109 protein-coding genes, 1 tRNA gene and 1 pseudogene (2 of these 111 running past the window's edge) are annotated in these 115,343 nt (G+C 39.4%); 55 read left to right on the top strand and 56 right to left on the bottom strand.

Going from position 1 to position 115,343, the window contains the following annotated elements; genetic code table 11:
• From RF53_RS06375 to RF53_RS06280, 19 genes are all read left to right on the top strand, one after another.
• Positions 1–349: the 3' portion of a hypothetical protein gene (locus tag RF53_RS06375; RefSeq protein WP_039036993.1), read on the top strand. 104 nt of this gene lie to the left of the window's left edge; the window shows 349 of its 453 coding nt (coding positions 105–453); its start codon lies off the left edge, out of view; its stop codon occupies positions 347–349.
• Positions 350–396: 47 nt separating this feature from the next.
• Complete coding sequence (locus RF53_RS06370) at positions 397–1,317, top strand: hypothetical protein (RefSeq protein WP_039036992.1); 921 nt, start codon at positions 397–399, stop codon at positions 1,315–1,317.
• 9 nt (positions 1,318–1,326) lie between these two features.
• Positions 1,327–2,991, top strand: coding sequence for a Mu transposase C-terminal domain-containing protein (locus RF53_RS06365; RefSeq protein ID WP_039036991.1), 1,665 nt, complete (start codon positions 1,327–1,329; stop codon positions 2,989–2,991).
• Complete coding sequence (locus RF53_RS06360) at positions 2,981–4,216, top strand: AAA family ATPase (protein ID WP_039036990.1); 1,236 nt, start codon at positions 2,981–2,983, stop codon at positions 4,214–4,216. Before RF53_RS06365 ends, RF53_RS06360 begins: the two co-directional genes overlap by 11 nt.
• A 36-nt stretch (positions 4,217–4,252) precedes the next feature.
• On the top strand, positions 4,253–4,612 hold the full coding sequence (locus RF53_RS06355; protein ID WP_039036989.1) for a hypothetical protein: 360 nt from the start codon (positions 4,253–4,255) through the stop codon (positions 4,610–4,612).
• Positions 4,609–5,007 carry a phage protein GemA/Gp16 family protein gene (locus RF53_RS06350; protein ID WP_039036988.1) on the top strand — a complete coding sequence of 133 codons (399 nt, stop codon included), beginning with the start codon at positions 4,609–4,611 and terminating at the stop codon, positions 5,005–5,007. Before RF53_RS06355 ends, RF53_RS06350 begins: the two co-directional genes overlap by 4 nt.
• Positions 5,008–5,205: a hypothetical protein gene (locus RF53_RS06345; protein ID WP_039036987.1), complete on the top strand. Its 198-nt coding sequence runs from the start codon at positions 5,008–5,010 to the stop codon at positions 5,203–5,205.
• Positions 5,202–5,606: a Mor transcription activator family protein gene (locus RF53_RS06340; RefSeq protein WP_039036986.1), complete on the top strand. Its 405-nt coding sequence runs from the start codon at positions 5,202–5,204 to the stop codon at positions 5,604–5,606. The genes RF53_RS06345 and RF53_RS06340 overlap by 4 nt, the downstream gene beginning before the upstream one ends.
• A gap of 227 nt (positions 5,607–5,833) precedes the next feature.
• Positions 5,834–7,489 carry a hypothetical protein gene (locus RF53_RS06330; protein ID WP_039036984.1) on the top strand — a complete coding sequence of 552 codons (1,656 nt, stop codon included), beginning with the start codon at positions 5,834–5,836 and terminating at the stop codon, positions 7,487–7,489.
• A 124-nt stretch (positions 7,490–7,613) separates the two neighbouring features.
• On the top strand, positions 7,614–7,868 hold the full coding sequence (locus tag RF53_RS06325; protein ID WP_039036983.1) for a hypothetical protein: 255 nt from the start codon (positions 7,614–7,616) through the stop codon (positions 7,866–7,868).
• Positions 7,858–8,301, top strand: a complete 444-nt coding sequence (locus RF53_RS06320; RefSeq protein WP_039036982.1) for a bacteriophage protein — start codon at positions 7,858–7,860, stop codon at positions 8,299–8,301. The genes RF53_RS06325 and RF53_RS06320 overlap by 11 nt, the downstream gene beginning before the upstream one ends.
• Before the next feature lie 9 nt (positions 8,302–8,310).
• A complete protein-coding gene (locus RF53_RS06315; RefSeq protein ID WP_039036981.1) occupies positions 8,311–8,649 on the top strand; it encodes a hypothetical protein in 339 nt (112 codons plus the stop codon).
• Complete coding sequence (locus tag RF53_RS06310; RefSeq protein WP_039036980.1) at positions 8,649–9,155, top strand: DUF1804 family protein; 507 nt, start codon at positions 8,649–8,651, stop codon at positions 9,153–9,155. The genes RF53_RS06315 and RF53_RS06310 overlap by 1 nt, the downstream gene beginning before the upstream one ends.
• Positions 9,155–10,894 carry a hypothetical protein gene (locus RF53_RS06305; RefSeq protein ID WP_039036979.1) on the top strand — a complete coding sequence of 580 codons (1,740 nt, stop codon included), beginning with the start codon at positions 9,155–9,157 and terminating at the stop codon, positions 10,892–10,894. The genes RF53_RS06310 and RF53_RS06305 overlap by 1 nt, the downstream gene beginning before the upstream one ends.
• Positions 10,887–12,389: a phage portal protein family protein gene (locus RF53_RS06300; protein WP_039036978.1), complete on the top strand. Its 1,503-nt coding sequence runs from the start codon at positions 10,887–10,889 to the stop codon at positions 12,387–12,389. The genes RF53_RS06305 and RF53_RS06300 overlap by 8 nt, the downstream gene beginning before the upstream one ends.
• Positions 12,382–12,996: a DUF3164 family protein gene (locus RF53_RS06295; RefSeq protein ID WP_039036977.1), complete on the top strand. Its 615-nt coding sequence runs from the start codon at positions 12,382–12,384 to the stop codon at positions 12,994–12,996. The genes RF53_RS06300 and RF53_RS06295 overlap by 8 nt, the downstream gene beginning before the upstream one ends.
• Positions 12,997–13,006: 10 nt before the next feature.
• Positions 13,007–13,450, top strand: a complete 444-nt coding sequence (locus tag RF53_RS06290; protein WP_039036976.1) for a hypothetical protein — start codon at positions 13,007–13,009, stop codon at positions 13,448–13,450.
• 2 nt (positions 13,451–13,452) lie between these two features.
• A complete protein-coding gene (locus RF53_RS06285) occupies positions 13,453–13,995 on the top strand; it encodes a hypothetical protein (RefSeq protein ID WP_039036975.1) in 543 nt (180 codons plus the stop codon).
• 1 nt (position 13,996) lies between these two features.
• Positions 13,997–15,139 carry a phage head morphogenesis protein gene (locus RF53_RS06280; protein ID WP_039036974.1) on the top strand — a complete coding sequence of 381 codons (1,143 nt, stop codon included), beginning with the start codon at positions 13,997–13,999 and terminating at the stop codon, positions 15,137–15,139.
• Between the two features lie 498 nt (positions 15,140–15,637).
• On the opposite strand, the gene RF53_RS06275 is transcribed toward RF53_RS06280, so the two are convergent.
• From RF53_RS06275 to RF53_RS06250, 6 genes are all read right to left on the bottom strand, one after another.
• Positions 15,638–16,597, bottom strand: coding sequence for a sugar-binding transcriptional regulator (locus RF53_RS06275; RefSeq protein ID WP_039036973.1), 960 nt, complete (start codon positions 16,595–16,597; stop codon positions 15,638–15,640).
• Between the two features lie 176 nt (positions 16,598–16,773).
• Positions 16,774–17,784, bottom strand: a complete 1,011-nt coding sequence (locus RF53_RS06270) for an ABC transporter ATP-binding protein (protein WP_039036972.1) — start codon at positions 17,782–17,784, stop codon at positions 16,774–16,776.
• A gap of 10 nt (positions 17,785–17,794) precedes the next feature.
• Positions 17,795–18,625, bottom strand: a complete 831-nt coding sequence (locus tag RF53_RS06265; RefSeq protein ID WP_039036971.1) for a carbohydrate ABC transporter permease — start codon at positions 18,623–18,625, stop codon at positions 17,795–17,797.
• A 1-nt stretch (position 18,626) separates the two neighbouring features.
• Positions 18,627–19,499, bottom strand: a complete 873-nt coding sequence (locus RF53_RS06260) for a carbohydrate ABC transporter permease (RefSeq protein WP_039036970.1) — start codon at positions 19,497–19,499, stop codon at positions 18,627–18,629.
• 138 nt (positions 19,500–19,637) lie between these two features.
• Positions 19,638–20,945 (bottom strand): ABC transporter substrate-binding protein, encoded by a 1,308-nt coding sequence (locus RF53_RS06255; RefSeq protein WP_039036969.1) that lies wholly within the window; start codon positions 20,943–20,945, stop codon positions 19,638–19,640.
• Positions 20,946–21,051: 106 nt separating this feature from the next.
• Positions 21,052–22,380: a hypothetical protein gene (locus RF53_RS06250; protein ID WP_039037203.1), complete on the bottom strand. Its 1,329-nt coding sequence runs from the start codon at positions 22,378–22,380 to the stop codon at positions 21,052–21,054.
• 446 nt (positions 22,381–22,826) lie between these two features.
• Here RF53_RS06250 and RF53_RS06245 point away from each other — a divergent pair, with 446 nt between their 5' ends.
• Genes RF53_RS06245 through RF53_RS06225 form a run of 5 tightly spaced genes read left to right on the top strand, consistent with a single transcriptional unit; the run spans position 22,827 to position 28,427 of the window.
• Positions 22,827–23,210 carry a response regulator gene (locus tag RF53_RS06245; protein WP_006792946.1) on the top strand — a complete coding sequence of 128 codons (384 nt, stop codon included), beginning with the start codon at positions 22,827–22,829 and terminating at the stop codon, positions 23,208–23,210.
• A 12-nt stretch (positions 23,211–23,222) separates the two neighbouring features.
• Positions 23,223–24,128 carry an AAA family ATPase gene (locus tag RF53_RS06240; RefSeq protein WP_039036968.1) on the top strand — a complete coding sequence of 302 codons (906 nt, stop codon included), beginning with the start codon at positions 23,223–23,225 and terminating at the stop codon, positions 24,126–24,128.
• 5 nt (positions 24,129–24,133) lie between these two features.
• Entirely contained in the window at positions 24,134–25,123 is a 990-nt protein-coding gene (locus tag RF53_RS06235; RefSeq protein WP_039036967.1) for a DUF58 domain-containing protein, read from the top strand.
• The gene (locus RF53_RS06230) at positions 25,120–27,096 is read left to right on the top strand and encodes a transglutaminase family protein (protein ID WP_039036966.1); all 1,977 of its coding nucleotides are present in this window, start codon (positions 25,120–25,122) and stop codon (positions 27,094–27,096) included. Before RF53_RS06235 ends, RF53_RS06230 begins: the two co-directional genes overlap by 4 nt.
• A gap of 8 nt (positions 27,097–27,104) precedes the next feature.
• A complete protein-coding gene (locus RF53_RS06225; RefSeq protein ID WP_039036965.1) occupies positions 27,105–28,427 on the top strand; it encodes a Na+/H+ antiporter family protein in 1,323 nt (440 codons plus the stop codon).
• A gap of 180 nt (positions 28,428–28,607) precedes the next feature.
• On the opposite strand, the gene RF53_RS06220 is transcribed toward RF53_RS06225, so the two are convergent.
• From RF53_RS06220 to RF53_RS06210, 3 genes are read right to left on the bottom strand one after another with little or no spacing between them, the layout of a single operon-like run.
• Positions 28,608–29,039 carry an acyl-CoA thioesterase gene (locus RF53_RS06220; protein ID WP_039036964.1) on the bottom strand — a complete coding sequence of 144 codons (432 nt, stop codon included), beginning with the start codon at positions 29,037–29,039 and terminating at the stop codon, positions 28,608–28,610.
• Between the two features lie 5 nt (positions 29,040–29,044).
• A complete protein-coding gene (locus RF53_RS06215) occupies positions 29,045–29,863 on the bottom strand; it encodes a M23 family metallopeptidase (protein ID WP_039036963.1) in 819 nt (272 codons plus the stop codon).
• Positions 29,856–30,713 carry a 6-carboxytetrahydropterin synthase gene (locus RF53_RS06210; protein ID WP_039036962.1) on the bottom strand — a complete coding sequence of 286 codons (858 nt, stop codon included), beginning with the start codon at positions 30,711–30,713 and terminating at the stop codon, positions 29,856–29,858. Before RF53_RS06210 ends, RF53_RS06215 begins: the two co-directional genes overlap by 8 nt.
• 203 nt (positions 30,714–30,916) lie before the next feature.
• On the opposite strand from RF53_RS06210, the gene fabA reads away from it, so the two are divergent.
• The gene (gene fabA, locus RF53_RS06205) at positions 30,917–31,432 is read left to right on the top strand and encodes a bifunctional 3-hydroxydecanoyl-ACP dehydratase/trans-2-decenoyl-ACP isomerase (RefSeq protein WP_006792937.1); all 516 of its coding nucleotides are present in this window, start codon (positions 30,917–30,919) and stop codon (positions 31,430–31,432) included.
• 68 nt (positions 31,433–31,500) lie between these two features.
• On the opposite strand, the gene rmf is transcribed toward fabA, so the two are convergent.
• On the bottom strand, positions 31,501–31,671 hold the full coding sequence (rmf, locus tag RF53_RS06200) for a ribosome modulation factor (RefSeq protein ID WP_004586522.1): 171 nt from the start codon (positions 31,669–31,671) through the stop codon (positions 31,501–31,503).
• 365 nt (positions 31,672–32,036) lie between these two features.
• On the opposite strand from rmf, the gene acuR reads away from it, so the two are divergent.
• From acuR to RF53_RS06185, 3 genes are all read left to right on the top strand, one after another.
• Positions 32,037–32,672, top strand: coding sequence for an acrylate utilization transcriptional regulator AcuR (gene acuR, locus RF53_RS06195; RefSeq protein ID WP_039036961.1), 636 nt, complete (start codon positions 32,037–32,039; stop codon positions 32,670–32,672).
• A gap of 49 nt (positions 32,673–32,721) precedes the next feature.
• Positions 32,722–33,714, top strand: a complete 993-nt coding sequence (gene acuI, locus RF53_RS06190) for an acrylyl-CoA reductase (NADPH) (RefSeq protein WP_039036960.1) — start codon at positions 32,722–32,724, stop codon at positions 33,712–33,714.
• A gap of 72 nt (positions 33,715–33,786) precedes the next feature.
• Complete coding sequence (locus RF53_RS06185) at positions 33,787–34,203, top strand: VF530 family DNA-binding protein (protein WP_008126969.1); 417 nt, start codon at positions 33,787–33,789, stop codon at positions 34,201–34,203.
• 136 nt (positions 34,204–34,339) lie between these two features.
• On the opposite strand, the gene RF53_RS06180 is transcribed toward RF53_RS06185, so the two are convergent.
• Positions 34,340–34,771 carry a DUF3859 domain-containing protein gene (locus tag RF53_RS06180; protein ID WP_039036959.1) on the bottom strand — a complete coding sequence of 144 codons (432 nt, stop codon included), beginning with the start codon at positions 34,769–34,771 and terminating at the stop codon, positions 34,340–34,342.
• Between the two features lie 158 nt (positions 34,772–34,929).
• Between RF53_RS06180 and RF53_RS06175 the strand changes: the two genes are divergently transcribed.
• Positions 34,930–35,934 carry a YHYH protein gene (locus RF53_RS06175; protein ID WP_039036958.1) on the top strand — a complete coding sequence of 335 codons (1,005 nt, stop codon included), beginning with the start codon at positions 34,930–34,932 and terminating at the stop codon, positions 35,932–35,934.
• A gap of 3 nt (positions 35,935–35,937) precedes the next feature.
• On the top strand, positions 35,938–36,459 hold the full coding sequence (locus tag RF53_RS06170) for a hypothetical protein (protein ID WP_039036957.1): 522 nt from the start codon (positions 35,938–35,940) through the stop codon (positions 36,457–36,459).
• A 52-nt stretch (positions 36,460–36,511) separates the two neighbouring features.
• On the opposite strand, the gene RF53_RS06165 is transcribed toward RF53_RS06170, so the two are convergent.
• On the bottom strand, positions 36,512–38,323 hold the full coding sequence (locus RF53_RS06165; protein WP_039036956.1) for a protein kinase domain-containing protein: 1,812 nt from the start codon (positions 38,321–38,323) through the stop codon (positions 36,512–36,514).
• A gap of 208 nt (positions 38,324–38,531) precedes the next feature.
• On the opposite strand from RF53_RS06165, the gene RF53_RS06160 reads away from it, so the two are divergent.
• Positions 38,532–40,547, top strand: coding sequence for a TonB-dependent receptor (locus RF53_RS06160; protein WP_039036955.1), 2,016 nt, complete (start codon positions 38,532–38,534; stop codon positions 40,545–40,547).
• Positions 40,548–40,690: 143 nt separating this feature from the next.
• Here RF53_RS06160 and RF53_RS06155 read toward each other — a convergent pair whose 3' ends face one another.
• Positions 40,691–41,365 carry an NADPH-dependent FMN reductase gene (locus tag RF53_RS06155; RefSeq protein WP_039036954.1) on the bottom strand — a complete coding sequence of 225 codons (675 nt, stop codon included), beginning with the start codon at positions 41,363–41,365 and terminating at the stop codon, positions 40,691–40,693.
• 182 nt (positions 41,366–41,547) lie between these two features.
• Between RF53_RS06155 and RF53_RS06150 the strand changes: the two genes are divergently transcribed.
• Positions 41,548–43,065 carry a leucyl aminopeptidase gene (locus RF53_RS06150; RefSeq protein WP_039036953.1) on the top strand — a complete coding sequence of 506 codons (1,518 nt, stop codon included), beginning with the start codon at positions 41,548–41,550 and terminating at the stop codon, positions 43,063–43,065.
• Between the two features lie 43 nt (positions 43,066–43,108).
• Here the strand turns inward: RF53_RS06150 and RF53_RS06145 are convergent, their stop codons facing one another.
• The 11 genes from RF53_RS06145 to RF53_RS06090 all read right to left on the bottom strand — a co-directional run bounded on the left by RF53_RS06145 (position 43,109) and on the right by RF53_RS06090 (position 51,144).
• The gene (locus RF53_RS06145) at positions 43,109–43,693 is read right to left on the bottom strand and encodes a lipoyl domain-containing protein (protein ID WP_039036952.1); all 585 of its coding nucleotides are present in this window, start codon (positions 43,691–43,693) and stop codon (positions 43,109–43,111) included.
• A 137-nt stretch (positions 43,694–43,830) separates the two neighbouring features.
• Positions 43,831–44,844, bottom strand: coding sequence for a DUF5924 family protein (locus RF53_RS06140; RefSeq protein ID WP_039036951.1), 1,014 nt, complete (start codon positions 44,842–44,844; stop codon positions 43,831–43,833).
• 696 nt (positions 44,845–45,540) lie between these two features.
• Complete coding sequence (locus RF53_RS06130; protein WP_039036949.1) at positions 45,541–46,092, bottom strand: cytochrome b; 552 nt, start codon at positions 46,090–46,092, stop codon at positions 45,541–45,543.
• A 566-nt stretch (positions 46,093–46,658) separates the two neighbouring features.
• Positions 46,659–47,237 (bottom strand): hypothetical protein, encoded by a 579-nt coding sequence (locus tag RF53_RS06125; protein ID WP_152607092.1) that lies wholly within the window; start codon positions 47,235–47,237, stop codon positions 46,659–46,661.
• Positions 47,238–47,254: 17 nt separating this feature from the next.
• On the bottom strand, positions 47,255–47,680 hold the full coding sequence (locus RF53_RS06120) for a hypothetical protein (protein ID WP_039036947.1): 426 nt from the start codon (positions 47,678–47,680) through the stop codon (positions 47,255–47,257).
• Between the two features lie 100 nt (positions 47,681–47,780).
• Complete coding sequence (locus RF53_RS06115) at positions 47,781–48,092, bottom strand: hypothetical protein (protein ID WP_039036946.1); 312 nt, start codon at positions 48,090–48,092, stop codon at positions 47,781–47,783.
• A 101-nt stretch (positions 48,093–48,193) separates the two neighbouring features.
• The gene (locus RF53_RS06110; protein WP_039036945.1) at positions 48,194–48,901 is read right to left on the bottom strand and encodes a hypothetical protein; all 708 of its coding nucleotides are present in this window, start codon (positions 48,899–48,901) and stop codon (positions 48,194–48,196) included.
• Between the two features lie 120 nt (positions 48,902–49,021).
• Complete coding sequence (locus RF53_RS06105) at positions 49,022–49,267, bottom strand: hypothetical protein (RefSeq protein ID WP_039036944.1); 246 nt, start codon at positions 49,265–49,267, stop codon at positions 49,022–49,024.
• A gap of 113 nt (positions 49,268–49,380) precedes the next feature.
• Complete coding sequence (locus RF53_RS06100; protein WP_039036943.1) at positions 49,381–49,950, bottom strand: hypothetical protein; 570 nt, start codon at positions 49,948–49,950, stop codon at positions 49,381–49,383.
• Positions 49,951–50,064: 114 nt separating this feature from the next.
• Positions 50,065–50,445, bottom strand: coding sequence for a hypothetical protein (locus RF53_RS06095; protein ID WP_039036942.1), 381 nt, complete (start codon positions 50,443–50,445; stop codon positions 50,065–50,067).
• Positions 50,446–50,565: 120 nt separating this feature from the next.
• Positions 50,566–51,144, bottom strand: a complete 579-nt coding sequence (locus RF53_RS06090; RefSeq protein WP_039036941.1) for a hypothetical protein — start codon at positions 51,142–51,144, stop codon at positions 50,566–50,568.
• Between the two features lie 242 nt (positions 51,145–51,386).
• Here RF53_RS06090 and RF53_RS06085 point away from each other — a divergent pair.
• Positions 51,387–52,315 (top strand): annotated as a pseudogene (locus tag RF53_RS06085) (integron integrase).
• A gap of 276 nt (positions 52,316–52,591) precedes the next feature.
• On the opposite strand, the gene RF53_RS06080 reads toward RF53_RS06085, so the two are convergent.
• From RF53_RS06080 to RF53_RS06050, 7 genes are all read right to left on the bottom strand, one after another.
• Positions 52,592–53,362, bottom strand: a complete 771-nt coding sequence (locus RF53_RS06080; RefSeq protein ID WP_039036940.1) for an SDR family oxidoreductase — start codon at positions 53,360–53,362, stop codon at positions 52,592–52,594.
• A 9-nt stretch (positions 53,363–53,371) separates the two neighbouring features.
• On the bottom strand, positions 53,372–54,271 hold the full coding sequence (gene mmsB, locus RF53_RS06075; RefSeq protein WP_039036939.1) for a 3-hydroxyisobutyrate dehydrogenase: 900 nt from the start codon (positions 54,269–54,271) through the stop codon (positions 53,372–53,374).
• 10 nt (positions 54,272–54,281) lie between these two features.
• Positions 54,282–55,433 carry an enoyl-CoA hydratase/isomerase family protein gene (locus RF53_RS06070; RefSeq protein WP_039037202.1) on the bottom strand — a complete coding sequence of 384 codons (1,152 nt, stop codon included), beginning with the start codon at positions 55,431–55,433 and terminating at the stop codon, positions 54,282–54,284.
• Positions 55,433–56,218, bottom strand: a complete 786-nt coding sequence (locus tag RF53_RS06065) for an enoyl-CoA hydratase (protein ID WP_039036938.1) — start codon at positions 56,216–56,218, stop codon at positions 55,433–55,435. The genes RF53_RS06070 and RF53_RS06065 overlap by 1 nt, the downstream gene beginning before the upstream one ends.
• Positions 56,219–56,228: 10 nt before the next feature.
• Positions 56,229–57,386, bottom strand: coding sequence for an acyl-CoA dehydrogenase family protein (locus RF53_RS06060; protein WP_039036937.1), 1,158 nt, complete (start codon positions 57,384–57,386; stop codon positions 56,229–56,231).
• A gap of 134 nt (positions 57,387–57,520) precedes the next feature.
• Entirely contained in the window at positions 57,521–59,011 is a 1,491-nt protein-coding gene (locus tag RF53_RS06055) for a CoA-acylating methylmalonate-semialdehyde dehydrogenase (RefSeq protein WP_039036936.1), read from the bottom strand.
• A 91-nt stretch (positions 59,012–59,102) separates the two neighbouring features.
• Positions 59,103–60,284 carry a thiolase family protein gene (locus RF53_RS06050; protein ID WP_006794191.1) on the bottom strand — a complete coding sequence of 394 codons (1,182 nt, stop codon included), beginning with the start codon at positions 60,282–60,284 and terminating at the stop codon, positions 59,103–59,105.
• Positions 60,285–60,614: 330 nt separating this feature from the next.
• On the opposite strand from RF53_RS06050, the gene RF53_RS06045 reads away from it, so the two are divergent.
• The 9 genes from RF53_RS06045 (at position 60,615) to RF53_RS06005 (ending at position 70,268) form a co-directional block, all read left to right on the top strand.
• The gene (locus RF53_RS06045; protein ID WP_006794190.1) at positions 60,615–61,049 is read left to right on the top strand and encodes a MerR family transcriptional regulator; all 435 of its coding nucleotides are present in this window, start codon (positions 60,615–60,617) and stop codon (positions 61,047–61,049) included.
• 54 nt (positions 61,050–61,103) lie between these two features.
• On the top strand, positions 61,104–62,279 hold the full coding sequence (locus RF53_RS06040) for an isovaleryl-CoA dehydrogenase (protein ID WP_008131008.1): 1,176 nt from the start codon (positions 61,104–61,106) through the stop codon (positions 62,277–62,279).
• A 10-nt stretch (positions 62,280–62,289) separates the two neighbouring features.
• Positions 62,290–63,897 (top strand): carboxyl transferase domain-containing protein, encoded by a 1,608-nt coding sequence (locus RF53_RS06035; protein WP_039036935.1) that lies wholly within the window; start codon positions 62,290–62,292, stop codon positions 63,895–63,897.
• Between the two features lie 14 nt (positions 63,898–63,911).
• A complete protein-coding gene (locus tag RF53_RS06030) occupies positions 63,912–64,682 on the top strand; it encodes an enoyl-CoA hydratase/isomerase family protein (RefSeq protein WP_039036934.1) in 771 nt (256 codons plus the stop codon).
• Between the two features lie 8 nt (positions 64,683–64,690).
• Positions 64,691–66,682 carry an acetyl/propionyl/methylcrotonyl-CoA carboxylase subunit alpha gene (locus tag RF53_RS06025; protein ID WP_039036933.1) on the top strand — a complete coding sequence of 664 codons (1,992 nt, stop codon included), beginning with the start codon at positions 64,691–64,693 and terminating at the stop codon, positions 66,680–66,682.
• Positions 66,682–67,584 carry a hydroxymethylglutaryl-CoA lyase gene (locus RF53_RS06020; RefSeq protein ID WP_039036932.1) on the top strand — a complete coding sequence of 301 codons (903 nt, stop codon included), beginning with the start codon at positions 66,682–66,684 and terminating at the stop codon, positions 67,582–67,584. The genes RF53_RS06025 and RF53_RS06020 overlap by 1 nt, the downstream gene beginning before the upstream one ends.
• Positions 67,585–67,686: 102 nt before the next feature.
• Positions 67,687–68,385, top strand: coding sequence for a CoA transferase subunit A (locus tag RF53_RS06015; RefSeq protein WP_039036931.1), 699 nt, complete (start codon positions 67,687–67,689; stop codon positions 68,383–68,385).
• Positions 68,386–68,399: 14 nt separating this feature from the next.
• Entirely contained in the window at positions 68,400–69,056 is a 657-nt protein-coding gene (locus tag RF53_RS06010; protein WP_006794183.1) for a 3-oxoacid CoA-transferase subunit B, read from the top strand.
• Positions 69,057–69,386: 330 nt separating this feature from the next.
• On the top strand, positions 69,387–70,268 hold the full coding sequence (locus RF53_RS06005) for a LysR family transcriptional regulator (protein ID WP_010557395.1): 882 nt from the start codon (positions 69,387–69,389) through the stop codon (positions 70,266–70,268).
• 1,129 nt (positions 70,269–71,397) lie between these two features.
• Here the strand turns inward: RF53_RS06005 and msrA are convergent.
• Positions 71,398–72,687, bottom strand: coding sequence for a peptide-methionine (S)-S-oxide reductase MsrA (gene msrA, locus RF53_RS06000; protein WP_039036930.1), 1,290 nt, complete (start codon positions 72,685–72,687; stop codon positions 71,398–71,400).
• Between the two features lie 245 nt (positions 72,688–72,932).
• Between msrA and pxpB the strand changes: the two genes are divergently transcribed.
• The 4 genes from pxpB to RF53_RS05980 all read left to right on the top strand — a co-directional run bounded on the left by pxpB (position 72,933) and on the right by RF53_RS05980 (position 78,467).
• Positions 72,933–73,583 carry a 5-oxoprolinase subunit PxpB gene (gene pxpB, locus RF53_RS05995; protein ID WP_039036929.1) on the top strand — a complete coding sequence of 217 codons (651 nt, stop codon included), beginning with the start codon at positions 72,933–72,935 and terminating at the stop codon, positions 73,581–73,583.
• Positions 73,584–73,586: 3 nt separating this feature from the next.
• On the top strand, positions 73,587–74,516 hold the full coding sequence (locus RF53_RS05990) for a biotin-dependent carboxyltransferase family protein (RefSeq protein WP_039036928.1): 930 nt from the start codon (positions 73,587–73,589) through the stop codon (positions 74,514–74,516).
• A 320-nt stretch (positions 74,517–74,836) separates the two neighbouring features.
• Positions 74,837–76,510 (top strand): asparagine synthase B, encoded by a 1,674-nt coding sequence (gene asnB / locus RF53_RS05985; protein WP_039036927.1) that lies wholly within the window; start codon positions 74,837–74,839, stop codon positions 76,508–76,510.
• A gap of 376 nt (positions 76,511–76,886) precedes the next feature.
• Positions 76,887–78,467, top strand: coding sequence for a BCCT family transporter (locus tag RF53_RS05980; protein WP_006794177.1), 1,581 nt, complete (start codon positions 76,887–76,889; stop codon positions 78,465–78,467).
• A 57-nt stretch (positions 78,468–78,524) separates the two neighbouring features.
• Here RF53_RS05980 and RF53_RS05975 read toward each other — a convergent pair whose 3' ends face one another.
• The 5 genes from RF53_RS05975 to trhO all read right to left on the bottom strand — a co-directional run bounded on the left by RF53_RS05975 (position 78,525) and on the right by trhO (position 86,492).
• The gene (locus RF53_RS05975) at positions 78,525–79,229 is read right to left on the bottom strand and encodes a 3'-5' exonuclease (RefSeq protein WP_039036926.1); all 705 of its coding nucleotides are present in this window, start codon (positions 79,227–79,229) and stop codon (positions 78,525–78,527) included.
• A gap of 3 nt (positions 79,230–79,232) precedes the next feature.
• Positions 79,233–81,128 carry a DUF294 nucleotidyltransferase-like domain-containing protein gene (locus RF53_RS05970; RefSeq protein WP_039036925.1) on the bottom strand — a complete coding sequence of 632 codons (1,896 nt, stop codon included), beginning with the start codon at positions 81,126–81,128 and terminating at the stop codon, positions 79,233–79,235.
• An 88-nt stretch (positions 81,129–81,216) separates the two neighbouring features.
• On the bottom strand, positions 81,217–84,297 hold the full coding sequence (locus tag RF53_RS05965) for an efflux RND transporter permease subunit (RefSeq protein WP_039036924.1): 3,081 nt from the start codon (positions 84,295–84,297) through the stop codon (positions 81,217–81,219).
• Between the two features lie 2 nt (positions 84,298–84,299).
• Positions 84,300–85,313, bottom strand: coding sequence for an efflux RND transporter periplasmic adaptor subunit (locus RF53_RS05960; RefSeq protein ID WP_082014423.1), 1,014 nt, complete (start codon positions 85,311–85,313; stop codon positions 84,300–84,302).
• 171 nt (positions 85,314–85,484) lie between these two features.
• A complete protein-coding gene (gene trhO / locus RF53_RS05955; protein WP_006794172.1) occupies positions 85,485–86,492 on the bottom strand; it encodes an oxygen-dependent tRNA uridine(34) hydroxylase TrhO in 1,008 nt (335 codons plus the stop codon).
• Between the two features lie 198 nt (positions 86,493–86,690).
• Between trhO and RF53_RS05950 the strand changes: the two genes are divergently transcribed.
• Both RF53_RS05950 and RF53_RS05945 read left to right on the top strand, forming a co-directional pair.
• Positions 86,691–88,013 carry a DEAD/DEAH box helicase gene (locus RF53_RS05950; RefSeq protein WP_039036923.1) on the top strand — a complete coding sequence of 441 codons (1,323 nt, stop codon included), beginning with the start codon at positions 86,691–86,693 and terminating at the stop codon, positions 88,011–88,013.
• A 2-nt stretch (positions 88,014–88,015) separates the two neighbouring features.
• Positions 88,016–88,852 carry a CvfB family protein gene (locus tag RF53_RS05945; RefSeq protein ID WP_006794170.1) on the top strand — a complete coding sequence of 279 codons (837 nt, stop codon included), beginning with the start codon at positions 88,016–88,018 and terminating at the stop codon, positions 88,850–88,852.
• 37 nt (positions 88,853–88,889) lie between these two features.
• Here the strand turns inward: RF53_RS05945 and RF53_RS05940 are convergent, their stop codons facing one another.
• The 10 genes from RF53_RS05940 to gyrA form a co-directional block, all read right to left on the bottom strand.
• A complete protein-coding gene (locus RF53_RS05940) occupies positions 88,890–89,264 on the bottom strand; it encodes a hypothetical protein (RefSeq protein ID WP_006794169.1) in 375 nt (124 codons plus the stop codon).
• A 92-nt stretch (positions 89,265–89,356) separates the two neighbouring features.
• Complete coding sequence (gene pyrF, locus RF53_RS05935; RefSeq protein WP_039036922.1) at positions 89,357–90,061, bottom strand: orotidine-5'-phosphate decarboxylase; 705 nt, start codon at positions 90,059–90,061, stop codon at positions 89,357–89,359.
• A gap of 163 nt (positions 90,062–90,224) precedes the next feature.
• Positions 90,225–91,361: a lipopolysaccharide assembly protein LapB gene (lapB, locus tag RF53_RS05930; RefSeq protein WP_039036921.1), complete on the bottom strand. Its 1,137-nt coding sequence runs from the start codon at positions 91,359–91,361 to the stop codon at positions 90,225–90,227.
• Positions 91,362–91,363: 2 nt separating this feature from the next.
• A complete protein-coding gene (locus RF53_RS05925) occupies positions 91,364–91,645 on the bottom strand; it encodes a lipopolysaccharide assembly protein LapA domain-containing protein (RefSeq protein ID WP_039036920.1) in 282 nt (93 codons plus the stop codon).
• A 21-nt stretch (positions 91,646–91,666) separates the two neighbouring features.
• A complete protein-coding gene (gene ihfB / locus RF53_RS05920) occupies positions 91,667–91,954 on the bottom strand; it encodes an integration host factor subunit beta (RefSeq protein WP_006794165.1) in 288 nt (95 codons plus the stop codon).
• 67 nt (positions 91,955–92,021) lie between these two features.
• On the bottom strand, positions 92,022–93,689 hold the full coding sequence (gene rpsA / locus RF53_RS05915; protein WP_006794164.1) for a 30S ribosomal protein S1: 1,668 nt from the start codon (positions 93,687–93,689) through the stop codon (positions 92,022–92,024).
• Positions 93,690–93,784: 95 nt separating this feature from the next.
• Complete coding sequence (cmk, locus tag RF53_RS05910) at positions 93,785–94,495, bottom strand: (d)CMP kinase (protein ID WP_039036919.1); 711 nt, start codon at positions 94,493–94,495, stop codon at positions 93,785–93,787.
• A 106-nt stretch (positions 94,496–94,601) separates the two neighbouring features.
• The gene (gene aroA, locus RF53_RS05905; RefSeq protein ID WP_039036918.1) at positions 94,602–95,879 is read right to left on the bottom strand and encodes a 3-phosphoshikimate 1-carboxyvinyltransferase; all 1,278 of its coding nucleotides are present in this window, start codon (positions 95,877–95,879) and stop codon (positions 94,602–94,604) included.
• Complete coding sequence (serC, locus tag RF53_RS05900; protein ID WP_039036917.1) at positions 95,879–96,961, bottom strand: 3-phosphoserine/phosphohydroxythreonine transaminase; 1,083 nt, start codon at positions 96,959–96,961, stop codon at positions 95,879–95,881. The genes aroA and serC overlap by 1 nt, the downstream gene beginning before the upstream one ends.
• 117 nt (positions 96,962–97,078) lie before the next feature.
• Positions 97,079–99,778 (bottom strand): DNA topoisomerase (ATP-hydrolyzing) subunit A, encoded by a 2,700-nt coding sequence (gene gyrA / locus RF53_RS05895; protein WP_008132953.1) that lies wholly within the window; start codon positions 99,776–99,778, stop codon positions 97,079–97,081.
• 177 nt (positions 99,779–99,955) lie between these two features.
• On the opposite strand from gyrA, the gene ubiG reads away from it, so the two are divergent.
• The 5 genes from ubiG (at position 99,956) to yfaE (ending at position 105,509) form a co-directional block, all read left to right on the top strand.
• The gene (gene ubiG, locus RF53_RS05890) at positions 99,956–100,666 is read left to right on the top strand and encodes a bifunctional 2-polyprenyl-6-hydroxyphenol methylase/3-demethylubiquinol 3-O-methyltransferase UbiG (protein WP_010557415.1); all 711 of its coding nucleotides are present in this window, start codon (positions 99,956–99,958) and stop codon (positions 100,664–100,666) included.
• Positions 100,666–101,346, top strand: a complete 681-nt coding sequence (locus RF53_RS05885) for an HAD-IA family hydrolase (protein ID WP_006794446.1) — start codon at positions 100,666–100,668, stop codon at positions 101,344–101,346. The genes ubiG and RF53_RS05885 overlap by 1 nt, the downstream gene beginning before the upstream one ends.
• Before the next feature lie 412 nt (positions 101,347–101,758).
• On the top strand, positions 101,759–104,041 hold the full coding sequence (gene nrdA / locus RF53_RS05880; protein WP_008132948.1) for a class 1a ribonucleoside-diphosphate reductase subunit alpha: 2,283 nt from the start codon (positions 101,759–101,761) through the stop codon (positions 104,039–104,041).
• Positions 104,042–104,106: 65 nt separating this feature from the next.
• On the top strand, positions 104,107–105,237 hold the full coding sequence (nrdB, locus tag RF53_RS05875) for a class Ia ribonucleoside-diphosphate reductase subunit beta (protein WP_006794448.1): 1,131 nt from the start codon (positions 104,107–104,109) through the stop codon (positions 105,235–105,237).
• Positions 105,237–105,509, top strand: a complete 273-nt coding sequence (gene yfaE, locus RF53_RS05870; RefSeq protein WP_039036916.1) for a class I ribonucleotide reductase maintenance protein YfaE — start codon at positions 105,237–105,239, stop codon at positions 105,507–105,509. Before nrdB ends, yfaE begins: the two co-directional genes overlap by 1 nt.
• 27 nt (positions 105,510–105,536) lie before the next feature.
• Here the strand turns inward: yfaE and RF53_RS05865 are convergent, their stop codons facing one another.
• Positions 105,537–106,136 carry a DUF1287 domain-containing protein gene (locus RF53_RS05865; protein WP_039036915.1) on the bottom strand — a complete coding sequence of 200 codons (600 nt, stop codon included), beginning with the start codon at positions 106,134–106,136 and terminating at the stop codon, positions 105,537–105,539.
• A gap of 38 nt (positions 106,137–106,174) precedes the next feature.
• Positions 106,175–106,603: a hypothetical protein gene (locus tag RF53_RS05860; protein WP_039036914.1), complete on the bottom strand. Its 429-nt coding sequence runs from the start codon at positions 106,601–106,603 to the stop codon at positions 106,175–106,177.
• A 357-nt stretch (positions 106,604–106,960) separates the two neighbouring features.
• Between RF53_RS05860 and RF53_RS05855 the strand changes: the two genes are divergently transcribed.
• Together RF53_RS05855 and RF53_RS05850 are read left to right on the top strand one after the other, a co-directional pair.
• Positions 106,961–107,347 (top strand): YkgJ family cysteine cluster protein, encoded by a 387-nt coding sequence (locus tag RF53_RS05855; RefSeq protein WP_006794452.1) that lies wholly within the window; start codon positions 106,961–106,963, stop codon positions 107,345–107,347.
• 136 nt (positions 107,348–107,483) lie between these two features.
• On the top strand, positions 107,484–109,880 hold the full coding sequence (locus RF53_RS05850) for a TonB-dependent receptor (RefSeq protein WP_039036913.1): 2,397 nt from the start codon (positions 107,484–107,486) through the stop codon (positions 109,878–109,880).
• 224 nt (positions 109,881–110,104) lie between these two features.
• Here RF53_RS05850 and RF53_RS05845 read toward each other — a convergent pair whose 3' ends face one another.
• From RF53_RS05845 to RF53_RS05815, 7 genes are all read right to left on the bottom strand, one after another.
• Positions 110,105–110,725: an FKBP-type peptidyl-prolyl cis-trans isomerase gene (locus RF53_RS05845; protein WP_006794455.1), complete on the bottom strand. Its 621-nt coding sequence runs from the start codon at positions 110,723–110,725 to the stop codon at positions 110,105–110,107.
• Between the two features lie 69 nt (positions 110,726–110,794).
• Complete coding sequence (locus tag RF53_RS05840; protein WP_039036912.1) at positions 110,795–111,181, bottom strand: hypothetical protein; 387 nt, start codon at positions 111,179–111,181, stop codon at positions 110,795–110,797.
• A gap of 51 nt (positions 111,182–111,232) precedes the next feature.
• Positions 111,233–111,323: transfer RNA gene (locus RF53_RS05835), tRNA-Ser, on the bottom strand.
• Between the two features lie 126 nt (positions 111,324–111,449).
• On the bottom strand, positions 111,450–111,827 hold the full coding sequence (locus tag RF53_RS05830; RefSeq protein ID WP_006794457.1) for a hypothetical protein: 378 nt from the start codon (positions 111,825–111,827) through the stop codon (positions 111,450–111,452).
• A gap of 206 nt (positions 111,828–112,033) precedes the next feature.
• A complete protein-coding gene (locus RF53_RS05825) occupies positions 112,034–112,582 on the bottom strand; it encodes an NAD(P)H nitroreductase (RefSeq protein WP_039036911.1) in 549 nt (182 codons plus the stop codon).
• Positions 112,583–112,699: 117 nt separating this feature from the next.
• Positions 112,700–113,383, bottom strand: coding sequence for an HvfX family Cu-binding RiPP maturation protein (locus RF53_RS05820; RefSeq protein ID WP_039036910.1), 684 nt, complete (start codon positions 113,381–113,383; stop codon positions 112,700–112,702).
• An 89-nt stretch (positions 113,384–113,472) separates the two neighbouring features.
• On the bottom strand, positions 113,473–115,343 hold the 3' portion of the coding sequence (locus tag RF53_RS05815) for an oxidoreductase (RefSeq protein WP_039036909.1). The gene runs 91 nt beyond the window's last position; only the last 1,871 of its 1,962 coding nucleotides appear in the window; its start codon lies beyond the right edge, outside the window — the gene reads right to left on this strand; the stop codon is at positions 113,473–113,475.

Below are 115,343 nucleotides of genomic sequence, written 5' to 3'. Positions count from 1 at the left end.
ATGTTCAGCCATGAAGCGCTCAGGCTTTAGTCGCCCAGTAATAGCAGACCGTATGAACGATGCATTGCGATCGCAAAATAACGAGGTTGATCAATCAAAACTTAATAAATGGCTAGCCCCCAGCCAGGCTCATTATATGCCAATGCATTTCTTACCAGCACTGTGTTATGCAGTGCGCTCAACCGAGCCTGCCAACATATTACTAAAACCTATTTTATTTAAAGCGGTTGATCAGCGTTCGCAACTGTTGCAACAACACGCCGAGCTACAAATGGAAATAGAAGAGCGCACCGCAATGCAGCGCTATATAGCTGAGTCGTTACTGACAAACGACGATAATCAAGAATGACGTCACCATTACACCACTCAATATAAAACCCATTTAAGGCTAAAACAATGACCATCAAAGACCAAGAACCGTCTGAAATTCAGCTTTTTAGTGCCGAAGAGCAACAGCAGCTTAGCGCCAAAATTGAAAAGATGGCAGGGCACATACAGCTTGTTATGCCAAATTCGGTTGATGAAGCATGGCAACTGGTTGTCCGCATGGAAGAGCAAGCGCTAGTTGATACAGCAAAACGCGGGCTGCTTTACCTGAGTATTAAGTCACATATTCAATACGGTGAATTTGATCAAAAGCTAAAAGAATTTGGTATTCCTCGCCGCAACGCATTTAACGCAATGGCTGTATCTAAAATGTTTTTAGCACTGCCTGATTCAAAAGTGCAGACGTCTGCACTTTTAAACATGAACAAAAGCAAGCTGATTGAAATGGCACGCCTGCCCGTTGAAACCGTTGAGTCGCTTGATGATGACGACCTTGAAACACTCAATGACTTATCAGTGCGTGAGTTCCGTAAAGAGATACGCAAGCTAAAAGACAAGCACATCGACCTTGAAGAACAAACAGCCACGCTTATAAACGCCCTAGAAACTGAGCGCTTAACCAAAGCCCCAAAGCAAATGTACGAGCTGCCTATGCTGGTAGCACAGGTGCGCCAAAAATCGTTTGCACACAATGCCGTTGTGAATGAATCGCTCGAAGAGTTTATAGCCATGGTCGAGCAGCTATGTAACACCCGCGACCTTGACCTAAACCACCGCATAGGCGCAGCGCAAACAACCTGGCATTTATGGCTTGGTGTACAGCAACGTATTACTCACATGTTAAACCGCTTAAGCGGTGAGTTTGGCCCGGAGCATTTAGCCGGCGCTGAGTGCATACCGCAATTTGCCGAAGACGAATGGCAAGACGCCCAAGCAAATCGTGAATACATGCTCGCCATGTTTAACGACCGTATTAAAACCCGCGAGTAGGAGAGAGCAATGCATCCTGCAGTTCAAAAATACAATAAGTTACCAAGCACAGGTAACGAACTAAGTTGGCAAAATGCCAGCGAAACAGCCCGTAAAAAAGCCCAAAGTAGGGCGGTAATAGTACGCCATTTATTAACCCAAGAATGCGCGTTACCAAAAGCGTTTGAAGTACTGGTTAATGCCTACCGCACCAATACAGCAATGGCTACACTTTCAACCGCTATTGATGCACTGGGTAGATTACCCGGGCGCGCAACCATTTATAATTGGTGCAACGCCTATAAAGACAACGGCATTAATGGGTTACTACCTAACCATAAAGGCAAAGCACAAACCCAGTACAGCTGGCTTGCTCGCTGCCTTGAGCTTTACCACAGCCCAAACAGCCCTAGCTTTGCACAAGTGGCAGATCAGTTAAACAAAGAGGGCTACAAGGCAGAGCATCACCAAGTACGCCGTTTTATTAATGCACTCCCGCATGAGCTAGGCCCACAAAGCCCTTACCGCATGGGCGCAAAACTGTATCGTGAAAAACATAAAGACCACCTTTTACGTTCTACCGAAAATATGAAGCCTGGCGTTATGTATAACGGCGATGGCCACACGCTCGACGTATACCTAGCTCACCCTAAAACGGGCAAGCCTTACCGCGCAGAGTTAACTGCGTTTCAAGATGTAGCAAGCCGCTGCATTGTTGGTTGGGAACTCGGCTACGCAGAAAGTACGCTCGATACACTCGCAGCTATTAGCCGCGCCATTAAAGTACATAACAACGTGCCTGCCATGTTTTACCTAGATAACGGCTCAGGCTACAAAAACAAACTCATGAACGACGACACCACCGGCTTTTACGCCCAGTTTGAAATAGACGTTATTTTTGCCATACCAGGCAACGCCCGTGTTAAGTGGATTGAGCGGTTCTTTTTACACATGGAAGACCGCGTAGGTAAACGCTTTAGCACCTATTGCGGGCGCGACCACGACGATCGCCATAAGCAACTAGTACTTAAAGAGGCCAAGCAAGGCAAACGTAAACTACCCACAGTAGACGAGTGGATAGCTGAGTTTAAAGCGTTTTTAAACGACTACCACAACAGCGAACACCCCGAGATTAAAGGCAAAACACGCCAACAAGTATGGGACGAAAATATAGAGCGCGTACCACCGGTAGAAGGCGATTTTGTAATGCTACCGCGCGAAACCGTCAATATTCGCCGTGGTCGTTTCCGCTTGCACCAACGTGATTACAGTGCCGACTTTTTACACCAGTTTAATGGCCAAGAGCTTGTTGCCGCCTACGACCTACACGACGACAGCTACACCAAGCTTTATAAGCTAAACGGTGAGTTTTTAATGTTCGCTAACTTAAAAACTAAATCGCATGCAGTGCCTACGTCACGTATTGAGCAAGCCGAAAGCAAACGCCGTACAGGCCGCTTAAAACGCATCGACACCAAGCGCCGTGAAATCGAGGCCCAAGAAACCCAAGACCGCATTATTGATGTTGAGTCTGTAACTAAGTTTGCTGCACCTATTAAGGGTATTGAAGCACAACAAGCACCCGTAAACATTTTTGATTTTGATGTAACGCCAACACAGCCACAACACGAAATCGACCTAAACGAATTACTAGACCAACCTAATTTACGAAAGGAAACAACCTATGAGCTATAGTCAACCACACCCATATACAGAAGAACAATCGCACCGTGTTGAGCTTATAAACCAAGAGCTAAGCACCACAGGCATGACAGCCGAAGAACTTAACTGTGGTTTTGCACTGCAATCAGTTAAAGAAGTGCTAGCAAATAAATGCACCATTAACCCTGAAAAAGTCATTGTGGCTATGTGGCATAAGCTATTTGGTGCAGCCGCTATCACCGACATTGAAAAACGCAACGGCTTTAATAAGTCTTATAACAAAGCCGATCGCGAACTGGCAGCGCGTATTTGCCTGCGCTTACAATCACCTGAAATACGCGATCAAAACATTACTAGCGCAAGCATTGCAGTGAGTATGGGTAAAAGTCCTGCATCTATTAGCCAACTCATTAACGGTAAATACAACGCAAAGCCTACTAAGCACTTGCATGACATTTGGGCACTTATTTGCCCTGCAGAACTTGAACAAGACAAACAAAGCACAGAGCGTAAGCATATAAGTATTGTATACGGTGATGTGCGCTTTATTCCTACCAGTACATCTAAGCTTATTGCTATGGCCTGCGACCAAGCTCGCCAACGTAAACGCTTTAGTGTGTTTGCAGGCCAAGCAGGGTTGGGTAAAACCAAAGGTATTACGGAGTATTGCCGCCAAAACAAAGAAGCTATTTTAATTGCAGGCAGTGAGCAAACCAGCAGTACCCAAGTGCTTGAGCAACTAACTTTAGCCCTGGGCTTATCGCGCTGCCCAAGCGCGTATAAAAACATGCAAAAAATTATTCAAGCGCTGCGCGATACCGACCGTTTAATAATTTTAGACGAAGCCGACAAGTGCAAACCAAACTCGCTCGACCCACTGCGCACCATAAGCGACCAAGCCATTGTAGGCGTAACCCTGGTTGGCAACATTCAGCTGGTAGACAAACTGCAAACCCAAGAGCGCTACGAACTCATTGCAAGCCGCGTGTGCTTTTGGCCTAAACCTATCGGCCAAATAACCGTTGAAGATATTCGGACCCTGTTTTTAGAACTCACCGAAGGCACCGTAAAACTCGCCCAAGACGATGCTAAATGGTGGCAATGGCTACACAAACGCGTTGAGGGTAACGCTCGTGAGCTGGTTGAAAACTTGCTACCGCACTTGCTTAACCACACCAACAAAAACCCAGACACCGCCGTAGACAAATTGTTAGTTAATGGCATTTTTTCATCAGTACTTAATAAACCAGCGGTTTAAACGCCGTTTAAACATAATTTAAATAAGGATTTAATCATGGCATTTTCAATAAAATTAAACACATCACGTTACACCGCGCATTTAGCGTTTAGCTCGTTGGTTACAAACGCAACAATGTTAAGCCTACTTGCTAAAAAAGACCCACAAGGCGAGCTCATAGATAAATGCGATGGCAACATTAAAGCGGCCTTTGCAACCCTTGCCGCCGACAAGTTATTTAGTATTCACCATGTGCATGAAATTAACTCTCATGCCCACACAGCAAGACGTTTTAATAATATCTATCGTGATTTCCCGCTGGTTTATACCAGCGGCATGAAAGACTGGGGCATTAAAATTATTGGCATTGGCCAAGCGCCACACTTCGAAATTGAAGCTCTGGAGGACATAGCGTGAGCAACTTGATCCAACAAATAAAAATTGCACAAAAGGCGGCGGGTATCGACCAATATACCCACCAACTTAATGTGTCGTACATTTGCGATGGCCGTGTTAATACCTGCACAGGACTAACCAAGCTTGAGCAACAGCAACTGCTTGCTCGTTACCGTGCTATGAACCCAAATGCGGGTAAAACACAGTTACCTGCACAACTAAAAATGATTTACAGCCTATGGGGCCAATTAAGCCGCGCAGGGGCGGTAAATATTGATTCAAAGCAAGCGTGTGACTCGTTTTGTGAAAAGTACCTGCAAGGCAAAAAGCTTAGCCAAAGCGCCCAGCAATGGCCACATATTATCGAAGTACTTAAGCAATGGCTTGCACGCCATAAAGCAAAGCAGGGGGCGTAAATGGCTAATTACGAAGAGACCCAAAACTTTACTATTAACCCGAGTAAGGCCGCTTATACAGAGGAAAAACGCTACCGTAATGTAAAAGAAAAAGATAAGCAAAAATGCCGTGTTCGCCGTGATGTAGAAGCCTATCAAGAGCAACGCCGAATTGATCGCGAGCACGGCTTAGATTATTTATTTGAGGAGCAATCATGAGCGAATCAAGCATAGATTTACGGGCATTACCCCACGGCCTGCGTCGCATTGTTAAACACTTAGGGGTTGAACAAACCATTGCCGTGCTTACCGAGCAACAGGGGCAAATGTTTTATATTCCTGAAAAGCCAACCGACGATCACGAAGTAGTCAAGGTGTTTGGAAAAGCCCTGGTACAAGAGCTAATAAATGCCAATGTAGGCTCAAGCTACCAAATACCAATGCTACACAAGGTGCTTATGCAAATTCGCAATCAACAAATTTGTGAGGCGCTAGACACCAAAGCCTGCAACATTCAGCAGCTGGTTAAACAATTTAAGATCACCCGTCAGCAAGTAAGCAGTATTTACAGTGCATACCAAGACGAACAGGCGCACGAAACACAGCTCAACTTGTTATGAAAGATGATAACTTTGTGTTGCTCACAGCTTTACAACTTAGCGGAGGCGCTAAGCCAAAGAAGTGGCAACTTGAGTTTGGATTGAAACTATTAAACCGTTACATCAACCAACGTAAAACTATGGGGTTAAATGTAACGGGTTTAATGGATGAGTATAGGGAGGCATATAAAGTCTTGAAAAGTTATAGGAGTTGACATAGTTTGTATTAAATTAAAAAGGAACTTCATATGCAAGACTACGCTACTCAGATAAATGATCTATTCAACGATGACTCATACCCACCCATGATTATATTTACTGGTAGATGGGGCATTGGTAAAACTTACTATGTTGAAAAAATTTTAACAACTGAACTCAAAACTAAATTCCAATATAAAATCACATATCTATCGGTACTAGGTATTACATCACTAGATGACTTTAAAGATTTATTAATAGCAAAAAGATATTTAGAAGAAAAACATGATACAAAAGGGGTAACCCATCTGACACAATTACTTGCTTCAGCAGAGAAAATGACTGGTGGTTCTAATATCATTAGTAACGTTATTAAAGGCTCTGCAGGTGCAGCAAAACACTACATGCTAAAAAATATTACTGATGAATTATTTATTATTGATGATATTGAGCGTATCGAGTGTTCTTCATTAAAAAAGCATATTATTGGAGAATGTTTGACACTTACACAAAGCAAAAATAAATTTATATTCGTTACTGATGAACAAGAACTCAACCTTAAAAAATCTTTTACTGAAAAAACATTCTCTGAAACCATAATTTATGATCCTAGTAGTACTGATTTATACCTTATTTTAAAGTCAAAATTAAACAAATTAATCAATTCAAAAGCTGATATAGAAAGATTTATAAATATGTACAATCTTTATAACTTACGCATTCTAAATCGAACATTAAACAAACTTGATAAGCTTTTAGAATACTTGAGTAACAAGGATAATGAGGTGAACTTAGATTTGGTAAAAACAATGCTTCTGAGGGATGGTTTGTTGATTTCTAAAAAGTATTACATCGACAATATAAAAATACATGAAATGCTTGATATTACCGATGAAAAGGAAAAATTAAATTTACGTTTAAGGCAATCCCTTCAATTGAATGAGAGCTTTGTTAAATTTGTTGTAGGTAAAAATATAGAGCTAACTGAGGTTTTGAATTTACATGAACTTCCAAGGCATAACTCGCCACTTGATATCTTACTATATAATAACATATCAAGATTAAGTGCTGACGAGTTCACCAAAGGTTTAAAGGAAACTGAAAAGTACATTTTAATTACATATAGAGTTGAAGTTAGTAAGTTTTTTCAATGCTTATATTACTATGATTATCTTGTAAAAAATATGTACATACCTGAGAACGATGAAATTACATTCGAGAAAGCAAAATCGTTAGCTGATAAAAAACAATTTTATTCATCTCGCGGTTACATGAACTTAAATATTGCAGATAGCCCATATGCAGAAATAGAAAAACGATATTTAAAAGATATACAAAAAGAACAAGTTAAGAGTGAGTATGACGAGTTATTCAAATCATTAAAGTCCTCTTTTCAAGAATCACAACTTTATGATAATGCCAATTATAAAATGACACCAATCCTGCAAGAGTTGAATATTGAGCAATGGGAGGAATGCATCAAAAATTGGAACCATAACGATATAGAGTTTTTTTGTGAATACCTTTATCAAAGGTATAAGTTTGTCAGCGCTTATTCTTACCTTTCTAACGAAAGTGATATTTTGACTGAGCTGTATGCATTTGTTTCAGAGTATGGTGAAGGGATGACTCCATCACTAATTACAGGTGCTTTAGGCTCATTAGAAAAAGCAATCAAGAACTCATTGGAAGCACTGAAGCGTTAATCTCTTTCTTTATGGCTTGCAAATGCAAGCCTTTTTAATTTAACCTAACAAGCTAGCTCTAAAGCCCCCAGCAGCAAACAACTTTACAGTGTTACCCAATCCCCTAAATTGATTTACTACCTGCATGACAAATACAGTGCATGCGCCATTTATTGAGTTATTAGCTCAACAAATTATTAAGGCCAGTTCTAAAGCCGAGCAAATTGCGATTTCTCGCCGTTGCCCGTTAAAAGACCTGCCAGCATTGCGTACCCGCGTTAAAGAGCTGCTAAACCCAGCGAATAAAAAGCCGGTACGTAATACCCGCTTACCTGCCTGTTACGTCCTAGTAAAACAACGTTTAACCAACAAAATAAGGACTCAACAGCATGGCTCTTAAACAAAGAGTGGCCGTTCCTACTGCCCCAAGTTTTATATTTCAAGAGTTGGTACCTAAAGCCACGTTTGAACTATTTAACGATACCCCATTATTTTTAATTCATTTATTTGATGACCGCGCATTGCGCATGCTGCAAAAACTACGCGACACGTTTGGCCCATGCTCCGTAAACAACTGGTATTTTGGTGGCGCTAATCAATACCGTGGCTACCGCCCACTTGATTGCACCATAGGTGCTAAACGCAGCCAACATAAGCTAGGCAAAGCATTCGACTGCAGTTTTAAAAACTACACTGCTCAACAAGTACGTGACTACGTATTAGCCCACCCGCAAGAATTCACTTATATCACCGCCATTGAAGGGCAAGTGAGTTGGTTTCATTTTGATGTACGCACGCCTACCTGGACGGGCATTAAAGTATTTAACCCGTAAGGACTACTCATGACCCCAGAGCAAGAAAACCTACTGTTTGAGTCTATTGGTTCAATTAAAGCCAGCCAAGAAGCCATTTTAAACAGTGTTGCAGAGATAAAAGCAGATATTCACCAAAGTATCGAAAAAAGCGAAGCGCGCCAAAAGGTTGTAACCGATGCTTTAAAAGTAGAGCTAAAGGACAGCGAAAAACGCCAAATTGCAGCGATTAATAAGCACGATGATCGTTTAACTAAGGTTGAAGAAAAACTAACAAACCAACGCGTTAAAGTGGCGGCTATGGGGGGTACTGCAGGTTTAGCGGTGTCGCTTATTGCCTATGCCGTAAAAAATGGATTGATGAGCTAATGGCACACCCAGCTGAAAAGAAAAACGCCGTACGCCACAGCTATGTAACCGAGCTGCTTGCGTTAAGTGTTGCCGCTATTAAGCACAGTGTGGCCGATGGCACCGCAAGGCGATGGAAAATGGAAGCCAAAGAAAACGGCGACGATTGGGATTTAGCCCGTGCAGCAAGCCGCCGCAGTGAGGGTAAAGCAGGGGAGTTTACCACCGACTTTATTGAAGAATTTACCGTACAGGTAAACGAAACCTTTGAGCTTTTAAAATCAGCTGAAGGCGCAGCACTGCCACTTGACCAACGCACCAAAATATTGAGCTCACTTACCGATATGATGAGCAAAGTGATGAAAGTATCAGGCGGTAATAAAAAGCTTGAAAAGCGCACCATTGCCACCGAAGTACTTAAAATTTTGGCTAAGTTCGTTTCAACCAAATACCCTGACTTTGCGCCCGAATTTGTTGAAATACTTACCGCGTTTGGTCCTAAGCTCGATACGGAGTTAGACGACTAATGGCCGATATGAATTCACGCGAGTTTTTAGCTGAAATAGAACAAATAACCGGTTCACTACGCCGTGATATTGAAGCCAAAGAGCGCAATATTGATCCAAGCCCTGCTGCAATTAAAGCACGGCGTAAACGTGTACTTGGCGGCGATTTTGAGTTTTTTGTGTATACGTATTTTCCGCATCATATGTGGCTTGACGACGATCAAACAGCCTCTGAATTCCAAAGCTATTTTATGAACTGGTTCCCCGAAGCCCTCAAGCTTAAAAACGGCTGGAAAAACTGGTTTGTAGCCCCGCGTGGTGAGGGCAAAAGTACCCTTGGGGTAAAAATAGCGCCCGTGTATGTCGCCGTGCAAGCACTACTGCAAGACCCTGATATATGCCAAGACCTGGGCCTTGCCAAAATAACCCAATTCATCGACTTTGTTATTCTGTTTGGCGCAGAAACCAAAATGCCAACAAAAACACTCGAGGTGGTTAAAACCGAGTTGCTTAACAATAATAACTTGGCGTTAGACTTTCCTGAAGTATGCCAAAAATCCCCTGTTTGGAAATTAGGCGAGTTTGTAACGGCGCAAGGTGTGCGGTTTGAAAGCCGTGGTGCTGAGCAATCTGTACGTGGTACGTTCCATGGTGCCAGCCGCCCTAAGCTACTACTATCCGATGACATTATTACCGATGCCGAGGCGAAATCGCCCACTGAGCGTGATAACCGCTGGCGCTTCCTAGAAGCCGCCGTGCAATACCTTGGCCCACCTGATGGCACCGTTAAATTTTTAGGTGTAAACACCGTTTTAAATAACGATGACCCAATCAGCCGAGCCGAAGAAGCACCAGGGCACATAGTTCACCGCTTTAAAGCCATTGAGCAAATGCCTGAACGCATGGACCTATGGGAAGAATGCCGCGATTTAATGGTACATGACGACAAACGCTTTGAAAAACGCGCTGCCGCAAAGGGTGAGGCTGTTTCAACCGAGCAAAAACCGTCGTTTAAGTTTTGGTTAAAGCGTAAAAAGCAAATGCTTAAAGGTGCCCAAACCAGTTGGCCAAGTGTGCGTACACTCTACGATTTAATGTGTATGTGGGCGGCTAATAAACGTGAGTTTAACCGCGAAATGCAAGGCATTGCCAAAAGTGACGAAGAAGCCATATTTTACCAGTTTGATTTTTGGGTAGACCGCTTAAACGAATGGATACCTTATGGCGCATGTGACCCAAGTATGGGCAAAACAGAAAAAGCCGATCCCAGCGCTATATTAGTGGGTTTTTATTCCCAAGATTTACAAAAGCTTCACGTTGAATACGAAAGCCGCAAAGTACGTGGTACTAGCCGTTTACTTAGCGACTTAATTCGCGCACAAAAAGAATATAACTGCCGCGTATGGGGCTTTGAAAATAACAATGCTTTTGATTTTATGCGTAGCCAATTTATTACTACAGGATTAGAGCAAGGTATAGCACTGCCTTTACGTGGTGTTACTGCAACCATATCTGCAGAGGAACGTATAGGCTCACTTGAAACTTATGTAACCAATACGCCGGCACAAATTGCCTTTCATTCACGGTGTCGCTTACTGCTCGACGAGCTTGAAAACTGGCCCGAAAAGCAAACAACCCATCACTACGATTTAAGTTGTGCCCTGGCTATTTTATGGATGATAGCCAGCACAGGGGCAGGCGGCGTTCCTCGTGTAAATAGCCGTAAAGTGACAAAACAAATAAGGGGCTATCATGTTTAAAAGCAAACCTCGTATTACATCAAAAGCATACGCTGCGCTTAACCGTATGTTTGACCAAAACCGCTTAGACCCAAGCCTAACAGCGCTTATTACTGAGCTACCAAACCCTGATCCAATCCTGCGCCGCGCAGGTAAAAACACCGCTATTTATGAAGAAATAGCCCGCGATGCACACGTTATTGGAGAATTGCGCTCACTGCGCAGTGGCTTATTTAGCTTTAATACTGAGCTTGTGCCAGGGGGTGACGACGCAGCCAGTTTAAAAAGTTATGAGTTAGCTAAAGCTTTTTTTGCCCGTAAACCATGCCCACATACCGAATGGGCCGATATGGACTGGCACAATTACAGCGCCATTTTAAACGGTTTTAGTGTTACCCACCTTGGCAAGTACATTAAAAACAAAGACCATTGGCAACCCGAATACGTAGAAACATGGCGTAACAGCCGCTTTGCGTTTAATAGTGATCACGAGCTATTAGTAAAAACCAGCGAAAACCCGCAGGGCGAAATAGTCGATTCTCGTCGTTGGTCGTGTGTTCGCCATATGCCAAGCGCCGAAAACCCCTATGGTATTGCATTATTAAGTAGTTGTTTTTGGCCATGGACGTTTAAGCATGGCGGCTTTAAGTTTTTTGTACAGCTGTGCGAGCGCTTTGGTATTCCATTTCCTGTGGGTAAATACCCAATAGGCAGTAAAGATTCAGACATAAATAACTTACTTGATGGGCTAGCTAAGCTTGTTCAAGACGGCATAGCCGCAATACCCGATGACACCAGCATTGAAATAATCGAAAGCAAGCTATCTGGCGAGCCAGTGCCGGAGCGCTTGGTTAACTTTTGTAATGCTGAAATAAGCAAAGCTTTAACCAGTCAAACCTTAGCAACAGAGCAAAAAAATGGCGGCGCACGTGCGGCCAGCGAAACTCATGCAAAACGTGCAGGCGACAACCAACGCTCAGACAGGGCGCTTGTAGCGTCATACCGCAATCAGCTTTTAAATTCGCTTCATACAGTAAATTTTGATGGTGGCGAACCGCCAAAATTCATCTTTAAAGACAAACGCGAAATTAACACCGACACCGTAACTCGCGTGCGCGAAACAGCGCGTATTGTGCCAGTTGGTGAAGACTGGGCTTATCAAGAACTTGGTGTACCAAAGCCAAAAGACGGCGAAGCAATACTTGATGTGCCCGACGAAGGCCATGGCATTGCAACACCTGCTAAAACCGAGTTTGCCAAAAAGCCCACTGAAAGCGTAGAGCTTACCAACGAGTTAGATGTGTTTGATCACGCAACAGACGACACCATTAAACAGCTTTTTCATTTTGCTCAGGCATCAAAAGACCTGAACGAACTTAAACAAAAAATCACCTCACAATTCCCTGATATTTCAGACTCAGCAATGGCAGAAGTTGCCCAAACAGCAATGGAGTATGAGTTTATGGCAGGCATGAACGAGGCTAATTCTAAAACTGTGGAGATAGACAATGAATGATGTTCCTGAAGGTTACTTAAAAGACGGCAAAGGCAATTTAGTCGCCATTGCTAACATCAAACAAACCGATTTAATCAAAGACGAGTTTGTTAAAAAAGCCATTGATAAAGCGATTGAAATGCAAGAAGCACTGGCAGAGTTTAAACAAAGTTTAATGGCTGAGGCCGACGACTTTATAGAGCTATTAGCGCAAGAACATGGCGTTAACTTAGGCGGTAAAAAAGGCAATGTGATGCTACGCACCTTTGACAGCCAATTAAAAGTAACGCTACAAACGCAAGAACGCATTGAACTTGGCCCAGAGCTTACCCTAGCTAAGCAATTAATAGATCAATGCCTAGATGAATGGACCGAAGGCGGCAATCAAAACATTAAGGCTATTGTTAGCAAAACATTCAATACCGATAAGCAAGGCTCGCTTAACCCGCAACGCATTTTAGCTCTACGTAAACTCGAAATTACTGACGATTCAGGCAAATGGGCTAAAGCCATGAACATTATTGCGGAATCCGTTGGCGTGGTCGACTCAACCCGCTTCATCCGCTTTTACAAGCAAGATGATAACGGCATTGAGCAAGCAATTTCACTCGATATAGCAAAACTGTAGCGGGGCGCTTATGGCCATTACAAAAGAGCAGTGGGTAGAGATAGAAAAGCACTTGGCTGGGCTATTTGGAACGGTTATTTTTAAATACGGTGATTTTGAAATAACTGTTACACGTGGTCGTGTATCTGAGTCTAAAACCAGTTTAGTTGTGTACGTCGACGATGTAATAAAAGGTGGTTGGTACTCTAAAGATAACGAACGCCCTTCGTGTATTCCTGATGTGTGGCGTAAACGAACACGCGCTAAATATACGGCTAAATCAATCAAGGATGCAGAAAAAGTGTGGGGTAAACGCCGTGCAAAAAAAGAAATGCCAGAGCTTTACGAAAAAACTGAATACCACACATGCGATTTTACAACCGCTAAAAGCCTCGTTCGTCAATATAAAAAGCTTGAAGGTTTAGAGCTTATTAAAATTGGCGGCAAATCTTACGATGACTATATAAAGGTATAACTATGGACCCAATTACAATAGCACTTGGCCTTGCAAAGCTCACAGGCTTGGATAAAAAAATAGGCGGTTGGATAGGGGGCGACAATGGATCAAAGGTCGCATCTAAAGTTGTTGATATGGCGCAAACCATTACTAATGGAGGCTCTGCACAAGAAGCGATGGACCGTATTCAGCAATCCAGCGCACTACAACAAGAACTTAGGCAAAGCATTTTAAACCGTGAAAAAGAGCTTGATGATTTAGCGTTTAAAAACACCCAAAGCGCCCGAAATATGCAGATACAGGCACTTAATCAAGATGATAAGTTTTCTAAACGCTTCATTTATTACTATGCGTGGTTTTGGTCGGTTGCAACGGTTATATACATAGGCTGTATAACGTTTTTAACCATTCCTGATACCGCCACACGCTTTGCAGACACCATTTTAGGCTTTATTTTAGGCACCGTTGTGGCGTCAATATTGAATTTCTTCTTTGGTAATAGCCGTGATAACTCACGCAGAAATGAAATTCAGGACATTCAACAGTCACTAAAAGAGCAATGATATGGCCTTACCAGCTCCACAATATGGCGACCTTGTAAAATTCAAGGAAGCCATTTCTCACTTTAAAGACAAAATAAAACTAACCAGTGAATCATATAAAGATTTACAAGGCTTAATTCATGCCAAGGCATTTACTGTTGCCGGTGCAACTCAAATCGAGATCATTAACGAGCTATATAAAGCAGTAGATAAAGCGATTAGTGATGGCGAGACCATATCGGACTTTAGAAAACGCTTTGACAAAATAGTGGGTGATCAAGGTTGGTCATACAATGGCAAGCGGGGCTGGCGTTCAAAAGTAATTTATCAAAACAATAAAAACACCGCACGTGCAGCTGGCCGTTGGCAACAACAAGAACGTATAAAACAGCGCAGACCTTATTTATTATATTTAACTGCTGGTGATAGCCGCGTAAGACCTGAACACGGTAAGTGGAATTATATTTTATTGCCTGTGGATCATCCTTTTTGGGATACACATTATCCACCGAATGGTTATAACTGCAGGTGTAAAGTGGTGTCACTTAATGCGCGCGATTTAGCACGTATGAGCTTAACAGTTACAAAGCCTGAAAAAGTAGATAAGTTTATGGAGTCATTTAATGTTGTTGATCCATCTACAGGTGAAGAACTAAGTAAATTACCAGGCATTGATTTAGGTTGGGATTATAATCCAGGGAAAGCATGGTTAGGTGCAGACATTGCAGCGGGTAAGTCAGTCATAAATCTATCAAAAGATTTACAACAACTGGCGGTACCACAATTTAACGAAGCAGTTTTAAAATCTCAGCGGTACTATATAAAGCAGGTAAACTTACAAGCAGCAAAGTTAGCGCTTAAAAAGTCAGTACCAGATAACCAGCAATTTACGTTAGGGCATTTGCCTGTAAATTTACTAAACGAGTTGTCACGTAAAAACGCACCTATATATAGTAGCGCTGTTACAGTTAGCAGTGCTCAAATTGAAAAGTTCTTAACTGGCCAATTAGCAATTGAACAAATACACGAACTAATGAACGCTGTTCAAAATCCAAATACGTTTGCTTATATAAGTAGCCAAGTGAAAATATCGTATCAAGGTTTTATGATCACAATAGAGCTAGGCCCAACGTTCAATAGCATCATAGCTGCCGAAAAAGTTTAAATATCGGCAGCTCAAAATATTTAAACAGCGTTTAAAAGGCGTTTAAAGTCTGTTTAAAGGAAAGTTAAACGATCAAGAATGATCTAATTCTAAACGTACAATGAGCAGGAATGATCGGGTAATGAGTCAGTTTGAACAGGTTTCGTCTAAAAACAAGCGTAATCCGAATTTAGCTAATTTTGCGCTCAGGGTTAGCCAAACCCAGTAATAATGGGCTTTTCCAAAAGACGAGGGCGAAAATCTTCATATCATCATTATTCTAGAAATGAACAACCCCTTACAAATAGAGCGTTTTATACGTTAAATAGATAAGCGCTTTACCTTACTAAGTAATTAAAACATGCTATTTAACATAATATAAATTATAGGTAGTTATATGTTGTTTAATAAGAGCGCATGAATACACTCTTATTATGTCCAATACTAGACGGTATCGGACATTAGGTCGTTTTGTTCGCTATAAAAATTTTGTAATACACAATGCAATGTTCAAATAACTCAATCAATGCTGAGTAAACGTTCTGCGGTATATTCGTTAGTGATTAAACCACTAATCATATTTGATCTTACAGCGCCTAGTATAGCCAACACTTTTTCTTCACCTGCAGCTATTGCATAAATTTGTTTGTTTTCATTTGTTACTAATGGCGTACTCGCAACGCGTTGGTTTACAGTGCAATCAAGCAATTGGCCATTTTTATCGTAAACCCAGCTGATCATTTCACCAACGGCGCCTAAGTCTTGAAGCTCTTTTAATTCATCAGCGTCAACAAAACCATCTATGTGTAATGGTGACTTTTCACCTAAACTACCAATGCCAACAAAAGTTACGTCTGCATTTTTAGCAAGCTTCAGGTTCGCAGTTATATTATGTTGTGCATGAAGTTGGTTTTTTTCTTCAATACTGCGCGGTAAAACTGGTAATGGCATCGGATAATGTTTTGCATTAGTGTGTTCAGCCATTCTAACTACAACATCGTAAGGCGAAGCCGAACCATCTAACGCCATGTTACCTAACATAGCCACTATTTTATGTTGTGGGCAATCAAGTATTGGTAGTTCATCAACAATAGCACGCAAAACTCTCCCTGTTCCCATTGCTAATACTTTTGGCGTTTCTGATTTCAAATGGCGCTGTATCTCAGCGGCACCAGCTTGTGCAAGTCCAACTGTAGATGATGGTTCAGATGGATCGCTTGGTACCACTTCACATGATGCTAAACCAAATCGGCTTTTTAATTTTTCTGCTAAATCCATACATTTGGCAATGGGGTGATCGAGTCTTACTTTTATTAGGCCTTGGCTAACTGATAAAGCAACCATTCGCTGCGCTGACTGACGAGATACATTAAGCTTTTTCGCTATTTCGTCTTGAGTTTGGCCGGCGACATAATATAACCACCCCGCTCTTGCTGCATCATCAAGTTTTCTTATTTCTGTGTTCGATAATTTTGCCACTTAAACCTCTGTAATTAAGGAGTAACTTGTGTTTGATATTATTAATGGCTTCAAACTTATGCTTTAAGGCAAATATATCATTTATTTATATAATGCCGAAGCCAATAATGAGCTAATAACCAATACCTTAAAGTTAATTATGACTAAATAAGGTATTGGCTCTATTGCTTTCAAACTTAGTTGCTAGCTTTAATTGTTACCCCATTTTTATCAAACTTGTGTACTTTATTTTCTTGCGCAGTTAAAAATACAGAGTCACCGTATTGGAGCGAGCAATCACCATCAGCTTTTACTGTCACTGTGCTGCCATTTGTAAGTGTTACATGTAAAAAACTCTCAGACCCTAAGTGCTCAATTACCCCTACTTTACCTGACCACGTGCCTGTATCTTGCGATATTATAAAGTGCTCTGGACGAACACCTAAGCTTGACGCTCCATTAGTGTCACCATTTGGAATATCGATAAAGTTCATTTTTGGTGAACCAATAAAACCTGCCACAAATTTATTTACTGGGTGTTGATAAAGTTCCAATGGAGTACCTACTTGCTCGATAATACCGCCATTAAATACAGCAATTCTGTCGGCCATTGTCATTGCTTCAACTTGGTCGTGAGTTACATAGATCATTGTAGTGGCTAAACTTTTATGCAGCTCTGAAATTTCAAGACGCATATTTACACGCAATGAAGCATCTAAATTTGATAGTGGCTCATCGAATAAAAATGCAGAGGGTTGTCTAACAATTGCGCGCCCTATTGCTACTCGTTGACGTTGACCACCTGATAGCTGTCCTGGTTTTCGATCTAGATAATCAGTTAAATTAAGAATTTTAGCGGCGTTAGCGATTTTAGTTTCTATTTCTGCAGCGCTTACTTTAGCGCGCTTAAGTGGAAAAGCAATGTTATTGCGAACGCTCATATGTGGGTACAACGCATAAGATTGGAACACCATTGCTAAGCCTCTTTTAGCAGGTGGTGTATGTGTTGCATCTTGCCCATCTATTTCAATATTTCCGCTTGTTGTGTCTTCAAGCCCCGCAATCATGCGTAGTAATGTTGATTTACCACAGCCTGATGGCCCAACAAAAACAATAAATTCACCGTCTTTAATTTCTAAATCTAACGGTTTAATAACGTTTACGTCGTCAAAGTTTTTAGTGACTTGTTTTAGTGTGATGCTGCCCATGTGTGTTCTCCTACTTTACTGCGCCAAAGCTTAAGCCGCGCACTAATTGTTTTTGACTAAACCAACCAAGAATTAAAATTGGCACAATGGCCATGGCAGATGCTGCCGATAATTTGGCGTAAAATAACCCTTCTGGGCTTGAATAACTGGCTATAAATGCAGTTAATGGTGCAGCATTTGCTGCGGTTAATATTAGAGTCCAAAATGCCTCGTTCCAGGCTAAAATTACATTTAACAATAATGTTGAAGCAATGCCAGGTAAGGCTATAGGCAGTAATACATGAAATATTTCTTCGCCAATCGTTGCACCATCCATGCGTGAAGCTTCTAATATTTCACCCGGTATTTCTCTGAAGTAGGTATAAAGCATCCAGATCATAATTGGTAAATTTATAAGGGTCATCACGATAACTAAACCTAGTTTTGTATCGAGTAAACCGAAGTCGCGAAATAATAAGTAAATAGGTATTAGCACCCCTACCGGCGGTAGCATTTTGGTCGAAAGCATCCACATTAGTAAATTTTTTGTTTTTTTACTTTGAACAAAAGCCATTGACCATGCTGCCGGTACAGCGATTAATAAACCTAATAAACTTGACCCTAATGAAATAACAACCGAATTCCAAAAATGCGTAAAGTATGGTGAGCGTGATAATACATCTGAGTAATTTATTAGCGTCCACTCGAATGCAAACAAAGTGGGTGTAGCTGATATAGCCTCAGATTCTGTTTTAAAGCTTGTGATCAACGTCCATAAAATAGGGAAGAAAATCATTGAACTGACTGTCCATGCCGCTATGGTATAAATAAGTGTTGAACGTGTGTTATTTTTAAAACTCATTTTACCCCTCCAAGTTTTTGCCAATTAAGCGCATTAAAAATATTGCTACTATATTTGCAATGATCACGGCAACAATGCCACCTGCCGAACCACCACCTACATCAAATTGCAGTAATGATTGGGTATAAATTAAATAAGTAATATTTGTTGATGAATAACCTGGCCCACCGCTTGTTGTAACCAATATTTCAGCAAATATAGAGAGTAAAAAGATGGTTTCAATTAATATCACCGCAGTCACAGCGCGAGATAAATGAGGTAAAACAATATAGAAAAACTTACTAAATGGGCCTGCGCCATCTAAATCAGCGGCTTCTAATTGTTCTCGGTCTAGTGACTGAATTGCTGTAAGCAAAATCAGTGCTGCAAATGGTAACCACTGCCAAGACACAATTATAATGATTGAAAATAAGGGCATTTGAGCAAAAAAGTCTATTGGCTCAAAACCTAACCAAATTGCAAAGTGAGCAAACAAACCATTTACAGGGTTCATAAGCATGTTTTTCCACACTAAGGCTGAAACCGTTGGCATAACAAAAAATGGCGCAAGTACCATTATACGAACGTAATTACGTCCCCATATTGCTTGGTCTAATAAAATAGCCAAACCTATACCACCACAAATGGTAATGAATAACACGCCAGTAACTAAATAAAGCGTGTTAAAAAAAGATTCAAAAAACGCCGGATCAGTTAAAAAAAACTCATAGTTTAAAAAACCTACAAATTCTTTATCTCCAGGAACCAATAAATTGTAATCAATGAATGAAAAATACAATGTCATACACAGCGGAACAATCATCCAAGCGAGTAACAATGTTACGCTAGGAAGAAGCATGAACCGAGCAAGCGTACGCGAGTTAGTTGTTGCCATAACGGTGACCTTAAAAAAGCCAATTCTATTTACTCACTATTAAGTGAAAATCAGAAACCCTTAATAATATGTAAAATCATAAATAGAACTGACATAAAATACAGGGCAAGTTGAGAGCTTGCCCACCTATAATTGATACTACTTAGGGTAACGCGCTTTGCGCATGGCTCTTTCAACTAAACGTTGAGATGAGCTTAACGCTTGTTTAACGGTCATTTGCCCAGTTAAAGCGGCTGAAAATTGTTGCCCTACTGCTGTTCCTATCCCTTGAAACTCCGGAATAGCAACAAACTGAATACCAACATAAGGAACAGGTTTTACGGTTGGGTTTTTAGGATCTGCGGTTTCGATTGAATCTAATGTTATTTGAGCAAAAGGCGCTGCTTCCATATACTGAGAGTTACTGTATAAAGATTTACGAGTACCCGGTGGCACTTTTGCCCAGCCTTTTTTATCGGCTACAAGTTGAGTATATTCTTTAGATGTTGCCCAGCTGATAAATTTCATTGCAGCATCTTGTTTTTTACTGCTTGAAGGAATGGCTAGTGTCCACGACCACAACCAATTACCACGTTTACCTAGCCCGTTGTCAGGTGCGAGTGCAAAACCAACTTTATCGGCTACTTCAGAATCTGTTTTGTTTGTAACAAATGCGCCAGCTACTGTTGCATCAATCCATATACCACACTTACCGGTTTGAAATAATGCTAGATTTTCGTTAAAGCCATTAGCTGACGAACCCGCAGGACCTGATTCATTCATAACATCAACATAGTACTGAAGAGTTTTTTCCCATTCAGGTGTATTAAACTGAGGCTTCCAGTTTTCGTCAAACCAACGTGCACCGAATGAGTTAGCCATTGATGTAATAAGTGCAATATTTTCTCCCCAACCGGCTTTACCACGCAAACACATACCATAAACGCCATCCTCTTTACTGGTCATCGCTTTTGCTGCTTTTCTAATAAAGTCCCAAGACGGTGCTTTAGGCATGGTTAACCCAGCTTTTGCCATTAAATCAGTACGGTACATAACCATTGAGCTTTCGCCATAGAAAGGAGCGGCGTATAGCTTATCGTTAACGGTAAGGCCGCTTCGAATCGCGGGTAGTAAATCATCTAAATCGTAATTTTTGCCAAGGTTATCTAACTCTGTTAACCAGTTCTGTTTACCCCAAATTGGTACTTCATAAGTACCGATTGTCATAACATCATACTGACCACCTTTTGTGGCCACGTCTGTTGTTACACGTTGGCGTAAAATATTTTCTTCAAGTGTTACCCACTTTAAATCTATATCTGGGTTTTGCCTGGTGAATTCATTGCTTAGTTCTTTCATGGTGATCATGTCACCATTATTAACAGTAGCAATTGTAATTGTTTCTTTTGCGTAAGCGTTGCTCATTGCCATGATGCCACAGGCAAGCATTAATAATTTATTTTTCATTTTAAATACCTTATCTCAAACAATAAAAGGTGTACTTGTACTTAAAAAAGTTAATTAAAATAGCTTTAATTACGTGAATATTAAGTACTAAGTTACTGAATATAAGTTAAAATTTAACTGAAATCTCAGATGTGAAACCATCAAAACCAGCGCCTATTTGGCCTGCAGAGTTAACGCCTTCTTCTTGATTTACATATTCCACTTTTAATAACGTTTTATCGTTAAACCAGTAGCCCGCAGCAACTTGAATACGCTCTACTGTATTGTCTGTTTGCTCAATTAAATCAGATGTATTTTCTGCTTCTGAATAACGAGCTGCTACATATAACTGTTTAGGGATAAGGTATTGTTGTGCTTCAAAAACAAAATATTCTACTGATGTATCACCTTTGATCACACTGTTTGAATCGTACGTTGTGCCATTAGCATCGGCTACTCCATCGGTACCAAAGTATGTAATTCCTGCAACTGCATTGCCCGCAGCATCTGCAAATGTGTAATCATCTGATGATTTACCAACCATGAACACTAAACTTGTTTCGTCAGATGGTTGGTATGCTAGATTTAGTTGTATGATTGACTGCTCTAGTCCGGGCATTGCACCTACGTGCGTGTCACGTTCATTTGATGGTGAGGCAGAAAAGTTATAGTTTTCACCATCGCCAAAACGATAGTTTGTTGTAGTTACTCCGTCTAAACTAGCTACACCATTTTCAAAGTTTAACTGGTCGCCTTGATTGGCCTTGAAAAGATTTAAACCCGCTTTGAAACCACCTTCAAATTCTAATGTGCCTTGTAAACGGTAATTGTAACCACGGTCTTTTTGGAATGCTTCGCCAAAGCTTGAGGTTGTTATATGGCCAGCCACATTGTATGAGCGAAGAAAACCGCTGTCGTAAGTTTTTGTGTAACTAAGTTGCGCGCCATTTTCAGCTGTAGCGTAATCAGTTATTCCGTTACCAATTAATGCATTACCTTGGTTATCTGCTCCATCTTGGAATCCTTTGAATTGAAACGGTGATGCACCAATGTTACCAAGCCTAAGGGTCAGATTCTCATCTTCTTTTGGTGTTCCATAAAGGCCAAATAAATCAAACTCAACACCGGCAAAGTCATTATGAAATGAAAAATCTCGGTCGCCGCCACCAAAATCATTTGGTTCTTCAGCTATATCAATATCAGCTGTAATAAATTCGTTAATATGAAATTTAAGCTGTAAATTTGCTCTTATACGGCCAAATCCAGATTCTTGTACTTCATCTTCAGGACGAAACGCCCCCTCTTTTGCTTGAATAGACTGGAAATTTTGCATTAATAAAAAGTCGACATCAACGCGGTCTAAGTAGTCAGAAACATCAGCTTGAGCTGACATAGAGGTAGCCATTGCAGCTGTTAATAGTGAGATTGCGAATTTTGTATTTTTATTTTTTAACATAATAAGCTCTTCGTGTTGTGTAGTGTTTAGTGTGAGTGTGTAGAAAAGCATTATGAGCATTGTATGTGACTTTATATTAAAATCCACCAATGAGCATTAGCTCAACTGCTGAGCATAATCACAGAATGATTTTAATAGGTCAACGATTTTTTATTACAAAACATTTACAAAATTAGAATTGTTAATTTAAAAGTTTTAATATCAATGACTTGTAAATTTATTAGATGTGGTTGAAAAAACGAGTGTGCGGGTGTTTATAAAATGGATAACTTTTAAATTAATTAGAAAGTAGTAGAATTGAGTGTTGTTTTGATATTTTTTAAGCAGAATACAAAATAAACAAAAGTATGGATGTATTGTGATTTTTTAAGCAACGTTCTTGAGGTTATTAAGGTCATAGCTTAATATTAATGTACTTAAGAAGTATTAAAAGAAGTAACTTACATATGGAATTTGTTCGCCCTTTAGAGCCTATCCTCATCATTGACGATGTTAAAGAAATCCGTGATTACCTAAACCAAATATTAACCGAACTGGGTTATGAAGATATTTTAGAAAGCACGGATTTTAGCTCTGCCAAGCCAGTTATTGATAAAAAATGCCCTAGTGTGATTTTTTTAGATGTAGACTTACCCGACTCTGATGGGACTGATATTTTAGAATTTATTAATATAACCTACCCAAACGCACATGTAGTTATGTGCTCAGGTCATAACAGCTTAGAAAATGTTCAGAATACTTGGGAGCTTGGAGCTAAAGGGTTTATAGCAAAACCTTTTAATGCAAAAAAAGTTGATACCGTAATGAAACGTCTCGAACACATAGAATAATAAAAGGTTAGCATGCAAAGCTCCGTTAAAGCGATTATTGAAGACTTATCAGATGTTATTTTTGGAAAACAAAAACAGATAAAATTAGCACTAACTTGCTTGTTTAGCGAAGGACACTTACTAATTGAAGACTTGCCTGGCATGGGAAAAACCACACTTTCTCATGGTTTAGCGGCAGTACTTGGCTTATCTTACCAACGAATTCAATTTACAAGTGACTTACTACCTGCCGATATACTCGGTACAAATGTATTTAATAGTAACGATCACAGCTTTACGTTTCATAAAGGCCCTATTTTTAGTCAAGTTGTATTAGCTGACGAAATAAACCGTACAGGGCCAAAAACGCAAAGTGCATTACTTGAAGCCATGGAAGAACAACAAGTCACTGTTGATGGCAAAAAGTATAGCCTTCCAGATCCATTTTTTGTTATTGCTACGCAAAATCCTTTATACCAATCGGGTACTTATCCGTTACCGGAATCTCAGTTAGATCGATTTTTAATGCGTATAAGCCTTGGTTTTCCTCAAAAAGAAGCTGAAAAACGTTTAATTTTAAATATGCAAAAACGCGACTACAGCCAACTTCCTAAACGGATAGATAAGCAACAATTAAAACAAATTCAGGCACATATTAGTGAAGTTACACTTAGTACTCCCGTTGTTGATTACATTATAGAGCTTGTTAATTATACAAGAAGCAGCAATGCGTTTGCGTCTTCATTATCACCTCGAGCAAGCATTGCGTTAGCTAAGGCTTCTAAATCATGGGCTTATATTGATGGACGCGATTATGTAGTTCCTGAAGATATACAAGCAGTTTTTACAAGTGTGTGCCAGCACCGCTTAGGTTTGCATAATGAATCGGGTGAAGCTCAAATGAATGACATTTTAAATGCTGTGCCGGTTCCGGTGTAGCTTTTATGCCATCTAAAAAATCAAAACGCTTAAGCATATTTGCATCTTTAAAACGTTCTGTTTTTGATAAATTTTTAAAACATAAACACCAAAAAAATTCAATTACGTTAGAGCACAACACAATCTATGTTTTGCCATCATCCCTTGGGTGGTATTTTATTATTGTGGCTATTTTAAACTTTGTAATGGGTATAAATTATCAAAATAATTTAATTTTGATCATGTCGTATCTGATGTTCGTGGTCATTGTATTAGCAGTTTTTATGGGATACAGCAATGCGAAAGGCTTAACAGTAACTTTTGATAAAGTATTACCGAGTTTTTCTCCACAACAACCCATTTTAAAATTGAACTTACATAGTAATTCAATCTGCCAATCGATTTCTATTACCTATAACAATGATTTAAAAGCAAGTACACATCATGATGAAATTTCAAATAAATCGATTAGTAGCAGTTTACCGCTTCCGTATGAAACACGAGGTTGCTACAAATTAGAACGAATAAAAATAGCCAGTAACTATCCTTTTGGTTTGGTATCTGTATGGAGCTATTTACAAGTACAAACTAAAACTTTTGTTTACCCTGCTCACGAATACGTATTAAGCGATGCACACATTTCTTCACAAGATGAAAATACACAAAATGGAATGACAAAAAAATCGGGAACTGAAGAATTCGACAATCTATTAATTCATCAACCCGAAATGGGCTTAAGCAGAATATCGTGGAAACACTTTGCTAAAACAAAGCAATTATTAGTCAAAGACTTTGTAGATTTTAAAGCGACTGATGCTTTGTTTGATTTTAATTTAATGAGTGGTGCTACAGAGCAACGTCTTAGCCAGTTGTGTTATTTAGTGTGTGAAGCCACTGAGCACAACACCCCTTTCATGTTAAAACTGCCAAGCACTTTAATCAGTATTAATACTGGCCAAACCCATAAGCAACACTGTTTAGAATGCTTAAGTTCATTTGCAGGTGAAAAGCAATGATTGAACTTAAAAATGAAAAAGTAATTAACTTCTCTTTGTGTTTTATTTACGCCTGTTTAGTTCTATTTTTTATAGCACACCTGCCACTCCCATTTATTAGTGTATTAGCTGGCTTATGCCTATGGAATGCAGTTATTACAGCCAAAAATACCGCAAAGCCTAATGCATGGCTTGCAAACATACTTGCCGCTGGTGCTTTGGGTTTAATGATATTTACAATAGGAATGTCCGATACTGTAGTATTGTTTGTGGCCATGCTGTTGTTATCAAGCTTATTTAAACTTTTACAAGCTAAAAATAAAAAGCATTATCAGGTAATTACAACCCTTACTTTTTTTTCATTGTCGTCGGTTTACTTATTTAGCCAAACTATATTTACCACTGCTGTTGTTAGCTTTTTATATGTATTAAATTTTTCAGTAATGGGTTTATTAGAATCTAAACACAACTTAAAAATAAGCGCTAAACAAAGTTCAAAGTTATTATTAATGGCGTTACCACTGGCTGTTTTTTTACTGTTGTTTTTACCAAAAATGCCTGCGTTTTGGCAGTTACCCGGGCCAAAACTTGCTAAAACTGGGCTTTCTGAGCAAGTAGATCCGTTTGATATTGCTAAATTGTCTAACTCAGATGAACTAGTATTTAGAGCTACTTTTAATAATCCCCCGCCTGCTACACCTTACTATTGGCGTGCAATTATTCATGATGAATTTAATGGCAATGCATGGCTTGCGTCTGATTTTTTAAAATACAGTAACCAACAAACAAACCAAAACTTAATATCCGAAAAAAGCATACTTATTGCAAACTATTCAGTCATTGCAGAACCTGCAACGCAAAAATGGCTTTATGGCTTAACTTATTCAACCAGCAATAGTAAAAATGTAAGCGCTAATGCGCTTGGATTATTAAGGAAAAACAGTTACCAAGCAAAAAGCCTGCAATATGATGTGGCAAGTTATCAATTTTCAGTAGATTCACTTAACGAATTTGAAAGAAATAGATATACATTTTTAAGTTTAAAGCAAAATATTAAAACTAATAAGTTTGCTTTACAGTTAAAAGAACAAGTCACCAATGAGCAGGCTTTTTATGACGCATTACTAGCGTACTTTGTAGAGCAAAACTTTACCTATACATTAACGCCGACCCCAATGAGTGGCGATAACACACTTGACCAATTTTTATTTGATAATAAACGAGGCTTTTGCGGGCATTATGCCAGTGCCGCTGCTTATATTTTTAGGGTTGCAGGCATACCTGCACGTGTCGTCAGTGGTTATTTAGGTGGTGAATATAATAGCGACAATAACACGCTCACTGTTCGCCAATACGACGCCCATGCTTGGGTTGAAGTATATTTACAAAATACTGGCTGGACTATTTTTGATGCCACTGCTGTTGTTGCTCCCGAGCGGTTAAATGGATCGCTTTCCCAAAACCAAGAGCTAAACGAAGAATTTAAAAATAATTTAGATTTCGGCTTAGTTAGCTTAAGCAACTTTGCAGCAATAAACTGGTTAAGGCTTGAACTCGAGCAACTAGATTATCAATGGTCTAGTTGGGTGCTTGGCTTTGATCAAGAAAAACAAAATGATTTTTTAAAATCCATCTTTGGTAATAAAAAAAGTTGGCTGGTGCCTTTAGTTGTATTAATAACAGCTGGGTTAAGTTTTGCAATTTACTTTGTCTATTTAAACTGGCCAAAAGCAAAACCAGTTAAACTCCCACCTATAGTTAAAGCCTATAATGAAGTTTTTGATTGGGGAAATAAAAACAAAATTACATTGGCCGACTCTCTTAGTCCGTCACAACAACTTGATCATATGGCACAGCAAAGGCCTAACGCGTCTAAGGAGCTTATAGAATTTAAACATTTATTCGAAAACAGCCGTTATGCTAACAAACCGTTTACCAAAGAGCGCAAAACCAAAGCTAAAGATCTGATAAAATTAATTAAAAGTTCAAAATAGAGAAAACTATGAATGCTGTTGTTGTTGGCGTGATTTTAATGCTTGCGCTCACTTTGGTTCGTGTCAACGTTATTGTAGCTATGACACTGTCTGCTTTAGTTGCTGGGTTAACTGCTGGTTTAGGAATAAAAGAAAGTTTAGATGCATTTAATTCAGGTTTGTCAGCAGGCGCTGAAATTGCCTTAAGTTATGCAATGCTTGGCGCATTCGCAGTTGCAATATCAAAGTCTGGTTTAACCCGCATATTAGCAGATAAATTATTAGCTAAAGTAGATGCTAGAGGGCAAGGCAGCCAAACATTACTTAGTTATTTTATTTTAATGATTATATTAGCGTGCGCTATCTCATCACAAAACTTGGTGCCCGTGCACATAGCGTTCATCCCAATTTTGATCCCGCCTTTGTTGGTTGTATTTAATAAATTAAAACTCGATCGACGTGCCATCGCGTGTATTTTAACATTTGGTTTAGCTTCGTCCTACATGGTACTCCCCTATGGTTTTGGTGGGATATACTTATATTCAATTTTACATAAAAATCTTGTAGATAACGGCCTTCAAATTGTAAATACCGGTGTACCCGTAGCAATGATTATCCCTGCGTTAGGAATGTTTATTGGCCTACTCATTGCTGTATTTTTTACTTATAAAAAACAACGTACCTATAAATCGATCACAGTTACTAACCAGAGCAACCATGAACCTATAAAAAATCCAAAAAAAGTCATGTTAGTTGGCTCTTTTGCAGTTATTACCTCGTTAATTGCGCAAAATATAAGTGGCTCAATGATACTTGGCGGCTTAGTAGGCGTTATGATTTTTAGCCTATTTGGTATAGTTAAATGGGAAGAAAATGGAGACGTATTTAGTAAAGGCGTTGCCATGATGGCCATGATTGGTTTTATCATGATATCAGCACAAGGTTTTGCATCAGTTATGCAAGCGACGGGTGATATACAAAGCTTGGTCAACAGCGGTGCAAGTTTGTTTGATGGAAATAAGCCTATAGCAGCGGCGGTAATTTTATTAGTTGGTTTACTTATCACCATGGGAATTGGAAGCTCTTTTTCAACGGTACCAATTATTGCGACCTTATTTGTTCCTTTATGCCTAGAGCTTGGTTTTTCAGTAATGGCAACAGCTGCTTTAGTCGGTACTGCGGGCGCTCTAGGCGATGCGGGCTCCCCTGCTTCAGACTCAACACTTGGGCCAACATCTGGTTTAAACGCAGATGGTCAGCACGACCATATTTGGGATTCGGTAGTCCCAACCTTTATACACTTTAATATTCCACTATTACTATTTGGCTGGATTGCAGCAATGGTACTTTGAGTATCCTAAAACCTTCAATTTAAGAGGCTTATTATGTAATAAGCCTCTTATTCCCTGTTTAATTTTATTCTACATATAATTTCGATGTTAAGATTAACTTTAACACAATTGAAGTATGATGTGTTCTTATGCAGCTAAAATATAAGCACCTATTCGGGTGCTTATATTTTTATATTAATTTTACTTAAACCCGTTAATCATTTTGGCGCAAACAACAGGTGTTGGCCTATGATTATCATCTACAGCAACAAATGTAAAACTACCGCTTATAGCCGAGTGTTTATCATCTTTGTGCATTGTTTCAAGCAGTATATCAACATCTACTTTTAAGCTAGTGTTACCAACATGCACAACTTTAGCTATTAGTTCAGCAAATGTACCTGCAGGTATTGCTTCTTTAAAGTCTACTCTATCAGAAGAAATAGTTACCAAGGGCTTACGGCAAAAACGCGTTGCAGCAATAAATGCAACCTCGTCCATCCATGCTAATGCATCGCCACCAAATAGTGTATTGTGATGATTGGTACGCCCTGGGAATACCGTTTTTGTAACTGATGTTGTTGAATCTTTTATACGCTGAGCAATAATTGCATCGCTATTTACGTCTGTCATAGTCTCTACTTTTTGTTGGCTAACGTATCTTGCATTAATAAGCCTGGATCAAGGCGTTCGCCTTTCCAGTTAAAGCGCCAATCTAAATGCGGGCCTGTAACTCGGCCGGTTGCACCAATTTCAGCAACTTTATTACCTTGTTTAACTTTATCACCCACGTTTACATCTAACTTACTTAAATGTATGTAAGTAGAGGTAATACCATGGCCATGATCTAAAATAAGTGTTCCGCCAGAATAATATAAATCGGGTTCTGCAAAAACAACAGTGCCACCAATTGGCGCATACACTGGCGAACCAGTTTTGTTAGCTATATCTAAACCAAAATGCGCGCGACGTGGTTCACCATTAAAGTAACGCTGGCTGCCATACACACCCGAAATTCGCCCTTGTGCAGGTTTTAATACTGGGTCTAAAAAGTAAGTAAGGTCTGAATTAACAGCACGGGCATTTCTTACCGCAACCGCTTCTCTGCTTATACGTTCACTTACAGATTTAGGCGGAGAAACGTATTTTTTTGCAACACCCGTTATTTTGTCAATGTTGTAATCACGCTTGGTAATAATAAGATTCTGGGTATGCTTTTTGCCATTCGTATCAACCCAGCTAAGTGTATGATTTGTTTTTGCGTCACGGCCAAAACCAAATACAAAATCACCATTTTTTGAAAGCTTTAACGGTGTGTCGTTTAAACTAACAGACTGCGCATCGCTAAGCTTTCCTGTAACTAAGCCGCCTTGAGTCAGGTGTCCTTTTAGCTCAACAGCTAACGAATTTACACTAAATGTTGCTAAAACCAACGCAGATAAAAGTGACTTAAGCATAACTAATTGCTCCTTTGCCAACCCCTTCATACGCGGTTATTTTAACATTTTGTTCAGGGTGCTTGGCTTTAACTTGCCCTGCAATATACCCCGCAATACATTCAACGGTTGTGTCTATCGGTAAAATATCACAGCGCGTTTCACTAATGGCCATCTCGAAATAACCTTGAGCTGATGTATAAGCAAAACAAACATCATTATCTCTTGCGCTAATATGCTTTAAGTTTTGCGGTTCTATTTGGTCTTCACTTGTTGCTAGGTATATATCTTCCCACTGCATTGCCCATTCTTTTTGTAAGCGTGGCATGGAGATACCGTCTAGGCTTATACCTATTTGAGAACGATGACCATGAATAATGCGCTGGCAATTACCATCATGTTTTTTAAGACCATGACTATAATGATAATAAAAGCTTTGGCTATGTTCTGGTTTTAACGATAACTCTATTTTTTCTATGTTTGAGGGCAACTTAGGTAAAATAGTATCAACTAAAAATGCAGTTACCGACTCCACATTAATTTCATCGGCATCAATCATACAATAGGCTTGATGCGGTGCACTCATTGCCAAGTGGTGGTTGTCGCCAAAAGTGCAATCTAGTGTTTTGTGCTCATCAAATTCAGTCACTGAACCATTTATGCTATTAGGAATAGCTAAACGGTGATCAATACATTCATCAATAATACCTTTAATTTGTTTTTTAACTAATCCAAAGTCTAACACCATAGACTCGTCGTTAAGTTTACCGTGCAAAGTTAAATCAACAATCCAGCTCTCGCCAACGGCGCCGCGTTTGTTACATAAGTAAGAAAAATCTATCACAGTAAGTGAGTTAACAAAAAGGATCATAAACTTCCTTTAGACTAGTTATAAGACAGCGTTAATTATAATGATTTTTGATTGTAATTGCGCGGTTTTATAAAGCAAAAACCTAACGCATTGTTTGATTGATGATTTAATACTCAATATAGTAGGTATTTAACTGCTCCGAGTTGTTTAGCGTACAAGTGTACGCTAAAGTACGGGCAATTTCTAAGCGAAGATAAAGAGTTATGGAACCTAAAAACAGCTATACAAAAGAAGAATTGATCCTATGTGGTCAAGGTGAAATGTTTGGTGAAGGCAACTGTCGTTTACCTAGCGATAACATGTTAATGATGGACCGCATTACCTCTATAAATGCTGATGGTGGAAGCCACGGTAAAGGTGAAATAATTGCTGAGCTTGATATTGACCCGACCCTTTGGTTTTTTGATTGTCACTTTAAAGGTGACCCTGTTATGCCAGGGTGTTTAGGCCTTGATGCAATGTGGCAACTAGTGGGTTTTTATCTTGGTTGGTCAGGTGGCCCTGGTCTTGGCCGCGCTTTAGGTGTAGGTGAAGTTAAATTTACAGGCCAAATACTTCCAACGTCTAAAAAAGTAACCTACCGCCTTGAAATGAAACGCGTAATTAAACGTAAGCTCTTCATGGGTGTTGCAGATGGCACTGTTGAAGTAGACGGCCGCGTAATATATGAAGCCAAAGATTTAAAAGTTGGTTTATTTCAAGACACCACGTCTTTTTAATAGATTTACAATATAAATACAAAAAGGCCTCCAATTTGGAGGACTTTTTGCTTAAATTTGGGTAATAGTTAGGTTTTATACATATTTCGATTTTCAATTGCCTCTCGCCATCCACCTAACCACTCTGACTTTGGATCTATCTGTTGATAAGGGCATAGCTCTTTAGAACGACCTGCTAAACCTGCTTTGAAACCTTGAGAATGAGCTCTTTCTAAACGATCTCTTTTCTGTCTCTTCATCGGTATTATCCTCACCTTTTTTAATTATATATTTTGTAGCATAAGTGAAATCTACAATTAATGAATAGTTAATAAAAATGTAAAGTTCAAATAACAAAAAAAATTAAATTGTTTGACATTAACTAAGCTGCTGATGCAAAAATGAATTAACATTTAAAGAATCAAGCTGGTCATACCACTACAATATACAACTTAAGTATCTATCTAAAACCATTAATTACTAAGTCGCACAATTTGTGTATCAACCATAATTATTGACTAATAAAAATAACTGAAGTTCAAACAAAAATGTAATCCATAAAATATTTTTAAACAGATGAATTTAGTACTTGCACATTAAAAGCCGATCGGTCTAATATGTAGGTATGAACAAAAATAATACAGTATCTCCACGACGTGGCCGTCCTCCTAAAATAGCCAGAGATAACGCCGATACTAAAGCGTTACTTATACGTACGGGTTTAGAAACGTTAACAGAGTTTGGCTTTAGTGCCACAGGACTCGATACAATATTAAAAAAAGCCTCAGTACCCAAAGGCTCTTTTTACCATTACTTTAAAAGCAAAGAAGCCTATGGCATTGCGTTGGTTGACGCCTACGACAGTTACTTTATTGCAAAGCTAAACCATTACCTTGATCAACAAAATATTCCCCCACTGGAACGCATAGTAAACTTTACACAAAGTGCTATTAAAGGCATGGGTAAGTACGATTACAAACGCGGTTGCTTAGTCGGTAATTTAAACCAAGAATTAAATCACTTAAGCGATGAATTTAAAAATCGCTTAATGCAAAGCTACACAGCTTGGCAAGAACAAATTGAAAACTGTTTAAATCAAGCTAAACAGCAAGGCACTATTTCTAAAACTGTAAATACACAATTAATGAGCGAGTACTTTTGGATTGGTTGGGAAGGCGCAGTAATGCGAGCAAAACTTACCAAGTCAAGTACACCCCTTACGCTATACACTGAAATGTTTTTGCGTGCATTACTTACATAATGCATTTTTATTTACCAATTAAAAGACGATCGGTCTAAAAGGATATGATATGAATAACCCAATTAAAGCCATTGTTATTAATAAAGAAGACAATAACTACAGCGCTTCTTTAGCGCAGCTTAACGAAAATGATTTACCTGACGAAAATACCACAATAAATGTGTTGTACAGCACATTAAACTATAAAGACGGTCTAGCCATTACAGGTAAAGGGCCGGTAGTGAGAACCTTTCCGATGGTGCCCGGTATAGATTTAGTAGGCACTGTAACAACGTCCACCAGCGATGAATTTAAAAATGGCGATCATGTTATTTTAAACGGTTTTGGTGTTGGCGAAAAACATTGGGGCGGCCTTGCACAAAAAGCAGCGCTAAATAGTGACTGGTTAATTCCCCTACCCGCTGCTATTAGTCCAAAACAAGCAATGCAAATTGGGACTGCCGGTTATACCGCTATGTTGAGCGTTATAGCACTCGAAAAACAAGGAGTTAAACCTGACGATGGTGAAATTTTAGTTACAGGTGCAAACGGTGGTGTTGGCAGTTTTGCTATTTATTTATTAAGTCAGCTCGGCTATAACGTAACCGCCGCCACAGGACGAGTAGATCAAAGCGAATACTTAAAAGAACTTGGTGCATCTCAAATAATTAACAGAGATGAGTTATCAAACCCGGGGAAGCCACTTCAAAAAGAACGTTTTGCTGCAGCTATAGATTCTGTTGGCAGCCATACGCTTGCAAATATTTGTGCGTCGCTTAAATACGGTGGTGTAGTCACTGCGTGTGGATTAGCTCAAGGCATGGATTTACCCGCATCAGTCGCGCCCTTTATTTTACGAGGTGTTTCACTTATTGGAATCGATAGTGTTATGCGACCAAAAGCAGACAGAATTGAAGCATGGGAAAGGTTAGCTACATTAGTAAAAGCTGACTATTTAGATAAAATTTCAACAGAAATTACACTCGAACAAGTAATTGAAAACGCCGAGCAACTCATGGAAGGTAAAATTCGTGGCCGCGTTGTAGTTAATTGCCAAGGTTAGGCTATTTACACTATTAAAGCCTCGTTATTAAATTTATAATACACTTTGTATTTTAATAACGAGGCAACACCTATGAGCAACCAAGAACTTTTCAGTAATAATCCACTGCAAGGCGTAAAACTAGAACAAGTGGTGGAAGAGCTGGTTGAGCAATATGGGTGGGAACTCCTGCACGCTTACTTACAGCTTAATTGTTTTAAAAATAATCCAGATATTAAATCTGCTGTAAAATTTTTACGTAAAACCCAATGGGCACAAGAAAAAGTAGAAAATTTTTACCTATACCGCCTTAAAAACTTGCCTAAACCAGATGATGTTCAGTACGAGTTACCGCCGCGTGATCGTGTTATACCGGCCGAACATAAACCAGGTGAACCTTGTGAACTAAGCTTTAGTGACGCAAAACGCATTCAAGCTAAAAAAGCCACTAAACAACGTGCGCGAGAACGCAAACAACGGTCTAATCCAAGTAACCCTTGGGGTAATTAAGAGTGAGTTTAAAAAGCCAATTTTTATTGGCTTTTTTTATGCCTTGTTGTAACTAGTTCTTAGCGTTGCAGCACTATAACTATGTAAACCGAATAAGTTAGCTTATTTAAACCTATGTTGCCGTTGTGCCTAGGAACTAGTACCCGCGCTTTTTCCAAAAATCTACTTCTGTTTGTTGCGCTTCTAATGCAACATTAAATGTTTTATCTGCAATTATTTTATTATTAAGCGTTAAAGTCATTCGCCATGGACCTAGCTTATTGCCAATAGGCTCCCACAATGTATCACCAAGATAAAAGTGCCAATCGTTATCTTTAATGTATTCAACGCCTTCAAAAGGCGGCATAACATCCCCCTCTTCGTTAGGTATGTCTGGATGGTAAATACAAAAATGCAGTTTTTCACCTTTGGCTTTTTTTATATTTACTATCAGCCCAAATTCTACGTCTATTTCAGCAACCACATCGGTAGTAAATTGCTCAATTTGTGGAAGAGCCTTGCTACTACTATCCCAAGTTGAATAAATACCATAACTCTGGAGCGTAACGCTGGGTTTTAACTTTGCCATTTATCCAACCTGTACTTACTTATATACCAAAATTTTATAATAAACCGTTGGTTTAGTCTTATATAAAAGTTTACTTACATAATTTTCATTTATATTTGCACATTGCTTGCACAATTACAGAATAATATTTTGATCTCTTTATCAGTGAGTTCAAAGTTATGAGTACATCCCTAGTAAATAGTATTTCTAAAAATTCAGTTGCACAATTTAAACTAATTGTGGGCTTTACTGCAATCTCATCACTTGTTGCATGCGGTGGTTCTGAGCAAAGCACTTCAATAAGCGACGTAATAACTGATAGCACAATAGCTGACGGTTCAAATATTGATGCAAATGGTTCTACATACAATGTTTTATGTGAGTACGCTTACAACGAATACAACAACGCTGACTCTGTGCAAACAACAAGCTCAGCTGACTGGACATGCACAGGCACAACGCGTGACATTATTGCTAATGGAATTCCTGACCACGACGTAGGCACTTTTCCTAATCCGGCTAACCCCAATACCATCTCAGAACAATCAGTAAATGAAAGCTTTACATTAACACCGATTCAATCATCATCCGCTACAATGATGGGCGGCCCTCGCGGTATAACAGGGCTTGTTTTAAATGGCGTTAAAATTGATGCCGGCACAGGTGGTAGCTGTGATGACTCAGGTGAAAATTGCGACCTAGGTGATAATAGCGGCAACTGGAATATAGAAGCTTTAAGCCAAACTACATTTAGTTTTGGCACAGATGCTAACAATGCCCATGTGCAACCAGATGGGACGTATCATTACCATGGAATGCCCGAAGGGTTTATAACAATGCAAGGCGGTAATGAAACAACCATGACATTAATAGGCTGGGCTGCAGATGGCTTTCCTATTTATGCACGTTATGGTTACTCAGATTCAACCGACGCCACTTCTGAACTCGTTGCAATGACAGGAAGTTACCAACACGTTACCACAGTCAGTACAAACAGACCTTCTACCGACATATACCCATTAGGAACATTTGCACAAGACTGGGAATACGTTGCAGGTTCAGGCGATTTAGATGAATGCAATGGCCGTATTGGCGTAACACCGGAATTTCCAGATGGTATTTATCACTACTATGCAACTGACACTTACCCGTTTTTTCAGCGTTGTGTAAAAGGAGAGCTTTAAGTTATGCGCCTTTCAAAATTAATACATAACATTGGGGTAATTATTATCGCTTTTTGTATATCTCAAAAAACACATGCGCACTTAATAGTTGCACAACATGGCACTCTTAATGTTGTTGAAGAGCATGTGTTTGTTGTGCTGTCGCTTCCTGCGTCGTCATTGTTAGGCGTTGACGAAAACAATGATGGGACACTTTCAATCACTGAATTTAATAAATACCGTAATCACATTAGTAAACAGGTTAAAAAGCACGTGTATTTGTCTGATCAGCAATATCGCTTTTCGATTGAAGGGCTGTTATTACACCCAGAAACGGTGCACAGCGGTAACAATACATTTGTTGATCAAATTACCATTACCGGCAGATTCACACCTCTAATGACAAACAATGTAAAATTCAATATTAATTTATTTGCCAATAACCGTAGTAAACAAACTTATAAAATTACCGCTACCAATAAACAGCAACAGCTTATTCATCAATTTGAGCTAGAGCCATTGTCTCCGCATAGTGAGTTATTTTAAAGTATTAGGCTGATTTACCAAGCCAAATAAACCCATTACAAAGGCTGACACGTTATACGCGTTTTGGGTTTTTAGGAAAGAATTGCTCAGCTTGTTGTGCACACAAATCAAACTCTCGTGTATTTTTATAGGGTAGCTTCATAAAGCCCGCAACGCCCACATCGGTAATGTTTACAGCATATTGCATTAGTTTATTTAACAAACGTTTAAATTCGGCCTCTTTTGTCGAGTCGAGTAGCCTGTAGTAGTGGTGAATTTTCATTCTGTCGGGCAAGGCTTCAAAAATAATACAACCGGTATGGTGTATTTGGTTTAGCTCAAATACACATTTAATAACTTTTTTAGGCAGCTGTAATTGCTCATCGGGATCTTTACCATCTTCAAAGTATGAATGTGGTCGGGTTATTTCGTTAGCTTTAACGCTCACAACTTCATAATCTAGCTCAGGAAGACTATCAAACTTAAATGCACCGGTTCCATCTCGCTCTAATTGAATGGTTTTACGTGCATCAAATAAACAACATTTAAATAGCCCTTTTTGGTTAATTGCTTGGGCTAACATCACTGTATTGTTTATTGAATCTGTAAATGCTTTGCCTAGTGACTCATCGTGCATTATTAATGACGACTCAATAAACAACGATTCATCTTTCCAATGAAAACTAAGCCCACCCACGGCTGGGTATTTGGCAAGCCGGCTTATGGAGGCCAAAAATGCTTTTTCGGTGTCGCCAGTATCAAATAAAAATTCTTTGTAGTATCGGTCTAACTGGGCATCATTTACATCTAGTAACTGTTGGTTGTGGTCAGCTTGGCGTAAAAACTGTTTACGCGAGCTATAAACTACAGTATCTGGCGCTTCATCGGTACCGTACCAAAACGGGATGGCGGCTTTTTGCTGTGTTAATTTAAGATCGGGTAAATACGCTTTTGCCATTGTTGGTATATTACGTATAAAGTAATCACCTGCAGCATCACGTACTGTTTTACTTTTACTGAGCATGCCGTCTATAACGTTAGCAAGCTCTTTAGGTAGCCCTAAAGAAATTGCAGGAATAGCCTGCGCACCAAATCGGCAAGACTGTGCAGACGCTAATGCATATAAAGTTGCTGCAACACCTTGTTCATCAAACCGCGGGGATGATTGCTCACCCGACATTTGCGCTTCGCCGATAAAGTACACATCACCCATACGCGCATTAGTCGTACTTAAATCTCCCGACATTAAATCCATAAAGTTACTGGCTACGGGCTCACCGTTACTGTGTAATTGGGCATATACCGAACTCCCCCAATCAACTAAAGATAAAGCGTCTGTTTGCGCATCCCACACCAAATTTGAAGGTTTTATATCTCCATGCACAATTGGTTGAGCACTTAAGCCATTTTTGTGGTTACTTAAATCAAGTAACACATTACGTAATTTAACGGCTAATGCCATTATTTTAGCCGCGCTAAATCGCCCCTCTTTAAGCGACACTTTTTCAAGGTCTTCTCCCATGGCGCGCGCCATCATTAAAATGCCCTGCTTTTTAATGCGCTCAAACGCATAAAATTTAGGCACCAGCGGATTATTAATTTGTGAAAGCATATACGCTTCGTCTTCAAGACGGTCACGTACACTTTGAGCAAGCGTAATCCGTGAAAACTTAAACACCCAAGGCAAGCCTTTGTCGTCTTCACCTGCAAATACAAACCCAAATGCACCTGAGCCAATCATTTCTACATTTTTATAACCAAGCAAAGTAAGTTGTTTAATACAAATATTAAGCCACTGGCGATGTTTTTTAGCATCACGATGCGACAGCAAATATACGGATTGCTCTTCGTTAATGTAAAAATTTCGAATTTCTTTGGCTTTCAATACAGGCTCTCTAATTATGTGATTACTGGTAAGTTTTAACACTCTGATTATTAGTTTTATATAACGACATTACAATAGCACCAATATAGTTTTCAAACTTAAGCCCTATTTGAAAAATAAAACACTCAATGTTGCATCCAAAAGGTTTACTTAGTCGTTTTAATTTAAACAGCACTGAATAGTAAACATAATAGATAGGACTTTAAGGATGAAAACATTAGCAATTTTAACTATCGGCACATTATATAGCGGTTATGTACATGCCAATATAGAAAAGCTCACTGTATATGGGCACCGTGATGGTTTAATTGGCGAATCAATCAGTGCCTCTAGCGGCATTATTGGCCAAGGTGAAATTGAGCAGCGCCCAATGCTAAGAAGCGCTGAAATGTTAGAGCTCATTCCGGGGATGGCGGTTACTCAACACAGTGGCTCAGGTAAAGCAAACCAATACTTTATTAGAGGATTTAACTTAGACCATGGAACCGACTTTGCCACCAGTATCGATGGTATGCCTATCAACATGCGTAGCCACGGACACGGCCAAGGTTACACCGATCTAAACTTTATAATTCCCGAATCTATTTCTACCATTAACTATCAAAAGGGTTCATATAGCGCAAGCCAAGGTGATTTTTCAAGTGCCGGTAGTGCACAGTTTAAACTGCTTGATAATGTTAAGCACCAGCAAATAGAACTAAGTATTGGTGAAGATAACTATAAACACGCGGTAGTACTTGGCTCAACTAACCTTAAAAAAGGTAAACTTATTGCGGCTGCTGAGTGGCAAGGCTACGACGGCCCTTGGGATGACATAAACGAAGACGTGAATAAAAAAAATGCCCTACTACGCTATGTTGGTAAAGCATTTAATGGTGACCTATCAATAAGCGCAATGGCATACGACAACACATGGAACTCAGCCGATCAAATTCCACAGCGTGCTGTTTCGCAAAAATTAATAACACAATTAGGCTCGCTCGACACCACTCTTGGCGGCAGCTCTAGTCGTTATAGTTTATCGGGTAATTGGCAAGGGGAGCATTTGAAAGCCAGCGCTTATGTAATAAATTACGATTTAAACCTATATTCTAATTTCAGTTATTTTTTAAATGACCCAATTAATGGCGATCAGTTTAATCAGCAAGATAACCGCAATATTTATGGCACCACTTTAAGCTATCAGTTTGAAACTAAAACATCAGGCATAAACATGCAACACACTGCAGGGCTTGAGCTTAAACACGACGATATAGATAACGTTGGGCTATATAACACTAAAGCCAGAGAACAGCTAAGCACAGTAAGGCAAGATGCACTGAAGCAAACGAGTTATTCAAGCTTTTGGGAGTCTAAACTTTTATTTACCCCAAAACTAGAAGCAACAGCAGGTGTAAGGTACGACTATTTTGATACAAATGTAACCAGTATTACCGCCGTAAACTCAGGTAAAGCAAGTGATGATTTAATCAGTTTTAAAGCAAGCTTAAATTATCGCTTTACTCAATTGCTAGCTGCCTATACAAATTGGGGGCAATCATTTCACTCTAACGATGCGCGCGGCTCCACAATAAATATCGATCCAGTAACAGGTGATCAAGCCGAACGGGTCGATCTATTAGTAAAAAGTGAAGGCGCTGAAATTGGATTACGATTTGCTGATGAAAAAAAATATAATATGTCAGCTGCGCTTTGGTGGTTAAAACTCGACTCAGAACTATTGTTTGTCGGAGATGCTGGTAATACAGAGCCAAGTGATGCGTCTAAGCGGTATGGGTTAGAAATGAGTGCCTATTACTGGATTAACGACCAATTTAATATTGATTTAGAAGCCTCGTTTACACATTCTCGCTTAGATATAAATGACAATAACAATTACATAGAAGGCGCTGTACCCGTTGTAGCAAGTACAGGTTTAAATTGGCACTTAAGTAAACAATGGCAATCATCGATCAGGGTACGCCATATTGGTAAACGCACATTAACAGACGACGGTGATAAGCGCTCAAACCCGCTAACGGTAGTTAATAGCTCTGTGAGCTATAAGCAAACCCATTGGAAAGTAGACTTTGAATTACTTAACTTGTTTAACAGTACCGACCACGATATAGATTACTATTATGCATCGCGTTTATCCGGTGAGCCCGCTCAAGGCGTTGAAGATAATCATTTTCACCCTATTGAGCCCAGAACTGCACGCCTAACACTTAGTTTATTGTTTTAGTATTTATTAACGCAATAGCTACACTGTATATAAATACAGTGTAGCTGTAAATGGGCACTTATTTGCAAAATTTCGCCTAACCGGTTTCTTTACTTTTTGATGACCCAAACAGTACAAATACATATAATTTAAATTACAGTAACTTAATTAGTAGTTGTTTTAGGCGCATTTCGCTGCGCGGGGCTTGTTTTAAAGCTTGCAATCATATTATGAGGGTTTTTACATTCAGCCTGTATTTTAGCGGCCTCAGCCCACCATATTAATTGATTAAATGTACGAGTAAAATAGTTAAACCACGAGGTCTGATCATCATCAGTAGCACACCCTCCAAGCTCGTTAAACACATCCTGTGCCTTTGGAACATGAATCATCGACGATACTGGTAAACACCCAAGTTCTGATAAAAAAGTGCGCATACTAATAGCTGCACGAACCCCACCCCACTGCCCAGCAGAATAAGAAACAATCGCACTGGGTTTATACGAAAACAGTGAACTACCAAAGTGATTGAGAAGATCAGCTAATGCAGGGCTCATAGAGTGATTATATTCAGGGCTGATCATTATGTAGCCATCAGCAGATTTAATTTTATCGGCCAAATTGTTAAGTTTAGTGGGGGCATTGTGCTGTGTATATGCAAAGTGGGGTTTAAATACAGCGTCGTTTGGGTAATCTAACGCATCAATTATTTCAAATTCATGTTCACTAAAGTGTGACTGCAAACACAATAAACATGCTTTACTAACTCTACTTCCAAGACGTACTGGTTTAGGGGGGGAGCTCTCACGCACAGTGCCTAAAAACAATAAAAACTTCATAATATAACTCCATGTAAATATTTTGTTTTACATTAAGCCTAGTATCACCGACATGCAAATAAATTTATAACGTATTTTTTATGCCGTTATACGTCGCTCTTAATTGCCGTTTCAGCTTATCGCACTTAACTAAGCACTCAAAAATAGGTAAAAAACAGTTTTAAATTAATCTTAGGTGAACGATGAAACACATAATTAAAGCCTCTCTCTTAACGCTAGCAATAAGCGCTAGTTTAAATACACACGCAGCACAGTTTTCGTTTTCTTCTAAAGTAGACAACGATGCACACACATTAATTGTGTTTTATAGCCAAGATGGAAAAAACAATCAATTTAAAAACCTCGACAAACAATTTAATGGACAGCTGCAACGTATAATTGATGTTGAAAACTTTGAAGGTGAATACGCCAAAACAACACAGCTGATTGCCCCACTTAATAGTAACTACAAACGTATATTAGTCGTCGGAACTGGTAAACAAAACGAGTTAAATAAAGCACGCATTGCTAAATTAGGCGGAAACGTGCACGCTCAATTAGTTAAATATAAAGCCGATACCGCCAATGTATTATTTGACGATGTAACGGGTGTTGATGCAAACCATTTACTAGCTGCAAACTTTGCGCATGGCGCAAACCTGCGTGACCATCGTTTTGAAAAATACAAACAAACACCTAGCACGCAAACAGTGACTTACTCGTTTGATGTCGATAGCACAAAAAAGACGAAAGCGACGTATAAACAGCTAGAAAGTATTCAGGCCGGTGTATTTTTAGCACGCGATCTTACCTCTGAAGTAGCCACTGAAATGACGCCAGTTGATTTTGCAAATGCAGCAAAAGAGCTTGAATCGTTAGGCGTGACCATTACAGTTTTAAAGCCTGAACAACTTAAAGAGCTTGGTATGGGCGCATTAGAAGCCGTTGGCCGCGGTAGCGATCAGGGTGCTCGCTTAGTCGTTGCCCATTATAAAGGCTCTAACGACGACCCAATAGCATTAGTAGGTAAAGGTATAACATTCGACTCGGGCGGTTATAGTATTAAAACAGGTGCATCTATCGCGCGTATGAAATCAGACATGGCAGGCGCTGCAGCTGTACTCGGTACGGTTAAAGCAATGGCTATGGCCAAAGCCGACAAAAACGTTGTAGCTGTAATGGGCATGGCGGCAAATATGGTTTCGCAATTTGCAGTAGCGCCTGGCGATGTTGTTCGAACAGCTGAAGGCTTAAGTGTTGAAATACTCAACACCGACGCCGAAGGCCGTTTAGTTTTAAGTGATGCAATGTGGTATGCACGTAAGCACTTCAACCCAAGCATAATGATTGATGTAGCTACGCTTACTGGTTCAAAAATTCGTGCCGTTGGTAACGAGTATGCGGCTGTTTTCTCAAAAGACGACACACTCGTAAATCAGCTAACACTTGCTGGCGAGCAGGTAAACGAAAACCTATGGCGTTTACCATTAGGTTATAAAGATATGCTTAAATCAGACATTGCCGACATAACAAACGTAGGGTCTGGCGGACCTGGCGCAACCACTGCAGCAACGTTTTTAGAGCATTTTGCGGGTGAAACGCGTTGGGTTCATATTGATATTGCAGGTAACGCGTTAGTTAAAAAAGGAAAAGGTGAACTATCACCTGGCGGCACAGGCTATGGTGTACGCTTGTTAAGCGAATGGCTATTGGCTAACTAATTTTATTTTACGCCAAAAGCCCACGCTTTTGGCGTTTACTCCACTAATTAAATATAAAGCGACTCGCTGTTACACCAATAATAATGCCTACCACTAGTACAGCAACCGTATAAAACACCCGTTTACTCTCACCACTATGGCTTACTTCTTGAGGTAGCTGTGCTCCGGTGTCTATTTTAGATTCTGTATGTGGCGTATCATTATGTTTATCAAAGCAAGCCTGTTTGGGATCATCAATCGTTGGCTCTAGATTTATTATTTCATTATGAATGGGTGTTTCAGTGACTGAGCTCTGAATATCATGGGTGTTAATTTGGTCTACGTCGCTGGTGTTATTTTGAAATTCAGGTTTATCACTCAAAGGGGCTTGTATTAGCTCCTCGGTTATTTCGTCATATTCAAACTGCATCACCACTTGGTTTGAGCTAACCTGTTCACCTTCATTTATATTTATCTTGGTGACAACTCCGTTAGCCATGGCAACAATTTCAAGAACAACTTTATCAGTTTCCACATCAAGTAATGTGTCATCTTTTTTTACGTGTTGCCCCTCAGTCACATATATTTTTGTAGCCAAAGCAGACATTGTTGGTTCGGGTAAATGAGGTATTAAAACATCACTGTTCATCGTTCTTCCTTGCTTAATAAATGTAATAAGTTTACTAATACAGCCTATCAAGCCCTTTGATAGTTAACAATAATTTTTTAACACGTACAGTCCCTATTAATTTATTTATGCCTTATCAAATTTTTGTGCAGCTTGTATTAAAGTGTCACCGTAAATTTAGTTAAACCAATTAACTGGCCTGATTCAGTCATAACCTTAACTTGCCACTTTCCTGCCGCGTTTTGTGGAAAATTTACTTTGTGTGTCCATGCTCTATAACCACTTTTACGCCCACCGCTGATATTAAGCGCTATTTTATCTACCTGTTTTTTATTGTGTGTCCATACATGAAATATCTTTTCGTTTAACCCTCGCGGTGCTTTTACCGCTGTCCATGTATAAAGCCCTTTTGCGTGTAACGAGCGTTCATTTAACGAGTTAACATTTCCTATCGGTTTTTTACTTTGCTCATTTACCTCATGCGCTAATGTAATGCTTGTTAGGTGCAGCGCGGCAGGTGGAACAAAGCTTTTTAATTGCCATATGCCTACACTCAAACTGAATAAAATTATTGCTAAAATAGGTAAACGCCACCACGGGGCATTAGGCATTAAATTAGTAAGACTAGGTAATGTTAATACAACGGCTATAACTAATGCAGCAGCTAAACTTTGGCTGGTTGTTAAGCTAAACAAAATAGGCAATGTAACAAGTAAAACTACAAACAAAGCAAAGTTATGAAACACCGTAAATAGCGTTCTATTTTTAGCTAATTTTTTGTAATAGAAGGGATCAATAACCGATGCAACCGCACACAAAATAATAAGTGATGTAAATACTGCTTGAGGATGATCCCACTGGGTTACAACTAAAAAAAATGGTAGCGCAAAAAACAAACTCTCTTGCTGAATCATTTGTAGAGCAAAACGTGTTACATTAGGTGAAACACTCACACCAAATCGTTCTTCAACTTTATCACGAAGCCAATTATCTACAATTAACCACAACCAGCTTATAAGTAAAACTAAAGCAACAACTTGCGCAAACGACTCCTTTCTATCAACTAGCACGTAGCTTGCAATACCAGAGCAAAACGCTAAAACAGCCAATAAGCCCGGTCGTTTTTGCATTGCATTAATAAATTGAGTAATCAACGATTTTATTTTGTTCATTTGTTCGCTTTGTAAGTACCAAATGCACTTTATTATTATGAAGTTAGTTATAACAGATTAGCTAAACAAAAATGAACAGAACATAGATAGCCCAATAATATTTTTAATATTGAGAAACTAAATAAGAGCGCGGGACTATTTTGGTAAATTGTTTATGTGGCTCAATTACAAATTATGTAAATAAAAATCTATTGTACACTCACAAAACCAACACAGTTTATAAGGACGGTACTAATAACAAATATTCAGGATTAATATAAAGCGTTTTAACTAAGGCCTTTGAGCAATTGAACGGTAAATGTTGTTCAAACAAAGGCCCAACTAAAAAAAACCACGTTATTGATTAGTGGTAGAGCTTTTTTTAAATTGAGATAAACCCCAAAATAGTATGCCAGTGCCAGCACATGAAAGAAAAAAGAATAACCCCAAACCTAAAGGGGAACCCCAGTTTAAAATATGATATAAAAATTCCATACTCTAGCCTTCAAAAATTGAATTTAGCAAACATTAACCCAATAATTATAAAAATACTAACTAAAGCTTTTAAAGCTAAAAGAGCAACATTTGGTTCTTTGCTGCTAACGTACTCAAATAGTTTAATTTAAAAAACACAACGTTTAAGGATGTACCAGCTAAATATCAGTCACCAAACATTAAAGGCAAATTTAAAGGTCGGCTCCGTTCATTTTATTATTTCTAGTATTTTGGCAAACGCATTCGCGATACCGTATTATCAGCCAAAACATAATGGTGAAATAAAGCCGCAGCCGCATGTAAACCTATTACGTAATAACCGACTTCCCCTGCGGTTTCATGTATCTCTTTAATACTTTTAGCAAGTTCAAAGTTTTGAGAGGCCAACGCAGGCAACTCTAAACCAAAAAACGGGATGGGTTTACCTGCTAAACTCAAAATTAGCCAACCAGCTATTGGCATAGCAAACATAAACACATACAGCGCAATATGAACAAATGTAGCTAATTTATTTTGCCACTTTGCAGGCTCAGGTTGTATGGCAGGTGCAGCACCACCCACTAAACGAGCAACTAACCTCACACTAACTAAAGCTAGCACAGATAAACCCAACATAAAGTGCCACATTTTAAAGGCATCACGGGTTGCAGTGCCTTTATCAAATAATTCGCGAAGTTCAATACTGCCGTAAACAGTGACAATTAAAATAAACATAAGCCAGTGTAAGGCTATAGAGAATGTATTGTAATGAGTCGTTGTGTTTTTAAAATTCATAATAACTCCTAAAAAACGAATTAAAGTTAAAAGCTCACTTATGCGTATGAGTATATGTTTACAGGCTAACCTTTAATCACTCACTGCTTAATGATCTAAAACATAAAATGAGTTACTAAGTCAGTTCAATGGTTTAATGATTCTGGAATTTAAGTATTAGTTACAATAACTGAGCAAGCTTAAAATAAACTTAAATAGTAGGCAAAAAACGACAACCTTAAGTTACCGTTTTAAATAATTAACGTGTTTTAAAAGTAATAGATAGCAGCAAGAGAAAGAGCATCTAGAACGACGAGTGATTTAGACTAGCCAAAGCTTGCAGAATTGGCTCTTATAATGCCTAAAGTCAAGATTTGACCCCTTTGGCTCACCATGCTTGGAACTTCTCGCGCATTTCATCGGTGACGATGCAAGATGAGGCAAGGCAGCCAAAATTGTCAAACAGAAGTAGTAAAAAAGAGTAGTAAAAAAGTTAACCGCATTTATCAATTCCTTCTGTGACATAACGCTCTGCTAAGCGGAAAATAATGGTTAGCTATTGACGCCATAGTCTCTTGTTAGCAGTACTATTTACACTTACTGTCAGGTTGGATTTTATCTAATCCCCCTGTTTGTAAACTAAAACGTAAGCTACCACCTAAAACATGAGGCACATATAAATAGCCGTAACGTAATTCAGGTTGTAATCCTGTGCAACGCCATTGAATCGAAGATACACTACGGCCAAGTTTATCAAAATCAGCTTTTTTAGGAAAAAGCCCTGTTAACTCATACTCTTTGATTAGCTCTCCGTTAGGAGCGTAAATCACAATAACTTTTCCTGAGCCTGTCGAATACCAATTATCAATGGTAACTAATGTACCATCATTTGCCACTAGCACTCGAATTGGAGCTGCTGGATTTTTTAACGTTATTTCTTGGTAAATGTCATAAGCATTACTCCCATTCCATTTGAAATATTGAGCTTTAGCAAAATCTTTTTCCGAGCTTTTTAAATCGTGATTCAAAAAGCCGTCTCCAGGAGTAACCCTTACTACAATTGACGAATTTTCATTTAAAGCAGAAGTAACTTCCGGACTTCCCCACTTGTCAGCATAGGAAAGATTCGAAAAGATAATAATGAAAAATAATGTTAGATATTTCACTGTACTCCCTTGTACTGCTAACGCTTTAAATAAGCGGTTTTGCCTAGTGGCTCACAGGCAACTTTCCTCAATTGCCTGCCGAATTGATTGACCCCTTCTGGCTCAGCTCGGAGATCAAACGACGCTTTATAGTTTTGGGTTCTCGCATTTGTAAAGCTAACGATATGGGCGATTTCAATAGCTAGCAAGATATGTCCTGAACCATCGGTACGAAAGCCTGAGATTGAAAAGTAAGAGATGCCATCATTTTTTCCTGTTGAAAAGTTAAAAGAATCCGACAGTTTCTGTGGAAAAACCTCTAAAATTTCAGCTAGCTCTAAAATATTTTCACGATTTGTATAACAAGCAGCTTCCCCAGTGAATTTTCCATTTGAGCCAGAAACTTTTACTTCAAATAAAGATTCATCTTCCCAAATCGAAGAAATAACTACATTACTTTCCATGTTACTCCCGCAACATAACGCTTTGAATATGGGGATTTTAGGAGCGCTTTGGCCGAAGGCCAGCGAGTAAAATTCCCAGTGAGTTTACGAACAGCATAATTCATTTGTTAGGTGTTTCCTGCTCAGAGTTTTGACTATTTGAGTACATAATTAAACCAGAGCGTTCTAACTTTTTAAATAATCTAACGCGTTGCTTAATAAGTTTAATCTCTTTTTCCAGATTACTTTTAAGCTTAATTACGACTTCGTTATTAGGGTTTAACTTTAAACTTGATTCAATTTCTTTAAGTTCGGAACTCAACTGAGATATTTGCGTATCAGCTAATTTGTAATATTCATCATTAGGGACAATAGAGTAGGTAAAAAAACTACTTACTAATAACGCTATAAATAAAACTTTTCTCAAATCCATTGAAACACCTAAAGCCTCATTCAGAGGCAATAAAATAGCTGGTTAAAATTAGCGAGGCACGAGCAAAAACCAGCTGTTTTTTGTCCTGCTGAAATGACTTGTTAGGTATTTTTGCCAATTACAGCAACATTTGACAGGAAATTATTCACTTGTTTTGCCACCTCTAATAATGATTTAGATATAGCTTCTAACTCTGCTTTTTTAACAGTTTCAGAGAAGTTGACATCTTCTTTTTGTTTTTTTGCAACAAAGTCCTGTGTACTAACAACAGACTTTGTAATTATACCTGAGCGTACATCTAGTAATATTGCCTCGACAGAGCAATAAGCTTTAGTTTCATTTGGATCAATGAAACGGTACTTATTGTATGAATTACAAGACGTTCTGTAAGCTAATAATAAGTCGGCTTGAAATCTTGCCGCAGCTTCTCTTAATGTTGGAACCGTTCTCTTCTCAGGTACTAGCATTGCTGGTAAAAATGATGCGTCATATACTTTATTAGATGACCTTAATTCAGAAATAAAACCATCAACTAATGAAGTGGTTAGAGATGTGAAGTCGTTAGAATAAAATTTCCAGTGATTATCTTGGCTTAATTTTAAAATTGCGATTCTATTTTTAGGAGGCAATTTTACTTGGTAATAAAGTAATTCATTAATTTTTTGATCGTTTTCACCAAGTAAAGAATCACTAGCGAGTCCTTTAGGTTTTGAATCATTAGCATAGTAACTACTTGAGCGATCATGTGAGCCTACTGTAGAACAAGCTCCTAGTAATATTGATAACGAGATTATTATAATTTTTTTCATCGACAATCCTTGATTATGACTCTAAATACCTAACGCCCTAATAATGGGCAAAATATTGTTGGTTAAAATAAGCGAAGCAGAAGCAAAAACCAACTGTTTTTTGTCCCTTTGAGCGCCTTGTTAGCTGTTTTGTTGGAAACAGTCCGCACTTCTAGCACATGAAGATTTAATACCTAACTCTTCATGATATTCAGCCATGATGTAAAACATACTTAAAAATATAAATGCTGATACAAAAAATAAAGCTAAGTGCTTACTAGAAAAACTTCTTCGCCAAGCTCCATCGACAAACTTAGTGAAATGCTTAAATGCAAAGATAAAAGCAATGATTGCAATAATAAAGGGAATTATTCCCAGAAAACTCATACTCTACCTTAAACAGCTAACGCCCAAATAATGGGCAAAAAATAGTTGGTTAAAATAGCGACGCAGGAGCAAAACCAACTGTTTTTTGTCCTGTTAATTTGCTTGTTAAGTTGCTACTTTGCGAGCCAACACTTTTGGAAAACTAATGTATTACCACTTTCAAAGCGAATATTTTTTACCTTATTATGTTCATGGGTAGTGATTGTTTCATCTACACCCTCCAAGAACCTTACCTGTAGCTTTTTGATTGGTTGATTATTTACTTCAACAAACGCTGACCCTGTAAATAGCGCAATTACAAAAGCTTCCTGAATACCAGCCATAACATGCGATGCAACTTGTTGCTCTTCACTATTCATGTTGCTTGCATTAAGCCATAGTTCTTTCTCGTTTATACTCTCTGTAGTTGATAATTTCTGCAAAGAGGATAAAAGATGCTCTTTTGCCTTTTTTAAATAAGGACGATGGCTCCGCATTTCTTTTTCAATGATGCTTTTAAGCTTTAATACAGTGACAGTTACTTTCGAATTGTCATCTTGTCTATATACAGAAGGAAAACTGTTGTCTGCTAATGTTTTAAACTCTTTAACCGTTGTTACAGGGTAATCAGTTCTTTCACATGGGTCTTCATTTGCCAAAGTTACACTGGAAATAAATAATATTATTACGGGTAGAAATTTCACGTGTATCCTCAGAGCAACTTAACGCCCTAATAAAGGGCAAGTTTCAGTTGGTTATAATAGGCGACGCAGGAGCAAAAACCAACTGTAATTTGTCCTGTTAATTAGCTTGTTATATTACAATTTACGCCGATATTTTAAGTACTTAAATAGTTCGTAACCCAAAATAAATAAGTAACCGCCTAGGCATATTTGACCAATTAAAACCATCCCCGGCCGACCACAAGCGCCACCTGGGCCGATCATCCCATAACTATCAAGGTTAAATAGAATAAATGGAAAGTAGCCAAACCCTAAAACTAATATTGCAGGCACCCACAATCTAGATTTTTGATGGGAGAACCTTATTAACAGAGAAATAACCGCGATAAAGAGAGAAGATAAAACAAGTAAATCAAATTGATTATTATGCTCCTCGATTAACCCTTTAGGTGGAAACATACAAGCTTGAGTTGTGTATGACAGAAAACTTAATGCGAAAAAAACTAGAAACTTCACCACAACTCCTTTTGTAATATAACGCCGCATTAAGCGGTGAGTAATAGTTTGCTAAAATGTGAAGCGTAGCGGAACCGAGCAAACTGTTGCGAGTCCGGCTTTAATGCCTTGTAATAAGAACTAATACGCCGTAAGTTCAATATTATTGAAAAACTCTAGCGCTACATTATCCAAGTTTTGTGGAAACTCCTTATTATCTGAGCGATGTGATACTTCCATTAATAAAGCTGTAGTTTGATTTAAGTTAGTACGACAAATATAACCTTGATTTTTAAAGTATTGGAAGTCTTTTGACTCTAGCCCCTTGTCTCCGTGGTCTTCGGCAACACCACTATACTTTAAGCAAGGACGCCCTTTAAATGTGAGCGTTTCATAATTTAATTCAAGTTGTTTAAAGCGAGCTTTGTTATCAAAGGTTTTTCTACTCTCAATAACTTTGTCAAAGAATTCTTTGTCTGTAGGAAATTCACCAATCCAGTAAAGGTAAGTATTTGCTATAGCAGTTTCAGATTTGTCGGAATATTCTTTACCAAAAACTACACTTGGATCAGTGTGTTTCATCAAATACCAGTTTGGCTCACTAGGCGAAGTAACTTTAGCGCCTACATGATTATAGGTCTGGCTAATGCCAGCTTTGGGCATCGTTGAAACACACCCAACTAAAAAAGCAGAAAATATAGTAATTATTAGATATTTCACCGATACATCCTTGTTCTTATAACAGCTTTATCAGAGGACACTTTCCTCTTTTTATGAGCAATGCATGTCCCCTTAATTGTTTTTTCATATAAATAACAAATCCTGTAACACATTGCCAGCTTTAAACTTTAAGTCAGGCTGCTCTTTTAATTATATGCAGGAAAGAGGAAAACGTCCTCATTTCTTGACTTAGGAGGAAAAACGCCAACACTGTATGTAAATACAGTTAATTGAGATTTAAAATGAAAACTAAATCCCCTTTTCTTAATAGTATTATCAACTATATGTATAGCCATCACTATGCTAAAAAATCTATTGAAACTTATGTATTTTGGATTACTGCCTATATCCATTTTCATAATAAGCGACACCCTACCAGTATGGGCAATAATGAAGTAGAAATATTTTTAAATCACTTAACAGTCACTAAAAAAGTGGCAGCGAGAACACAAGCAACCGCTTTAAATGCACTTGCTTTTTTATATAAACATATTATTAAGAATGAGCTTTCATTAGATTTAAATTTCGTTAAAAGTAACCGCCAACAGAAACTGCCTGTCGTACTTACACAGACTGAGGTATCGCTATTTTTTAGAAATATAAATAAACGACAATATTTGATAGCAAGCCTGCTCTATGGAAGTGGTTTACGGCTGATGGAAGCAGTAAAAATAAGAGTTCATGATATTGATTTCGACTATAAAAATATACGCATTTGGAACGGCAAGGGTAATAAAAATCGTATTGTGACACTTGCTGAAGAATCAATACCAATGCTAAGAAATCAAAAAATTCAAGTTGATGAATATTTACAGTTAGATTTAAAAATGATGCGTACGCCGGTGTATGGATGCCTCATCGAATTAGTAAAAAATACCCAAGCGCTAATAAGTCTTTACAATGGGAGTTTCTGTTCCCATCACATAAATTAAGTACGGACCCTGAAACAGGAGAAATAAGACGTCACCACTTAGATCATTCAGGGGTAAGAAAGGCTGTTAAACTGTCTTCAACAAAAGCACATATTAATAAAAACGTTATCCCACATACTTTGCGACACTCATTTGCTACGCATCTACTGCAAAGCGGCGCTGATATTCGTACAGTACAAACACAACTAGGTCACAACGATGTGCGTACAACACAAATAATACCCGCTGTATTGAATTAGTGAGCAATTATAGCGACAGATAAATAGCTCAGTAACAAGGCAAAAACTTAGTTATATAGTTTATCTACATGAGAAGTTTTTAACGCAGTTAATGAGTTATTTAGAGCGCTAAAATGATTAACGTTTTAATGCAGCGGGTATCCTACTCATGTACTACAACAAGGTGCCAACGGGGTTGTTAGTCCTTTTTCAAGATTATAAATCTCCCAGATTTAAAACAAAAAAGCACAGCCTATAAGCGCCATGCTTTTTAAATTCAAACGTAAAAAACTTAATTTACAAACGAATACCGCCGTCTATTTCAACCACGCGACCGGTGAAAAAGTCGTTTTCGATTATGTACTGTGCGGTATGGGCAATTTCGTCGCTTTCACCTAAGCGCCCTACGGGTGTTACCGCAAGCATACGTTGTTTGGCTTCTGGCTTCATGGCGTCGGTCATGGCGGTGCTTATTACACCTGGTGCAATAGCGCCTACGCGTATACCAAAACGGCCAAGTTCTTTAGCCCATGTGGTGGTAAGTGCCACTACACCCGCTTTTGATGCCGCGTAATTTGTTTGGCCTATGTTACCTGCCCGCGCTACGCTCGACATATTTACTATTACGCCGCCTTTGCCTGATTCTATCATGTGGCTTGCAGCTTCGCGTCCTGATAAAAATACGCCGGAAAGATTAACGTCAATCACTGATTGAAATTGCTCTAGCGACATTTTTTTAACCACTTTTCCGTCTTTAGCTTTTATGAACATGCCGTCACGCAAAATACCAGCGTTGTTAATAAGCACACCAATGTGGCCAAAATCGCTATTAATGGTACTAAATACGTTTTCTACTTCACTTTCAACCGTCACATTAGCAGCGTAGCCTTTAATTATACCTTTTACGCCTTCAAGCTGGTTTAATTGCTCGCATGCGTTGTTTAATAAATCTTGTGCCATGTCAATAAGTGCAATATTTGCGCCCATAGCTGCAAACTTTTGCGCCATAGCGAAACCTAAACCTTGCGCTCCACCTGTGATTACTACCGTATTATTTTTAATTTCCACGGTTTACTCCTACTTCGAAAACAATTTAAATATGGCGCTAAAGTCATCGCTGCCTGCACCTTGATGCTGAAGCATAGTGTACAAGTTTTTTGCCATTGAACCCATTGGCGTTGATGAATTACTTTGCTGAGCTGCTTCCATGGCAAGACCTAAATCTTTTGCCATTAAGTCAACCATAAAACCTGGCTTATAATTATTACTAGCCGGTGCTGTCTCCATTACATCTGGACACGGATTATATAACTCTAATGTCCAATTTCGACCTGAGCTTGCAGTCATAATATCGCTCAGCACTTTTGGATCTAACCCGTTATTAATACCCATTTGAATGGCTTCACTTGTACCTGCCATTAATATGCTAAGCAGCATGTTGTTGCATATTTTTGCAACTTGACCTGCACCAATATCGCCAGCATGAAATATGTTTTTACCCATATCTACTAATACAGTATTTGCTTTTTCGAATGCGGTTTGTTCACCACCTACGATAAACGTAAGCGTTCCTGCCGTTGCCCCGGCTACACCACCTGAAACCGGTGCATCAACAAACCGTATACCTTGCTCGTCAAGTGCATTTCCTACAACGCGTGCCGATTCGGCATCAATTGTAGAGCAGTCAATCACTAAGGTATTTTTGCTTAAAACCTCAATTAGTCCATTGTTATCGTTATTACCTAAGTATAGCGATTTAACATGCTTGCCTGCAGGTAACATGCTGATCAGAACGTCGGCATTGGTGGCACATTGCGCTGCATCAACGCCCGCTTTAGCCCCCTGGCTAGCAAGTTCATTTACGACCGACTGGTTTAAATCAAAAACAGTGACTGTGTGCCCCGCTTTTACTAAATTTGCCGCCATAGGGCCGCCCATGTTTCCTAATCCGATAAAACCAATATTAAGTTTAGTCATCGTCTTTCCTTTATTTTTGTGTTGCCGTGTCTAGGCCATCAAGTGGGTGACTAGTGCCGTAACGATTATCAAAAAAGCTATTAACTACGCTACTTGGCACATCATGGAGTGTTGGGTATTGCCAATTGGGGGCGCCGTCTTTATCGATTAGCAGTGCTCTAACGCCTTCTTGGAACTCACCTACTTCACCGGCTCTTACCGACATGCCTAGTTCCATTTTAAAGCAGTCTAAAAGGGTTTTACCTTTACTTGCTTTAAGCTGCTCACTGACCAATGCACAGCTGAGTGGGCACCCATGTTTTAACGATTTTTGCGCACGTTGCAACCACTTGTCGTCGGTGCTTAAGCTTAATAGGTAATCAACTTGCTCTTGCAATGAGGCAAAACTACCTAGTGTTTGAATTGTTTTTAAATTAGCGCTAACGTTTCCTATTGGCATATCAGCAGACTGCGCGTTTAACTCATTTAGTAAATTAGTTAGCACCGTGTGGTTTTCGCTTGCACTCTTACTCCAGCTTGTAGCTAAAATAGTGTTTAGCATGTCGTTGTATTTACCGCTGTCAATAAAGTGATCGGCAAGTGATACAAAACACGCATCGTCGCAATTAATAGACGCTGACGTTAACCCTAAAAACAAGCCAACACTTTTGGGCATTTTATGCAAAAAATAGCTGCCGCCTACATCGGGGTATAAACCTATTGTTTGTTCTGGCATTGCAATACGTGAGGTTTCGGTAACAACACGGTGGCTTGCGCCAGCCATTAGCCCTAAACCGCCTCCCATTACAATCCCGTTTCCCCAAACAAGAATAGGTTTAACGTAGGTATGTATAAGGTAATCGAGCTTATATTCTTGGGTAAAAAACTCTTCAACTAAACTTGTTGGTTCACCTTGTGCCATTGCATCATGAAGACTTACTACATCGCCACCAGCGCAAAACGCTTTTTCTCCTGCCCCTTTTAAAATAATCATTGCGATGGCATCGTCGTTTGCCCATGCCTTTAGTTGAGGAGTAAGCAATTTGATCATGTTAAAATTAAGCGCATTTAACGATTTAGGTGCGTTTAGTGTAATAAGCCCAATTAAACGGCCGTTGGCTGCGGTTGCCGTCTCAAAAAGTACTGAATCATCCGCTTTATTTAATAAGGTTAAATCACTCATTAGCCATTTACCCATTTTGCTTTGCGCTTTTCTAAAAAGGCATTTACGCCTTCTTTTTGATCATCAGTATCAAATAAACCAACAAATAGTTCGCGCTCTAATGGTAAAACGCTCGCCATGGGTTGGTGGCGCCCTTTTTGAATTAATGTTTTACATGCCGCAACCGAGCTAGGGCTTTGCTCACTTACTTGGTTTGCAAGATTAAGCGCAGCAGCAAAACTCTCACCTTGGCCAACAACCTCTTCGACTAAACCAATGTGTAGTGCTTTATCAGCTTTTAAGCGCTCGCCGCACAAAATCATGCGTTTAGCCCAGCCTTCGCCCACTAACCATGCTAAATTTTGCGTGCCACCTGCACACGGCAATAAACCGACTTTTGCCTCAGGGAGTGCCATTTGTGCTTGTTGTTCAGCAATGCGTATATCACACGCTAATGCAACCTCTAAACCGCCGCCCATCGCATAGCCATTAATAGCAGCAACCGACACGCCTCTAAAATTAGTTAATGCTTCAAACGCTTCACCAAATACACGCGACATGTCTGCAGCAATACCTTTGTCACCACTTGCAAATACATTAAGGTCGGCGCCTGCGCTAAAAAACTTATCGCCTTCACCCGTTAGCACTAAGGCATAAATGTTTTTATTGTTATTAAGCGCGTTAACTTTATTTTTTAAATCAATTAAGGTGTCTTTTGTCCAGGTATTCGCTGGCGGGTTAGACATCGTTAAAATAGCAACATGGCCTTCGGTTGTTAACTCAATGCTTGGTTTTGATTCAGACATACCGTGCTCCTTATAATATTTCGCTTGCTGATTCAGCTAAAATTCGACGCGCAATAATCACACGCATTATTTCGTTTGTGCCTTCAAGTATTTGATGAACGCGCACGTCACGTACATGGCGCTCTAATGGGTATTCTTTTATGTAACCATAACCACCATGTATTTGAAGTGCTTCATTACACACTGTAAAACCAACATCGGTTGCAAAGCGTTTGGCCATAGCACAATAAGTGGTTTTTTCGCTATCGCCAGTATCTAGTTTAAATGCCGCAAGCCTTACCATTTGGCGCGCCGCTACAAGCTCTGTGTTCATATCAGCAATTTTAAATTGTAACGCTTGAAAAGCAGCCAGCGGTTTACCAAATTGTGAGCGCTCTTTGAGGTATTCACGTGCTGTATTTAAGGCCGCTTGTGCAGTACCAATTGAACAGGTGGCAATATTAATTCGCCCGCCATCTAGGCCTTGCATTGCAAACTTAAAACCTTCGCCTTCTGCACCAAGTAAGTTATGTGCAGGAATACGCACATCTTCAAAGCTTATTAGTCGTGTAGGCTGTGCATTCCACCCCATTTTTTCTTCTGCTTTACCGTATTCAACGCCTTTTGCATCGGCCGGTACAACAAACGCAGAAATACCCGCAGCGCCTTCGCCACCAGTACGCGCCATGACCACTAGCACTTCGGTTTCTCCTGCACCCGATATAAACATTTTAGAACCGTTAATAACGTATTCGTCGCCATCGCGTACTGCTTTTGTTTTAAGTGAAGCTGCATCTGAACCAGAACCAGGCTCGGTTAAGCAGTATGAAGCTAATAACTCACCCATAACTAATTGGTCTACATATTGATCTTTTATTGCGTCTGTTCCAAAACTTGCAACCATCCAGGTAGCCATATTATGAATAGTGAGCATGGCAGTGGTTGCCGTACACCCTAGTGCAAGTTGTTCAAAAATAATGCTTGAGTCTAAACGTGATAAACCAAGGCCGCCCGCGTCCTCTGGTGTGTATAAACCACAAAAGCCTAACTCACCGGCTGCTTTTATCGTATCTTTAGGAAAAATATGTTCGCGATCCCATTTAGCCGCATGAGGTGCAAGCTCTGACTCGGCAAATTGGCGAGCAGTTTGTGCAAAGGCTTGTTGGTCTTCTGATAAGTTAAAGTCCATGATAGACCTCTTTAGTTGTGTGTTGTCGGTTTTCCCGTATTGGGATTGTGAGTGAAGAGCGGCGAAGGCATATTTATGTGTGTGAAAAACCTTCGCGCCCGTTTTTGTTATTATTTTTTGTGTGTGTTTATTAATTATTTTAAGTTAATGCTCATGTTAGGGCCTGACGCTATATCGTCTTCAAACCAACGTGAGGTAATGGTTTTGGTTTCGGTGTAAAAACGAATACCTTGCTTACCATACGTATGAGTATCGCCATAAAAAGAGCCTTTCCATCCGGTAAATGAGAAGAACGGCAGTGGCACAGGAATAGGAACATTTATACCTACTTGACCTACTTCTATTTCGTGTTGGAATTTACGTGCAACTGCACCGCTTGAAGTAAATAGCGAGGTGCCATTACCGTAAGGGCTTTCGTTAATTAAGGCGATAGCTTCTTCTAATGTGTCTACAAACATACAAGCCAAAACAGGACCAAAAATCTCTTCTTTATATAAGTCCATTTCTTTTGTAACGTCTGTAAATAAAGTTGGGCCAACCCAGTTACCTTGCTCGTAACCTTCTACACTAAAGTCAGAGCCATCTATTAAACAGGTCGCGCCTTGTTTTTTACCGCTTGCAATCAACGATAATATACGCTCTTTTGCTGCTTTTGACGTTTGTGGGCCGTAGGCTGCGTCTTTGTCATCCCATAAACCTGGGCGTACTTTTTCAAAGCCTGCTTTTATTTCATCTACCCATTCACTTGCTTGACCAACAAATACAGCTACCGAAATACCCATACAACGCTGCCCTGCGGCACCAACAGATGCACCAACCAGGTTATTTACAACATGCGATTTACTCGCATCTGGCATAATTACCATATGGTTTTTTGCACCTACACAGGCTTGAACACGCTTAAGGTTTTGTGTGCCTTTTGAATAAATATAGGCACCTACACCACACGAGCCTACAAACGAAATAGCACGAACGGCTTTATCTTCTAATAACCGGTCTACCTGCGGTTTTGTACCATGTACAATTTGCAGAACGCCTTTAGGTGCACCCGCTTCAATAAATAGCTCAGCTAAACGCATTGGCGTTAGTGGGTCTTGCTCTGATGGTTTTAATATAAATGTGTTACCACACACTATTGCCAGCGGAAACATCCAAAGTGGGATCATTGCCGGAAAGTTAAACGGCGTAACACCTGCACACACACCCAATGGCTGCATGTAAGAGTAGGTATCGATTTTGCGCGCTACGTTTTCCATTGTTTCGCCCATCATCAGCGAAGGTGCATTAGCCGCTTGTTCGACAACTTCAATACCTCGCCATACATCACCTTTAGCATCTTCAAAGGTTTTACCTAGTTCGTGGCAAATAATAGTGGCTAGTTCATCATGGTGTTCTTTTAAAAGCGCGGCGTATTTCATCATAATGCGTGCACGCTCAGTAATTGGCACATCTTTCCATGTTTTAAATGTTTCAGAGGCTGAAGCAATTGCCGCATCCATTTCTGCATCAGTGGTACACGGAACCTGTGCTAAAACCTCTTGGTTTGCTGGGTTTATAACATCGATTAGCTCTTTAGAAGTCGATTTAATAAATTCGCCATCTATTAATAGTGGAACTTGGTGCATGGTTAAATCCTATTGTATTAGTGTGTTAGTTTTAAAAATAGCGCAGCTTTATTATTGTTATGTTGCTGCGTATTTTTAATGTGATTGGTACTTAGTAAGCTTCTACTGCCATTGCAACGGCTTCACCGCCACCAATACATAAAGAAGCAACGCCTTTTTTAAGGCCTCGGTTTTTAAGAGCGTGAATAAGCGTAACCAAAATACGTGCGCCACTGGCACCAATTGGGTGGCCAAGTGCACATGCCCCACCGTTAACATTTACTTTGCTTTCATCAAGCTTAAGCTCGTTTATTGCAAGCATTGTTACCATGGCAAAAGCTTCGTTAATTTCCCAAAGGTCTACATCAGTTGTTGTCCAACCGGCTTTTTCGAGCACATTGTTCATTGCACCTACTGGTGCTACCGTAAATTCGCTCGGTTTTTGAGAATGTGTGCTGTGCGCTACAATTTTACAAAGGGGGGTTAAGCCGTGTGCTTTTGCTTTTGATTCAGTCATTAAAACGAGGGCTGCGCCACCATCCGAAATAGATGATGAGTTAGCGGCAGTGATTGTGCCGTCTTTTTTAAAGGCTGCACGTAAACTTGGGATTTTTTCTGGGCGTGCATTACCTGGTTGCTCATCAACCGATACCGTTACATCGCCTTTTCGTGTTTGAATTGTGTGCGGTGCTATTTCGTTTTCAAAGCTGCCGTTTGCAATTGCGGCATTCGCTTTGCTTAATGAGCCAAGTGCAAAATTATCCATTTGCTCACGGCCAATGCCATATTCGTCGGCGGTATCTTGTGCAAAACAACCCATGGCTTTATTGTCGTATGCATCTTCAAGGCCATCGCTCATCATGTGATCTTTGATTTCGCCGTGGCCCATTCGCATTCCGCCACGCGCTTTTGGGATAAAGTAAGGGGCGTTGGTCATACTTTCCATACCACCAGCAATCGCTGTTTCTATAGAGCCTGCTTTAATTAAATCGTTAGCAAGCATGGCGGCTTTTAAACCTGAACCACATACTTTATTAATGGTGGTAGCACCCGTGCTTAAAGCTAGCCCTGCTTTTAACATGGCTTGACGAGCTGGCGCTTGACCTAAACCAGCAGGGAGTACACAGCCCATAATTACTTCGTCAATTGCATCGGTTTTTAAACCAGTTTGCGCTAATGCACTTTTAATAGCCGTTGCACCTAATTCAGTAGACTGAGCATCGCTTAGCCCGCCCATAAAGCCACCCATAGGCGTACGTTTTGCTGCTACAATTACCACTGATTCTAAAGACATAGCTAACTCCATTGTATTTAAGGGTAAATAGTTGTTAGAATATTTACTCTATTAATTGTGTTTTAAATTATTATTTAATAACCATACACAATACTAACGTTTACGCTAACGTCAACTAAAAACCGTTAAAATTATACTTTCTTATCTGTAAGGTTTCTTTGCCACCTTTGGTTCTTACAATCTAAGTTAAAATTAAGTCATTGTAATTAAATAATTTAAATTACAAATACTGCAAACCACTTCGCTTATATTTATTTCGCATCAGCCAGCACTTTACCTTTACGTAAACTTCACTTATATTGGAGTTATTCGAATGAGGTAATCACAATTATGAAACCAGATAATCAAACAAACTTTGCAAGTTCCGCCACTATACCGACCAGTAATGAACAAACTTTCAGCATTAGCGATTTAGCTAAAGAGTTTGACATTACAACTCGCTCTATACGCTTTTATGAAGACCAAGGGCTTTTATCACCTGAGCGTAATGGGCAAACACGTATTTATTCAAAGCGCGACAAAGTGCGCTTAAAGCTCATTTTACGGGGTAAACGCCTAGGCTTTACGCTTGCCGAAACGGGCCGTTTGTTTGAACTGTATGACGCTGATAAATCAAGCGCTAAACAACTAGTCACTATGCTAGATCTGATTTCAGAGAAAAAAGCCGACCTTTCGCAGCAAATGGACGATATTAAAGTTGTCCTAATGGAACTGGTTACTGCGGAACGACGCTGTAGAGACACACTGAATAAAATAGACGAGTAGTTTATTTTTAAAATAAAAACACACTGATAACACACACTCACACAGGAATGAATCATGAGCACTATTTCACTTTATAAAGAGATGAACTTTGGTCTTGGCGAAACCGCCGATATGATCCGCGACCATGTAAATAGTTTTTCAAGCCAAGAAATTGCGCCACTAGCTGAACAAACCGACATAGACAATACATTTCCAAATCAACTTTGGCCGCAAATGGGCGAAATGGGCGTGTTAGGCATGACCGTTCCTGAAGAGTTTGGTGGTGCGGGCTTAGGCTATTTAGAGCATGTTATAGCAATGGAAGAAATTAGCCGCGCAAGTGCGTCTATTGGCTTGAGCTACGGTGCGCATTCAAACCTGTGTGTTAATCAAATCAACCGTAATGGTTCACAAGCACAAAAAGAAAAATACCTACCAAAACTTATTAGCGGTGAACACATTGGTGCGCTTGCTATGAGTGAGCCTAATGCGGGCTCTGACGTGGTATCGATGAAACTTAAAGCTGAGAAAAAAGGCGATAAGTACATTTTGAACGGCAATAAAATGTGGATCACCAATGGCCCGGATGCAGACACACTGGTTATTTACGCTAAAACAGATTTAAACGCCGGTGCTAAAGGGATCACTGCATTTATAGTAGAGAAGACGTTCCCTGGTTTTTCAACCGCACAAAAGCTCGACAAACTTGGTATGCGCGGGTCAAACACCTGTGAGTTAGTATTTGAAAACTGTGAAGTGCCTGAAGAAAACATTTTAGGTAACTTAAACGAAGGCGTAAAAGTTCTTATGAGCGGCCTAGATTACGAACGTGTTGTATTGGCAGCAGGCCCCCTTGGCATTATGCAAGCATGTATGGATATTGTTGTGCCTTACATTCATGAGCGTAAACAGTTTGATACCCCAATTGGGCAATTTCAGCTTATTCAGGGCAAGGTTGCCGATATGTACACACAAATGAACGCTGCTCGTTCATACGTTTACACGGTAGCTAAAGCCTGTGACCGCGGTGAAACAACACGAAAAGATGCTGCTGGCGCCATTTTATATGCCGCCGAATTGGCAACCAAAATGGCACTGGATGCGATTCAAATACTAGGTGGAAACGGCTACATAAACGAATACGCAACGGGTCGATTACTACGTGACGCTAAACTATACGAAATTGGCGCCGGCACGTCTGAAATTCGCCGCATGCTAATTGGTCGCGAACTTTTCACTGAAAGCCGTTAAGGATTAGATTATGACGATTTTAAAATCGAGCGTTAATCCACACGATCCTACTTTTGTGCAAAATCATAAAAACATGTCGGCGCTAGTGGATGATTTACGCGATAAAGTTGCCACGATAAGCTTAGGTGGTGGGACTGCTTTAAAAGAGCGTCACGAAGGTCGCGGTAAATTATTTGTACGCGATCGTATTAGTACGCTAATTGACGAAGGTTCACCATTTTTAGAAATTTCTCAATTCGCTGCATTTGGCGTCTATGAGCAAGCAATCCCGTGCGCAGGTGTCGTAGCTGGTATTGGCCGTGTAAAAGGCATTGAATGCATGATCATTGCAAACGATGCCACGGTTAAAGGCGGCACCTACTTTCCGCTTACTGTTAAAAAACATTTGCGAGCACAAGACATTGCAGAGCGATGCCATTTACCGTGTATTTATTTGGTTGATTCTGGCGGTGCTAACCTACCTGAGCAAGATGATGTTTTTCCCGATAAATTACATTTTGGCCGTATTTTTTACAATCAAGCTCGAATGTCAGGTAAAGGCATTCCTCAAATTGCTGTGGTCATGGGGTTATGTACTGCTGGTGGTGCATATGTACCGGCTATGGCGGATGAAAGCATAATAGTAAAAGAACAAGGCACCATATTTTTAGCAGGCCCGCCGCTTGTAAAAGCGGCAACGGGTGAAGAAGTAACGGCTGAAGAGCTTGGTGGTGCTGATGTTCATTGTAAAATATCAGGGGTAGCTGATCATTTTGCTGAAAACGACGAGCATGCGCTGTCTATTGCACGCCAATGTATTGAACGCATTAATTACACACGCCCTACTGCACCGTTATTAAAAGATATAAAAGCGCCTCGGTACGATATAAGCGAACTTTACGGCATTGTAGGTACCGACCTTAAAAAGCCATTTGACGTACGAGAAGTCATTGCCCGAACAGTTGATGATTCATCATTTGATGAATTTAAACGCTACTTTGGTGAAACACTGGTAACCGGTTTTGCAAGCATTTACGGTAACCCTGTTGGCATAGTGGCTAATAACGGGATTTTATTCAGCGAGTCGGCTCAAAAAGGCGCTCACTTTATTCAACTGTGTGCACAACGCAATATTCCACTGGTTTTTTTACAAAATATTACCGGCTTTATGGTAGGTAAAAAATACGAAGCCGAAGGCATTGCAAAACACGGCGCAAAAATGGTGATGGCGGTTTCGTGTGCCGATGTGCCTAAATTTACGGTACTTATTGGCGGCTCTTATGGCGCTGGTAACTACGGTATGTGTGGCCGCGCATTTGAACCCACCATGATGTGGATGTGGCCTAATGCCCGTATTTCAGTCATGGGCGGCGAGCAAGCCGCAGGGGTAATGGCCCAAGTGAAGCAAGACGGCTTAGCGCGAAAAGGCCAGAGTATGACCGATGAGCAAATTAGCGAGTTTAAAAAGCCAATCATTGAGCAATACGAAGAGCAAGGCCACCCATATTATGCCAGCGCGCGTTTGTGGGACGACGGTATTATTGACCCAGCCGACACACGTAACGTATTAGGACTTGCCTTAAGTGCTGCTAAGAATGCACCAGCACAAGATTCTCAATTTGGCGTATTTAGAATGTAACCGGAGCGCAGTAAATGTCAGTAACACTACAAATAACAAAATCTAATGTGGCTGTACTTGTTTTAAGCCGCCCTGAAAAAAGAAACGCATTTAATAGCGAAGTAATACACGAATTAATTCAATGCATTGAACATGCAAATACGCTTGATATAAAAGCGCTTGTGTTAAAAACAGAAGGCAAACACTTTTCAGCCGGAGCAGACTTAGCCTGGATGAAATCCATGGCTGATAACAATTACGCCGATAACCTAGCCGACTCTATGCAACTTGCAAAATTAATGCAGGTTTTAGCCACCAGCCCTCACCCAACAGTGTGTGCTGTTCAGGGCGCTGCATTTGGTGGCGCGCTAGGCTTAATTGCCTGTTGCGATATTGCACTAAGCAAAGATGATGCTCAGTTTTGCTTAAGTGAGGTTAAGCTTGGGCTTATTCCTGCGGTAATTAGCCCGTATGTAATTAAAGCCATAGGTGAGCGTGCTGCTCGCAGATATTTTTTAACTGCCGAGGTGTTTGATGCCCACACAGCCAAACAACTTGGATTAGTTCATCAAGTAACCGGCAATTTAGACTGTGCGCTTGATAACATGCTACAAACACTGATTGATAACGGCCCCGTTGCAGTCAAAGCCGCTAAAGCTTTAATTAATGATGTGGCAAACAAGCCTATTAGTGAACAAATTATTGAGCTTACGGCCGAACGTATTGCAAAGATTCGTGTATCTGATGAAGGCCAAGAAGGGCTTAGTGCCTTTTTTGATAAACGCCCACCCGCTTGGCAACTGTAGGATTAATTATGAACACACACACTTTAAAAAAGATACTCATTGCCAACCGAGGTGAAATTGCGTGCCGTATTATGCGCAGTGCAAAGCAAATGGGGTTAACGACTGTAGCCGTTTATTCTGACGCCGACAAACACGCACAACATGTAAAAATGGCTGATGAAGCTTACCATATTGGGCCTGCGCCCAGTAAAGACTCTTACCTTGTAACCGATAAAATTTTACAAGTAGCCAAAAATAGCGGCGCAGATTGTATTCACCCAGGGTATGGTTTTTTATCTGAAAACAGCGAGTTTGCTAAAGCCTGTGAAGCTAACAACATTGCGTTTATTGGCCCACTTGCAAGCAGCATAGAAGCCATGGGCTCTAAAACCCGCGCTAAAGAAATAATGGCTAAAGCAAATGTACCGTTAGTGCCTGGCTATTATGGTGATAATCAAGACCCTGCCTTTTTACAATTTGAGGCCGAAAAAATTGGCTATCCCGTGCTGATCAAAGCGGCTTTTGGGGGCGGTGGTAAAGGTATGCGCGTTGTTGAGCAGGCTAAAGATTTCATGAGTGCTCTTGAAGGCGCACAGCGTGAAGCTATAGCAGGCTTTGGTAATGACTTAGTACTGCTAGAGCGCTATGTTAACCAGCCTCGCCATGTTGAAGTACAGGTGTTTGCAGATAATCACGGTAACTGTGTTTATTTAGGTGATAGAGACTGCTCTTTACAACGTCGTCATCAAAAAGTAATTGAAGAAGCGCCAGCACCAGGTTTAAGTGACACATTACGAAAAGAAATGGGCGAAGCCGCAGTACGTTGTGCTCTGGCTATAAATTACCGCGGTGCAGGTACTGTTGAATTTTTACTGTGTGGCGATGAGTTTTTCTTTATGGAAATGAACACACGCCTACAAGTAGAACACCCAGTAACCGAAATGGTAACCGGTGTAGATTTAGTGAATTGGCAAATCAATATAGCAGCTGGGCACACTTTGCCTTTAACGCAATCTGACATACAACTACAAGGCCACAGCTTTGAAGCGCGAATTTACGCAGAGGATCCAAGCAACGACTTTATTCCTTGTTCAGGCGTAATTGAATCGTTAAATACTCCGCTTAATAGTGAGTTTGTACGAATAGATACCGGCATTGCACAAGGCGATGAAATCAGCCCTTATTACGACCCAATGATTGCAAAGCTTATAGTACATGATGATAACCGCGAGCAAGCATTAGGGCGTTTACGCCAAGCACTTGGTGAATTTCATTTAGCGGGTTTTAGTACCAACATTGGCTTTTTAAATAACTTAGCTAATCACCCTACTTTCAACCAGGGCGCGCCAAGTACACACTTTATTGCAGAGCAAGGCGACTCTTTAGTTACTGTTGATAGTGCGCTTTTACAATCAAGTGAACTCATATGTGCATTTGCGTACTTATGCTCTTTGAATAATGAGCAAGCTCAGCAACACAATGGTAGCCCATGGCAGCAACTTACCGGATTTAACTTAAATTCTCCACGCATCATTAAAGTGCCTTTTAAAGATTTGCAGCTGAGTGCAATCAAAACACCTGAAGGGTTCAACATTACCCATAACAACACGGTATTTAATCTTCAAGGGACAGTCATTAAAGGCGTTTGTACTGTATTTATTGATGGCAATAAGCATATTGCTCATGTCTCACACTGTAATGACGCCATTACGGTTATGAATAAAGCACTACAAACTAAGCTTGAACTCATTAATAAACATTACATAAGTTCACATGAAAGTGATGCATTGCCACTAGCAGCACCACTCAATGGTACCGTGGTTAAACATTTGGTTAATGTTGGCAGTACGATTAGCAAAGGCGATCCTGTTGTGATCATTGAAGCTATGAAAATGGAATACACCCTCAATGCGCCACACGATGGCATTTTACAAAGCTATTGTTTTGGTGAAGGTGAATTGGTATCTCACGGTGCCCTACTCGCCATTGTTGAAGATACCACACAACAGGAAGGTGCCTAATGAGTGCCTTTCCTGATTCGGTTCGTATTGTTGAGGTGGGTGCGCGTGACGGCCTACAAAACGAGGGTTTGGTAAATACTCAGGATAAAATTTCACTGATTAATGCCCTTGCACAAGCCGGTTTAAAAGATATAGAAGCAGGTGCGTTTGTATCCCCTAAATGGGTACCACAAATGGCAGATTCGGCTGATGTGATTAACGCACTTAACTTACCAAATATTAACCTAAGCGCGCTGACACCAAACTTGAAAGGTGCGCACGCGGCCCATGACGCTGGTATTAAAGAGTTTGCAATTTTTACCGCCGCAAGCGAGTCGTTCTGTAAAAAAAACATCAACTGCTCAATTGACGAAAGTATCACACGCTACAGTGAAGTTATGAACTTTGCAAAAGAGCATAATATTCGTGTTCGTGGTTATGTAAGTTGTGTACTTGGCTGTCCTTACGAAGGAGGCATAGACGCTAAGGCTGTGCTTGATGTAACACAAAAGCTATTAGATTTAGGCTGTTACGAAGTAAGCCTTGGAGACACGATTGGCGTAGGTACTGCAAAAAAAGTAACTCAACTCATAGAATTACTTTTATTGCACATAGACAGCAACCAGCTTGCAGTGCATTTTCATGATACCTACGGGCAAGCGCTCACAAATATTTACGCAGCGCTAAGCCTAGGAATATCAACGGTTGACGCAGCAGTTGCCGGCCTTGGTGGGTGCCCTTATGCTAAAGGCGCGTCAGGAAATGTTGCCACTGAAGATGTCGTTTACTTACTTGATGGCCTTGGCATAAACCATGGAATTGATTTACAAAGGCTTGTTGATGCAGGTTGGGCCATTACTGATGCGCTTAATAAAATGCCAGTAAGTAAAGTTTCTGTAGCGCTGCACAAAAAACAACAATGACACACTTACGTGTTAACTACTTTTTAGCCTATATATTACTTAAGTAAGTGTAAAACGAAGGTAAATAGTTAACAAAATTTAGCACACAATGAGGAGAGACTCATGGCCGGTTTTGATAAGGTGGTTTCAAGCTACGAAGCTGCAATGGAAGGGTTGAAAGACGGTGATACCATTATTGCCGGTGGTTTTGGTTTATGTGGAATACCTGAAGGTTTAATAAAGCAAATTAAAAAGATGAACACAAAAGAGTTAACCGTTGTATCTAACAACTGTGGTGTTGATGATTTTGGTTTAGGTATTTTATTGCAAGATAAACAAATAAAAAAAGTAATTGCCTCGTATGTTGGAGAAAACGCCCTATTTGAGCAGCAATTATTAAATGGCGAAATAGATATTGAGCTTACGCCACAAGGAACACTTGCAGAAAAAATGCGCGCTGGTGGTGCCGGTATTCCCGCATTTTATACCGCTACAGGTTACGGTACGCCCGTTGCAGAGGGTAAAGATGTAAAAGAATTTGATGGTCGCCCTTACATTTTAGAAGAGTCTATCACGGGTGAATTTGCCATTGTGAAAGCGTGGAAGGCTGACCGGTATGGAAACCTGGTATTTAGACACACAGCAATGAACTTTAACCCAATGGCTGCAACAGCAGGAAAAATTACTGTGGCAGAAGTTGAAGAAATCGTCGAGCCGGGTGAACTTGAACCAAGCCAAATCCACACCCCTGGCATTTATGTAAATCGCGTGATTAAAGGTAACTTTGAAAAACGCATTGAACGTGTAACAACACGAGATTAAGCAGGAGCAAAGTAATGGCATTATCACGTGAACAAGTTGCAATGCGCGTTGCGCAAGAACTACAAGATGGTTACTACGTTAATTTGGGCATAGGAATTCCGACACTCGTCGCAAACTATGTACCTGATGATATTGAAGTTATGCTACAGTCAGAAAATGGCCTATTAGGTATGGGGCAATACCCAACTAAAGCTGAGCTTGATGCTGATATGATTAACGCGGGTAAAGAAACCGTGACAGCAGCCACAGGTGCTGCCATATTTAATAGTGCAGATAGTTTTGCCATGATACGGGGTGGTCATGTAGACTTAACAGTTCTTGGTGCTTTTGAAGTTGACCAGAACGGTAACATCGCGTCATGGATGATCCCCAAAAAGCTTATTAAAGGCATGGGCGGCGCAATGGACTTAGTTGCTGGCGCAAAAAATATAATTGTTACAATGACCCATGCCAGTAAGCATGGTGAATCTAAGCTACTTGAAGCATGTAGTTTACCGCTTACCGGTGTAAATTGCGTAAAGAAAATAGTAACAGATTTAGCCGTTTTAGAAGTTAAAGACGGCGCATTTCATTTAATAGAGCGTGCACCTGGTGTATCTGTAGATGAAATTATTAGCAAAACAGCAGGTAAATTACTTGTTGACGGTGAAGTACCAGAAATGGTTTTATAAGATTATTATATAGTTAACTTTACCCTGTACCGACCTCATTCCCAGTGCCAATGGCGCTGAGTTACCCAAAATCCCTCGCAAGAGGGATTTTTTTTGCCTACAATGCTATTTTTATGGTTAATTAATACACGCTTAATAAATTATTATCTATAATAGATGCATAAATACTGTGTTATTTAGCTAGAGCTATTGCACTAATTTGTTGTTATGATGCACCAAAATTGTGAAGCTGCCCTATCAATAAAATTAAGTTATTGATAGTATTGAATAATAACATTTGGATCGATATTTGCCTGTACAGGTAATCTAAACATTTAAACACTGGAAAACATGCAAACTCCTATTCGTGGTCTTCGTTCTTTTTGCTTTGCAGCAAGAAGCCTAAGTTTTAAGCATGCAGCCAATGAGCTGTACTTAACACCGTCGGCGGTAAGCCACCAAATAAAACAACTAGAAGAACAACTTGGTATAGAGCTGTTTCATCGTAAAACACGTTCGATTAGCCTAACTACGGCTGGAAAAAACTTTTTTGATGCGATCTCCCCTATCATTACTATGTTAGAAGGTACCATTAATGAGTTTAGTCAATTACAACAAAACACAAATATCACGATTACTTTACCCGAGTTTTTTGCCAGTGAATTGCTGATGCCAAAATTAAGCGAATGGACCACTCAGCATCCTAATATTAATTTGCAAATGGACACGCTTAAAACACGTAAAGAACTTACCCGCCATAGTGATTTGTCTATTGTGCTTTCGTCAAGTAAGCCAACTGAGGGCGCAGTCACTGAGCTATTTAATTTAGAATACATTCCTGCATGTAATAAAAAATTACTTGAACAGTGGAAAAACAACGATTTACAAGCACTGAACCAAGTACCACTAATTTTACACAAAGCACGCCCTTGGGCATGGCACCAGTGGGCTGAAAAAGTGGGCATAGATGATTTTTCGCCTACGCAAATTATTCAGATAGATAGTATGTTTGGTGTTGCACGTGCCGCACAGCAAGGTATGGGGATTGCACTTATTCCTCTACCTATAAGCCAAAGCTGGTTAGACGAGCAATGGTTATATAAATTGTTTGAACAGCCATTAACGACTAAAGATAAATATTATTTGGTTCAACACGACTCAAATGTAGCCAACCACCCTCTTGATCTGTTTGCTAAATGGGTAGTTGATACTTTCAGAAAAACCCAAGAATAATGATTTTAGTTCACACTTAGTTAATTTATTTAATGTAACAATCATAAATAATTCACATTAAATTAACGTAAAAGCCAACTTATTATCAATGAGTTGGCTTTTTTGTTCTTTAATTTTTATGGTTTAAATTTTTTCACTTATCAGTTTTATTTTTATCGTTTGTTTGAATTTAGGAAACAACATAAAGTCTATTTAACGAAAACATTTAATGACTAATTGAGTTGATATTTAAATAACTAAGTTTGAAACCAATTTAGTTTTTATGACTCAAATAAATGTAAAAAAGAATCTTTATATTGTGTGTGAAGATGTTGTCAGTGTGAAAAACAGTTCAAGTTAGGTGGTGACTTAGTTTGGGCTGTTTTTATTCTCTCCAACGGCCACATAATATAAAAACCTGCTTTTAGCAGTAAACTAATCTTTATTGTGTGTGAAGATGTTGTCAGTGTGAAAAGCAGTTCAAATTAGGTGGTGACTTAGTTTGGGCTGTTTTTATTCTCTCCAACGGCCACATAATATAAAAATCTGCTTTTAGCAGTAAACGAATCTTTATTGTGTGTGAAGATGTTGTCAGTGTGAAAAGCAGTTCAAATTAGGTGGTGACTTAGTTTGGGCTGTTTTTATTCTCTCCAACGGCCACATAATATAAAAATCTGCTTTTAGCAGTAAACGAATCTTTATTGTGTGTGAAGATGTTGTCAGTGTGAAAAGCAGTTCAAATTAGGTGGTGACTTAGTTTGGGCTGTTTTTATTCTCTCCAACGGCCACATAATATAAAAATCTGCTTTTAGCAGTAAACGAATCTTTATTGTGTGTGAAGATGTTGTCAGTGTGAAAAGCAGTTCAAATTAGGTGGTGACTTAGTTTGGGCTGTTTTTATTCTCTCCAACGGCCACATAATATAAAAATCTGCTTTTAGCAGTAAACGAATCTTTATTGTGTGTGAAGATGTTGTCAGTGTGAAAAGCAGTTCAACTTAGGTGGTGACTTAGTTTGGGCTGTTTTATTTTTCAACAAAAGTGCACCACTTAGTAAATATTTATAAAGCCCTCAATTATGAGGGCTTTTTTGTACTTGTTTCTTTACTAGTCGAAACACCAATTATAGACCGATAGGTTTATATACGGTATTAGCTATTATCTCGAGGGACAAAGTCTAATACGGTTGCGTTTATACAATATCTATCTTTTCCTCTAGGCCCTTCACCCGGAAATAAATGCCCCAGGTGAATACCTGTGCTTTTAGACCTTAATTCTATGCGCTGCATGCCCCAACTATTGTCCTCGTGTTCGGTTACACTGTTTTTAACAGGGTGCGTAAACGACAGCCAACCTGTACCAGAATTAAAACGATCTCGAGTATCAAATAAAGCCTCACCACTGAGCTTATCGACAAAGGTGCCATCGGGTGTATTTTTAAATATTTTATATTCTTTACAATATGGGCGATCTGTTTTGGCATTAAATGCAACCTTATAAGCTTCACTGTCTCCTAATTTAAATGCACCTAAAGCTTTGTAAAATGTCTCACGGCTTGCGTAGCCTTGGCGACCATATACTTCTTCACCATTTTCTAAAAATAGAATTGTGGGTGTTGCCCATGTCGCTGATTTAATGATTAACCCATCTAATTGATCTGCGTATCTAAATGATAAAGGGATGGTGCCTTTGTAGTCATTTGCCACCTCTTTTTTAAACTTCTCGCAATAAGGGCAATAGTCTCGAGAGTCTATGATCACAATTTGTTTACCCGTTAATAATGCAGTGTTGTCTTTCGTTTTAACTGGTACTGGTTCGAAAACCACACCAGTAGAATGATCAGGGCAATAACCATTAGGATTTTTTTGCAAATAATTTTGGTGGTATTCTTCAGCAGCTACAAAGCCCTCAAGTGGCTTGATAACGGTGACTATATTTCCATACCCAGCATTGGTTAATAATTGTTGGTATTGCGCTTTAATCTTTAACGCTGTGTCTTTTTGCGCATCGTTGCTCGTTAATATAATAGATCGATATTGCGTACCAATGTCATTACCTTGTTTGTTTAACTGAGTAGGATCGTGACTTTCAAAGTAATTTTTAAGTAACTCTTGCGCAGAAATAATATTGCTGTTGTAAGTCACTTTCACTACTTCAGCGTAATTGTTTTCGTCAAAGCGGCGTGATTGCTTAGTAATGTTTTTGTAAGTAGCCTCAAACCCATTGCCATCTGCATAACCAGATTCTGCATCAATTACTCCATCTAGCGCTTCATAGCGTTTTTCTGCGCCCCAAAAACAACCCGATCCTAGTACAAGGCTTTCTACATGCATACTGGCTGCTACATCACTTTGTTCGACCTTTTCCATCGATAAAGCAAACGCGCCTGCGCTAAATATAATTGCAGCGCCCGATAAATATAATAAATGCTGATAATTCATAATGTACCTCTAAACAAGTCCGTACTAATTAAGACCATTTAAATTTAATTATTATTTCAAACGACTTACTTATTTATTACGAGGCTAAACATATAAGGTTTACTTTTAAATCTAATTGACAATAAGATTTAAATTTAAGTGTGTTAACAATTTTGCATAAATGTTCTGTGTTGGTCTCAAGGGTATAAATAATTAATTAAATATGTGATAGGTTTGCTTAATGATGTTCGAATTAGGTTTTACTAATGCAAAATCTTCACGTTTACGCTTTATCAAACAATAGCTTATTGCTTGATGCATCTCACTTAAGCACTAGCGGAACACTCAGTATTCAAAAAAAAATTTGGTCTTTAGCAAATCACTGTAAAAAAGATAATTCATTTATTGATATTGTACCCGGTATGAACTCACTCACTTTATATTTAAAGCAAGATATTGAGTTAGCTAAATGGCTTGAGCAATTACCAGCTATTTGGAATAACATTAAACCTAATGAGTTCGTAGCTAAACACCACAAAATCAAAACGCATTATAACGGCGAAGACTTAAACTACGTGGCAAATTTTCATAGTTTAAGCATTGATGACGTCATTAACCTTCACAGTGAGCCCCAGTACGCTGTTTTATTTTTGGGGTTTCAACCTGGTTTTGCATACTTAAATGGACTAAACAAGCAACTTTTTACACCAAGACGCTCAGAACCTCGTCTTAAAGTACCTAAAGGGTCTGTCGCTATTGGTGCTGACCAAACAGCCATTTACCCGGCAGATTCGCCTGGTGGCTGGCATATTATTGGCCAAACTGACATACCATTATTTGATGCAACGCAAAAAAGCCCATGCTTAATACAGCCTGGTGACACGCTTGAATTTATACCTGTATCTGTGGGGAAATAAATAATGATTAAAGTTATTAAAAGTGGCCCATTACTGAGCATCCAAGATTTTGGACGTAACGGGTACCGCCATTTAGGCGTTAGCCAATCTGGCAGCTTAGACCCTTACGCACAAACCATAGCAAACTGCCTTTTAAATAATGATAAAAACGCCGCTGTTCTTGAGATAACCGTTGGCTTGTGCGAACTTGCGTTTGAATGCAACACTGTTATTGCCTTATTTGGTGCTGATTTAAATGCAACACTTGATGAAAAACCGATTTACCCAGGTTGGACATATAATATTAAACAAAAACAGGTACTAAAATTTTCAACCGGCAGAGCAGGATTAAGAGCCTACATTGCCGTTAAAGGTGGTATTCAAAGCCCGGTTGTTATGGACTCTAAAGCAACTGACTTAAATGCTGGTTTTGGCGGACTAAATGGCAAATCGCTCATAGCCGGTGACACTATTAAAATAACCCCTTACCAATCAGAATTTACTCAATGCGGTGCACTTATGCCGCCAAAACGTAAAATTGTTCGCGTATACCCAAGCCCACATGCAAAGCTTTTCTCAAAACAGATCATTAATGGGTTTACTCAGTCGTCGTTTAAAGTGAGTCACAATAGTAACCGTATGGGTGTTAGGCTTCAAAGTGATAATTATTCTTTAACCCACTCACACTCATTGCCTTCTCTTGCTGTGAGCCCAGGAAGTATTCAACTTCCACCAAATGGAGAACCCATTGTTTTGTTAAACGATGCCCAAACAACGGGGGGTTACCCCTTATTAGGCACCGTAATTGAAGCAGATTTGCATCAATTTGCGCAATACAGACCACTAGATACTATTGAATTTGAATATGTGACGTTTAAACAAGCATTACAAGCCAAACAAAAGCTCGATGGTCATATAAACCAGTTAAAAATTGCACTTAAAAGCAAACGTTAAGCAATAATTAGTTACGTTGAACATTAACTAATTAGCAGTTGCTTATTGCACCACTGTGTTACAAAAACGAGCTGTCTGTAAAGCAAGCTCACTTGGATAACTCACTAATAGTACAGAGTTTGAGCAATAGAGTTGATGCAAAAATAATCATAGTTTCTCCTTGTTCACCAACAAGGTGCGTTCACTTAAACATTGGTGCATAAATTATTCTTAATTAATTGCAAAAGCTATGTGACTTGAGTAAATATTTCTGATAAAACAAGGGTTCGCAGTTCAGCAAAGTGGCTGATCTGCACACATAATAGGAATGAGGAGTTACTATGTGTTCAATCTTTGGGGTATTAGATATTAAATCTGATCCCGCTCAATTGCGAACTCAAGCAATTGAAATGTCAAAATTACTACGACACCGAGGCCCAGATTGGTCTGGTGTTTACGCGTCTGAAAAAGCAATTTTAGTTCACGAACGTCTTGCAATTGTTGGCGTATCTAGTGGTGCGCAACCTTTATACAACCCTGAAAAAACGCATATTTTAGCGGTAAACGGGGAAATATATAATCACAAAGAGTTAGCTGCAAACTTAGACACTGATTTTACTTTTCAGACACAGTCTGACTGTGAAGTAATATTAGCGCTATACAAACAAAAAGGTCCTGAGTTTTTAGATGACTTGAACGGTATTTTTGCATTTTGCTTATACGATGAAGAAAATGACGCCTACTTAATTGGTCGCGATCACATTGGTATTATACCGCTATACACTGGCCACGATGAGCACGGTAACTTTTATGTTGCATCTGAGCTAAAAGCACTTTCTCCAATTTGTAAACATATTGAAGAATTTCCTCCTGGTCATTACCTTTACAGTAAAGATGGTGAATTAAAGCCGTATTATAAACGCGATTGGCAAACATTCGACGCAGTGAAAGATAACAGTGCAGAATCATCAGATGTGAAAGACGCACTAGAGGCAGCCGTTAAACGTCAACTTATGTGTGATGTACCTTACGGTGTATTACTATCTGGTGGATTAGACTCATCGGTTATTTCTGCTATTACACAGCGTTTTGCAGCTAAACGTATTGAAGATAACGACGAAAGTGATGCTTGGTGGCCTAAGCTGCACTCGTTTTCAGTGGGTCTTGAGGGTTCACCCGATTTAGCGGCAGCTCAAAAGGTAGCCGACATGATTGGGACCGTGCACCACCCTATCATTTTTACTATTCAAGAAGGTATTGATGCGCTTCGTGAAGTTATTTACCACATAGAAACTTATGATGTAACCACTATTCGTGCATCAACCCCTATGTATTTAATGGCTCGTCAAATTAAAGCCATGGGTATTAAAATGGTTCTTTCTGGTGAGGGTGCAGATGAATTATTTGGTGGTTACTTATACTTCCATAAAGCGCCAAATGCACAAGAGTTTCATGAAGAACTAAACCGTAAAGTATCTAAACTTCATATGTTTGACTGCCTGCGCGCTAATAAGTCAATGGCCGCATGGGGTGTTGAAGCTCGCGTACCATTCTTAGACAAAGAATTTGTTGATGTTGCTATGCGCATCAATCCTGAAGCTAAAATGTGTAAAGATGGCAAAATTGAAAAGCATATTTTACGTGAAGGCTTTGGTGGTTACCTACCTGATGAAGTTTTATGGCGCCAAAAAGAACAGTTTTCTGATGGTGTTGGCTACAGTTGGATAGACACATTAAAAGAGTATGTTGAAGAGCAAGTAAGCGATCAAGACCTCGCTAACGCTAAGTTCAAATACCCTATTAATACCCCTGATTCTAAAGAAGCTTATTACTACCGTGCTATTTTTGAGTCGCACTTCCCAGGTGACGCCTCGGCTAAGTGTGTACCACACGGTAAGTCAGTCGCTTGCTCAACACCAGAAGCACTTGCTTGGGATGAATCATTCCAAAACAATGCAGACCCTTCTGGTCGTGCAGCGGGCGTACACAACGACGCTTACACAGGTAAAAAATAAGCACTAACGTATACACTGCATAAGTTTTATGCAGTGTATAAACTTCCACCACCCCGTTAGGTTCATTTTCTTCTTCAACTTACTAGACTGCTTGGTCTATAAATAATTATTTTAATTATAGTTTAAGTTCTAAGCTTATAGTTTTTATCTACCTACTATTAATTTTTTAAAAAGCTACTTTTATGGCTAACATTACCCTTAAAACACGCTATTTTAACTATTTGTTACTTTTATCGTTTATGTAGCTGCGTATCATCTGTAAGATAGAAAAATAAATAGTTAGTCTTCAAATTATTTTTTATTCTCAGTATATAGACTAATGTATTTAATGGGCGGCTGGATAACCAGTTATTTATAATTACAAAAGAGGTATTGCATGAAGGAAAATCATGACAAATATAGTATTGATAATACAGATTACACTGTAGGACAGGATAACGTCCAAAAGTGGGGGTTTGATATTCATAACCCTGTTTTTGGGATTAGTGCGGGTCTTATTATTTTATTTTTAGTTGCCTTGCTTGTCACCGAGCCACAAACAGCTAAAACTGCGCTCGATACTATTAAATTCGATATTATTAATAACTTTGATGCGCTATTTATGTGGGCTGCTAACTTTTTCGTCGTTTTCTGTTTAGCGCTTATTGTATCTCCATACGGAAATATACGCCTGGGAGGAAGTGAAGCTAAACCCTCTCATACTCGCCTTTCATGGCTCGCAATGTTATTTGCCGCTGGTATGGGTATCGGCCTTATGTTTTGGGGTGTAGCAGAACCCGTCGCTTATTATACTGGCTGGTACGAAACACCACTAAACGTTGCAGCAAACACACCAGAAGCTGCAAAATTAGCCATGGGCGCAACCATGTTCCACTGGGGTCTTCATCCGTGGGCAATTTATGCAGTGGTTAGTTTATCTCTGGCTTTTTTTGCTTACAATAAGGGGCTCCCGCTTTCAATCCGTTCGATTTTTTATCCGATTTTAGGTGATAAAGCGTGGGGATGGCCGGGGCATATTATTGATATTTTGGCTGTTTTGGCTACTTTATTTGGGTTAGCAACTTCATTAGGTTTAGGTGCGCAGCAAGCCTCAGCGGGGATTAACCATGTATTTGGTTTAGAAGGCGGTATTGGCTCGCAAATTTTAGTTATTGTAGGGGTTACTTTATTAGCCGTTATATCCGTTGTTCGCGGCATTGATGGCGGTGTAAAGCTATTAAGTAATATAAACATGCTGATAGCGTTTGTATTGCTGCTGTTTGTTTGCCTAGTTGGTTTTGCTGTAGCTATGGGGAATGTTCCAAATACAGTAATGGGGTATGTAGAAAACATTATTCCTTTGAGTAACCCACACGGCCGTGAAGACGAAACATGGATGCACGGTTGGACTGTATTTTACTGGGCATGGTGGATTTCGTGGTCACCGTTTGTTGGTATGTTTATAGCTCGTGTTTCACGCGGACGCACTATTCGTGAATTCTTAATCGCTGTATTACTTATTCCAACTTTAGTAACGGTATTGTGGATGTCTATCTACGGTGGTATTGCAATTGATCAAATTATCAATGGTGTTGGCGCACTTGGGCTTAATGGCTTAACTGAAGTCCCTTTAGCAATGTTTCATATGCTGGATGAACTTCCGCTTTCAAATATTTTATCGTTTATTGCGATTGTTCTTGTACTTGTGTTTTTTATTACCTCGTCAGACTCTGGGTCGTTAGTAATCGATTCTATTACAGCCGGTGGTAAGATTGACGCTCCCGTTCCCCAGCGTATATTTTGGGCTACAGTTGAGGGCGCTATTGCTGCTGCGCTACTTTGGATTGGCGGAACACAAGCCATTGAAGCTTTACAAGCGGGTGCTGTGTCAACAGGTTTACCATTTACGTTTGTGCTTTTACTTATGTGTGTGAGCTTAGTATTAGGTTTAAGAACTGAGCCTCGTCCAGTTAAGTAATAAATTAACAACAATAAAAAACGCCGCATTTTTGCGGCGTTTTTTATTTATATATGTTCAGCTCCATATAGTGCATAACGGTGTTTCTTCTGTGTAATGATGGCGCAATTGAGCTTGTAAAAGCTCAGCGGTTGCAAGCGCATCTGTTAACGCATGATGCCCTTCATAAGCAGGTAGAGAATAACGTTTACGACAGTCATTTAGCCTTAGCGATCCCAGTTTAGTGTTAAATAGCTGCCCTATTAAGCCTTGTTTTGCTTTGAGCGCTCTTCGCTCAAGTTCCATGGTATCTACAACCATAAACTCAATATGCTCTTTTAATCGCAATAATAAGGCACTATTAAAAAAGCCACGTTCGATTGCCGCATAGTGAACAACAATCACCTTAGAACGCAAAGCATCAAGTAAAGGGGCTATGATGTTGTCAAAGTCAGGCGCGTTATCAACATCGTTATGAGTAATACCGTGGATCACAATAGATGATTCACTTAGGTTTCGTCTTGGCTGAACCACCCAATGTTTACTCTGTTTAAAGTATATTCGCGCTAATGTGAATGGCACTAACCCCACACTCACAATATCATCTGTTTTACTATTAAGCCCTGTTGTTTCAAAATCTAATGCAACAAAAGGAATGTCTTTTACAGAAGCACTAGCATCACTAAATGTAGATAAATAAAACTCTTTTAGTAAGTTGTTTTGCGCATCATCGGCAAGCTGAGCATAACGTGTATTCCAGTTTTTAACTTCTTTGAAAAACATAGATTATTTCACACCCGAGTGTGCGGTATAACAAAATTTAAGGTAATTTTGCGCCTTATCTAGAATAGCAAAAGCATCTTTTAAATGACGCTGTTCAAATGGAGAAAGTAGATGCGGATCAAGATTATTGTCGGGTACTTCACCCTGCTCAATTTGCCATGCCTGATGACGTATACGGGTCATCGAAATGTACTCTAACGCATCACGTAAGTCTTGCGCTTTGCCAGCAGGCAAAACATTGGCTTCTATAATATCTTCTAGGCGATCAAATGAATTTTGCTTACGAGATCCAATGGCAAGTGCATGGACGCGAACAACATCACTTAATGGCGCTGTGCCACGTCGTTTTAAATTCATAGATTTTTGATGCTGCCCGTTGTGCTCGAGAACAAACCCTTTAAAAAAGCCAAGTGGAGGTGTTCTATTACGAGCATTTGCTGCCATATTTGCTAGAAACAGTCTGTTATTTGCACTGTGTTTAGCAATATATGTTTTTAACTCATTAGCCCATTTTGTTTTACCCCACACACCGTCTAAATCAAAAAATATAGAACTGTTAAGTAAAGCCTGTGGTTTGGGTTCAGCAATCCATTGGGCAAATTGCTCAAACCATTGGTCCTGTGTTTTTCGCCACTTCTTGAATGACGCCATAATTTCACCGTCGCAATAGCTATAGCCACATTGAGCTAATCCATCACAAACAAAGTCACTCAAATTTTGAAAATAAGCATTATGTTTTTCGTCGTCATAGCTATTATCTAGTATAAGTGCATTGTCTTGATCGGTAACAATAAGCTGCTCATCTCTAGCCATAGAACCTAATGCGATAAAGCAGTAGGGTACTGGCGGCGGGCCAAATTTTTCTTCTGCGAGTATTAGCAACCGTTGTTTAAATGTACGACCAATGACAGCCATTGCAGTACCAACCATATGAGAGTTTGCATCTTCATTTACCATGCGCACAAATACACGGGGAAGCTGATTTGCGTAGTGAGCTAAGTCTTCAACAGACTGCTGAGCCAATATACCACGCACCAACAATAAGCTACTTTGCGATTCATAACGTAGAATATCTGACAGTGATATAACACCAATTGGCCGTTTTTTTTGTACCACAGGAAGATGATGTAAATTATCTCTGAGCATGGCTAAAACGGCTTCAAAAATATAGTCATTTTGATCAAGTAGCACTAGGTTAGTTGACATAATAACGTGTGCAGGCGTGTTGTACTCAAGCCCCTGCGCAACAACTTTAGTACGTAAATCTTTATCTGTTATTATACCAACGACTTGCCCGTCATCTTCTTGAGGGTCGTTATTAATAGGCTTATTAACGTCGGTCACTAGCACTGACGAAACCGACTCATCGGTCATGAGCTGTGCAATATTTTTTACTGTTTCAGTTGCATCGACTGTAACAACGTCTCGGTGAAGTAACGATTTTACCTTTGCAGTGGTTAAATCGTTGCCATCTGCTTGCTCAACAATTGCTTGATGCAAACGCACATTACCATCGGTTTCAAAATAATCTGCAAAGACTTCAAATTCATCACAATACTGCAAAAATATGTCAACGTTTATACAATACACTAACGTGTCTTCAAGCGCTGTAGCTGGAAAACGTACTTTGCGATTCATCAACAAGCCCATTTGCCCAAATATTCCCGCAGTGGCCAAACGGTTATAGAGCTCGCCATCACGGCGATACATTTCAACAGCGCCACTTCTTATGATGTACAAATCGGCTATGTCTTGGCCGTATTGTAAAATATCGGTATTAGCCCTGAAATAACTGACTTCGACTTGTTTAGCAAGTTCATCTAATGCTTTTTGAGGAAGATCATCAAAAGGAGGGTGTTGTGATAAAAATTGCGCTATTTCAATTTGTTCGCTTTGCATTATAGATCCCTACTGATTTCCAATAATGCAATTGTGGGCCTAATTAACCGTTTTTTAAAGAAAAAAGATTAATTAGGCCACTAAAGGTTTATTCTGTTTGTTCAAGCTCTTGGGCCAGCTGTTTAGTTTCATCCCCTCTTGGCTTAGTGAAACGTGCTAGTCCTAAATAGATGACTGGTGTTAAGTATAAAGTAAATAAAACAGCAAGTGAAAGACCACCAAATACAACCCAACCTATTGCATTACGTGCTTCAGCACCCGCCCCGCTTGATAAAATTAATGGCAGTGCACCAAGTAACGTAGAAACGAGTGTCATAGTGATTGGACGTAATCTTACCAGCGCAGCCTCTTCAACAGCTTCGCGAACTGATAAGCCTTGGTCTCGAAGTTGATCTGCAAATTCGACTAATAAAATGGCATTTTTCGCAATTAGACCAATGAGCATCACTAGACCAATTTGCGAATAAATATTAAGAGACGTATTTGTTAAATAAAGCGCTAAAATAGCAGAGGTAATACCAAATGGAACTGTTAGCATTACCACTATTGCACTGTTTACACTTTCAAATTGAGCTGCTAATACCAGTAATACAATTAGAAAAGCCAACACGTAAGTTAAAAGTACTTCGTTTGCTGTTTCTTCAAAGGTCAGCGCTTCACCTTTAAACGCAAGGGTAATACCTTGAGGCAACGATTGCTGAGACAAATTGCGAATTTGATCGACTATATCGGCAATCGTCATACCATCCGGTAGTTCCATATCTAATTCAATAGCACGACGCTGTGCATGACGCTCAAGCTCAGCGGCTACTCCTTCTTCACTAATATTAGCTAAGCTACTAATAGGCACTAACATACCTTGCGAACTTGCCACATAGAGGTTTGCTAAATCACTTGGATCTTGAATAACTTGGTTTTGTACTTGCAGCATGATGGGTATTGATTGGTCGCCAATGTTTAGATCCGCAACATCATCCCCATTGATGGCAGCGCGAAGTGTAATTGAGATATCACTGAGCGATACACCCAACTCTTCGGCTCTTCGCCTATCAATATTTACACGTAATTGTGGTTGTGACGGCTGATAAGAGACTCTTACAGGCGCAGTACCCGGGATTGCGTTTTCAATTTGCTTTGCAAAATCTTGTGCAGCGACAAAAATTTGTTGGTAGTCTTGGCCTAATAAAGCGATTTCTATACCGCCACCTTGACCTCTAAGATTTAAACTATTAGAACCGGATGCACGACCAGCTGCGCCTGGGATTTCACCTAATGGTCCGCGAATTTTATTAATGATTTCTTGCTGGCTAAATTGACGGTCGTCCCAATGCTTTAGTGGTACTGTAATAAAAACAATATTTGGATCCCATTGCCCAACAACTGTGTAAATAGATTCTATTTCACCACTTTCTACAAAAGGTAACAAAATATCTTCCATTTGCATTGCTTGCCTGTCCATAAAGTTCAACCCAACACCGTCTGGGCCTCTGGCAAATATACGAATTTTACCCCTGTCCTCTGTGGGTAATAGTTCGTTATCGAGGTTTAAATACAATGCGCCAGAACCAAAGGCTATTAATATACAAGCTATGAGCACAAGCCAAGCGCGGTTTAGAACGCTTTTAATCGTTATGCTATAAAGTCTTACTAACTTATTACCTACTTTGGCAAATGGGTGGTTGCTTTGTTTTTTTAGTTTTAATTTTGAAGTCAATGCAGGGACAAGTGATAACGCAACAAAACTTGAAATAATGACTGCACCTGCAAGCACCCCGCCAAACTCTCTAAATAATCGTCCTGCCGTAGAAGGTAAAAATGCAATAGGGATAAAAACCGCAGCCAATACGGCAGTCGTTGCAACTACCGCAAAAAATACTTCTCGAGTTCCTATTACAGCTGATGCTCGCCGACCAAGCCCTAGTCCTCTTTGACGTTGTATGTTTTCGCTTACAACAATTGCGTCATCAACTATTAAACCTGTGGCTAACACGAGTGCTAATAAAGTGAGTATATTAATAGAAAAACCAAGGGCCCAAATAAGTGCAAGAGACCCTATAAGCGCAACAGGTATGGCAAACGCAGGCACAAGTGTTGCGCGCCACGAACCTATAAACACCCATAACGTTATTACCACTAACAAAACTGTAAGCACTAAGGAGTTTATTACTTCGTCAACAGAGCTTCTTATAAATTGAGCATCGTCTGAGGTGAGGGTAAATTCGAGCTCAGGGAATCGTTCGCGCATGTTTTCAAGTAACTGTAAAACTTCATCCGATATTTCAATTGTATTAGATTGCGCTTGACGAATAACCTCCATACCAATAACGGGTTTGCCATCTAAACGAACCATAGAGCGAGGATCTGCAGGGCCAAAATAGACTGATGCAATATCACCTACTCGCGTATCACCGCTAACAATAATATCAGCTACTTCATTGGGGGTAATAGAAGTCGCATCGGCTCTGACTATGACTTGTTGGTCACTTGATTTAAGGCTTCCTGCTGGTACATCAAATGGCGCTTCTCGTAAAACATCTGCCACATCAGGAATAGTAAGATTAAAACTACTTAACTTTAATGGATCTAAGCGAACTCGCAAAACACGTTTTCGGTCCCCGTTTAACCTGACATCGGCAACACCCGGTATGGTTAAAAACTGGGGAGCTAAATCGGTTTCAACGCGTTCAGTAAGGGCTTCAAGTGCTAGACTATTACTTGATACAGTGAGCGAAACAACAGCTTCTGCATCATTATCGGCCTTGATAATTGCAACACGTTCAACTTCCTCTGGTAATTCTCGTTGTACACGAGCAACAGACTCACGGGTTTCGTTAGCTGCATTGTCTAAATCTACGCCAGGGCGAAACTCAACAACAATACGCGCATTGCCTTCTTCACTTTGTGCGCGAATTGATTTAACACCACTTACACGGGCTATTGCCCCTTCTAGTTTACTGGTTACTTCTGTATCGACCGTTTCTGGAGACCCACCAGGAAATGAAGCCGAAACAGTTATACGTGGCCTATCAACATCTGGTAATTCTCTGACTTCAATTCCTGCAATTGCAGCTAAACCAGCAATTATTATTAGTAGATTCAAAACAACAATGAGCACTGGGCGGCGAATTGCCATTGAGGGTAGGTCTTGCATCATAGGGGAATTTTTCATTGTTATTCCTCTAAATTATTGGGATTAGCAAACGTTAATGTTTGGTTTTCGCGCAAGCGTTGGACGCCTTCAACAACCAATATATCGTTTTCATTTAAATTGCCTGAAACTAACAATCGCCCAGCTAAGCGTTGCTCTATTTTTACATCTATGCGCTTTGCTTTTTTATCTATACTTTTCCAAACATAAGGACCTGTTGCTCCCCACATAAGTGCAGCCTCAGGCACAACAGCATATGACTCCCCTTGCATGGTAATATTAATTCGAAAACTCATACCAGGCATAAACTGCTCATTTGCATTTTCCAGTTTGGCTTTGACACGTAAGGTACGGGTTTGTGGATTTATTCGAGAATCAAGATATGAAACGTGAGCATTAATAGCTTTTGCGCTTTGCCATGGTGTTACTTCCACAATACCTTTATTTTTTAGTATTGAGACAGCTGACTCGGGGGCGTTAAAATTAATATACAAACTGCGGGTATCATCAATTGTTGCAATGGCAGTTTGCTCTGTAATGCGATCCCCTTTTTCTACATCAGTAAGTCCCATCACACCATCAAATGGCGCAAGCACAGTTCTGTCTTCAAGGTCTGTTTTAGCATTAATAAGAGCAACCTCGGCCAGTGCATGCAAAGTTTTTGCATCATCTAAGTCACTTTTAGGAATTGCTCCCTTTTTGTGACTTTCACTGAGCCTGTTAAGTGTTCGTTGGGTATCTGCTAAGGTTATTTCTGCTTGTTGAAGAGCTGCTTTTTGTCTGCGAGAGTCAAGCTCGACTAAAACATCTCCCTCCTTTACGAAGTTACCCGGTTTAAAGTGTACGGCTGTTACTCTATCGCCAACAGCAGGAAATAATGTAACGGAGTGAATTGCTTCTGCATTACCTACAGCTTTAACCTCTTCTTTTGTACGTTCCGTTGTAACTTTTTGTACCATTACATTTGCACTAGATGCTGCTGTGCTAAAAATGAATAATAACAAATAGATATTTAATTGAAGTATGCGCAATTTCAAAGAACCACCTTATAAACCATTTTGTTGACCACTATACGCAGTGTAACAAAAGTGTGATCAAAATTAGCCTGTGTTAACGCTGAACACTCAACTATGTAAGATGAATAACAAATTTTAGCCAAAAAAAAGAGCCGTGAAGCTCTTTTTTATTAAATACATTTTAAAGATAACTTACTTACTACGTTGAGCATCTTTTTGAGCTTTTTTAGCCTCTTTGCGTTGTTGAAGAACGGTCTGTGCTTCGTTACCTATATGCCCTTCACCACGAGCCTGTGCGAGCTCAATTTGTTTTTGGCGCTCTGCAAAACGGGCACGCTGCTCATCTGTTACCTTATCAATACAATGATGACATGAAACACCCTCTAAATATTCAGGCTTTTGTTTTTCTTGTTCAGTTATAGGCATACGACACGCATGACATTGATCGTAAGAACCTTTCTGTAGGTCATGATCAACAGCAACGCGATTATCAAATACAAAACACTCGCCTTCCCACATGGTTTCTTCTTTTGGGACTTCTTCTAAGTATTTAAGAATACCACCTTCTAAGTGATAAACTTCATCAAAACCTTGCTCTTTCATGTAAGCTGTTGATTTTTCACATCGAATACCACCTGTACAAAACATAGCAACTTTTTTATGTTTTTCAGGATCAAGATTTTCTTTTGCCCATTGAGGGAACTCACGAAACGTTGTTGTATTTGGATCAACGGCATTTTGAAATGTGCCAATTTCAATTTCGTAATCGTTACGCGTATCAATAAGTACAACCTCGGGGTCAGAAATTAATGCATTCCAGTCTTGAGGTTTAACATAGCTTCCCACTACTTTAAGAGGATCAATTCCCTCTACGCCCATTGTTACTATTTCTTTTTTTAGTTTTACTTTTGTGCGGTAAAACGGACATTCGTCATCGTAGGATTCTTTAGTAACAATGTTTTTTAAATTTGGCTGTTCATCTAACCATGCAAGGAGGTTGTCAATGCCCGCTCGTTTTGAAGAAACAGTACCATTAATTCCTTCAGCAGCTAAAAGTAATGTGCCTCGCACTTCGTTTTTTTCCATAACCTCTAGTAGAGGTTTACGTAATGCTTCAAATTCAGGTAGGCCTACAAATTTGTATAAAGCGCACACTACAAAGTGTTCGCTGGTAAGATCATCTTTATGAACAGCTGTCATTTTATTTCCTATTTTGCCTTATTAGCCAATATTGGCGTTTACCGAATCGTAAATCCGGCGCATATGGGGCGCGTATTTTACGCTTTTTTAGATTAATTGCAAAAAATAGCATCATACTTTGCTTTTTGCTGTCGGGATAAGCCATGTGTACGCTATAATGCAGCAATTAATTTAAGTTGCACATTGGAGAATATTACATTGCACTTTACTGATCTTGGGATTGATACTCGCCTTGAAACACAATTAGCACATCAAGGGATCACCCAGCCCACAGACATTCAAGCACATGCAGTGCCTACCGCACTTGCAGGGCATGACATTTTTGCTCAGTCAAAGACTGGGTCGGGCAAAACCTTGGCGTTTTTATTACCGGCAGTACAACGGGTTATGAAACAAAAAGCACTCAGTAAACGCGATCCACGTGTACTTATTGTTGCCCCTACACGCGAATTAGCTACGCAAGTATTTACACAGTTGCGTTTGTTAATAGCGGGCACGGCGATTAAAGCTGTAAAAGTATTAGGTGGTGAAAACTTTAATGACCAAATTAAAGCATTAAGGAACGACCCACAGTTTGTAGTGGCAACACCCGGTCGTTTGGCCGATCATGTTACCAAACGCTCGTTACAATTAAGTGGTTTAGAACTGCTAATTTTTGATGAAGCAGACCGTATTTTAGATCTGGGCTTTACTGAACAACTAAAGTTAATTAACGACGAAGCCAATCACCGCCTTCGACAAACATTATTGTTTTCAGCAACCCTAGACCACGCCCAAGTAGATGCTCTTTCGCGTAATTTATTAAAAAAACCAAAACAGATCACGCTTAGTGCTGCAAACGAACAACACAGCGATATAACGCAAACACTCTACTTAGCCGACCACCTAGATCACAAAGAAGCGTTATTAGCACACTTTTTAAAGCAAGACGAAGTTGGCCAATGCATAATATTTACTGCCACCCGCGCAGATACAAGTCGTTTGAGCGAAGAGCTAAACAACAAAGGATTTAAATCAGTCGCACTAGCGGGTGATTTAACACAAAGCAAACGCTTAGACATTATGGACTCGTTTAGCAGAGGAAACTTCAAGATATTAATTACCACTGATGTCGCATCCCGTGGTTTAGATTTGTTAAGCGTAACGCATGTAATTAACTTTGATTTGCCAAAACATGCTGAAGAATATGTTCACAGAATAGGTAGAACTGGACGTGCTGGTTTTAAAGGTACCGCTATTTCGTTAGTAGGCCCTAAAGATTGGGCTAGTTATTTAGCAATTAAATCTTTTTTAAATGATGAGCTTAAATTTGCAACTATTGACGGACTTAAAGCTAAATTTAAAGGGATAAAAGAGAAAAAACCTGCTGCAACTGTTAAAGCTAAAAAAGTAACGCAGGTTAAAAAGCCACAAATTAAACGTAAAGCAAAACCTAAAAAACCAGCGGCACCCATTAAAGCCCCTATGAATATCGATGGCGATTCACCAATGCGCCGTAAAAAAAAGCCTGAGCAGGAATAATTATGAGTTACCTTGGAACAACACAAACCCTATTTGTAAAAGAAGTGAGTAATGAAGGCGCTTACTTGGACGGTCATGATTTAGGTGAAGTTTTTTTACCAAAAAACGAAATCAGAGATGAACTTGAAGCTGGTGACAGCATTAGCGTATTTATATATTTAGATAATGCTAATTTACCAACGGCGACTGTTAAAAAGCCACATGCTCAAGTAGGTGAATACGCCCTTTTACGTGTTAAGGAAATAAATAGTATTGGTGCATTTTTAGACTGGGGTTTAGAAAAAGATGTATTAGCCCCATTTAATGAACAAAAGCCACGTATGCAAGAGGGCCATTCTTATCTTGTTCGTTTGTATCTTGATAATGCAAGTCAACGCATTTGTGCTTCAACAAACTTTAATCGCTTTTTATCAAAGGATGAGCCTGAATACACACGCCTACAAGAGGTTGATTTGATTGTTGCTGGTAAGACAGATATTGGCTACAAGGTGCTTATAGAAGAGTCTCACTTTGGTGTTGTATTTTACAATATGGTATTCAAAAACTTATTTGTAGGGCAAAAGCTTAAAGGCTTTGTTCAAAAAGTACGAGAAGACGGAAAAATTGATGTTGTACTCGAAAAACCAGGCATGGGTAAAGTAAGTGAGCTTGGCGATAAAATAATGGAAAAGCTTAAAAACGAAGGCGGCATACTCGCCATTGGCGATAAATCTGATCCTGAACTTATTAAGAAAGTATTTTCAACAAGTAAAGCTAACTATAAAAAAGCAATTGGTGGATTATTTAAACAAGAGCTTATTGAGATAGAAGCGAAATCTATCCGCTTAAAATCTAAATAATTTTATAGCGCTCATGATATCTTTATATTGTGAGTGCTTACCCTAAAATATACTTATAAGGCAATGTACACTGTGTATACTCTCTTGAGTAATTAAGTACTTCCCTTTCTGATTCTAAGTTTTGCGGCGCTAATCTAAAAACCTTTATTTCACACTCCAATTTCTTTTCATCATGATGAGTTAAACAATCACTGACAGTGATATCTTGAGCATTTAACGCGTCAGAATTTCTGTAGCAAAGGTGGTGGGCGTAATCCTTCATTGTTTTTTTAAAATCAAACATGTCTACAGGATAAGCTGATATAACGTCTGTTACTGTTGTAACGCCATCATAAGCCTTACTAGAAAATACATGTTTGTTAACTGAAAAGCCTGCAATGATAATTAACACTGAACCAAATAATAGCTTCAAAATAAACCCCTTACATCATTTTGATATTATAAATGTAACACAAATTACACATAACGTAAGGGGTTTAGTACTTATTTGCTGTTTTTTGTAAATTATTTTATAGATTCATTAACATCTTGCAGTACTTTTACTGGATTTGCTGCTTTAGTAATCGGTCTGCCTACAACTAGATAATCACTGCCAGCTTCAATTGCTTGTTTTGGAGTCATTATTCTTTTTTGATCGCCTGCTTCACTGCCTTCAGGGCGAATACCTGGTGTAACTAATTTAAAATGCTCACCAAGTTCAGCCTTTAAAACATTCGCTTCTTGAGCAGAACAAACAACACCATCAAGGCCTGCTTCCTTAGCTAGTTTTGCAAGGTATATTACCTGCTCCTCTGGTGATTTGTTTATACCTAAGCGTTTTAATTCTGGTTCATCCATACTTGTTAACACAGTTACAGCAATAAGAATTGGTGCTCTATCTCCAAATTCTTCTAAAGCAATTTTTGCTTTGTGCATCATTTCATACCCGCCTGACGCATGAACATTTACCATCCAAACGCCCATTTTTGCAGCAGCTGTAACTGCCTTTGCAACTGTATTAGGAATATCATGAAACTTTAAATCTAAAAATACATCAAAACCAAGTTCAATTAACTCTTTTACAAATTCAGGGCCAAAGTAAGTAAACATTTCTTTGCCTACTTTTAATCGACAAGTATCGGGCGAAAGCTGTTTTACAAATGCTAATGCTGTTTCTTGATCGTCGTAGTCTAAAGCGATAAGCACTTTTTTTGAATTTTCGAAAGACATAGTTATCCTAATCTATAGCAGTAAAGAGTTTTTATATATTCAACTTAGTTATCAAGGCAAACTTACACAAAGTGAGTAAGGAAGTTTAATTAGTATATAGATGCTAGTTAAACTTCTAGTCGAATTTGTAAGGGCATTACAATAATTAAGTATTTAGGGGTTATTAAAATCCGTCTAAACCTCTACTTGGGACAATGGTTTCCCAATGTTTACAAGAAGGGCAATTCCAATAAATCGTATAACTTGTGAAGCCACAATGCTGGCATTGAAAATCTGGCTTAGTAGCAATATATGACGTTACAAGACTATCAATTTCATTAAGTACTTCTTTTGTATTTTTATTTTGATCACCCATTAGCTGCAGTAAAAAACTAAACCCCCTGATCGTAGGTTGTCTTTTTAAACTGTCAGTTAAAAAATCGAAAGCTTGTTTTGTATGACCTTGCTCTAAAAGAGCTTGGCAATGTTTTATTTTTATTAGAACACCACCCTTCTCTAGTAAATCGTTTACTAACTCATGAAATTGATACGTTAAATTTAGTTGCTTATAGCTATGCGCCAGATCATCAATGAATAAGGGGGCAAACAAAGTAAACTGGCAAATAAGTTCACGCCAATAGTATATCGCTTTAACATAATCTTCTTTAGAAAAAGCGATAACACCTAGCTCATACAAAGGCCGAACGGCTTTGTAGTTTAGGCTAATTGCTTTTCGCATAATTTGAGGAGTACTGTCACTAAGGGCAGACTCACAATAAAAATTCGCGATAGCCTTAAATTGTTGCTCTTTAGAGAATAATTCGCTGTGAGATTCAAACATATTAATGCCTTTATCCCACTCACGAGTTTGCGAGTATAAGGTAATAATAGGATCGAGAGCTTCTACATGACCTGCTTTGACCAACCAAACCAAATGCTCTTCTGCACCATCTAGCAATCCAGCCATTATATAATCTTCGGCTAATTCTAAGCGACTAGTAGCGGCTTGCTGCTCACTCAAACTTGGATGTTTTAAAAGAAGTTCATGGATTTTGATTGCGCGGTCTAATTCGCCTCGGCGACGAAACATAGTGGCAAGTGTAGAGTAATGTTCAACTGAATCCGCTGCAACCTCTAGTAAATTTATTAAGTGTTCTAAACCTTGATCTTCTTCGCGGTCTAATAAAAACTTAAGCCCTTTACTGTATTCAGAAGTTATTTGACGATTAAGTTGGTGAGCATGATTTTTAGCACTGTTTTTACCCATAATCCAACCGTAGCCGGCTGCAACAGGTAGTAGTAAAAACAAAAGCTCAATCATAATTAGGTGTCTTTATTAACGTCAAGCTTGTTTTTATTTTTCTCAGGCGCTAACTGTTTTTTCAAACGGTAATTTTGCCACTTTAATTGAGAGAATAGCTTAAAGCTTATAAAACAACCTATTAGAACACCTAACAAAAAGCAGAAACTTATTATTACAGCTAAAGGCAGAGTATTACTGGCTATAATATAATTTACTTGTACTAACTGCGGGTTTTGTGACCCTAATACAAATGCGCTAATTAGGCACAGCGCTACCAGAATAAATTTCAATACCTTGAACAAGTAACTACTCCGTTATATTAACTAGGCAATGCTCGCATTGACGCGGTCGCGTAATTCTTTACCTGGTTTAAAATGAGGTACGTGCTTTCCATCTAACTCTACTGTATCGCCAGTTTTAGGATTACGACCTGTGCGAGGAGCGCGGAAATGCAAAGAGAAACTACCAAATCCTCTGATCTCTATTCGATCTGAAGAAGATAATGAACCGGCCATTTGTTCTAGAATTTCTTTTACAGCATTTTCAACATCTTTCACTGGAACGTGTGCGTGTTGTTCCGCAAGTGTTTCTATCAATTCTGACTTAGTCATAGCGTTTCCTTAATAAAAAGATATAGGAAGGGCAAAAGTGCCCTCCCAACTAAAAACTAATTATTTATTAGTCTTTTTGTGCATTTGCGAAAGCAGCTGCCATTGCGTTTTCAAACACTGGCTCTTCTTTCTTAAGCTTCTCTAGTACTTCTTTCTCTTCTGCTTCGAAAAGAGCTTTAACAGATAAGCTTAAAGTGCGGTTCTTACGATCAACACCAACGTATTTAACTTCAACTTCGTCGCCTACAGAAACAACAGTAGTTGCATCTTCAACGCGCTCTTGAGCGATATCAGCTACACGGATGTAACCTTCAACGCCTTCGATAAGTTCAACAGTTGCGCCTTTCGCATCAACTTCAGTCACTTTACCTTTAACAATAGCACCTTTTTTGTTTGCATCAAGGTAGTTATTGAACGGGTCAGCTTCGATTTGCTTAACACCTAGAGAGATACGTTCACGCTCTGGGTCAACTTGCAATACGATAGCAGTGATTTCGTCGCCTTTCTTGAATTCACGTACAGCTTCTTCGCCAGGTGTATTCCAAGAAATATCTGAAAGGTGTACAAGACCGTCAATACCACCGTCAAGACCGATAAAGATACCGAAGTCAGTGATTGATTTGATCTTACCAGTAACTTGGTCGCCTTTGTTTTGTAGACGAGCAAATTCCTGCCAAGGATTAGCAATACATTGCTTAAGACCTAGAGAAATACGACGACGTTCTTCGTCGATTTCAAGAACCATAACTTCAACTGTGTCACCTAGTGAAACAACTTTTGAAGGGTGGATGTTCTTGTTAGTCCAATCCATTTCAGAAACGTGTACTAGACCTTCAACGCCTTCTTCGATTTCTACGAAGCAACCGTAATCAGTAAGGTTAGTTACACGACCAGAAAGTTTAGAACCTTCTGGGTAACGACCAGCGATAGCTGCCCATGGATCTTCACCAAGCTGTTTAAGGCCTAGAGATACACGAGTTTTATCTTTGTCGAATTTAAGAACTTTAACTGCGATTTCGTCACCAACATTAACGATTTCTGAAGGGTGCTTAACACGCTTCCACGCCATATCAGTAATGTGTAGTAGACCATCAACACCACCAAGGTCAACGAACGCACCGTAGTCAGTAAGGTTCTTAACGATACCTTTAACTTCTTGACCTTCAACAAGGTTAGCAAGAAGCTCTTCACGTTCTTGTGAGTTTTCTGATTCGATAACTGCACGACGTGAAACAACAACGTTGTTACGTTTTTGATCAAGCTTGATTACTTTAAATTCAAGCTCTTTGCCTTCAAGGTGAGTTGTGTCACGTACTGGACGAACATCAACAAGTGAACCAGGTAGGAAAGCACGGATTGAATCAACTTCAACAGTGAAACCGCCTTTAACTTTACCGTTGATAACACCAGTAACAGTCTCTTGCTCTTCACAAGCTTTCTCAAGACGGATCCACGCTTCGTGACGCTTCGCTTTCTCACGAGAAAGGATAGTTTCACCGAAACCGTCTTCGATTGCATCTAGTGCAACATCTACTTCGTCGCCAACAGCAACTTCTAGTTCACCAGCAGCATTTTTGAACTGCTCTGCAGGGATAGCACTTTCTGATTTAAGACCAGCATCTACAAGTACAATGTTGTTCTCGATTGAGATTACTGTACCTTTAACAATAGAGCCTTGCTCTGCTTCAAAACCCTTTAAGCTTTCTTCAAATAACTGCGCAAAATTTTCTGACATACGAATATACGTCTCATATATTAATACCAATAAGCAACCATGCTGCATGGGGTTGTTAAAATAGCACTGGCATCCTGCTGGTGCATAAAATGTGTTTAACTTCGTTTAGGAAGTTTACCTTCAGAGATAGCTGCATCTAATAAAGTAATAACTTTATCAAACACTTGCTGTGCATTGAGCTCGCTAGTATCGAGTTCAATTGCATCTTCTGCAGGCACAAGCGGTGCGACGGCGCGATTCATATCACGGTCATCACGAGCTTGAATGTCTTCTAATAGACCACTTAGTGTAACATCAAGCCCACGCTCATTCAACTCAACAAAGCGTCTACGAGCACGCTCTTGTGCGCTCGCAGTCAAATAGATTTTTAATGGCGCATCTGGGAATACAACAGTTCCCATATCACGGCCGTCTGCTATCAAACCATTTTCGGTTCTAAAAGCGCGTTGACGCCTTAATAGCGCTTCACGAACACGAGGAAGAGCTGCTACTTTTGATGCAGCTGCGCCCACTTCTTCATTACGAATAGTGGTTGTTACGTCTTCGCCTTCTAGAATAACTTTTCCAGCATTAGTTTGGCTATCTACCAAAAACTGCACGTCTAAATTCGCAGCCAGTGGTACAAGTGCCTCTTCGTTATCTAATGCGATTTGGTGATGAAGTGCTGCAAGGGATAAAACGCGGTAAATTGCACCACTATCCAATACATCCCAACCCAACTTATCGGCTAACAAACGACAAACAGTTCCCTTACCAGAACCACTTGGGCCATCAACGGTGATCACGGGCATTAATAACGCCTGCATTTAAACCTCCTGCAATGCACACCTAAATAAACCGCGACATTATACGTCAGTTATTAAAATATATCTGCTATTAGTGTGTAACTTTTTATAAATAGTTATAAAAAGCCTATTCACTCACTGATGCTAATACATTGAAAAACGTAGGAAATGTTTTATAGGTACACTTAGGGTCATTGATTGTTATAGGCTTTCCGCCTACTGCAACCATGGCAAAACACATAGCAATCCGGTGATCATCGTAAGTGTCAATAGCGACATCGTTAAATGTTAATGGCGGAGTTATTTCAATAAAATCCTCCCCCTCAACCACTTTTGCACCTACTTTACGAAGTTCTGTACTCATAGCGTAGAGGCGGTCTGTTTCTTTTACACGCCAATTATAAATATTACGAATAGCTGTGGGACCTTTAGCAAATAAAGCAACGGTAGCCAACGTCATTGCAGCATCTGGAATGGCATTGGCGTCTATGTCGACCCCTTTTAACTCGCCTTTCCTCACAACTAAACGTTCATCGTACCAATCGATTTGAGCACCGACTTGTTCCATCACCTTCGCAAAGCCAATATCACCCTGAACCGATTTAGCACCCACACCTTTAATTTCAATCTCGCCACCAGCAATGGCTGCGGCTGCAACAAAATAAGAAGCCGATGATGCGTCACCTTCAACCATTATGCGTTCAGGTGATTGATACTGTTGGCCACCTTTTACTTTAAATAGTGAATAGTCTGAATGTTCAACGGTAATACCAAAACGCGCCATAACCCCTAAAGTAATATCAATATAAGGCTTAGACACCAATGTGCCTTTAATTGTAATTTGCGTATCACCACTGAATAATGGAGCTGCCATTAATAAAGCGGTTAAAAATTGACTTGAAATACTGCCATCAATTTCAACTTCGCCACCATTAATTTGCCCACCAACAATTTTAAGCGGTGGGTAGTCTTTGTGCTTTGTATAGGTAATATCACCACCAAGGGCTTGAAGCGCATCAACTAAGTGCCCTATTGGGCGCTCTTCCATACGTGGCTCACCGACTAACTCATACTCACCTTTAACAGCTGCTAAAACAGCTGTTAACGGACGATATGCTGTACCAGCATTACCTAAAAATAAAGGTTTATTAGGTTTTTTGAACTCACCACCAACACCATGAACAGTTGCAACTGTTCGGTCTTCATTAAGTGTTACTGTTACACCTAAAAGCTCTAGTGCTCCCAACATATGACGAATATCATCACTATCGAGTAAGTTCTCTACAACGGTTGTTCCGCTAGCCAGAGCAGCCAGCAGTAAAATACGATTAGATAAACTTTTTGACCCTGGTAATGTCACAGAGCCGTTAACACGCGATATTGGTTCTAAACGAAGTTGCTCCATTAGCTATTCTCCTTCGCAAAAGCTGCCATAAAATCAACAAGCGCTTGTACGCCTTCAAGTGGCATTGCGTTATAAATACTTGCGCGCATACCGCCTACTATTCTGTGCCCTTCAAGCGCTAATAAACCAGCTTCTTTAGATTGTGATACAAACTTTTCATTTAAGCTTTCATCATTAAGCCAAAATGGTACGTTCATACGTGAGCGGCAATGCTTGGCTACTTTATTTGAATAAAAAGGAGACTCATCAATAAAATTATAAAGAAGTTCAGCCTTAGCGATATTCTGGGCTTCCATCGCTTTTACACCACCTTGGGCTTCTAACCATTCAAACACTTCTGCAGCTAAGTACCATGCAAATGTGGGTGGTGTATTAAACATACTGCCCTGCTTCGCTTCGAGTGCATAATCTAAAATACCAGGCTTAGCTAAACCTTCACGATCAAGTAATGTTTTGCGCACAATAACGATAGCGATACCTGATGGACCGATATTTTTTTGCGCACCAGCGTAAATTAAATCAAATTTATCTACATCAATTTCGCGCGATAAAATCGTTGACGACATATCAGCAACAATTGGTGCCGTTGGATGACTTGGCACCTCAAAAATTTCTAAGCCATCTACGGTTTCGTTTGGGCAATAATGAATATATGAGGCATCTGCAGGTAAAACCCAATCAGCTACATTTTTAATTGAGAATTTTCCATCTGCATCGTTACGTACATTAACACTGGTTGTTGAAGTAAACTTGTTAGCTTCGTCTGTCGCGCTTTTAGACCACACACCATTTTCGCAGTAGATAGCTTTTTTATCTGCTTGATGAAGGTTAAGGGGTACTGCACTAAACTGACCGCGACCACCACCATGCATAAATAAAACTTCAAATTCATCACTAATATTCATTAAGCGTCTTAAGCTTGCTTCACATTTTGCAGTTAATGCCAAAAATTCTTTACTACGGTGGCTAATTTCCATTACAGAAACGCCCATGTCTTGCCAATCTAAGAATTCTTTTTGTGCTTTTTGCATTACCGCTTGCGGAAGCATAGCCGGCCCTGCACAAAAATTATATTTACTCATTACCTTTGCCTCATTCCAGTAATTTATACACTCAACATGAAAATATTAAATCCACGCTGTATTAATTTTTTTCAACAACATTAAAAAAAGCGGCCAAGGCCGCTTTTTCAATCTCAATTATTCTGAAGGAGGATTATCATCCACGACTTCATCTATAACTGTATCTACTGTTTCAACGTCTTCAGTATTGATTAAGTCACTTTCTGTAACTTCAATTTCTTCTATACGTTGTAAACCAACTACTTGCTCTTCGTCAATAGTTCTGATCAAAATAACACCTTGTGTGTTACGACCAACTGTTGAAACTTCGTTCACACGAGTACGCACTAACGTTCCGCGATTTGAAATAAGCATTATTTCGTCGTTGTCATCAACTTGAACAGCACCTACTACAGCACCATTACGCTCACTCACCTTAATTGATACAACACCTTGTGTCGCACGACTCTTAGATGGGTAATCTTCAAGTTGAGTTCGTTTACCATAACCATTTTCAGTTACAGTCAATATTGCGCCATCAGTTTTTGGCACGATGAGCGATACAACACGTTGCTCGTCGGTCATTTTAATACCGCGTACACCCGTTGCCGTTCTGCCCATTGGACGAACACCCTTGAAACGAATTTCTGGGTTACCTTCTTCGTCTAATACTGGGTTTCCATTTTCGTCAACAACAGCAGATTCTTCAGCTTCTTTAAAGCGAACAACCTTACCCGCATCGGTAAACAACATTATTTCGTTGGTACCATCAGTAATATCAACACCAATTAAGCTATCACCCTCGTTTAGGTTAACGGCAATAATACCGCTAGCACGTTGACGGCTGTAGGCTGTTAAAGGTGTTTTCTTCACTGTACCAAATGCTGTTGCCATAAAAATGTATTTATCTTCTTCGTACTCACGTACTGGCAATATAGCGGTAATACGTTCGTCAGCTTCTAAAGGTAATAAGTTTACAATTGGCTTACCGCGTGCTGCACGACTTGCTAGTGGTAATTGATATACTTTTAACCAATATAAACGCCCTGCTGTAGAGAAACATAAAATAGTATCATGCGTGTTTGCAACTAATAAACGCTCAATAAAATCTTCGTCTTTCATTTTTGTTGCAGATTTACCTTTACCACCACGACGCTGCGCTTCGTAATCAGACAACGCCTGATACTTAACATAGCCTTCGTGAGAAAGTGTAACCACAACATTTTCTTCAGTTATTAGGTCTTCAAGGCTGATATCATGCGCGGCTGCGTTGATTTCAGTACGGCGTTCATCACCATATTGCGCCTTAATTTCAACTAACTCGTCACGAATTACTTCCATTAGGCGCTCTGGGCTTGCCAGTATGTGTAACAATTCAGCAATTAAATCAAGCAGTGTTTGGTATTCACTTAAGATTTTTTCGTGTTCAAGGCCTGTTAGCTTGTGTAATCGTAAGTCAAGAATCGCTTGAGCTTGTTGCTCAGAAATAAAGTATTGGCCGTCGCGTATACCTAAATCATCAGCTAACCAATCTGGGCGAGCAACGTTAGCCTCACCTGCTTTTTCAAGCATTGCTTTAACATTACCTAATTCCCACGAACGTGCAGTTAACGCTATTTTTGCTTCTGCTGGTGTTGGAGACTTACGAATAAGTTCAATAATTGGGTCAATGTTGGCAAGTGCAATCGCTAGACCTTCTAGCATGTGTGCACGGTCGCGCGCTTTACGTAAATCAAATACTGTACGACGAGTTACTACTTCACGACGGTGAATAATAAACTCTTCAAGCATTTCTTTTAAATTAAAACACTTAGGCTGGTTATTGATGAGTGCAACCATGTTCATACCAAACACTGTTTGTAACTGTGTTTGTGCATATAGGTTGTTTAGAATCACTTCACCTACGTCACCACGCTTTATCTCAATAACGATACGCATACCGTCTTTATCTGATTCATCACGTAGTGCACTAATGCCTTCAATTTTTTTATCTTTAACAAGCTCCGCTATTTTTTCAATTAAGCGCGCTTTGTTAACTTGATAAGGGATTTCATGAACAATAATTGTTTCACGACCCGTTTTTTCGTCTGTTTCGATGTCAGCACGTGCACGCATGTACACTTTGCCACGACCCGTTTGATACGCTTGTTCAATCCCTTTTTTACCGTTAATGATTGCGGCTGTAGGGAAATCTGGACCAGGAATGTAATCCATTAACTCAGTTATGGTTAAATCTGGATTAACAATTAATGCTAAACAACCATTGATAACTTCAGTTAAGTTATGTGGTGGGATGTTTGTCGCCATACCTACGGCTATACCAGAAGAACCATTTACAAGTAAATTAGGTACCTTAGTTGGTAAAACGTCAGGAATTTGCTCTGTACCATCGTAGTTAGGAACGAAATCAACCGTTTCTTTCTCAAGATCCGCTAATAACTCATGAGACATTTTAGCCATACGTACTTCGGTGTAACGCATAGCAGCAGCTGAATCACCATCAACAGAACCAAAGTTACCCTGGCCGTCTACAAGCATATAACGTAGTGAGAATGGCTGTGCCATACGAACTATCGTGTCATAAACTGCGCTATCGCCGTGTGGGTGGTATTTACCGATTACATCACCGACAACACGTGCCGACTTTTTGTAAGGCTTGTTCCAATCATTACTAAGCTCGTTCATTGCAAACAAAACGCGGCGGTGAACTGGCTTTAAGCCATCACGTACGTCTGGTAATGCACGTCCTACAATTACACTCATTGCGTAATCTAAGTAGGAGTTTTTTAACTCGTCTTCAATATTGACTGGCAGAATTTCATTGGCGAGATCAGTCATTTGATATCACATTCCTTCAGTAGCAGCTCTTAATAACCCAGTATTAGGTTTTAAAGAGTATTGTTATTATTACTAACAGACATGCTATCACAATTAATTTTAATTTACAGGCGCAAAACTTTGCGATTTATCAATTTAGGCCTATATAATGGCCTCAGATTGACGAGGAAGTATTTTATGACCGAACATCAAAATGTAGATCACGCAGAAATAGCAAAGTTTGAAGCCATCGCAGAGCGTTGGTGGGATTTAGAGGGTGAGTTTAAACCTCTTCACGAAATTAATCCGTTACGCCTAGATTTTATTGCAAATAAAACGCAAGGTTTATTTGATAAAGAAACACTCGATGTTGGCTGTGGTGGGGGTATTTTAAGCCAAAGTATGGCACGTATGGGGGCAAAGGTAACAGGTATTGATATGGGGCAAGAGCCTTTGACTGTCGCTAAATTACACAGCCTAGAAACGGGTGTTAATGTAGATTACATAAAAATACCCGCAGAACAGTTTGCTGAAGAACACCCTGAACGATTTGACGTTGTTACCTGTATGGAAATGCTCGAACACGTTCCAGACCCTGCTTCAATTATTCACGCCGTTGCCAAACTTGCAAAACCTGGCGCTGATGTTTTTTTCTCTACCCTTAATAAAACACCGAAAGCCTACTTGTACGCAATTGTAGGTGCTGAAAAACTATTAAAAATGGTTCCAGAGGGAACTCACGATCACAAAAAGTTTATTAAACCGGCGCAGCTAATTGCGTGGGCCGAGCAAGCGGGCTTAAAAGTACGTGCAAGCTCAGGACTTTCGTATAACCCCTTCTCTAAACAATACACACTTAATAATGATGTTAGTGTTAATTATATCCTTCATTTTGAGAAGTTGGTGTAATGAAGAGCGCAGGTTCATCATTAGAACTTTATCAATATGATGCGTTTTTGTTTGATTTAGACGGCACCTTACTCGACACAGCTGACGATTTAGGCGCTGCACTTAATAGTGTATTACGAGCAAATCAGATTGCCGAAGTAACAAGCGAAATATATCGCCCAGCGGCTTCTAATGGTGCGGCAGCTTTATTGGAAGCGGGTTTTAAAGAATTGTGGCCCTCTCTTGCACAAGCACAGTTGATAAAGCAATTGGTCGATAGCTATGCCCAAAACATTGCAAAATATACTCAATGCTTTGCCGGTATTGAACCACTACTGATCTCACTTGATCACAAAAAGATCAAATGGGGGATCATGACAAACAAGCCTGGCTTTTTAACTGAGCCGCTTGTCGCTGCGATCCCCGCTTTAAAAAATGCGGCAGTTGTTATTAGCGGTGATACGCTTGAAGAAGCCAAACCCTCTCCTCTACCTTTACTTCATTGCGCAAAACTAATGGACGTAATACCAGCTCGCTGTTTATATATAGGTGATGCCGAACGAGACATTCAAGCGGGTAAAGCAGCAGGTATGCCTACAGCTACTGCTCTGTGGGGGTACATTCCAAGCGATGCAGAAGCTCTTACTTGGAAAGCTGATTTTAACTGGCGTAGCCCTATTGACGCATTTAACCATATATAGTGCCCATTTTAGATATAAACACTATATATTGTGATTGTGTTAGTTTTTACGCAAAGCTTGATGATAAAAAAAGCAGCCGAAATTTATTTTCAAAATGTGTAAATTTAGTCGATCCTGAGTTGATTTTTAAAAATTTCAACTTCAATGAATGATCAAAGGTTAATGCCTACTAACACAAATACGTTATCCCAACGTTATCCACAAATAGGGGCAATTATGCCCCTTGCAAATCAACTCAGACCACACTATCTTGTGATCTCTAAATTGAACAACACCAGATATTGTGGCCAAATGTTATTCAATTAAATTTACCTCATTGGGTAAAACTTATAAAAAATGAGCACTACTTCTCTTTTTGAGACGTACAACTTTGGTCAAAAATACATTATCCCCAAGGAATACAGGCAAAGCTATGAACCAACAGTTATCTGTAAGCAAACGTGACGGGCGCAAAGAGCCTCTTGATCTTGATAAGATCCATCGCGTTATAGAATGGGCCGCCGAAGGTTTAAATAACGTTTCGGTTTCACAGGTTGAATTAAAGTCACATATTCAATTTTATGATGGTATTCGTACAAAAGATATTCACGAAACGATTATCAAAGCGGCTGCCGATCAGATTTCTAAAGAATCACCTGATTACCAGTATCTTGCTGCGCGTTTAGCTGTATTCCACTTACGTAAAAAAGCATACGGTCAATTTGAGCCACCGCGTTTATTTGATCACGTAACAAAAATGGTGAGTGATAAACGTTACGATGCTCACTTACTTGCTGATTATACAGAGCAAGAATTTGACGAATTAGACGAATACCTTGACCACTCACGCGATCTTAATTTTAGTTACGCTGCAGTTAAGCAATTAGAAGGTAAATACCTAGTTCAAAACCGTGTAACGGGTGAAATTTATGAAAGCGCACAGTTTTTATATATTTTAGTGGCTGCAAGCTTATTTGCAGATTACCCACGAGAAACACGAGTTTCATACATAAAACGTTTTTACGACGCGGTATCGTTATTTAAAATTTCATTGCCTACGCCAATCATGGCTGGTGTACGTACGCCTACTCGTCAATTTAGCTCTTGCGTACTTATTGAATGTGGCGACAGCCTTGATTCAATCAATGCAACATCGTCAGCTATTGTAAAATATGTTTCTCAGCGTGCTGGTATCGGTATTAATGCTGGTCGTATCCGTGCATTAGGAAGCCATATCCGTAATGGCGAAGCATACCACACAGGTTGTATCCCTTTTTACAAGCACTTTCAAACAGCTGTTAAGAGTTGTTCGCAAGGTGGTGTTCGCGGCGGCGCAGCAACCCTATTCTACCCGCTATGGCATTTAGAAGTAGAGAACCTTTTAGTTCTTAAAAATAACCGTGGTGTTGATGACAACCGTGTTCGTCATTTAGATTACGGCGTACAGTTTAATAAGTTAATGTATTCTCGTTTGATTAAAGACGATTACATTACGTTATTTAGCCCATCAGACGTGCCAGGTCTTTACGATGCGTTTTTTGAAGATCAAGACGAATTTGATGCGTTATATGTTAAATACGAACAAGACGAGTCAATTCGTAAAAAGCGTATTAAAGCCATTGAATTGTTCTCTGTGTTTGCACAAGAGCGTGCAAGTACTGGCCGCATATACTTACAGAATGTAGATCACTGTAATACACATAGCCCGTTTATAGCGAAAGTTGCGCCAATTCGTCAGTCTAACTTGTGTTTAGAAATTGCATTACCGACTAAACCACTTAACAACGTTAACGACGAAGAAGGCGAAATTGCACTATGTACATTGTCTGCTTTCAACCTAGGTGCGCTTGAGTCTCTAGATGAACTAGAAGAGCTTGCGGAGCTAGCAGTACGTGCACTCGATAACCTACTCGACTTCCAAGACTACCCAGTACCAGCTGCCAAAAACGCAACAATGGGACGTCGTACGTTAGGAATAGGTGTAATCAACTATGCCTACTACTTAGCTAAAAATGGTAAGCGTTATTCAGACGGCAGTGCAAATGCACTAACACATAAAACATTCGAAGCTATTCAATACTACTTGATGAAAGCGTCAAACGAACTTGCAAAAGAACGTGGTGCATGTCCTAAGTTTAACGAAACAACGTATTCTCAAGGCATTATGCCAACAGATACGTATAAAACAGACTTAGATAAAATTTGTGATGAGCCACTGCACCTTGATTGGGATGCACTGCGTAAGAGCATACAAGAACACGGTATGCGTAACTCAACACTAAGCGCATTAATGCCATCAGAAACGTCATCGCAAATCTCGAACGCAACAAATGGTATCGAGCCGCCACGCGGTCACATTAGTGTTAAAGCAAGTAAAGATGGTATTTTAAAACAAGTTGTACCTGAGTACGAACGTTTGAAAGACAACTATGAGTTACTTTGGGACATTCCTTCTAATGATGGTTACTTACAGCTTGTCGGTATCATGCAAAAATTTGTTGACCAAACTATTTCTGCAAACACAAATTATGATCCAAATAAATTTGAAGGCGGTAAAGTACCTATGAAAGTCTTATTAAAAGACTTACTTAGCGCCTACAAATTGGGGGTCAAAACGTTGTATTACCATAATACCCGTGATGGCGCATCTGATGCACAAGACGACACTCCAGAAGTGGAAGATGACGATTGTGCAGGCGGCGCGTGTAAAATATAGTCGTTAATTTTATCTTAAGCGGGCATGCAGCCCGCTTTGTTCTGATAGTTTTTTGAGTGATAAACATGTCTTATACTACTTTTAGTCGTAATCATAATAACCAAATGCAAGAGCCAATGTTTTTTGGCCAGACCGTTAACGTATCGCGTTACGATCAACAAAAATATCCTATTTTTGAAAAGTTAATTGAAAAGCAATTGTCTTTCTTTTGGCGACCAGAAGAAGTAGATGTGAGTAAAGACCGTTTAGATTTTCAGGCGCTACCAGAGCATGAAAAGCACATATTTTTAAGTAACTTAAAATATCAAACACTGCTTGATAGTGTACAAGGCCGCTCTCCTAACGTTGCGCTACTACCTATCGTGTCTATCCCAGAACTTGAAACCTGGATAGAAACGTGGGCATTTAGTGAAACAATTCACAGCCGTTCATACACCCACATTATTCGTAACGTAACACAATCACCAGAGCTTATTTTTGATGACATCGTTAGCAACGATAAAATTAGCGAGCGCGCTGATGCAGTTACAACTTATTACGATGATTTAATTAACTCTGTTTCACTTTACAACCTTTACGGTGAAGGCAAGCATGAAATCAACGGTAAAACAGTTGTTGTAAACTTATTCGAGCTGAAAAAGAAACTTTACCTCGCTATGATGTCGGTAAATATTCTTGAAGCAATTCGTTTTTATGTCAGCTTTGCTTGTTCATTTGCATTTGCTGAACGTGAACTTATGGAAGGTAACGCTAAGATAATCAAACTAATTGCACGTGACGAAGCACTTCATCTTTCGGGTACACAGCATATTTTAAATATCATGCAAGACGGTAAAGACGACCCAGAAATGGCAATCGTTGCAGCTCAGTGTCGCGATGAAGCAATTAAAATGTTTGTACAAGCTGCTGAGCAAGAGAAAGAATGGGCAGAGTACCTATTCAAAGATGGCTCTATGATTGGCTTAAACAAGCATATTTTATGTCAGTATGTTGAATATATTACTAACGCACGTATGACTGCTATTGGTTTGCCAGCCCAATTTGAAAACAACAGTAACCCTATCCCATGGATCAACTCATGGTTAGTGTCTGATAATGTTCAGGTTGCACCACAAGAGGCAGAAATTAGTTCATACCTTGTAGGTCAAATAGATTCACAAGTTGATGCTGCTGAATTTGGTGACTTTGACTTATAATGAATAGCGAAACGACTGCAAGTGTTACACTTGCAGAAAACAGCCAGCGCATTGAATATAGCCCTGGCTGCCCTTCTCTTTTACACTGCTTAGAATCTCAAAAAATAGACGTTGCTTATCAATGTCGTGAAGGCTACTGCGGTGCTTGCAGAGCAACTTTAGTATCTGGCAATGTTAAATATAATGAAGAGCCACTCGCGTTTGTTCGTGATGGTGAAATACTTTTATGCTGTAGCAAGCCAAACGGAAATATAAGTATTAATCTAAAATAATTAATAGCTTTATAGCAGCACCCATCTTTACTGGGCATTATAATGTTTATTAGTAAAACGATAATGACCAGTAATCTTATAATCAAATAGCATTCCGCTTATTTCTGGTCCTCGCCCTATATTATGTACAATTTGAACATTCTCGGCGCTGCTTAAAGCTTCCGTAACAACCATGCCTATATGGGGTAAGTTACCGGGTAACATCCAAGTAACTATATCACCAACTTTATAATCACGTGAGTTACTTGAAATAGTTAACTCTGTGCCTTGACGCTTAAAAAATACTTGAAGGTTAGGTACACGCCTGTGGTCGATATTTTTATCTGGTTTTTTTAAACCCCAAATTCGCTCAGACGGATACATCACAAAATTTGCTCGAATATCTTCATGTACTCTTTGTTGTAAATCCACACCCAATTGGCGGTAAGCGCGAATAATAACATCGGTACACACACCAATATTACTTGGTACATCACCACCGGGATAGGTCATTGAATAATAACTGCCATCATAAGTAATATTGTGTGTTGTTCTTTCAATCAGAGCTGCGGATATTTGCTGATTGAAAGAGTTAGCAAACGAACAAAAAGGTAAAAACGTAAATAAATATAAACCGTATTTAAACATAATCACCCTTTTAAAAACGCTATACGCCAAAGCTTTAATTAGCCTTCTTCTTCAACAAGTGACTCTAACAAGTCATGAATCTCTGCTTTAAGTTCTTTGTCTTCTATTTTATTTGCACTGACTTTGGCACTTTGAAGATTTTTTATAGCCTCTTCTTTTTGGCCCATCTCAAGTTGTAGTGTCGCCATAGAAAAAGCAACCGACGACATATGGTCTTTATTATTAATAGCAATAGATTTTGCTAGTGCCTTCTCGTAGGTAGTAATAGCATCTTCTAACTCTTCTGTAAAATCAGCCAGTGTTTCCCACTGAACAGGATGATCTTTAGAGGTATTTTCGTTTTCTTCACAAATTGCTTTTAGTTTAGAAAAAAGTAACTCAAAGCGTTTGCGATCATTTTTATTCGCCGCACTCATTAATTCTTCAGCCAAATCATGTACCGCTTTGTATACTTTTGTATTCATCATTACGTATCACCCTTAATGTATTTATGCTTAAAATAGCAAAATATAAATTTAAATGGCTCATTAAATATGCCCTTAGGCCGATCATACAACATTAAAGTGTATAGCAAACGATTTAACTACAGGGGCAGTAGTTAAAAATGTATTTTGATGAGGTTTAACTATTTTATAAGTATTAAAACCCTCTAAAAGACTTAACTATAGTGGATTTGTAAATATCAGAACGAAAAAGAATATTTGGTAAGCTCTTTCAGGCTATAAACTTAAATGCTTAGGGTTAATAAAAAATAATAATTTCAAACAATTTAACACGAGCTGTTAAACTAATAATTGTAGAAATTATATAAAGATGAATAAATCATGAAAGAGTGTAACCAGTGTGGTAAGTGCTGTACCAAATATGGTGGTGGTGACCTCGACGTATCATCAGAAGAAATTGAAATGTGGGCGCTCTTTAATCCCGAGATTTATCAATATGTACAAAACAATAAAATTTGGTTTGATCCGAACACAGGTGATAAATTAAATAACTGCCCTTTTTTAGCAATCGAACCTAAAAAAGATGAAGGTGCTCGCGATAAATTCATATGTAATATTTACCTAGACCGACCTGAAGATTGCCGCCAATACCCTAGCCTAATAGCCGAAATGCTACGTGACGAATGTGAAATGCTAGAGCCTACTGACTTAAAAAACCAAACACGAGCACAATACAAGCTTGATGTACTAATGATTGATAGCAGATAAAATACCCACCTGAGTGATTTATCATCATTTTTAGTTAATTAAACGCAAACACAAAAGTTATAGTATAACATTGTTGATTCGCAAATTATGAACTGTTATATTATATCACAACATGTAATCACCAAATAATTTACCAATGACAAAGTTAACATTAATTTCTTCTGCCATTTTATCGGTTTTATGTACCCAATCTGCTCTAGCTGCAACAATAACAGGTAAGGTAACAAACGATAAAAATCAACCTATTGAAAACGCTTCCATTCATGTTCATGGAAAAAATCAAACTATAAAAAGTAATGAGCTTGGCGAATTCTCAATTGAAATTGACGCTAACAGCCAACTTCATATCAGTAAAGACAACTACATAGATTCAAGAATAACGGTAACTGAATCGTCAAATAATGTCACGGTTTCACTTTTACCAACCTCGGTTGAAACCGTTGTGGTTTATGCATCTGCGCTACACAAAAGCAGCTTAGAAATGATTTCACCTGTAAGCGTTCTGTCGGGTGATGAGTTAAGAAATAAATCTAAACCAACACTTGGCGAAACACTAAAAGGTTTACCTGGTGTTAATGCAAGCTACTTTGGCCCTGTATCCTCAAGCCCTATTATTCGAGGTTTAGATGGTCCTCGCGTTAAAATCACCCAAAACGGATTAGATGCTAGTGATGCATCGCGCATTGGACCAGACCATGCAACCTCAAGCGACAGCTTAGCAGCTGAACAAATTGAAGTACTTCGTGGACCAAGTACACTTTTGTATGGCTCAGGTGCAATTGGTGGTGTGGTAAATGTGGTTGATAACCGTATTCCAACGAGTAATTTAGATGATTTAACCGGTGCCGCTGAGTACAGCCATGACACGGTTTCTAACTCAAATACCATGGCCGCAAAACTAGAAACAGGAAATGACGGATTTAACTTTCATTTTGATGGGACTAAACGCAGTGGCGATGACTATGAAACGCCTACATTTACAGTAACTGATGAAGATGGCGACATAGAAACTGAAAACTCAGTAGAAAACACGTTTATTGATAGCGAAACACTAAATTTTGGTACTAGCTACGTTGGCGAGCACCTTACTGTTGGATTTTCTTACGGTAGTATAGAAACTGACTATGGAATACCTGGACATGAACATCATCATGAGCATGATCACGAAGGTGAAACTGAAGAAGAACATGCAGAACATGAGGATGAAGAAGAAGGCGAAGAAGCTGTTTTTGCACAGCTAGAGCAAGACCGTTGGCAAGGCTTAGTCAGTTATGCGCTTCACAATAACTGGATAGAAACAATCAACCTTCGTATTGGTTATACAGACTATTCACACAGTGAAATTGAAGATGGTGAAATTGGCACCACGTTCACTAATGAAACTACCGAAGCGCGTTTAAACGTAGAACATAAATTCGCGGATTGGCATGGTATGCTGGGCTATCATTACAGCGATTCTGACTACGATGCAATTGGTGATGAAGCATTTACTCCAGCCAGTATAACAACCTCAAATGCACTTTATGTGTTAGAAGAACGCGTGTTTGGTGATGTAACTTTAGAGCTTGGTGCTCGTATTGAAGATTACAAAATTGAAAGTAAAATATCTTCTGCTGAGCATCATCATGACCATGATGAAGTGGTTGAAGAAGAGTTTGAAGAAGAACATGAAGAAGAGATAATTGCCTACAGTGAAAGTTTTACTAACGTAAGTGCATCTGCAGGGGCTATTTGGCAATATACACCAGGACAAAGTTTAGCACTGAGCCTATCTCACTCTGAGCGTGCGCCGCTTTCTGCTGAGCTGTTATCAAATGGCCTACACATTGCAACAGGTACTTACGAACTTGGCTTAGGTTACCACATCGAAGATAACGAAGCGCATTTTGAACCTGAGGACATCAAGCAAGAAAAATCAACTAACCTTGATTTAAGCTTTAGACGCTTTAGCGGAGATTTTGGTTACACTGTAAACTTTTTCTATAACGATATTAAAAATTTCTATTTCCAAGAAAATACGGGCTTGGTTTACGATGAAGAAGATGGTTTAGAATCAGCTGTTGGTGCACACGACGATGCAGTCGCTGTTTACCAATTTAGAAGCAAAGATGCAGAGCTCTATGGATTTGAGTTCGATGCACACTACCAAATTACACCAAACACAATGGTTAAAGTATTTGGTGACTCTACCCGCGCTAAACTTAAAAATGACGAAGGCAACTTGCCGCGTATACCAGCAAATAAGTTAGGCTCTGAATTACAGTATGATTTAGGTAACTTGCAACTAACCCTAACTGGTACACATTACTTCGATCAAAATGATATCACTGCGTTTGAAAGCCAAACAGATGGTTATACTTTATTTGATGCTCAAGCTAACTACCAATTAGGGTTAGGTGCTGTTGATGCTCAATTTTATATAAATGTTGATAACCTGACTGATGAGCTTGGGTTTGTTCATACCTCATTTATAAAAGATAAAGCCCCTCTTCCAGGTAGAAATATTCGCTTAGGTGTTCGTGGCTACTTTTAATCATTAAAAGCTATGCTTTGAGATTAAAGTGTTTAATTAATAACTCCCTTTTGAAACCGCATTTTTAAATGCGGTTTTTTTTATATGAGTTGCTTTGTAATTGAAGTTTAGAGTTAAAAGTGACTGTTCGTATTGCCTGAAAATAATTAAAGGTAATTTTTAATAGGCACAAAAAAACCGCGCTATTAGTAAGCGCGGTTTTTTAACTAACTTAATAATGACTATTAAGAAAGGATTTCGTGTAGCTCAACGTCAAATACAAGCGTTGAGAAAGGTGCAATTGCAGCACCTGCACCACGTTCACCATAAGCAAGCTCATGAGGAACGTAAATACGCCATTTAGTGCCTACTGGCATCATTTGTAAAGCTTCAGTCCAACCTTTGATCACGCCACCTACTGGGAATTCAGCTGGTTGACCGCGCTCGTAAGAGCTATCAAATACTGTACCGTTAATTAATGTACCGTGGTAATCAACACGTACTGTAGACTCAGCAGTTGGCTTTTCGCCTTCACCTGTTGCTAATACTTCATATTGAAGACCAGACTCAGTAACTGTGATTTCAGGACGTTTTGCGTTTTCTTCTAAGAATGCAATGCCTTCAGCAGAAAGTACTTTTGACTCTTCTTCACGACGAGCTTGAATCTCTTCGTTAACTTTTTCAAATGCAGCTTGGATCTCTGGGATCTCAACTTGAAAAGCGCTACCTGCGTACGCATCTTTCATGCCTTCAAACACTGAATTTAGGTTTAAGCCTTCAAAAGGATTAGACTTAAGTTGCTCACCCATTTGTAAGCCAATACCGTAACTTGCTTTTTCAGCATCTGTAGTAAAATTATCTGACATAATGTGTTTTTCACGTTTTGTTAGTTAAAAGACATGAGTATGCTATCACAAAATAACGCACGTTTGGTGCTAGTTTTTATTGAGTTTTACCTTTAACAGACCAACAATAAAGCAACTAAGTATCAAACTGAATAAAAATCCAGCAAGCAATGAAAAAGTTAATAAACTAGCGGTGCCGCCAATAATAATTGGTACAGCGATTAATCCAACTACACCAATAAAAACTGAGGCAACTAGGGGCCATTTTGTATCGTACTTAGTAATTAAGTGGGCCACTAAAATATTAAAACCTACACCATATGCAAACGCTGTAATTAATGGGTGTTCTGGTTGTGCGTCGGCTGCCATTTTAATTAGTACGCTCATGCCGCTTTGGTAACAGTAACCAAACACGGTCCATAAAAGAATGTGTTTTAAAAGCTGTGCACTCATAGGAATAGTTGCTTTGTCTGTCATTTATCAAACCCCAGATAGCAAAAAACCGCCATAAGGCGGTTTTTTAAATAATGGTGGAGAGATAGGGATTTGAACCCTAGATAGGCTACAAACCTATGCCGGTTTTCAAGACCGGTGCATTCGACCACTCTGCCATCTCTCCGTACGGCGCGAATAATATGGGTTATCGAGATATTTGTAAAGCTTTAAATGTAAAAAAATAAAATTTAATCTAGTAGCGTAAAAAAACTATCACTTATTCATTTTAAGATTTTAAAAATAGCGGTTACTAATAATACTGTTTAGGCCTACGCGCAATCCAAGAACACACTAAGCAAACCAACAAGCTCAATGAGAAAAAAGTAACCCCTTGAAAAATTAAATCAAAACGGTTTAAGTCGTCACTTGGCACAATGACAAACATAAAAGTAGGCAGAATACTTAACATAAGTACATAACAACATACTTTAAATGCGCGTCCAAAATCAAATCGTTTAGATTGTTGCATCCACCAAGTAAGTAGTACCAATACACTGACGGCTGAACCGGCAATAAAAGGGGCAGCATTTGTACTCATTGCTACATATAACGTAACAAACGCACCTAAAAGCCCCCAAATTGACCAAGCGAGCCAGTTTTCTTTTTCACGTAAAAATAAATTTCCCATAATTTAAGTCTTCTTTATCGTTATTATTTTGAGACTCTCCATACATTATCAAAAAACAACCGATTAAAAAACAATCTGCAGAAGAATTATCAAGTTATTTAGCATCCATGCCCTTCTTGCAGTTTCTCACTAACATTAATAATCAGTGATTAAAATTTATACTCAATTATAAGTGACCCTATATGTATGTAAAAGTTCACACTTATTTATAAATCAGTAAAATAAGTTTCTGGCTTATGCCTTGGTGACTTTTTACAATCGACGGCAGGTGTACCTATGTACAAGTACCCCACAATTTCATCTAACTCGTTTAAATTAAGCGCTAGCTTAACCGCATTACTTTGTGCAAAATACCCCGTGCGCCAAACACCCCCTAACCCTTGTGCAAATGCGGCTTGTTGCATTGCAAGTACGCTACAGCCTGCGCTTTGGACTTGCTCTATACGTGGCACTTTGGGATGTTGTTGATATTTAGCTATGGCAATGATGATCATTGGAGCACGAAGCGGTAATTCTTTAGCTCGGTTTATAACTTTATCTTCTTGTTTCTCTGCCACTGCACTCTCGTGGTAAATCGAACCTAACTTTTCACGCGCTTGCCCTTCAACAACAATAAATTGCCATGGCGCTATGCAACCATGATCGGGGACACGAAGTGCAGCTTGTTTGATAATATTTAGCTGCTCAATTGATGGGCCTGGCTCTGTTAGTTTTGAGTCAGATTGGCGAGTTAATAAAAGCTCAATAGCGTCCATAATTATTTCTCGATATTTAAAACGCTAGGGTAACATTTTAAGTCTGTGTTGATAAATATTGAAATAAAACGCCAGCAAAAAATAATTTTTGCTGGCGTATATAAACTTACGTTAAGTTTACTCTTTAGAGACACTTCTTCTGAGCCAATAATCAACGCTAACAAAGCGCCCACCTCCGGTGAAAAATAAACTCAGGAGCATTGCGAAATAAATGGCAGCAAATTCTATCCCATTATTTAAAATTGAAGGTTTACCTTTTTCGTACAGGTAATCTACAAACCCATGCTCATCGACTATTGATCGTATTTTGCCAATTCGCTCTTGTACTTCAACTGAGTTTTCAAGACTTTCTTTGGCGCCGGGTATAGACAACCAATCAAGTACCTGAGCTGCACTCGTATCAGGGTTAGTCGGAGCAATTGCAAACCAGCCATTGTGCCAATGTACTGATGTTGCAGCAACAACCATAGTAAACATTAGAGGAATACTTACGAAGCGAGTCAATAGACCTAATAATAAAAACCAACCACCCAAAAATTCGCTCCAACCAGCTAAAAATGCAAGTAAGTCGGGAAACGGTAAACCCAAGCCCCATTCACTATTTCCAAACCATTGCACAACATCAGGTGATGCTAATAAATTATTGAAGAAGCCAGTAGCATCGCCGCTGATGGCGAGCTTATTATAACCCGCGATAATCATCACAGGGGCTAAAATTAATCTAAAAAGTAAAGGAGGCAACCCATCTAAAAATGATAGTTTACCTATTGCAGCTACATAGAAGCGAGTCAGTGTGTTCATGCGTATCCTGTGTTTAATGTTTATTTAGTTATAGACTATAAACAACAAAGACCGCATGAATTACTAAACTATTTCAACTTGTCGAAAGGTCAAATACTTCTCGCTATTTGAAGGGCTTCAAAAATAGCGCGCTTAGCATCAATTGCAGCAGCGAGTTTAGCGCCACCAATCACGTGTACTTTAGCGTTTTCAGCATAGGGCTTTACAACTTCATCATTTGAAACTTGACCAATACACGCAATAACAGTGTCGACCGGTAACACTTGAGTTTCTCCACCAACTGTAATAGTTAAACCCTTGCTATCAAAGCTTTGATACTGACAATCTGCAATTTGTTTTACACCATGCTGCTTAGCTACTTGACGATGGATCCAACCTGTTGTTTTTCCAAGTTCACTACCAAATCGGCCAGAGCTTCTTTTTAACATGTACAACTGACGCTCGTCTTTGTGTGGCTTCGGTTCACATTCAATTCCCCACTGCGTTTTAAACTCATCAATGGTTTGTGATTTATGTTCACTTAAAAATGCCACCATATCAAAACCAATGCCGCCAGCACCTAAAATGGCAATAGAGTTGCCTAACTCGACTTCGCCACGAATTACTTCATCGTATGCAAATACGCGTTTGTTATCACCACATTTAATTGACGCCTCACGTGGGCGAACACCCGTTGCAAATACAATATCGTCGTACTGTGTCAGCATTGACTCGTTGTATGACGTTTCGAGTTTAACCGCTACATCTAAACGTTCTAGCTCATTAATAAAGTATGCCAGTGTATGATTAAAGTCTTCTTTGCCAGGTATTTGCATGGCTAAATTAAATTGGCCACCCATTTGCGCTTTTTGGTCAATCAAAGTGACCTTATGACCTTTTTGAGCCAAATAACAACTTGCAGATAAGCCAGCAGGGCCTGCGCCCACAACAAGTACATTTTTTGAGTTTGTCGCTTTATCGAGCGGGTAATCAAGCTCAAAAGCCGCTTGAGGATTAACCAAGCAGGTTGCACGTTTATTTTTAAATACATGATCTAAACAGCCTTGGTTACAGCCAATACAAATGTTAATTTGTTTTGTTTGATCATTTTGATATTTATTAAAAAACTCAGGATCAGCTAATAAAGGTCTAGCCATTGATATGAGGTCGGCTTCACCTGCATTTAAAATGTCATTTGCAATGTCAGGTGTATTAATACGGTTTACTGCAATGACTGGAACGCTAACAACACTTTTTAAGCGCTTAGACGCTTCTTTAAAGGCTCCTGGTGGAACCATACTAGCAATCGTAGGAACGCGCGCTTCATGCCAGCCAATACCCGTATTAAAAATATCAACCCCGGCTTTTTCAAGCTCAGTGGCTTGAATAACCACTTCATCAGGAGTGGACCCATCAGGGATTAGATCCATAACTGACAGTCTAAATATAATTAAAAATTTATCAGATACTTTAGCCCTAACCGCTTTGACTATTTCAAGCGCTAGGCGCATTCTGTTTTCAAGGCTTCCACCAAATTCGTCTTCGCGTTTGTTGGTGTGTGGCGCCATGAATTCATTAATCAAATAACCTTCAGACCCCATTACCTCAACGCCATCATACCCAGCTTTTTCAGCCATATAAGCAGAGTGCGCAAAGTCTTTAATCGTTTTTTTAATTGAGCTCAGTGACATTTCTTTAGGCTTGTAGGGATTAATTGGAGCCTGAATAGCACTAGGTGCCTGATTGAAAGGATGATAAGCATAGCGACCCGCATGCAGTAACTGTAAACAAATTTTCCCACCATGTTTATGAACAGCATCTGTGTATGCGCGATGCTTAAAAACATCATAATAACTGTTAAAAGAAGACGATATTGGCGTTAACTTGCCTCGCAGGTTCGGGCTATAGCCACCGGTAATGAGCATGGCTGTGCCGCCTTTTGCACGGGCTTCATAAAATGCACGTAAACGTTTTCTGTTAT

The organism is Pseudoalteromonas sp. ECSMB14103 (assembly GCF_000813065.1).
Classification (GTDB): domain Bacteria; phylum Pseudomonadota; class Gammaproteobacteria; order Enterobacterales; family Alteromonadaceae; genus Pseudoalteromonas; species Pseudoalteromonas marina.
This window is presented reverse-complemented; position numbering and strand designations above follow the sequence as displayed.

Bases quoted from the DNA above. Each gene is read 5' to 3' on its own strand.
- RF53_RS06255 (WP_039036969.1), bottom strand. From the start codon at position 20,945: ATGAAAAATAAATTATTAATGCTTGCCTGTGGCATCATGGCAATGAGC.
- RF53_RS06045 (WP_006794190.1), top strand. From the start codon at position 60,615: ATGAAACCAGATAATCAAACAAACTTTGCAAGTTCCGCCACTATACCG.
- RF53_RS06160 (WP_039036955.1), top strand. From the start codon at position 38,532: ATGAAAACATTAGCAATTTTAACTATCGGCACATTATATAGCGGTTAT.
- RF53_RS05830 (WP_006794457.1), bottom strand. From the start codon at position 111,827: ATGGGAAATTTATTTTTACGTGAAAAAGAAAACTGGCTCGCTTGGTCA.
- ihfB (WP_006794165.1), bottom strand. From the start codon at position 91,954: ATGACTAAGTCAGAATTGATAGAAACACTTGCGGAACAACACGCACAC.
- RF53_RS06120 (WP_039036947.1), bottom strand. From the start codon at position 47,680: ATGGAAAGTAATGTAGTTATTTCTTCGATTTGGGAAGATGAATCTTTA.
- RF53_RS05945 (WP_006794170.1), top strand. From the start codon at position 88,016: ATGAGTTACCTTGGAACAACACAAACCCTATTTGTAAAAGAAGTGAGT.
- RF53_RS05850 (WP_039036913.1), top strand. From the start codon at position 107,484: ATGACAAAGTTAACATTAATTTCTTCTGCCATTTTATCGGTTTTATGT.
- serC (WP_039036917.1), bottom strand. From the start codon at position 96,961: ATGAGTAAATATAATTTTTGTGCAGGGCCGGCTATGCTTCCGCAAGCG.
- RF53_RS06220 (WP_039036964.1), bottom strand. From the start codon at position 29,039: ATGACAGACGTAAATAGCGATGCAATTATTGCTCAGCGTATAAAAGAT.
- pyrF (WP_039036922.1), bottom strand. From the start codon at position 90,061: ATGTCTTTCGAAAATTCAAAAAAAGTGCTTATCGCTTTAGACTACGAC.
- RF53_RS06360 (WP_039036990.1), top strand. From the start codon at position 2,981: ATGAGCTATAGTCAACCACACCCATATACAGAAGAACAATCGCACCGT.
- RF53_RS06010 (WP_006794183.1), top strand. From the start codon at position 68,400: ATGGCATTATCACGTGAACAAGTTGCAATGCGCGTTGCGCAAGAACTA.
- RF53_RS06260 (WP_039036970.1), bottom strand. From the start codon at position 19,499: ATGGCAACAACTAACTCGCGTACGCTTGCTCGGTTCATGCTTCTTCCT.
- RF53_RS06060 (WP_039036937.1), bottom strand. From the start codon at position 57,386: ATGGACTTTAACTTATCAGAAGACCAACAAGCCTTTGCACAAACTGCT.
- RF53_RS05845 (WP_006794455.1), bottom strand. From the start codon at position 110,725: ATGTCAGATAATTTTACTACAGATGCTGAAAAAGCAAGTTACGGTATT.
- RF53_RS06180 (WP_039036959.1), bottom strand. From the start codon at position 34,771: ATGGCAAAGTTAAAACCCAGCGTTACGCTCCAGAGTTATGGTATTTAT.
- msrA (WP_039036930.1), bottom strand. From the start codon at position 72,687: ATGAATTATCAGCATTTATTATATTTATCGGGCGCTGCAATTATATTT.
- nrdB (WP_006794448.1), top strand. From the start codon at position 104,107: ATGTCTTATACTACTTTTAGTCGTAATCATAATAACCAAATGCAAGAG.
- RF53_RS06225 (WP_039036965.1), top strand. From the start codon at position 27,105: ATGAATGCTGTTGTTGTTGGCGTGATTTTAATGCTTGCGCTCACTTTG.
- RF53_RS06055 (WP_039036936.1), bottom strand. From the start codon at position 59,011: ATGCACCAAGTTCCACTATTAATAGATGGCGAATTTATTAAATCGACT.
- RF53_RS06285 (WP_039036975.1), top strand. From the start codon at position 13,453: ATGGACCCAATTACAATAGCACTTGGCCTTGCAAAGCTCACAGGCTTG.
- RF53_RS06340 (WP_039036986.1), top strand. From the start codon at position 5,202: ATGAGCGAATCAAGCATAGATTTACGGGCATTACCCCACGGCCTGCGT.
- yfaE (WP_039036916.1), top strand. From the start codon at position 105,237: ATGAATAGCGAAACGACTGCAAGTGTTACACTTGCAGAAAACAGCCAG.
- RF53_RS06330 (WP_039036984.1), top strand. From the start codon at position 5,834: ATGCAAGACTACGCTACTCAGATAAATGATCTATTCAACGATGACTCA.
- RF53_RS06310 (WP_039036980.1), top strand. From the start codon at position 8,649: ATGGCACACCCAGCTGAAAAGAAAAACGCCGTACGCCACAGCTATGTA.
- cmk (WP_039036919.1), bottom strand. From the start codon at position 94,495: ATGCAGGCGTTATTAATGCCCGTGATCACCGTTGATGGCCCAAGTGGT.
- RF53_RS06240 (WP_039036968.1), top strand. From the start codon at position 23,223: ATGCAAAGCTCCGTTAAAGCGATTATTGAAGACTTATCAGATGTTATT.
- rpsA (WP_006794164.1), bottom strand. From the start codon at position 93,689: ATGTCAGAAAATTTTGCGCAGTTATTTGAAGAAAGCTTAAAGGGTTTT.
- RF53_RS06020 (WP_039036932.1), top strand. From the start codon at position 66,682: ATGAGTGCCTTTCCTGATTCGGTTCGTATTGTTGAGGTGGGTGCGCGT.
- RF53_RS06305 (WP_039036979.1), top strand. From the start codon at position 9,155: ATGGCCGATATGAATTCACGCGAGTTTTTAGCTGAAATAGAACAAATA.
- RF53_RS06145 (WP_039036952.1), bottom strand. From the start codon at position 43,693: ATGAACAGTGATGTTTTAATACCTCATTTACCCGAACCAACAATGTCT.
- RF53_RS06040 (WP_008131008.1), top strand. From the start codon at position 61,104: ATGAGCACTATTTCACTTTATAAAGAGATGAACTTTGGTCTTGGCGAA.
- RF53_RS06370 (WP_039036992.1), top strand. From the start codon at position 397: ATGACCATCAAAGACCAAGAACCGTCTGAAATTCAGCTTTTTAGTGCC.
- RF53_RS05865 (WP_039036915.1), bottom strand. From the start codon at position 106,136: ATGTTTAAATACGGTTTATATTTATTTACGTTTTTACCTTTTTGTTCG.
- RF53_RS06300 (WP_039036978.1), top strand. From the start codon at position 10,887: ATGTTTAAAAGCAAACCTCGTATTACATCAAAAGCATACGCTGCGCTT.
- RF53_RS06035 (WP_039036935.1), top strand. From the start codon at position 62,290: ATGACGATTTTAAAATCGAGCGTTAATCCACACGATCCTACTTTTGTG.
- RF53_RS05980 (WP_006794177.1), top strand. From the start codon at position 76,887: ATGAAGGAAAATCATGACAAATATAGTATTGATAATACAGATTACACT.
- RF53_RS05825 (WP_039036911.1), bottom strand. From the start codon at position 112,582: ATGGACGCTATTGAGCTTTTATTAACTCGCCAATCTGACTCAAAACTA.
- RF53_RS06065 (WP_039036938.1), bottom strand. From the start codon at position 56,218: ATGTCTGAATCAAAACCAAGCATTGAGTTAACAACCGAAGGCCATGTT.
- RF53_RS06070 (WP_039037202.1), bottom strand. From the start codon at position 55,433: ATGAGTGATTTAACCTTATTAAATAAAGCGGATGATTCAGTACTTTTT.
- RF53_RS06245 (WP_006792946.1), top strand. From the start codon at position 22,827: ATGGAATTTGTTCGCCCTTTAGAGCCTATCCTCATCATTGACGATGTT.
- RF53_RS05860 (WP_039036914.1), bottom strand. From the start codon at position 106,603: ATGATGAATACAAAAGTATACAAAGCGGTACATGATTTGGCTGAAGAA.
- gyrA (WP_008132953.1), bottom strand. From the start codon at position 99,778: ATGACTGATCTCGCCAATGAAATTCTGCCAGTCAATATTGAAGACGAG.
- RF53_RS06185 (WP_008126969.1), top strand. From the start codon at position 33,787: ATGAGCAACCAAGAACTTTTCAGTAATAATCCACTGCAAGGCGTAAAA.
- RF53_RS06325 (WP_039036983.1), top strand. From the start codon at position 7,614: ATGACAAATACAGTGCATGCGCCATTTATTGAGTTATTAGCTCAACAA.
- acuI (WP_039036960.1), top strand. From the start codon at position 32,722: ATGAATAACCCAATTAAAGCCATTGTTATTAATAAAGAAGACAATAAC.
- RF53_RS05885 (WP_006794446.1), top strand. From the start codon at position 100,666: ATGAAGAGCGCAGGTTCATCATTAGAACTTTATCAATATGATGCGTTT.
- RF53_RS06215 (WP_039036963.1), bottom strand. From the start codon at position 29,863: ATGCTTAAGTCACTTTTATCTGCGTTGGTTTTAGCAACATTTAGTGTA.
- RF53_RS05965 (WP_039036924.1), bottom strand. From the start codon at position 84,297: ATGAAAAATTCCCCTATGATGCAAGACCTACCCTCAATGGCAATTCGC.
- RF53_RS06235 (WP_039036967.1), top strand. From the start codon at position 24,134: ATGCCATCTAAAAAATCAAAACGCTTAAGCATATTTGCATCTTTAAAA.
- RF53_RS06110 (WP_039036945.1), bottom strand. From the start codon at position 48,901: ATGAAAAAAATTATAATAATCTCGTTATCAATATTACTAGGAGCTTGT.
- RF53_RS05970 (WP_039036925.1), bottom strand. From the start codon at position 81,128: ATGCAAAGCGAACAAATTGAAATAGCGCAATTTTTATCACAACACCCT.
- acuR (WP_039036961.1), top strand. From the start codon at position 32,037: ATGAACAAAAATAATACAGTATCTCCACGACGTGGCCGTCCTCCTAAA.
- aroA (WP_039036918.1), bottom strand. From the start codon at position 95,879: ATGGAGCAACTTCGTTTAGAACCAATATCGCGTGTTAACGGCTCTGTG.
- RF53_RS06105 (WP_039036944.1), bottom strand. From the start codon at position 49,267: ATGAGTTTTCTGGGAATAATTCCCTTTATTATTGCAATCATTGCTTTT.
- RF53_RS06005 (WP_010557395.1), top strand. From the start codon at position 69,387: ATGCAAACTCCTATTCGTGGTCTTCGTTCTTTTTGCTTTGCAGCAAGA.
- RF53_RS06155 (WP_039036954.1), bottom strand. From the start codon at position 41,365: ATGAAGTTTTTATTGTTTTTAGGCACTGTGCGTGAGAGCTCCCCCCCT.
- RF53_RS05840 (WP_039036912.1), bottom strand. From the start codon at position 111,181: ATGACAGACAAAGCAACTATTCCTATGAGTGCACAGCTTTTAAAACAC.
- RF53_RS06170 (WP_039036957.1), top strand. From the start codon at position 35,938: ATGCGCCTTTCAAAATTAATACATAACATTGGGGTAATTATTATCGCT.
- RF53_RS06355 (WP_039036989.1), top strand. From the start codon at position 4,253: ATGGCATTTTCAATAAAATTAAACACATCACGTTACACCGCGCATTTA.
- RF53_RS05855 (WP_006794452.1), top strand. From the start codon at position 106,961: ATGAAAGAGTGTAACCAGTGTGGTAAGTGCTGTACCAAATATGGTGGT.
- RF53_RS05975 (WP_039036926.1), bottom strand. From the start codon at position 79,229: ATGTTTTTCAAAGAAGTTAAAAACTGGAATACACGTTATGCTCAGCTT.
- RF53_RS06150 (WP_039036953.1), top strand. From the start codon at position 41,548: ATGAAACACATAATTAAAGCCTCTCTCTTAACGCTAGCAATAAGCGCT.
- RF53_RS06315 (WP_039036981.1), top strand. From the start codon at position 8,311: ATGACCCCAGAGCAAGAAAACCTACTGTTTGAGTCTATTGGTTCAATT.
- ubiG (WP_010557415.1), top strand. From the start codon at position 99,956: ATGACCGAACATCAAAATGTAGATCACGCAGAAATAGCAAAGTTTGAA.
- RF53_RS06115 (WP_039036946.1), bottom strand. From the start codon at position 48,092: ATGGATTTGAGAAAAGTTTTATTTATAGCGTTATTAGTAAGTAGTTTT.
- RF53_RS06025 (WP_039036933.1), top strand. From the start codon at position 64,691: ATGAACACACACACTTTAAAAAAGATACTCATTGCCAACCGAGGTGAA.
- RF53_RS06130 (WP_039036949.1), bottom strand. From the start codon at position 46,092: ATGAATTTTAAAAACACAACGACTCATTACAATACATTCTCTATAGCC.
- RF53_RS06140 (WP_039036951.1), bottom strand. From the start codon at position 44,844: ATGAACAAAATAAAATCGTTGATTACTCAATTTATTAATGCAATGCAA.
- mmsB (WP_039036939.1), bottom strand. From the start codon at position 54,271: ATGACTAAACTTAATATTGGTTTTATCGGATTAGGAAACATGGGCGGC.
- lapB (WP_039036921.1), bottom strand. From the start codon at position 91,361: ATGATTGAGCTTTTGTTTTTACTACTACCTGTTGCAGCCGGCTACGGT.
- RF53_RS06320 (WP_039036982.1), top strand. From the start codon at position 7,858: ATGGCTCTTAAACAAAGAGTGGCCGTTCCTACTGCCCCAAGTTTTATA.
- RF53_RS06030 (WP_039036934.1), top strand. From the start codon at position 63,912: ATGTCAGTAACACTACAAATAACAAAATCTAATGTGGCTGTACTTGTT.
- RF53_RS05990 (WP_039036928.1), top strand. From the start codon at position 73,587: ATGATTAAAGTTATTAAAAGTGGCCCATTACTGAGCATCCAAGATTTT.
- asnB (WP_039036927.1), top strand. From the start codon at position 74,837: ATGTGTTCAATCTTTGGGGTATTAGATATTAAATCTGATCCCGCTCAA.
- RF53_RS06345 (WP_039036987.1), top strand. From the start codon at position 5,008: ATGGCTAATTACGAAGAGACCCAAAACTTTACTATTAACCCGAGTAAG.
- RF53_RS06365 (WP_039036991.1), top strand. From the start codon at position 1,327: ATGCATCCTGCAGTTCAAAAATACAATAAGTTACCAAGCACAGGTAAC.
- RF53_RS06015 (WP_039036931.1), top strand. From the start codon at position 67,687: ATGGCCGGTTTTGATAAGGTGGTTTCAAGCTACGAAGCTGCAATGGAA.
- RF53_RS05820 (WP_039036910.1), bottom strand. From the start codon at position 113,383: ATGAACACACTGACTCGCTTCTATGTAGCTGCAATAGGTAAACTATCA.
- rmf (WP_004586522.1), bottom strand. From the start codon at position 31,671: ATGAAGAGACAGAAAAGAGATCGTTTAGAAAGAGCTCATTCTCAAGGT.
- fabA (WP_006792937.1), top strand. From the start codon at position 30,917: ATGGAACCTAAAAACAGCTATACAAAAGAAGAATTGATCCTATGTGGT.
- RF53_RS06175 (WP_039036958.1), top strand. From the start codon at position 34,930: ATGAGTACATCCCTAGTAAATAGTATTTCTAAAAATTCAGTTGCACAA.
- RF53_RS06050 (WP_006794191.1), bottom strand. From the start codon at position 60,284: ATGTCTTTAGAATCAGTGGTAATTGTAGCAGCAAAACGTACGCCTATG.
- RF53_RS06290 (WP_039036976.1), top strand. From the start codon at position 13,007: ATGGCCATTACAAAAGAGCAGTGGGTAGAGATAGAAAAGCACTTGGCT.
- RF53_RS06270 (WP_039036972.1), bottom strand. From the start codon at position 17,784: ATGGGCAGCATCACACTAAAACAAGTCACTAAAAACTTTGACGACGTA.
- RF53_RS06265 (WP_039036971.1), bottom strand. From the start codon at position 18,625: ATGAGTTTTAAAAATAACACACGTTCAACACTTATTTATACCATAGCG.
- nrdA (WP_008132948.1), top strand. From the start codon at position 101,759: ATGAACCAACAGTTATCTGTAAGCAAACGTGACGGGCGCAAAGAGCCT.
- RF53_RS06280 (WP_039036974.1), top strand. From the start codon at position 13,997: ATGGCCTTACCAGCTCCACAATATGGCGACCTTGTAAAATTCAAGGAA.
- pxpB (WP_039036929.1), top strand. From the start codon at position 72,933: ATGCAAAATCTTCACGTTTACGCTTTATCAAACAATAGCTTATTGCTT.
- RF53_RS06295 (WP_039036977.1), top strand. From the start codon at position 12,382: ATGAATGATGTTCCTGAAGGTTACTTAAAAGACGGCAAAGGCAATTTA.
- RF53_RS06250 (WP_039037203.1), bottom strand. From the start codon at position 22,380: ATGTTAAAAAATAAAAATACAAAATTCGCAATCTCACTATTAACAGCT.
- RF53_RS06210 (WP_039036962.1), bottom strand. From the start codon at position 30,713: ATGATCCTTTTTGTTAACTCACTTACTGTGATAGATTTTTCTTACTTA.
- RF53_RS06230 (WP_039036966.1), top strand. From the start codon at position 25,120: ATGATTGAACTTAAAAATGAAAAAGTAATTAACTTCTCTTTGTGTTTT.
- trhO (WP_006794172.1), bottom strand. From the start codon at position 86,492: ATGACAGCTGTTCATAAAGATGATCTTACCAGCGAACACTTTGTAGTG.